Source organism: Bradyrhizobium sp. 18BD, from assembly GCF_054185225.1.
In genome coordinates this window covers 1-110,601 of record NZ_JAVAYL010000017.1, presented here as the reverse complement: position 1 = coordinate 110,601, position 110,601 = coordinate 1, and the positions used below count along the sequence as shown (strand labels likewise).

Below are 110,601 nucleotides of genomic sequence, written 5' to 3'. Positions count from 1 at the left end.
GCCGCGATGCAGCGCAAGGCGATCAGGCTGGAAGTGCTGTCGGAGACCGCGATCGCCTTCCTCAGCGTGCTCGGCGCGCAGCGCCGCATCCAGATCCTCGACGAGCAGATCGCCGCCATCGACCGGTTGACGCCGCTGCTGCGCCGCCGCGTCGAGGCCGGCGCCTCCTCGCCGGCCGAAACCGGCCGCGCCGAGGTCGCCTCGGCGCTGGTGAAGGCCGACCGCGAGCGCTTCAAGGCAACGCTGGCCAGCGCCCGGCGCGAGCTTGCCGTGCTGATGGGCGATCCCGCGACCAAGTTCGGCGAGGTCTCCGGCCGGCTCGACAGCATGGTCAAGCCGCCGACCTTCCAGTCGGTGGTCGCCGCCATCGATGCCAATCCGCAGCTGGTGCGCTGGACCGCCGTCTATGCCCAGCGCAATGCCGAGCTGCTGATGGCGCGGCTGCGACCCTATCCCGACGTGCGGATCGCCGCCGGCTGGCGCCATTTCAACGAGACCAATGACGACGCGGTACGCCTCACCGTCTCGGTGCCGATCCCCGTGTTCGACCAGAACCAGGGCAACATCCTCTCGGCGCAGGAGAGCCTCGCCAAGACCAAGGCCGAGCGCGAAGCCAACCGCAACACGCTGATCGTGGTCGCCGGCCGCGCTTACGACTCGGTGCAAGGCTCGCTGCGCGAGCTCGCGGTGCTGCGCGAGACGGCAATCCCCAAGGCCACCGAAGCTTCGGAGGCGATCTCGCAGGGCTACGGCCAGGGCCGCTTCACCCTGCTCGAAGTGCTCGATGCCCAGGCGAGCGTGACCCAGGCGCGGCTGCGCGAGCAGGAGGCGCTGCAGAACTTCCACGTTGGCGTAGCCACCATCGAGGGCCTCGTCGGCAATCCCTTTGCGCTGGCCCGGGAGAGCGCGCGATGAAGACGTCCTCAGCCATCTTCGTTGCCGTCGTTGCCGCCGCGCTCGGCGCTTACGGCTATTCCCAGCTCGTACCGACGAAGGTCACACCGGCCGAGCATGCCGCGGAGAAGAAGCCCGAGAAGCCGAACGACCATGTCGAGCAGGACGAGCACGGCGCCGACCGCATCCGCATCTCCGACGTCAAGCTGGCCGCCGCCGGCGTGACCCTGGCGGAGGCCGCGAGCGCGACCCTGACCGACACGCTCTCCTTCAACGGCATTTTGCGCGCCAACCAGGAGGCGGTCGTTCAGGTCACTCCCCGATTTCCCGGAATTGCAAAATCGATCCAGAAGCGCATCGGCGACAAGGTCGGCAAGGACGACCTGCTCGCCGCCATCGAGAGCAACCAGAGCCTCACGGTCTACGAGCTCAAGGCGCCGATACCAGGCACCGTCATCGAGCGGCAGATCTCGCTCGGCGAATACGCCTCCGAGCAGAAGCCGGCCTTCGTCGTCGCCGACCTCTCGACGATCTGGGTTGATCTCTCGATCTACCGGCAGGACCTCCGGCGCGTGCGCCTGAACGACGAGGTGCTGATCGATCCCGACGACGGCCGCGGCGAGATCAAGGGCACGATCTCCTACATGGCGCCGATCGGCTCGAGCGAGACCCAGACCGCGCTCGCCCGCGTGGTGCTGCCCAATCCGGACGGCCGCTTGCGCCCAGGCCTGTTCGTCACCGCGCGGCTGATCCTCGCCGCGCGCAACGTCGCGGTCGCGGTGCGGCGTAGCGCGATCCAGACGCTGGAGAACAAGACCATCGTGTTCGTCCGCGAGGACGGCGACAAGATCGAGGCGCGCCCGGTCGAACTCGGCGATTCCGATCCGAGATTCGTCGAGATCCGCGCCGGTCTCTCGCCGGGAGAACGCTACGTCGCCGAGAACAGCTTCGTCGTGAAGGCGGAGATGGGCAAGGGAGACGCCGATCATGATTGACGCGCTCCTCGCCTTCTCGGTCCGCCAGCGCTGGCTGGTCGTCCTGCTCGCGCTCGCGGCCGGCGCGTTTGGCGCCTGGAATTTCACCCGCCTGCCGATCGATGCCGTCCCTGACGTCACCAACGTGCAGGTCCAGATCAACACGCGCGCGCCGGGCTTGTCGCCGCTCGAGGCCGAGCAGCGCATCACCTTCCCGATCGAAACCGCGATGGGCGGTCTGCCAAAGCTCGACTACACCCGTTCGATCTCACGCTATGGGCTGAGCCAGGTCACCGTCGTGTTCCAGGACGGCACCGACATCTATTTCGCACGCCAGCTCGTCAATGAGCGCATCCAGCAGGCGAAGGATCAGTTGCCTGCCGGCACCGAGGTCGCGATGGGGCCGATCTCGACCGGGCTCGGCGAGATCTATGTCTACTCCGTCGAGGCCAGGGACGGCGCCAGGTCGCCGACCGGCGCCGAGTTCACGCCGACGGAACTGCGCACCATTCAGGACTGGATCATCAAGCCGCAACTGCGCACCATTCCCGGCGTGATCGAGGTCAACTCGATCGGCGGCTATGAGCGGCAATTCCACGTGCTGCCGATCCCCGGCCGGCTGATGGCCTACAAGCTCGGCTTCCGTGACATCATGACGGCGCTTGCCGCCAACAACGCCAATGTCGGCGCCGGCTATATCGAGCGCAACGGCGAGCAATATCTGGTCCGCGCCCCCGGCCAGGTCGCCAATATCGCTGATATCAGCGATATCGTGATCGGCTCGCGCGGCGGCGTGCCCGTGCGCATCCGCGACGTCGCCGAGGTCAGCGAAGGCCAGGATCTCCGCACGGGCGCGGCGACGACGAACGGCAGCGAGACCGTGCTCGGCACGGCGATGCTGCTGATCGGCGAGAACAGCCGCACGGTCGCGCAGCGCGTGAAAGCGAGGCTCGCGGAGATCGCGAAATCGCTGCCCGATGGCGTGATCGCGCGCGCGGTCTATGACCGCACCTATCTGGTCGAAGCCACCATCCAGACCGTCGAGAAGAACCTCGTCGAGGGCGCGGCGCTGGTAATCGCGGTGCTGTTCCTGATCCTCGGCAACATCCGCGCCGCGCTGATCACCGCCTGCGTCATTCCCCTCTCCATGCTGTTCACGATCACGGGTATGGTCCAGAGCAAGGTCAGCGCTAATCTGATGAGTCTCGGCGCCATCGACTTCGGCATTATCGTCGATGGTGCGGTCATTATCGTCGAGAACTGCCTGCGGCTTCTCGCCGTCGAGCAGCACCGGCGCGGCCGGCTGCTGACGCTGGAGGAGCGGCTTCAGACCATCCGCGACGGCAGCAGCGAGGTGATCAAGCCGAGCCTGTTCGGCACGCTGATCATCGCCGTAGTGTACCTCCCGGTCCTGACCCTGACGGGGACCGAGGGCAAGATGTTCACGCCGATGGCGCTGACGGTGCTGATGGCGCTTGCGGGTGCCGCATTGCTGTCGGTGACCTTCGTGCCGGCGGCGGTCGCGATCTTCGTCACCGGAAAAGTCTCCGAGAAGGAGAACGTGTTCATGCGGGCGGCCAAGCGGTTCTATGTGCCGCTGCTCGACCGTGCCATCCGCTACCGCCGCAGCGTCGCGTTCGGCGCCGTGCTGATCGTCGCCGGCAGCCTGTTCGCTGCGACGCGCATGGGCGGCGAATTCATCCCGAGCCTAGACGAAGGCGACATCACCATCGAGACGATCCGCATTCCCGGCACCAGCCTGACTCAGAGCGTGGACATGCAGCTTCGGCTGGAGCAGGCGGTCAAGCAGGTGCCTGAAGTCGCGACGATCTTCTCCAAGATCGGCACCGCCGAGATCGCCAACGATCCAATGCCGCCGAACGTCGCCGACACCTACGTCACGCTCAAGCCGCGCGACCAATGGCCCGATCCCGCCAAGCCGAAGAGCGAGGTGGTCGCCGAGCTCGAGCACGCCGCCAACACCCTGCCCGGCACCGCTTACGGCATGACCCAGCCGATCCAGATGCGCGTCAACGAGCTCATCGCCGGCATCCGCAGCGACGTCGGCGTCAAGATCTTCGGCGACGATCTCGACGTGCTTGCCGGCATCGCCCAGCAGGTCAACGGCGTGGTGCACGGCATCGAAGGCGCGGCCGACGTCAAGACCGAGCAGATCGCGGGTCTGCCGATCCTCACGGTCAAGCTCGACCGCCAGGCGCTGTCGCGCTACGGCCTCAGCCTCAGCGAGGTGCAAAACCTCGTCGAGATCGCGATCGGCGGCAAACCGGCCGGAAAGCTGTTCGAGGGCGATCGGCGCTTCGACATCGTGGTGCGCCTGCCGGAGAGCCTGCGGGCCGATCCGGACGCGATCAAGTCGCTGCCGATCCCGCTGCCCCCTGGCGAGGATGTCGCAGCCGTCACCAAGACCGCATGGCCGGGCGGAAACACCGCACTGCGCTACGTGCCCCTCTCCTCCGTCGCGGCGATCGAGATCGCGCCGGGCCCGAACCAGATCAGCCGCGAGAACGGCAAGCGCCGTGTGGTGGTGATGGCCAATGTCCGGGGACGCGATCTGCGCTCCTTCGTCGCCGAGGCGCAGGACGCCGTCGCCGAGAAGGTCAAGCTGCCGCCGGGCTACTGGATCGGCTGGGGCGGCCAGTTCGAACAACTGGTCTCCGCCACCAAGCGGCTGACGATCGTGGTGCCGGTGGCGCTGCTGCTGGTGTTCCTGCTGCTGTTCATGGGGATGGGTTCGGCGGCGGATGCAGCGTTGGTGTTCTCCGGCGTGCCGCTGGCGCTGACCGGCGGTGTCATGGCGCTGCTGCTGCGCGGCATTCCGCTGTCGATCAGCGCCGGGGTCGGCTTCATCGCGCTGTCCGGTGTCGCCGTGCTCAACGGCCTCGTCATCATCGCCTTCATCGAGCGGCTGCGCAGCGACGGACGATCCGTTGCCGATGCCGTGCGCGAAGGCGCACTGACGCGGCTGCGCCCGGTGCTGATGACGGCGCTGGTTGCTTCCCTCGGCTTCGTGCCGATGGCGCTCGCCACCGGCGCCGGCGCCGAGGTGCAGCGGCCGCTCGCAACCGTGGTGATCGGCGGCATCATCTCCTCGACCATCCTGACGCTGCTGGTGCTGCCCGCGCTCTACGTGCTGTTCCGCCGTGACGTGGCACACGAAACACCTACAATGGCGCCTGATTTGGCCGCTTCCGAGGAGCGCTAGGTTTGGGCAACCACGACCATCACGATCATCACCAGCATGATCATGCCGATCACGGGCATGGCCATAGCCATGATCACGCCCAGGGCGCCGGACACGTCCACGCGCCCGCCAATTTCGGCAAGGCGTTCGCGATCGGCATCACGCTCAACACCGCGCTGGTCGTCGCCGAGGCGGTCTACGGCTATATCGGCAACTCCACCGCCCTGCTCGCGGACGCCGGCCATAATCTCTCCGACATGCTCGGCCTCGTCGTGGCCTGGGGCGCATCGATCGCGGCGCGGCGCGCGCCGAGCGGCCGCTTCACCTATGGCCTGCGCGCCTCAACGATCCTGGCTGCACTGGCGAACGCCGTATTCCTGCTGGTCGCAACCGGCGCGATCGGCTGGGAGGCGATTTTGCGCCTGCGCGAGCCGGAGCCGGTTGCGGGCGTCACCGTGATGGTGGTGGCCGGCATCGGCATCCTCATCAACGGTTTCACCGCGATGCTATTCGCGAGCGGCCGCAAGGACGACATCAACATCGAAGGCGCGTATTTGCACATGGCCGCCGACGCCGCGGTCTCGCTCGGCGTCGTGGTCTCGGCAGCGCTGATCATCTGGACCGGCTGGCTCTGGCTCGACCCCGTCACCAGCCTCGTGATCTGCGCCACCATCCTCTGGAGCACCACCAGCCTTTTGCGCGGCTCCATCGACATGTCGATGGCGGCGGCGCCCAAGGGGACCGACCTTGCCGAAATCAGGGCGTTCCTGCTGGCGCGGCCGGGCGTATCGGCGATCCACGATCTGCACGTCTGGCCGATCTCAACCACCGAGACGGCGCTGACCTGCCATCTCGTCATGCCCGCCGGCACCGTCGACGCGTTCCTGATGGAGACGGCGCAGCTCCTGAAGACGACCTACCGCATCGGCCACACCACACTTCAGGTCGAGACCCATCCGGACAATGGCTGCGCGCTGGCGCCGGATGATGTGGTGTGAGGGGGTGCGGATGATGCTCGCCGATTAGGGCGCCTCCGCATTCACACCGTCATTAGGGACGACGAGGTTGGAGCAGCGTCCCAAATCTCTCACCGTCACTCTGAGGTGGCCGCTTCTTCAGCGGCCCTCGAAGGGCGACGGCCCGGCTGCATCTCGGCCGTTCATCCTTCGAGGCTCCCGGCGCGATGCTGCGCATCGCGCCGCTGGATGACGGGTCTGATAGACACGCGCCTTACGAGGCCCTCGCCGTCACGATCCAGATCGCGCCCTGCAGCGACACGCTCTGCCCTTTCAGGAACGGCGCGAGCGTCTCGCGGATCGAGGCTTTCGCGGCGGCGTACGTCTCCGGCGGATGGCCCTGCAGCGCGCGGCTGGCGGGGCCGATCTGGAGCGAGCCGTCGACGGCGGCATCGAGCCCGCCACCGATGGCGATGTCCATCGGCAGATTATGCGGCGCCATCGCCACGTCCGCGAAGCCGGCGCCTTTCAGGATGCGCATCACCCGCTCTTCCGAGGCGAAGGCGAACGGGCCCGGCTCTTCCGGCCCGACCGGCGGCATCTTCGGCACGTGCTTGTAGACCGCCATCAGCGGCGCCATCATCCACGGATTTTCCTTCGGCTCGCGCCAGCAGGCGAAGGCGAGCCGTCCGGACGGCTGCAGCGCACGGCGCAAATTGATGAAGGAGGCGATGGGGTCGGCGAAGAACATCACGCCGAAGCGCGAGGCGAGCAAATCGAAGCTGGCCGGCTCGAACGGATAGACCGTCGCATCTGCCAGCACGAAATCGAGCGGCAGGCCCTTTGGCGCAAACGCGCGCGCCTGCGACAGCATCGGTTCGGATACGTCGAGGCCAAGCGCAAAGCCGTCGGGCGCCACCGCCTTCGCGAACGCAAACGTCGTCGCACCCGAACCACAGCCGACATCGAGAACGCGCTCGCCCGGCTTCGGCCTTGCGCGTTCGATCAGCACGTCGGCGATGGGTCCGAGCAGGCTCTCCTGTGCCGAATGACGCTCGGCCCAACGCTGGCCGCTCGGGCCGTTCCAATAGGCGATCTGGTCGGCGTTCTGCTCGTGCCCGCTTGGCTGTTCCATGGTGTCCCCAGTCTGTCGGATCCGCGCGATGCGTTCCGTCGCGGTTCTGCGACCGCACAGCGGCGATATCACGTCGGAATGACGGGTGCACCCTTCCGGGGGGCGCTCCGTCGCGTCGTCAGGCCCGGACTTACCAGAGTGCGATGGTCGAACCGCCTTGGCTCATGCGGCGCGCTTCGCGCAGGCACGCTCGGCAGCAATGGCGATAGATAAGATCCAGCAGCGCACACATTGGGCCAACCCTCCGCTGTGACTTGCGGGGATGACCTTGGCCCATACAGGCCCGGGCGGCTGTGACAATGATCACAAATGGTTCGGCCTCGCTTGGTCGAAGCTAGCCGCCCAACTCCCGCCCTCGCCTGTTGGGCTTTGGCGTGGCGGCCCGCATCGCTGCGCGAGCGCAAGATGGTGGGCGATCACGGATTCGAACCGCGGACCCTCTCGGTGTAAACGAGATGCTCTAACCAGCTGAGCTAATCGCCCCATGGCGCCTCTTTATCCTTACCCGCCCCCTAGGGGCAAGTGCGGAACGGCAATCCTGGCACCCTCAATCCCTCGGCCTGCCCGGCAGCAGCGGCACTGCATCGATCCAGACAGCGGCCGATTGGCACCAGATCTGCCTGACCGGGCGCAGGGCGTCGCGCTGGCGGATCGCGCCCCAGCGGATGCCCCAATCGTCGGCCTGGTCGCCCTCGCCGCTGGTGAACAGCGGGGAACCGCAATCGGCGCAGAAGTGCTGGAAGCGCATCCGGCCATTGTCGCCGCGCTTGCCGTAGACCATTGGCGTGCCGCCGGTGAGCCTGACGTCGGCAGCGGTGCAGATCGCCGTCACCCGGAACGGCGATCCCGTCAGGGCCTGGCAATCCCGGCAATGGCAGACCGAGACCGCATCAGGGTCGATCTCGGCCTCAAAGGTGATCTTGCCGCAATGGCATTGCCCGTCGATCTGCATCGCCCGCGTCCCTTGCCCCCAAACAAAAACGGCGCCCGAAGGCGCCGTTTTATCATCTTTTCGAATTGCGATCTCAGTGAGCGGTCAGGCCGCCGGCGGCTTCGTCGCCGTCCGGCTTCACCGTCACCTTGGTGTCCTCTTCCCAGACGATCGGCACGGGCTTCTTCACCAGCGCCTTGGCGACGACGTCGTCGAGACGGGAGACCGGGATGATCTCCATGCCGCCCTTGATCGCATCGGAAATCTCCGTGAGATCCTTGGCGTTGTCTTCGGGGATCAGCACCGTCTTGATGCCGCCGCGGGCAGCCGCCAGCAGCTTCTCCTTCAGACCGCCGATCGGCAGCACGCGACCACGCAGCGTGATCTCGCCGGTCATCGCGACATCATGGCGGACCGGAATGCCGGTCATGACCGAGATGATCGCGGTGGCCATGGCGACGCCCGCCGACGGACCGTCCTTCGGCGTCGCGCCTTCCGGCACGTGCACGTGGATGTCACGACGGTCGAACATCGGCGGCTCGATGCCGTAGTTGATCGCCCGCGAGCGGACGTAGGACGCCGCCGCCGAGATCGACTCCTTCATCACGTCGCGCAGATTGCCCGTGACGGTCATCTTGCCCTTGCCGGGCATCATGACGCCTTCGATGGTCAGCAGCTCGCCGCCGACATCGGTCCAGGCAAGGCCGGTGACGATGCCGACCTGCGGCTCGCTCTCGATCTCGCCGAAGCGGTACTTCGGCACGCCGAGCAGCTCTTCCAGAGTCTTCTCGGTGACCTTGACCGACTTCTTCTTGGAGATCATCAGCTCCTTCACCGCCTTGCGGGCGAGTGTGGAGAGCTCACGCTCCAGGTTACGCACGCCCGCTTCGCGGGTGTAGCGGCGGATCAGAAGCAGCAGCGCGTCGTCGTCGATCGAGAACTCCTTGGAGTCCAGGCCGTGCTTGGACACCGCGTTCGGGATCAAATGCTTGCGCGCGATCTCGACCTTCTCGTTCTCGGTGTAGCCCGCGATCCGGATGATCTCCATGCGGTCCATCAGCGGTCCGGGAATATTGAGCGTATTCGCGGTCGTGATGAACATCACGTTGGACAGATCGTAGTCGACCTCGAGATAGTGGTCGTTGAAGGTCCCGTTCTGCTCGGGGTCGAGGACCTCGAGCAAGGCCGAGGATGGATCGCCGCGGAAGTCGGCGCCCATCTTGTCGATCTCGTCCAGCAGGAACAGCGGATTGGACGACTTCGCCTTCCGCATCGACTGGATGATCTTGCCGGGCATCGAGCCGATATAGGTGCGGCGGTGACCGCGGATCTCGGCCTCGTCGCGCACGCCGCCGAGCGAGACGCGCACGAACTCACGTCCGGTCGCCTTCGCGATCGACTTGCCGAGCGAGGTCTTGCCGACGCCGGGAGGACCGACGAGGCACAGAATCGGGCCCGTCAGCTTGTTGGCGCGCGACTGCACCGCGAGATACTCGACGATGCGTTCCTTGACCTTCTCCAGTCCGTAGTGATCAGAGTCCAGAACGGCCTGCGCCGCTTCCAGATCCTTCTTCACCTTGGACTTCTTGTTCCACGGAATCGACAGCAGCCAATCCAGATAGTTGCGCACGACGGTCGCTTCCGCGGACATCGGCGACATCTGGCGCAGCTTCTTCAATTCATGCTGCGCCTTATCGCGCGCTTCCTTGGAGAGCTTGGTCTTGGAGATCTTCTCTTCGAGATCGGCGAGCTCGTCGCGACCGTCGTCGTCGCCGAGTTCCTTCTGGATCGCCTTCATCTGCTCGTTGAGATAATACTCGCGCTGGGTCTTCTCCATCTGGCGCTTGACGCGCGAGCGGATGCGCTTCTCGACCTGCAGCACCGAGATCTCGCTCTCCATCAGGCCCAGCACCTTCTCCAGGCGCGTGGTGACGGACAGCGTCTCCAGGATGCCCTGGCGATCGGCGATCTTGACCGCGAGATGCGAGGCAACGGTGTCGGCGAGCTTGGCGAAATCGGTGATCGCCTGCACGACGCCGACGACCTCGGCCGAGATCTTCTTGTTGAGCTTCACATAGCTCTCGAAGTCGGACACGACCGAGCGCGCCAGAGCCTCGGCCTCGACCGACTTCGCATCGGTGTCGGCGAGCGCCACGGCGGTCGCTTCGTAATAGTCGGCGCGATCGGTGTACTTCTGCACGCGCGCACGCTCAAGCCCTTCGACCAGCACCTTCACGGTGCCGTCGGGAAGCTTCAAGAGCTGCAGCACGCTGGCGAGCGTACCGGTCTCGTAAATCGCATCGGGCGCCGGATCATCGTCGGACGCGTTCTTCTGCGTCGCGAGCATGATCAGCGCGTCGTTCTTCATCACCTCTTCGAGCGCGCGGATCGACTTTTCGCGACCGACGAAGAGCGGAACGATCATGTGCGGGAAGACGACGATGTCGCGCAGCGGCAGCACGGGATAGGCGTGCGTTTCGCCGTGGACGATGGTTGGCCGGGGTTTTGGATTAGTCATGGCCTTTTCCTTTTGCTTTGCCCCCTTGCACGCAGCCCGCCGTCTTCATGCGCAACCGCCACAAGGTGCCGACGTGATCCGAAAAACCGGTCTACCATTCGTAGGTTGGACCGGGCTTGCCGGATCGGAACAGAGGCGAATCTTGAACAGAATTCTCGCTCGCCGTCGACATTAGGTGGCTATCGACCGGGGGGGTGTCAAGTCATTGAAAGACGCGCGCCATCAGGCGCTTACGCACGCAAATAAGCGACGCAACATCGGCTGCGGAAGAGCATTCCGCAGCCGCCACTATGAAAGACGGTTGGAGCGTGCAGCGCCGCAAATCAGGCGCTGGCATTCTCGACGGCGCGATCGGTCCGATCGGCGTAGATGTAGAGCGGACGGGCCGTACCTTCCACGACTTCGCGCGAAATCACGACTTCTTCCACACCTTCCAGGCCCGGCAGGTCGAACATGGTCTCGAGCAGGATCGCCTCGAGGATCGAACGCAGACCACGCGCGCCGGTCTTGCGCTCGATCGCCTTGCGGGCGACCGCGCCAAGCGCCTCGTCGGCGAAGGTCAGCTCGATGTTCTCCATCTCGAACAGCCGCTGGTACTGTTTCACCAGCGCGTTCTTCGGCTCGGTCAGGATCTTCTTCAGCGAGGTCTCGTCCAGATCCTCCAGCGTCGCCACGACGGGCAGACGGCCGACGAATTCCGGGATGAGGCCGTACTTCAGCAGGTCCTCAGGCTCGACGTGACGGAAGATTTCGCCGGTACGGCGGTCCTCCGGCGCCATCACCTGGGCCGCGAAACCGATCGAGGTGGACCGCCCGCGCGCCGAGATGATCTTCTCGAGGCCGGCGAACGCACCGCCGCAGATGAACAGGATGTTGGTGGTATCCACCTGCAGGAACTCCTGCTGGGGATGCTTGCGGCCGCCCTGCGGCGGGACCGAAGCCACCGTGCCTTCCATGATCTTCAGCAGCGCCTGCTGCACGCCCTCACCCGACACGTCGCGCGTGATCGAGGGATTGTCGGACTTACGGCTGATCTTGTCGATTTCGTCGATGTAGACGATGCCGCGCTGGGCGCGCTCAACATTGTAGTCGGCAGCCTGCAGCAGCTTCAGGATGATGTTCTCGACGTCCTCACCGACATAGCCGGCTTCGGTCAGCGTCGTCGCGTCGGCCATCGTGAAGGGCACGTCCAGGATGCGGGCGAGCGTCTGCGCGAGCAGCGTCTTGCCCGAGCCGGTCGGACCGATCAGCAGGATGTTCGACTTCGCGAGCTCGACGTCGTTGTGCTTGGTCTGATGGTTGAGGCGCTTGTAGTGGTTGTGCACCGCGACCGACAGGACCTTCTTCGCATGGCTCTGGCCGATGACGTAATCGTCCAGCACCTTGCAGATTTCCTTCGGCGTCGGAATCCCGTCGCGCGACTTGACCAGCGAGGATTTGTTTTCCTCGCGGATGATGTCCATGCAGAGCTCGACGCACTCGTCGCAAATGAAGACCGTGGGACCCGCGATCAGTTTGCGGACTTCGTGCTGGCTCTTGCCGCAGAACGAGCAATATAGCGTGTTCTTGGAGTCGCTCGTGCCGACCTTACTCATTCCTGTCTCCGTCCGCGGTTCGATCCCGTTCCGCTCGATCGCTCCATTCCGACACGACGGTCGGCATGAAGTTCAAATAGAGCAAATTCCGTACCAAAAAAGACCCTACGCGTTACATCCCGTGCGAATCACGGTCACTCGATTCTCCCGCGATCATAGCCGATCATTCGTAGCCAACCATGCTGTCACCCGACTATCAAGAATTCGCTAATCGGGGGTCGCCGGCTACCCGTGACAATACCGTGATTTCCGGTCTTGGCACGGGCGAAGTGATGGAAATCACCCCGGCGTTGCTGGATTGCCACGAAAAACAAGCACGAAAGCGGAACTTTCTGCCTGCCGCAGGGCGCAAATCAGCGTCTTTCAGCGCATACGCGCGCTCGAAACGTGAACGCCGCCCTGATGGTTACGGCGATCCCAAAGGTATCGCCGTAACAGACCAGTAGTGCTACGGGGCCTTCGCTGCCGCCGGTTCCTCGGCGCGCTTGTCGATGACCTTGTCGACCAGACCGAACTCCTTGGCGTCGTTGGCGGTCAAGAACTTGTCGCGCTCCAGCGCGTCCTCGATCGTCTTGTAGGTCTGGCCGGTGTGCTTCACGTAGATCTCGTTGAGCCGCTTCTTCAGGTTCAGGATTTCCTGAGCGTGCAGCATGATGTCGGTGGCCTGGCCCTGGAAGCCGCCGGAGGGCTGATGGACCATGATGCGCGCGTTCGGCAGCGAGAAGCGCATGTCCTTCTCGCCGGCGCAGAGCAGCAGCGAGCCCATCGACGCGGCCTGACCGGTGCAGAGCGTGGAGACCGGCGGGCGGATGAACTGCATGGTGTCGTAGATCGCAAGGCCCGACGTCACCACGCCACCCGGCGAGTTGATGTACATCGAGATTTCCTTCTTCGGATTTTCCGCCTCAAGGAACAACAGCTGCGCGACGATCAGCGTCGACATGCCGTCCTCGACCGGACCGGTCACGAAGATGATGCGCTCTTTCAACAGGCGCGAGAAAATGTCGTAGGCGCGCTCGCCACGGTTGGTCTGCTCGACCACCATGGGCACGAGGTTCATGTAGGTTTCAACCGGATCGCGCATGAGTCACCTAGGTTTTTCGGACGCTGACACCGCGCCTCTTGGCTGGCCAGTTGGGCTGGATTTGCCGGAGGGCGATGGACGTCCCGTGATGCAGGACTAGTTAGTAGAGGAACTCGGGTACAGGGCGTACCGACAGATATAGCCCAAATCGCGCCAGACAAGTGCGGAGCGAATTAAGGCTTAATCCACCGGGGAGTTGAAGCTGATTCTCGCAAGAAGGCCCAGCCAGCCACATGGCTAGCCGGGCCTGATCGCTGATCATCCTTAATAGAGGGCTGTCTCAACGCCTTCAGGCGGCGGTCTTTTCCGCCTCGTCATCCTTGTACAGGTCTTCGCGCGAAACCTTCTTCTCGGTCACGTTGGCGAGCTCGAGGATGAAGTCGACGACCTTGTCCTCATAGATCGGTGCGCGAAGCTGGGCGAGCGCTTGAGCGTTGTTGCGATAGAAGTCCCAGACCTCCTTCTCGCGGCCGGGCATCTGGCGCGCACGCTCGATCACGGCGCGACCCACCTCGTCGTCGGTCACGGTGATCTTGTTCTTCTCGCCGATCTCGGAGAGCACGAGGCCGAGGCGCACGCGACGGTCGGCGATCTTGTGGTACTCTTCCTTGGCCTTGTCCTCAGTGGTGTCCTCGTCGGCAAAGGTCTTGCCGGCGGAGTCCATCTCGGCCTTGACCGAGTTCCACATCAGATTGAACTCCTCCTCGACCAGCGAGGGCGGTGCCTCGAAGCGATGCGCCTCGTCGAGTCGGTCGAGCAGCGCGCGCTTGACGCGCTGGCGCGTCGCACCGGCGAACTCGGCGGTCAGACGCTCGCGCGCGGCTTCCTTCAGCTTGTCGAGCGATTCGAGGCCGAGCGTCTTGGCGAACTCGTCGTCGATCGCGACGTCCTGCGGCGCTTCGATCAGCGTCGCGGTGGTCTCGAACTCGGCCGGCTGGCCGGCGAGCTTCTCGCTCATGTAGTTCTTCGGGAACGTCACCTTCAGCGTGCGCGTCTCGTTCGCGCCGATGCCGATCAGCTGCTCTTCGAAGCCGGGGATGAAGGTGTTGGAGCCGATCACGACCTGGATCCCCTCGCCGGCGCCGCCCTCGAAGGCTTCGCCGTTGATGGTGCCCTTGAAGTTGATGGTGACGCGGTCACCCGACTCGGCCTTGGCGCCGTCGGCCTTCGCGGCATAGCCGCGGTTGGTGTCGGCGATGCGCTTGATGGCCTCGTCGACGTCGGTGTCGGACACGTCGGCGACCGGCTTCTCGACCTGGAAGGTTTTGAAGTCGGCGAGCGCGATCGACGGCACCACCTCGATGGCAACGGTGTAGGTCAGATCGGTCTTGCCGTTCAGCAGCTCCTCGACCTCGGCCTGCTCGCTCGGCATGGTGATCTTCGGCTCGGTCGCAAGGCGGAAGCCGCGCTCGGAGAACAGCTGCGTGTTGGTGTCGCGGATGGTCTGGTCGATGGTCTCGGCCATCACCGAGCGGCCATAGACCTTCTTCAGATGCGTCACCGGCACCTTGCCGGGACGGAAGCCGTTGATGCGGACCTTGTCCTTGAGATCGACGAGCTTGGCACCGGCCTTGGCGTCGAGATCAGACGCGGGAACGCTGATCTTGAACTCGTGCTTCAAACCTTCCGAGAGGGTTTCTGTGACCTGCATGGCGTCTAATCTTCTTCTCGCTCGGTCCCGGCACGTTGCGCGTCGGGACGCTGTCATTAATCGATCCAGCGCGAGGCGAATGCCTCAACGCCGGTGGTTCATCGAGCCCGGCTCCAGGCGGAAAAACATCCGCGCGGAGCAAGGCCCCTCAGTAATCCGTGCAAACGCTGAAAGCGCTTGGTGCGGGCGGAGGGACTCGAACCCCCACAACTTTCGTCACTGGAACCTAAATCCAGCGCGTCTACCAGTTCCGCCACGCCCGCGTGAATTTGCATCAAGACCGGCCGCGATGCCGCGGGCGGCCGGGCTTATAGCATGTGCCTGACTGTTCGCAGCAAAAAAATGGCCGGTTGGAGGCCCTCTTCAAGTAGGCACGATGGCTGGACTTGTCCAGCACATCATGGTCCGGATTTGCCCCATGAAAACGCGGATTCTCGACCCCGACAGGCGCGAGGTTTTGGCCGGGCTCGGAGCCTCCGTTGGCGCCACCCTCGGAGCCTCGGCGGCCGGGCTGGTTGCGGGCGGCGCGGCCCCGGCGATCACCGCTCAGCTCGCCCTCCAAGCGCGGCCCGCAACCCTCGCTCTCAAGCCGGGGCAGCCGGCTACACCAATCTGGGAGCTGGCCGCCGTAAGCCACGTCGGGGACGTCCGTCTCAAGCGCGGCGACCGCTGCGAATTGGTGTTTCGCAACGACCTGCCTGTGCCGCTTGCCCCAGCCTGGTACGGCCTCAATGGCCCGGCCGCTGCCGACCCGCTCCGGGGGCGCGCGCCGACCGCGCCGGACGCCGTCGAAACATCAATTATTTCAATACCAAACGCCGGGACCCTGCTGGCCGACTTCCGCCTGTTCGAGGACGGCCTCAAGCAACCTGCCCGCCCACTTCCCCTCGTCGCCAGCGAGGCCAGTCGCATCGCCGTCGACCGCGACGTGATCCTGCTGATCGAGGAATGGCGCCTGCGGCCGGATGGCACCGCGATTCCTCCCGGCCGCGAGGCGAAGGACACGACGGCGCTCTATACGCTCAATGGGCAGACTTCATTCGAAGTCTCAGCCACGGCCGGCGAACGGCTCCGGCTGCGCTTTATCAACGGCTCGCAACGCTCTGTTCTCGCAATCAAATTGGAGAATCACGAGGTCCAGGTCATGGCCCTGGACGGCCAGCCGGCCGAGCCGTTCCCGGCGCGCAACGGCGCCCTGGTGCTGGCGCCGGGCGCGCGGGCCGACGCCTTTGTGGACGCGACCACATCGGCCCCTTTCCTGCTCCATGACGGCAAGGAGGCGCGCCAGGTCGGAAGCCTCAAGATGTCCGGCAAGCTCGAGCGCGCACTGCTCTCGCCGCCTCAGCCGCTGCCCTCGAACGACCTGCCCGAGAAGCTCGACCTCCGAGGCGCCCTGCGGTTCGATGTCGCGCTTGGCGCGCCCGAGGCCGGCTGGGGGAGGCCGGCAAACTTCTCCACCGCCTCAGCGCCGACGTTCCGCGCCAGGACCGGCCGCACCGTCGTTCTGGCCCTGAAGAACCCCGGCCCGGCCACGACTGTGTTCCACCTGCACGGCCACCATTTCCGCCTGCTCGACAAGCTCGACGATGGCTGGAAGCCCTACTGGCTCGACACACTCGCGGTCGAGCCCGGCCAGACCCAGCGCATCGCCTTCGCCGCGACCTCGCCGGGGCGATGGCTGATCGAATCTGTTGTGACGGACTGGGCCGCACCGCGGCTGGTGCGTTGGTACGCGGTCGAGTGAGACTCTGTAGGATGGGTAGAGCGCAGCGAAACCCATCGCCGTCGCACCGAGTTTCGAGATGATGGGTTTCGATGCGCTCTACCCATCCTACTCGGCACCTCAGAACTCGATCCCGAGCGCGTTGTAGATCCGCCGGTGCACCGCCGGCAGCGTCTCGGTCAGGTCCTCCGCGATCAGGCCCGGCCCGGCCTCGCTTCCCGCCTCGCCATGCATCCAGACGCCGATGCTGGCGGCTTCGAACGCCGGCACGCCTTGCGCCAGGAGCCCGGCGATGATGCCGGCGAGCACGTCGCCGGCGCCCGCGGTGGCGAGCCAGGGCGGTGCGTTGGCGGCGATGGTGGCGCGGCCGTCGGGCGCGGCGATCGTGGTGTCGGGGCCCTTCAGCAGCACCACGGCGCCGGAGCGCTCGGCGGCGGCGAGGACGCGTTCGAGCTTCGAGCGACCCGGAGTCTTGTTGCTGAGGTCGGAGAACAGGCGCGGAAACTCGCCCTCGTGCGGCGTCAGCACGACGGAATTATCCTGCGACGACTTGATTGATTCAAACAGCCGCTCGGGATTTGCGGCGAAGCTCGTCAGCGCATCCGCGTCAAGCACCAGGTGCCGTTGCGCCGCGAGCGCGGTGCGAACAATATCGCAGGTGCGCTCGCCGACGCCCGCACCGGGGCCGATCATGCAGGTGTTGTAGCGCTTGTCACCGAGCAGCTCGCCGAACTCGACCACGGTGTCGACGGGGCGAACCATCACGGCCGTCAGCGCGCTCGCATTGATCGCGAGCGCGTCGCGCGGCGTTGCCAATGTCACGAGGCCCGCACCGGCGCGCAATGCGCCGCGTGCAGCGAGCCGCGCCGCACCGGTCGCCGCGGCATCGCCGGACACCGCCAGCACATGCCCCCGCGCGTATTTATGGCCGTCGATGCGGGGCACGGGAAAGGCCGCGCCCCAGAAATCCGGATCGTTCTCGAAGATCTCGGGCCCGATCTCGTCCAGCACCTGTGCGTCGATCCCGATATCGGCGACGCGCACCCGGCCGCAATGCATGCGGCCCGGCAGCAGCAGATGCGCCGGCTTCTTGCGGAAGAAGGTGACGGTCTCGGTGGCGTTGACGGCCACGCCCAGCACCGCCGCATGGGTGCCGTTGATGCCGCTCGGCAGGTCGACCGCCAGCACGGGCGCGCCGTTGGCGTTGATCGCCTCGATCATCGCGCGTGCCTCGCCCTCGACGGGACGGCTGAGGCCCGCACCGAACAGGGCATCGATAATCAGCGCCGGCTTTCCGATCGCCTGCGGATTGAACGGGAGCACGGGATGCTTCCAGCCGCGCGCGGCGGAGGCCGCGTCCCCCTGGAGCTGGTCGCGCTCGCACATCAGGATCACCGAGACCTCGCGGCCCTGGGCGGCGAGCTCGGCGGCTGCGACAAAACCGTCGCCGCCATTGTTGCCGGGGCCGGCGACAATCAGGATCGGCCCCTCCTCCACCAGCGCATTGGCGGCTTCCGCGACGGCCTGGCCCGCGCTCAGCATCAGCTTGAAGCCGGGCGTGCCTGCCGCAATGCTGAGCTGGTCAGCGCGCTGCATTTCAGCGTTGGTCAGTACTTCCATGCCACTTCCCTGGTCCAATCGCCTTTTCAACAGGCACGTTCCGTGCCGGCACATCCTACGGAACAGCGATCTGCACAGATATTGAACCGTTTGCCTATTTCGTAGTCTGCGGTATTTTGAGCCGGTCGACTCCACCTATCGGGTGCGCTCGTTAAAAGGCTGATAACGCTCCAATAATCAGGGCATTTGCAACTTGGCATAGACCCTGCTTTCGAGGAAGCCGCTTCGGTTTGTCGTGCTCACTGGCATCCATCAGGGTGTGGCCGGCCGTCGTTGCCGGGCTGGTCAGGCATCCCGGCATACCGAAGACAAGATCGTGCGTGAGACAAGCGCATCCTGACGAAGACGTTGCTATTTGATCGAAAGGCCGGGAGGCGCGCAGTGAAGAAAATCGAAGCCATCATCAAGCCGTTCAAGCTCGACGAGGTGAAGGAAGCGCTTCAGGAAGTCGGCCTTCAAGGCATCACCGTCACCGAAGCCAAGGGCTTCGGCCGGCAGAAGGGCCACGCCGAGCTTTACCGCGGCGCAGAATACATCGTCGACTTCCTGCCCAAGGTGAAGATCGAGATCGTGATCGGCGACGATCTGGTCGAGCGCGCCATCGACGCGATCCGCCGCGCCGCGCAGACCGGGCGCATCGGCGACGGCAAGATCTTCGTCTCCAACATCGAAGAGGCGATCCGCATCCGAACCGGCGAATCCGGGCTGGACGCTATCTGAGCCGGGTGCTATCCCGAATTTTGCGACACTCTGAAAGAAAAAAGGCTGCTTCGGCGGCCTGATTTCGTTTGTGCGGTTGCGCCAACTCGCCGAAAGCGAGAACGAATCTGCTCATCTGGAAACCGACCCGCAGAGCCAAAAGGGGTATGCATGAAGACCGCCAAAGACGTCCTGAAATCGATCAAGGACAACGACGTCAAATACGTCGACCTGCGCTTCACCGATCCGCGCGGCAAGTGGCAGCACGTGACGTTCGACGTCAGCATGATCGATGAGGATATTTTCGCCGAAGGAACGATGTTCGACGGCTCCTCGATCGCCGGCTGGAAGGCGATCAACGAGTCCGACATGTGCCTGATGCCCGATCCGGTGACCGCGACGATCGATCCGTTCTTCGCCGAGACCACCATGGTCATCACCTGCGACGTGCTCGAGCCGACCACCGGCGAGCCCTACAACCGCGACCCCCGCGGCATCGCCAAGAAGGCCGAGGCCATGGTGAAGTCGATGGGCGTGGGCGACAGCGTGTTCGTCGGGCCCGAGGCCGAGTTCTTCGTGTTCGACGACGTGCGTTTCTCCTCCAGCCCCTACAACACCGGTTTCCGCCTCGACTCCTCGGAACTGCCGACCAACACCGACACGGAATATGAGGGCGGCAACCTCGGCCACCGCATCCGCACCAAGGCGGGCTACTTCCCCGTCCCGCCGCAGGACTCCGTGCAGGACATGCGCTCCGAGATGCTCGGTGCCATGGCCAAGATGGGCGTCAAGGTCGAGAAGCATCACCACGAGGTCGCTTCCGCCCAGCATGAGCTCGGCATGAAGTTCGACACGCTGACGCTGATGGCCGACCATCTGCAGATCTACAAGTACTGCATCCACCAGGTCGCGCACATCTACGGCAAGACCGCCACCTTCATGCCGAAGCCGGTCTTTGGCGACAACGGCTCGGGCATGCACGTGCACCAGTCGATCTGGAAGGACGGCAAGCCGGTGTTCGCCGGCAACAAGTACGCCGACCTGTCGGAGACCTGCCTCCACTACATCGGCGGCATCATCAAGCACGCCAAGGCGATCAACGCCTTCACCAACCCGTCGACCAACTCCTACAAGCGTCTGGTCCCGGGCTATGAGGCCCCGGTGCTGCTCGCCTACTCCGCGCGCAACCGCTCGGCCTCCTGCCGCATCCCCTACACCGCTTCGCCGAAGGCCAAGCGTGTCGAGGTCCGCTTCCCCGATCCGCTCGCCAATCCCTATCTCGGCTTCGCCGCGATGCTGATGGCTGGCCTCGACGGCATCAAGAACAAGATCGATCCGGGTCCGGCGATGGACAAGGACCTCTACGATCTGCCGAAGGAAGAACTGAAGCAGATCCCGACGGTGTGCGGCTCGCTCCGCGAGGCGCTGGAAAACCTCGACAAGGACCGCGGCTTCCTCAAGAACGGCGGCGTGTTCGACGACGACTTCATCGACGCCTATATCGAGCTGAAGATGACCGAAGTCGAGCGCTTCGAGATGACCCCGCACCCGGTCGAGTTCGACATGTACTATTCGGGCTAAACCGCCCGAACTATCTGCGACAAGCAAAAGGCGCTCCGAAAGGAGCGCCTTTTCGTTTGTGGGGAATCGTAGGGCGGATTAGCCGAAGGCGTAATCCGCCCTACGGAAACTCAACTTTCGTTCTGCATCTGACTCCACTTCGTTCTCAAAGAACGAATCGGAATCGCGAAAACTGGCGCGCAGCAATTCTTGCTGATTGGTTTATTCGATCGCAGTTTGTAGGGGCCGAAGATCGGTCACCCCGCTGTCTATGCCTGGGGATTGTCGCGCCGCGGCATGAAATGGTCGAGCAAGCCCGTCGGCAGCGGAAAGACGACGGTCGAAGACCGCTCGCCCGCGATATCGTGCAGGGCCGCGAAGTAACGCAGCTGCATCGCCTGAGGCTCCTGCGCGAGAATTCGGCCAGCCTCGACGAGTTTTTCGGCAGCCTGCTGCTCGCCCATCGCATTGATGACCTTGGCCCGCCGCAACCGCTCCGCCTCGGCCTGTTTGGCGATCGCGCGCACCATGGTCTCGTTGATATCGACGTCCTTGATCTCTATGCCGGTGACCTTGATGCCCCAGACGTCGGTCTGCTTGTCGAGGATCTCTTGGATGTCGGCGTTCAACCTGTCGCGTTCGGCAAGCATCTCGTCGAGCTCATGTTTGCCGAGCACCGAGCGTAATGTGGTCTGCGCGAGCTGGCTGGTGGCGGCCATGTAATCGCCGACCTTGATGATGGCCCGCTCGGGATCGACGATGCGGAAGTACAAAACGGCGTTGACCTTGACGGAGACGTTGTCCCGCGAAATCACGTCCTGCGGCGGCACGACCTGCACCATCACGCGGAGATCGACCTTGACGAGTTGCTGCACGATCGGAACGAGGATGATGAGGCCGGGGCCCTTCACGCCGGTAAAGCGGCCGAGCGTAAAGATGACGCCACGCTCGTATTCGCGCAGGATTCGAATAGCCTGAGATAGAAACATGATGACAAGCAGCGCGAGCGCCGCATAAGTCACATATTCCAGCATCATGATGTACCTCCCTCGCCCGTTTGGGCCGGTGCGTGCCGGATCAGCAGCGTCAGGTCGATGACGTTGGCGACTTCGACCGTCTCTCCGGGCTTGAACGTTTCGGCGCCGCGCGCCTGCCAGCGCTCACCATGGGCGAAGACGTGACCTTCGCTCCCGTTCCAGTCGAGAACTTCGGCGGGCAAGCCTCGCATGGCCCGCGCACCGACCCGTTCAGGCGCCTTGGCGACGCGCCGAAGCGAACCAAGCACGACGAACGCAAAGCCGACAAACACAGCCGCTGTGATGCCGATCACCCACCATGAGAGGTGGTAGCCGGGCGCCTCGACCCTGAAGAGCATCAGCGCTCCCAACAGGAAGGCGATGATCCCTCCGAGACCGATCACCACGGTCGGATTGAAGGCTTCGATGGTGAGAAGCACGATACCGACCAACATCAGGGCCAGGCCGGCATAGCTGATCGGCAGCAAATTGAGCGCATAGAGGCCAATCAGCAGACAGATCGCGCCGACGACTCCCGGAGCGACGGCTCCGGGAGACATGAACTCGAAGATCAGGCCGTAGACGCCGACCATCAGGAGAATGAATGCCACATTGGGATCGGTGATGACCGCCAGGAGGCGGGATATCCATCCGGGATCGATGGCTTCAACGACCGCATCCTTTGTCGCGAGGCGCTGCGTCTTGCCCCCTGCAACCTCCACCACCCGGCCATCGAGCTGCCTCAGCAATTCAGCCTGATCGCGCGCGACGAGATCGATCGCATGGGCCTCCAGCGCGCCGTTGGCAGAGAGCGTGGCAGCCTCACGGACCGCCTTTTCCGCCCACTCCGCATTGCGGTTGCGCAACTCCGCAAGGCTCCGGATGAAGGCAACCGCATCATTGGTCACCTTTGCCGTCATGGCATCTTTCGGCTCGCTCTGCTGGTCACCATCCTTCTTGTCCTTGCCGCCCTTGTCCGGCGTACCGCCCGGCAGCCCCGGCAGCGGCCCGCTAAGCTGCACCGGCGTCGCGGCACCGATGTTGGTGCCCGGCGCCATCACCGCGATGTGGGTCGCATAAAGGATATAGGTCCCCGCGCTCGCCGCGTGGGCGCCGGGGGGAGCGACGTAACCGACGACAGGGATCGGCGAGGCCAGCACATCGGCGATGATCTCACGCATGCTGGAATTGAGACCGCCGGGCGTGTTCATTCTCAGAAGCACGACCTCGGCACGCCGTTCGTTTGCCCTGGTCAAGGCCTCCTTCACGTAGCTGGCCGACGCGGGGCCGATGGCCCCGTCGATCGAAACGACCAGTGCAAGATGGCCGTTCTCCTCCGCTGAACTGGGAAGGAGGCAGCAGATCAAAGCCACGACGCCAATCGCCGCAACGAGGGCCGCCTTCATGGTCTGCACGGCAGGGCTCCCTTGCAGAGCATATGGTGCGCGTCTTGCGAACCTCAATGTGGCCGTGCAGGCCGTTGGCGTGATTGTGCGATGCAATGGAAATCGCCGCGCAGATCGCCTGCGCACAGGACGGGGCGGACCACGCCTTGGGCTGATCCGCCCGCGAACTCAGCGCTGCTACGGCCGCGGGACCCGCACGCCATCCGCTCCGATCGTGCCGAACGTGCCGGCGATGATCTCCGGCGTCGGCTGCATCCCGCCGAGTGACCAGTGCGAGGGCTCCTGCTCCTCGATCCGGACCCAGACATTCCTGCGGAAATCCGGATTGCCCTGCCCTTCGACCTCGACCAGAAGGTCGGTGACGCGTTCGAGCAGCGTCTTCTTCTGCGCGGCATCCAGAATGCCGCGGACGGTGGAAATGGTGACGTAAGGCATGTCTCTCTCCAATCATGTCGGGTGACGACGGCGGCAGATTGGACCGGAGACTGCCGGCGAGGCAGCGGCGGATAAGACAGAGATCGGGCAATTTCCGCCATGCGTCGGCGCGCCGATCGGATAGGATCGCGGCATCCACCCGGAGGTCCCATGAAGCTCGCAATTCTGGCGCTGGAAGGTTGCATGCAGTCGGCGATCGCCGGCGTCGCCGACGTGCTGTCGCTTGCCAATCACGTCATGCAGCAGAGCGGCGCCAAATCCCGCTTCACCTGGCAGACGCTGTCGCTCGACGGCAAGGCCGTGCGCGCCGGCGGCGGCCAGACGGTCGCGGTCGACGGCGCGATCGGCAAACGCGCGAGCTTCGATGCCATTCTCGTCCCCGGCAACCTCGTCGATCACGTCACGGCCGAGCGGCTGCAACCGCAATATGCCCGCGCCGGCGCCTGGCTGCGGCAACAGCACGCCAACGGCCGGCTGGTCGGCGCGTTTTGCAGCGGCGTCTTCCTGCTGGCCGGAGCCGGCCTGCTCGACAATCGCCGCGCCACCATCACCTGGTGGCTGCAGGGCGAGCTGCGACAGCGCTATCCCACCATCGATCTTGCAGCCGACGCGGTCATCACCGCGACGGATCGCATCGTGTGCGCGGCCGGACCGATGTCGTGGGTCGACCTCCTGCTCAGGCTGATCGAGATGGTGGATGGGAAGGAGATCGCCAAACTATGCGCGGACTACGTCGTCATCGACACCGCGCAACGCACCCAGTCGATCTTCATGCCCGTCGGCTATCTGCTCTCGCAAGACCCGCTGCTGACCAGGGCCGACCTGCTGGTGCGCCGTGCCGGCAAGAGGACGATGACGGTCAAGCGCCTTGCCGTCGCGCTCGGATTGAGCGAGCGCACGCTGAACCGGAAATTTCAGGAACTCACCCACGAACCGCCGCAGGCCTTCATCATGCGCCGCCGCGTCGAGCATGCGCGCACGCTGCTGGAGACGACGACCCAGCCGGTCAAGACCATCGCGCGCGCCGCCGGCTATGAGGACGAGAGCAGCTTTCGCAAGGCATTCCGCAAGCTCACCCTGATGTCGCCACAGGCCTATCGCGCACGGCGGATGGAGCGGGCGGCGTGAGGCTAACCGCTCGTTTGGAGCGCGCGCGGATGATCCGGCATAACTCGAACGGCGTGGCGCTTCAGCTGAGCAACACTCTATCACCGTCACCCCCGCGCAATGGCGAAGCCATTGTCGCTGGAGGCGCCGGAGCGCAGCGGAGGCCTCGAAGGGCGACGGCTCGGCCGGCACCTCGGCCGTGCATCCTTCGAGGCTCCCGGCGCAGTGCAGATGCACTGCGCCACTCGCACCTCAGGATGACGGAGTTGGTCGCGTTAGGTTGAAAGCAACTCGTTGACGCTCACGCCAGACGCCTACGCCGTTGCGCGCTGGCGTTCGACCATGGCTTCGCCGAACGCCTCGAACAGCTTCCGGTTGATCGGATTGCGCTGCGGATCGTATTCGGCGTGCCACTGCACGCCGAGCGCGAAGGTCGGGGCTTCCGCGATGCGGATCGCCTCGATGGTGCCGTCCTCGGCGACGCCTTCGATCAGCACGCGCTTGCCCGGATCGAGGATGCCCTGGCCGTGCAGCGAATTGACCCTGATCTTGTCGCAGCCGAGCAGTGTCGCGAACGCGCCGCCGGGCGTCAGGTCGACGTCGTGCCGGTCGGCGAACACCACGGTCGGATCGGGATGGATCTCGCCGTTCTCAAGTCTCGGCATGCGGTGGTTCATGCGGCCCGGGATCTCGCGGATCTCGGGGTGCAGCGAGCCGCCGAAGGCGACGTTCATCTCCTGCAGGCCGCGGCAGATGCCGAACAGCGGAATCCCGCGGGAGACGCAGGCGACCGACAGCGCCAGCGCGACCTCGTCGCGGTGGATGTCGTAGGGCTCGTGCTTCTCGCAAGGGTCGACGTTGAAGCGCGTCGGGTGGACGTTGGCCCGGGCGCCGGTGAGGACGATACCGTCGACGGTATCGAGCAGCGCCGCGATATCGGTGATGTCGGGCGCACCCGCGAACATCACCGGCAACCCGCCGGAAACCTCGGCCACGGCGCGCAGATTGCGCTCACCGACCATCTGGACCTGAAATCGATTTTCGACGCGATGGGCGTTCCCGATCACGCCGACGACCGGCTTTCTCATCTCCCGTTCCGACCTCCCGCCGAAGAAGATTCTCCAAACATGCCCTCGGCATGGAACAAATTCAACAGAGGGGATTGCGGGACGGCAATGCTATTTTCGCGCAAATGCCTCCCGGGCGTCGGCCACGCCCGGCAGGCCTGCGGCCTTCAATGCGGTTGCAGCGGGATCGCCCGGCGCGGCCAGCCAAGGCAGTTTCGCCTCGATCCCGCGGGTCACGGCCTCCCCGAGCACCTCGCCGAAATCGATCGGCCAGAACCCGTTGGGCACCACCTCGGCGGTGAGGCCGCGGATGGCGTGGCCGTCGCCCAGAACCAGATTCGCATGGTCAGCAGCACCGTTCGCGCGGCAGCGTCAAACCAGCGCGTTGACGCGGTCTTGATCGGAAGCGCGTTTGCCGAAAGAGTGCCCCGCCCGCAGCCGCCGTAAAGGACACGATGTGACCATTCCCGCAGACCAACGCCCCCGGACCCGCGCCGATCTCGCCTGGGCCATCTCGGTCGGCGGCATCGGCGTCGTGCTGTTCACGGCCATGCTGGTCTTCACCTGGTATTTTGCCGCCACCCTGCTCCTGATCTTCACCGGCATGCTGCTCGGCGTCGGCCTCAACGCGCTGACGAACGCGCTCGGCCGTCGCGTGCACCTGCCCCATGCGGTGCGGCTTGCGATCGTCTGCATCGTGCTTGCGGTGCTGCTCGCAGGCGTCGCCTATCTCGGCGGCGCCACCATCGCCGAACAGGCCTCGGTGCTGAGCAAGACCATCAAGTCCCAGATCACCAATGTTCGGTCCTTCCTCGAGAGCCATGGCATCGACACCAGCGTGTTCGATCTCGGCAATGCCCCGCCCACCACGACCGCCGAGCCCGGCTCTGCGCCCGCTCCGAGCCAGGCCCCGCACGGCGGATTGCCTGGTGGCGCCGGCGCCCTCGCCTCCAGCGGCGGTGCGATCGTGAGCCAGACCTTCAAGCTGCTGTTCGGCGCAATCAGCGCCGTCGGCAACATCTTCATCGTGCTGTTTCTCGGCCTCGCCTTCGCGGCACAGCCGAGCATCTATCACGACGGCCTATTGTTCCTCGCGCCCGCAAAGCATCGCACGCGCGCCGCGCTGATCATCGACCGCATCAGCGAGACGCTGGAGCGCTGGCTGATCGCGCAGATCGTCGTGATGATTGCGGTCGGCGCCGTGACCTGGATCGGGCTTGCCATCATCGGCATCCCCGGCTCGTTCATCCTGGGGATTCAGGCCGGTCTGCTCGCCTTCATTCCGACCGTCGGCGCCATCATCGCCGGTGTCGTCGTGGTGCTGGCGAGCCTCGCCTCGGGCTGGATCCCGGCGCTGTCGGCCTTCCTGCTCTTCATGGGCGTGCACGCCATGGAGAGCTATGTGCTGACGCCGATCCTGCAGCGGCAGGCGCTCGACATCCCGCCGGCCACGCTGTTCGCGTTCCAGATCCTGCTCGGCGTCGTGTTCGGAATCTGGGGCCTGGCGCTGGCGCTGCCTCTGGTCGCCATCGCCAAGGTCATGATCGACCATTTCAAGACGTATGAGGCACCGCCCCTTGCGGAGGCGGCCTGACCCAGCTTACGTCGTCAGCACGGTCTCGGTGTGCTCGACCTCCGGGGGCGCGGCAAAGTACTGGCCGACGAGGCCGCGCCATTCGGTGAAATTCTCGGAGCCGCGGAAATCCACCGTGTGGTTCTCCAGCGTCGCCCACTTCACCATCAAGCGGTAGCGCTGCGGCTTCTCGATCGACTTGTGCAGTTCAAACCCGTGAAAGCCCTTGGCGCGGCCGAAAGCGGCCTTGGCCTTGGCGACGGCGGCCTCGAAATCCTTCTCGCTGCCCGGCTTGACGTCGATTTGCGCGATTTCGGTGATCATTGGTTTCCACCCATCTTGTCGTTCGATGGGCGTGTCTACCGCAGACGCAGGCAAAGAAAAAGGCGCCGAAACGGCGCCCTGCCGGTCAGAAATGCGGCGCTCTCAGGAGAACAGCAGCGCGGTGCCCAGCACGATCAGCGTGCAGCCGACAAACAGTGCGACCGGCCAATAGCTGCGGGCCTGGGTGTAGCGACCCTGGGCGCGGCGCTCGCTGATCAGCGCGCTCTCGTATTCGTCCGCGGTGGAGAACAAACAGGCGAAACCGCCGCGTGCCGAGGTGGCAGCGGCTTCGAGCGACATCAGGGCGGCCTGGGGGTTCTGTCGAGGGATCGATTCCATGACCACGATGGTATGGATCGAACGGTAAACAGGAGATTACCGCAAGGCCGCCCTTTGTCTCACGCCGTGATCGGACGCGCCGCGCCGACCCGCGCGGCACTCTGGCGGCGCCAGTTCTCCAGCGACAGCGGCAGCTCTTCCGCGGCCTCGACGCGGTTACGACCACCGCGCTTCGCCTGGTAGAGCGCGGTGTCGGCCGAGGCCAGCAGCACCTCGAGCTCGGTGCCGGCCGGACCGCCAGCGACGCCGATGCTGACGGTGGTGTCGACCGGGCCTTCATCGACGACGATACCGGAGGTCTCGAAGGCTTCGCGTACGCGCTCGGCGACCAGCACGCCTTCCTCCAAGGCGCACGGCAGCAGCGCCGCGAACTCCTCGCCGCCGATGCGGCCCGAGAGATCGGAGATGCGCAGATTGCTGACGACGACGGTCGAGAACAGTTTCAGCATCTCGTCGCCGGCGGGATGGCCGAAACGGTCGTTGATCGACTTGAAGTGGTCGATGTCGAAGATCATGACGGTAACGGGACGTCCGGCCTTGGCCTCACGCTCGATCACGCGGCCGCAGGCTTCCGAGAAGCCGCGGCGGTTGAGCATGCCGGTCAGGGGATCGGTGGATGCAGCGGTCCGGTGCGCAGTGACGGTGCGCTCGGACACCAGCATGAAGATCACGAATACGGTGCCGACGGCATAGAGGATCAGCTCGACGGCAAACACCGTGACCCAGATGCTCGACGAGAACGCGGCATCGTGCGGGCGCAGGAAGCTGCCGAGCAGGACCGGCAGCATCAGCACGCAGCCGTGCATCACCGGCACCACGAAGGCCGGCCAGCGCCGTTGCAGGCTCTTGCGCCGTTCGACCCAGAGCTCGCTCGCGGTCAGCGCCGCATAGACCGAGACGATGCCGGCGCCGATGATCATGCGCAGCATGGACGCCGCGGGATCGATCAGCGTCACCGCGGCGACCCAGGCCAGCGCGCCGAGCACGAGGCCGGGCCAGTTCGGCTTGCGGCCGTGGAAAACGCGTGCCGCATTCCACACCATGCCGCAGGCCACGAATCCGACGGCATTTAACGCCAGATAGAGATGCGGCCCGAGCTTGTCGCCCGCCGCAGTCCACAACGCGACCGAGGCCGCCCCCAGCAGATACGCAGTGCCCCACCATTTCAGCGCAGGACTGTTTTCCTGCCTGCCGAAAAACACCATCATGGCGCCGAGCAGTGCGGCAACCATGGTGGCGACCAAATAGAGCGTGATGCTATCGAGCGACATCATGTCGGCCCCCTTGAAAACATAGCAGTTACGCGATCGGCACATCCGATTTGCGCGCCCTTCCAAATGCGACGCTATGTCCCGCGGGTTCCATTCAGGTTTTCACGCGAGGCCAAGTTTTCGGGAAACACGTCATCAATTTGCATACAAACGAACAACAAAAAGGGCGCTGAAATCAGCGCCCTTTTGCATCTCATTGAAGCCGCTTTCGCGGCGAATGTGACCGAAGCGATTAACGCTTCGAGAACTGGAAGGACCGGCGGGCCTTGGCCTTGCCGTACTTCTTACGCTCGACCACGCGCGAGTCGCGGGTGAGGAAGCCGCCCTTCTTGAGCACCGAGCGCAGCTCCGGCTCGAAATAGGTGAGCGCCTTGGAGATGCCGTGACGGACGGCGCCGGCCTGGCCGGACAGACCGCCACCGGCGACGGTGCAGATCACGTCGTACTGGCCCGAACGCTGGGCCACCGAGAACGGCTGCTCGATCATCATGCGCAGCACGGGACGGGCGAAATAGACCTCGACCTCACGCGCGTTGACGGTGACCTTGCCGGCGCCCGGCTTGATCCACACGCGGGCGACCGCGTCCTTGCGCTTGCCGGTGGCGTAAGCGCGGTTGAACTTGTCGACCTTCTTCTCGTGCTTGGGCGCGTCGGGCGCCGCCGCGGTCTTGAGCTGCGAGAGCTGGTCGAGCGACTGGATGGATTCGGCCATGATTATGCGGCCCTCGTGTTCTTGCGGTTCAACTTGGCGATGTCGATCTTCTCGGGCGTCTGAGCCTCGTGCGGATGATCCGCGCCGCCGTAAACACGGAGGTTGCCCATCTGGACGCGGCCGAGCGGACCACGGGGGATCATGCGCTCGACGGCCTTCTCGAGCACGCGCTCGGGATGCTTGCCCTCAAGGATCTGGCGCGCGGTGCGCTCCTTGACGTGGCCGACATAGCCGGTGTGCTTGTAATAGGTCTTCTGCTCGCGCTTGCGACCGGTGAGGACCGCATGCTGCGCGTTGATGATGATGACGTTGTCGCCGCAATCAACGTGCGGGGTGTAGGTCGGGAGGTGCTTGCCGCGCAGGCGCATGGCAACGATGGTGGCGAGGCGGCCGACGACCAGACCCTTGGCGTCGATCAGCACCCACTTCTTCGTCACCTCAGCCGGCTTTGCCGAAAAGGTTTTCATATCGGAGTTTCCGTGGACGGGAGATATCGGCGCGAACACCGCACCGGACTGCGCGGGTTTCTAGAGAAGAGACGCGCAACGGTCAATGCCCGACAATGGAAATTACATCAGTAAAATCAGTTATTTAAAAATAAGGTGCGATATTACCTGCGAAAAGCTCAAACATTTGGAATGGAATAGGTCGAAGTGACATGGGCGATTGGATCGGGTGAGGTACCCGACAGGAGCTTCACCTCCCCGACCGCCAGGCGCTTGCCGAGCTTGAGCAGCCGGGCTTCCGCCAGCACGTCCTGCCCCGGCAGCCCCTTCCGCAGGAAATTGATGTTGAGATTGGTGGTCACGGCGAGCCCGATCGGGCCGATTGCGGACAGCAGCACCACATACATGGCGAAATCGGCCAGCGCCATCAGCGTCGGCCCGGACACGGTTCCACCGGGCCGCAGCATCCGTTCGCTGTAGCTCTGGCGCAGAAGGCAGGTCTGGCCGTCCGCGCTCTCGATCGTGATGTCGTCGCCGCTGAAGGCCTGGGGAAACTCGTCGCGGAGAAACTGCTCCAGCTCCGCCACGCTCATTTTCGCTGCCGCCATGCTATTCCCCACCCTCGCTTCACCTGGCCTGTTACATTAGGTTATCTGCGTCATCCAATTGCAATCATTCAACGGAAGTCGCGTCAATGTCCGTCCAGGCCGCCCGCGTCCCCTCCTCGCAACCGCCGATCCTGCTGCGCGAGACCGTCGGCCCCATCGCGTTGCTGACACTGAACCGCCCGGCCGCGCGCAACAGCCTGTCGGCGGCGATGATCGCAGAGCTGCATGCCGCGCTGAATGAGATCCGCGACGACAAAGCAGTCCGCGGCGTCGTGATCGCCGCCAACGGCCCCGCCTTCTCCGCCGGCCATGACATGAAGGAACTCACTGCGCGCCGCACTGATCCGGATCGCGGCCGCGCCTTCTTCGCCGAGATGATGAATGCCTGCAGCGCGATGATGCAGGCGGTCGTGCACTTGCCGAAGCCTGTGGTCGCATCCGTCCAGGGCATCGCGACCGCGGCCGGCTGCCAGCTGGTGGCGAGCTGCGATCTGGCGATCGCCTCGGAGGACGCGAGGTTCGCCACACCCGGCGTCGACATCGGCCTGTTCTGCTCGACGCCGATGGTGGCGCTGTCGCGCAACGTGCCGCGCAAGCAGGCGATGGAGATGCTGCTGACGGGCGAGCCTGTTACCGCCGACCGCGCCCGCGAGATCGGCCTAGTCAACCGCGTGGTGCCCGCCGGCACCGAGCTCGGCGCCGCGATCGAGCTTGCGCAACAGGTCGCGCTCAAATCCGCCTACACCATCAAGCTCGGCAAGGAGGCATTCTATCGCCAGGCGGAGATGAGCCTTGCAGAGGCCTATCGCTATGCGGCAGAGGTGATGACCGAGAACATGATGGCGCGCGACGCCGAGGAAGGCATCGGCGCCTTCATCGAGAAGCGCGAGCCGACATGGCGGGATGAATAATTCCGTCACTGCGAGCCAACGGGTCCGCGCGAAGCGCGGCCCGATGACAGGCTCCGCAAAGCAACCCAGAATACCTCCTCGGTGACAGTCCGGATTGCTTCGTCGCTTCGCTCCTCGCAATGACAGCAGCAAAGAAGACCCAATGAACCACGACGCCTATCCCGACAATTACATCCGCAGCATTCTCAACAGCGTGAAGTCGATCGCGATGGTCGGCGCCTCGCCGGTCAATGTGCGGCCGAGCTATTTCGCGTTCAAATATCTGGCGCAGCGCGGCTACGACATGATCCCGGTCAATCCCGGCCATGTCGGCAAGGAGCTGCTCGGAAAGCCGTTCGTCGCCTCGCTGTCCGACATCGGCCGTCCCGTCGACATGATCGACATCTTTCGCAACTCCAGCCACATCATGCCTGTCGTCGAAGAGGCGCTCACGCTCGATCCGCTGCCGAAGGTGATCTGGATGCAGCTCGGTGCGCGCGACGACGCGGCCGCGGCGAAAGCGGAATCGGTTGGCATCAAGGTGGTGATGAACCGCTGCCCCAAGATCGAATATGGCCGTCTGTCGTCCGAGATCTCCTGGATGGGCGTGAATTCGCGTACGCTCAGTTCCAAGCGGCCGCCGGCGCCGACGCAGGGCATGCGCCTATCCCTCAATCGGATGAGTGTCGGCGGCGGCGACACCGCGGCCTCGGACCGCGCTGCGAAGAACAAGACCGAGCAGAGCTGACGCACTAAATTTCCGCCTCCGTGAACGTGACGATGCGTAGCGTCGATGTGTGAAGCGGTGGCTTGACGGCGACCGCGACGCCGATCAGCATGCCGCGCGATTTTCAGACCACAAGAAACAGGAACGCCCCCAATGAGCGATCGCCTTCCGGGATTTTCAACCCTCGCCGTGCATGCCGGTGCACAGCCCGATCCCACCACCGGTGCGCGCGCGACTCCGATTTATCAAACCACCTCTTTTGTCTTCAACGACGCCGACCACGCCGCTTCGCTGTTCGGCCTGCAGGCCTTCGGCAACATCTATACCCGCATCGGCAACCCCACCAACGCGGTGCTCGAAGAGCGCGTTGCGGCGCTCGAAGGCGGCACCGCCGCGCTCGCGGTGGCCTCGGGCCATGCCGCGCAGGTCGTCGTATTGCAGCAACTGCTCCAGCCCGGCGACGAATTCATCGCCGCGCGAAAACTCTATGGCGGCTCGATCAATCAGTTCACGCATGCGTTCAAGAGCTTTGGCTGGAACGTGGTGTGGGCCGATCCCGATGACATTGCGAGCTTCGAACGCGCGGTGACGCCGCGCACCAAGGCGATCTTCATCGAGTCCATCGCCAATCCCGCCGGCAGCATCACCGACATCGAGGCGATCTCGACGGTGGCGCGCAAGGCGGGCGTGCCGCTGATCGTCGACAACACGCTGGCTTCGCCCTATCTGATCCGGCCGATCGATCACGGCGCCGACATCGTCGTGCACTCGCTGACGAAATTCCTCGGCGGTCACGGCAATTCCCTCGGCGGCATCATCGTCGATGCCGGCACGTTTGATTGGTCGACCGGCGGCAAATATCCGATGCTGTCGGAGCCGCGGCCCGAATATCACGGCATCCGCCTGCAGGAGACGTTTGGCAATTTCGCCTTCGCGATCGCCTGCCGCGTGCTGGGCCTGCGCGATCTCGGCCCCGCCCTGTCGCCGTTCAATGCCTTCATGATCCTCACCGGCATCGAGACGCTGCCGCTGCGCATGCAGAAGCACTGCGACAACGCCAAGGCGGTCGCCGAATTCCTCGCCGGCCATCGGGCCGTGGCCTCGGTCAGCTATGCCGGCCTTGCGAGCGACAAGTACAACCAGCTCGCGCGCAAATACGCACCGAGGGGCGCAGGCGCGGTGTTCACCTTCAGCCTGAAGGGCGGCTATGACGCCGGCGTCAGCCTGGTGTCCAAGCTGCAGCTGTTCTCGCATCTGGCCAATGTCGGCGACACCCGCTCGCTCGTCATCCACCCGGCCTCGACCACGCACAGCCAGCTCGACGACGCCGCGAAGGTGAAGTCCGGCGCCGGCCCCGACGTGGTCAGGCTCTCGGTCGGCATCGAGGACAAGGAAGACCTGATCGCCGACCTCGAGCAGGCGCTGGGGGCGTAACTGGCCTCGTTCCAGGGCGGTGCACGAAACCGCCCCGGAACAACGCCCCAGTTAACAGTCATTAACCACACCTGCCCCATACATCGTCCCTGGATCGCCCCTTTGATTCGGAGCCGACGATGCTGCGCTGGATGCTGCCTGCCCTTGCGGCCACGCTGACGGTTTCAGCCGCATTTGCCGCCGACCTGCCGGCCACGCCGAAACGGCGGGCCGCCGCGCCGCCGCCCAAGGTCTATGTCGAGACCGATCCGGATGCGCTGATCTCGCCGGCCGATGGCATCGGCAGCTATGTCGCCAACCTGCCGGGCACGCCACTGCTGCCGGGTTCCAACACGCTGCCAGGCTATTACGGCCGCCCCTGGGACTACGATTACCAGGGCCCGTATTACGGCGGGAAGCAGGTCGACTATTTCTGGCGCCTGCCCTACGCCTGCGGCATCTACGGCTATTGCTGATCAGCCGGGCTGACCGACCGGAACCGCACGCGCTTGCGGGGCCGCCGAATGCCGCGACGCAAGCCGCTCCACCTGCATCACCGCAAGCGTGAGGACCACGATCGCGACCGCCTGATGCGACAGGGCAAGGTCGATCGGCACCTGGTTGAGCAGCGTGAGGATGCCGAGCACCGCCTGCAGGCTCACCGCAGCAAACAGCCAGAGCGCGCCGCTTGCAGCAAGGCCCGCGCGCGAGCGCACCGCATCGAACGCATGCAGCGCGGCGAGTGCGAACAGCGCATAGGCGGTCATGCGATGCTCGAACTGCACCGTCAGCACGTTGTCGAACATGTTGCGCCACCACGGCGTCTCGAACCACAGCCGCTCGGGCGAGGGAATGAACGCGCCGTCGATCTGCGGCCAGGTGTTGTAGGCGCGCCCGGCCCGCAGGCCCGCGACCAGCGCACCGAAATAGATCTGCACGAAAGTCACGATCAGCAGCAGCGCACTGGTGAAGCGCAGCCGCGCGGGCGCTGCGATCTGTGGCCGCTCCCTAAGCCGCCGCACCGTCCAGACGATGCCGGCGAAGATCAGCAGCGCCAGCACCAGATGCGTCGCCAGCCGATATTGCGAGACCTCGACACGTTCCGTCAGGCCCGAGGCCACCATCCACCAGCCGATTGCGCCCTGAAGACCGCCGAGCGCGAACAACAGCCACAGCCGCCGCTTCAGCTCACCCGACAGGCCGCCGCGCCACAGGAAGAACAGGAACGGCAGCAAATAGGCGACGCCGATGAAGCGGCCGAGCAGCCGGTGGCTCCATTCCCACCAGAAGATCTGTTTGAACTCGGACAGGCTCATGCCCGCGTTGAGCTCGCGATATTGCGGGATTTTCTTGTAGGCCTCAAACGCGTCGGTCCACGCCGCTTCCGACAGCGGGGGAACGCTGCCCGTGACCGGCTTCCATTCGACGATCGACAGGCCGGATTCCGTCAGCCGCGTCGCGCCGCCGACCAGCACCATCAGTGCGATCAGCGCGGCCACGGAGATCAGCCACCAGCGCACGGCGCGATGCGGGTTGGTCGGGGCGGAATTCGTCGTCATTTCAGGGGCAAAACCAAGCCTTCGACCTAAGAGCCTTGAACCTAAGAGACTTGAACCGGACTGCGTGCCCCTTATAGTCCCCCGCTCCCGCAGCGCAAGTTACGCGAAAGCCGCAAGTCCACGCCATGACGATCCGCACCCGCAAGTTCCTCGGCGCCATCCTGCTCCTGGTGCTGGCCACCGTCTGGGCCCTGCTCGGCATGGCCTTCGCGCAGATGCCGTGGATCGCCGAGTCCGGCTGGCGTCAGGCGGTCTACTACGTGGTGGTCGGCATGGGCTGGGTGCTGCCGGCGATGCCGATCGTGAGCTGGATGCAGCGGCCGGACCGCGTCAAGTCGAACCCGTAACACTACTCGTCGGCCTCACCGGCGCAAAGGCCGCGCCCGACACCAGCACGCGCAACATGCGCACCGAGCGCACGCGCCCGTCCCAGGAAATCCGCGGCAGCGCGCGCAGATTTGTGCGCCCTTCGGCTTCGACGATGCCTGATATGGTCGACACCGCGCTGGCAAAGCCGGCCTGCTCCGCCATCACGACGTGGCTGCGCCGGAACGAGGCGCGATCGCCGAACGGAAAGGCGAGATGCCTGATCTCGCGATCGAAGGCCGATTCCGCCACCACCTTGCCCATTGTCATCTCACGCTGCGCGGCCGCGTCCTTCATGTTGGACAGGACAGGATAGTTCACGGTCGCACTGCCGATCGTCACGAGTGGATCTGCCGCAAGCTTCGCCAGATCCTCCCAATCCATCGACGCCTCGCGCGAGAGCGCCGCAAGATCAATGCGGTAGCGCGTGCAGAGATCGGCGATCGCGGCCGACAGATCCGCCGGCGGCAGCGAGCGCAGCCAGTCCTCCAGATGCGAGTACAGCGCCTGCTTCTCGGCACCGCCGGTGACGGTGAAGCGCTGCTCCCTCGCGCCCATCATCAGGCTGACGCGGCTCTCGCGCGCGATCACCTGCTCGAGCCCGAGCCACCAGGCTTCGCCGACACCGTCGGGAAACGCGGTGGGCACGTAGATCGTGAAGGGTACGGCGTGGCGCGCCAGCACCGGATAGGCGAAGCTGATGAAGTCCTTGGGTGCGCCGTCGAAGGTGAGCGCCACGAAGCGCCGCTTCTCGCGCAGCGTCACCGCGCGCCGGCAGACCTCGTCCATGCCGAGCATGTCGTAATTCCAGCGATTCAGCGCGCGAATGGCGCGGTCGAGGAATTCTGGCGTGATCTCGTGCGCGCGCTGCGGCTGGAATCCGCCGCGCCGCCGTGGCCGTACATGCGTAAAGCGCAGGATGGCGCCGGCCCCGCGGCTGCGCAGCGCAGCCTGACCAGTGAGCCAGGTCAGTTCAAGGCGCAGCCGTTCCAGCCATCTGTCGTCGGATGCCAATATCCCACCTTCGTGCTCGCCGGCGGCCCCCTTCCCTCTCTCATAGTCATTACCCTTTATTGACATTTCTTTGCAAAGGTCGGCCACAGGCCGAAATACGAATTTTTCGTTTTCTCGACAGGTTTCGCGAATGACCATGGCTGCGGCGATGCAAAGCCGGACGGCAGAATCGCCAGCGCGGTCGAAAGCGAGCCGGATCGCGCATGTCGATATCCTCGGTGACGTCGGCGAGGCCGAGACGGTCTGGCGCGCATTCGAGGAGCCCGGCCATCTCTTCACCCCCTACCAGCGCTTCGACCTGCTCGGCCCCTGGCAACGCCTGGTCGGCGGTTGCGAAGGCTCGCGCCCCTTCATCGTGATTGCGCGCGATGCCGAGCGCCGGCCGCTCATGCTGTTGCCGCTCTCGCTCCGCCAGGGCCACCGCGTCCGCACCGCCTGCTTCATGGGCGGCAAGCACACCACCTTCAACATGGGCCTGTGGGACGCCGAGTTCGCCGCGCAGGCCGCCACCGCCGACATCGACGCCCTATTTGCTTCGCTGCGCGAGCATGTCGACGTGCTCTCGCTGACGCAGCAGCCGCTGCGCTGGAACGACCAGGACAACCCGTTCGCAGCTCTGCCGCGGCAAAGCGCGATCAACGGCTGCCCGCTGCTGGTGATGGAGCCCGGCGGTCCGCCCGCATCGCGGATCAGCAACTCGTTCCGCCGCCGTCTCAAGAGCAAGGAAAAGAAACTCCAGACGCTCGCCGGCTACCGCTATCATCTTGCGACGACGGATGCGGACGTCACCCGCCTGCTCGACTGGTTCTTCCGCGTCAAGCCGGTGCGGATGGCCGAACAGAAGCTGCCGAACGTCTTCGCCGAGCCCGGCGTCGGGCAGTTCGTCCGCAGCGCGTGTCTCGCGCCGCGCGGCGAGGGCCGTGTCATCGATATCCACGCGCTCGAATGCGACGAGGAAGTCATCGCGATCTTCGCCGGCGTTGCCGACGGCCAGCGCTTCTCGATGATGTTCAACACCTATACGATGTCCGAGCACGCCCGCTACAGCCCGGGCCTGATCCTGATGCGCTACATCATCGATCGCTACGCCGAGCGCGGCTACCGCTCGCTCGACCTCGGCATCGGTTCGGACGAGTACAAGCGGATGTTCTGCAAGGACGACGAAGCCATCTTCGACAGTTTTGTGCCGCTGACCTCGCGCGGCAAGCTCGCGGCGATGGCGATGTCCTCGCTGAGCCACGGCAAGCGGCTGGTGAAGCAGAACCAGATGCTGTTCGATCTAGCCCGCCGGCTGCGGCAGGCGTTCGGGTAAGCGCGGAAGACCCCGAATCTCTCGACTTGCGAGCTGCCCTTCCCTTCTCGCCTTGTGGGAGAAGCTACGCCGCAACCACGCGCGGCGTCTCGGCGGCGTTCGACGGCTGCACCGGCCTGCTCAGCATCGTCACCTCGCTGAAGCCGACGGCCTTCAGTTGCTCGCGCATCAGCGCCCGCGCATCAGCCGCCATCGACGCATCCGGCACCACGACGGCGCGGGCATGCGCCGTCAGCAGTTCTGCCGGGAGGTCCGAAGCGCTGCCGGCGTCGAGCAGCACGTGGTCGTAGGCGCGCAGCAGCGCGTCGATGGCCAGCGTCACACGCGGCGACTGCAGCAGGCTGCGATCGAAGCCGGGACGGCCGGCCATGACCAGGTGCAGCCGCGACAGCTTGTCCCTCGTGATCACCTGCGCGAACGAGGCCTCACCCTGCATCAGCTCGGCGATGCCGGGAGCCGCAGCGTCGACGGACACGGCGGCAATGGTCGGCGAAGACGCGGCGAGATCGACCACGACGACCCGGGCGTCGCGCGCCAGGTGACGGGCCAGCGTCAGCGTGGACAAGGTGACGGCCTCGCCCGACGCCGTGCCGAGCACGGTGACCTTCTTCGCCGCCGCACCCGCGGCGCGCAGGCGCTCGGCCAGACGCTCGATCTCGGTGAATTCGGTTACAGCCGCGTCGGCCGTCATCTCCGGCTGCAACGGTGCAGGCTCGTCAATGAGCGGTTCAATAACCGGCTCGACCATCGGCTCATGGTGCACCGCCGCCTGCGCTTGTACTGGCGTTTGCGTCGGCGCCGGGGCGAATACAGCCATCGCGCGCGGCGCGGTCTGGCGCAACAGCTCGCCGGTGACCACGACGCCGGACGAGAGCAGCAGCGTTGCGATCGTCGCAATCAGCACGATCGGCAGCTTCTTCGGATAGGCCGGCGTGTTCGAGACGATGGCGCGCGAGATGATGCGGCCTTCCGCAGGCGCGGTGTCGATGGACTCGCGCGCACTCGCCTCGCGATACTTCCCGAGATACGTCTCGAGCAGATCGCGCTGCGCCTTGGCTTCGCGCTCGAACGCGCGGAGCTGGACATCCTGACCGTTGGTCGAGGTCGCCTGCTTCTTGAGTTGCTCGAGGCTGGTGGTCAGGCCGTCGACCCGGCCGCTGGCGATGCGCGCGTCGTTTTCGAGCGAGCGGGAAATCTTGGCCGCTTCATCACGGATCTGATTGTCGAGGTCGCCGAGCTGAGCCTTCAGTTCCTTGATCCTCGGGTGATTGCCGAGCAGCGTGGACGACTGTTCGGCGAGCTGCGCACGCAACGTGACCCGCTGCTCGGACAGTCGTCGCATCAGCTCGGAGTTCACGACTTCGGATGCCTCGATCGGTTTGCCGCTCTGGAGCATCTCCCTGATCAGCCGGGCCCTGGACTCTGCGTCGGCCTTCATGGCGCGCGCATTGTTGAGCTGGGTGTTGACCTCGCCCATCTGCTGGTTCGACAGCGTGGTGTTGTTCGTTCCGACGAAGAGCGACGACTTGGAACGGAAGTCTTCGACCTTGGCCTCGGCGTCGGAAACCTTCTTGCGCAGATTTTCGATTTCGCCGGAAAGCCACTGGCTGGCGTTGCGGGCCTGGTCCTGGCGCGCATTCTGCTGCAGCACGAGATAGCCGTCAGCGATCGAATTGGCGACGCGTGCGGCGAGATCAGGATCCGCGGACTGGAATTCGACCACGATCACGCGCGACTTGTCGACGGCGTAGGCCTGGAGGCGCTCGTAATAGGCATCGAGCACCCGCTCCTCCGGCGTCATGGAGAACGGATCGCGGCCGATGCCGATCAGCGCGGCCAGCGACTTCAGCGGCGAGATGCCCTGCAGCACCGGATCGAATTCCGGCCGCTCCGCGAGCTTGTTCTTCTTGATGATCTCGCGCGCGAGATCGCGCGACAGCACGAGCTGCACCTGGCTGGTGACGGCCTCGGCGTCGAGCGCCTGCCGCTCCTCGGTGCTGCGGTCGCTGCTCGGGCGCAGGAACACGTTCTCGCGCCCATCGATCAGGATGCGTGATTCCGACTTGTAGCGCGGCGTGACGAAATTGACGGCAGCGATGGACGCGACCAGCGCCAGCACCGTCGGCACGATGATCCAGCCGCGCTTGCGGGCGAGCGCGCCACCGAGCGCATGGAGATCGATATCGCCGGATTCGACCGCGGCCTGCTTCGCAATAACGGGCGCAGGCTTTGATTCAACCTTGGGCGCGGCCTCGGCCGCCTTCGCCTCGGCCACCTTTGCCTCGGCTTTGGACTTCGAAACAGCCCGCTCGACCACAGCCTTGTCCTTGCCGGCACGCCAGAACGCTAAACGCATCGAACACTCCCGCAGGGCAACGCTGCGACTCTACCTCAACCGTCGCGATTACACTCCATTAAGGTTGCCGCTGGGTTAATCGCACCGCGATGAGACAGGCGCCTGCGCGCTCGTCACCGTTTGTTAACCACGAGGGCCCTTAATCGATCTGGATATTTCGAGAATTGTCCGAGCATTCGCCGTCGAGCGCTGGTTCTGATCATGCCCCCCTCTCCCGACCGGCCGCTCCGCATCCTGCACGCCGTGCGCGCGCCCGTCGGCGGCATCTTCCGCCACATCCTCGATCTCGCCAACGGCCAGGTCGATCGCGGCCATCACGTCGGCGTCCTCGCCGACAGTCTCACCGGCGGCGAGCGCGCCGAAAAGGCGCTGGCCGAGCTTGCACCGCGCCTGAAGCTCGGCGTGCATCGCCTCGCGATCCGCCGTGAGCCGTCGCCCGACGATTTTCTGGTGTGGCTGCGGATGCGGCGCCTGATCGGCGAGCTCAAGCCCGACGTCATGCACGGCCATGGTGCCAAGGCCGGCGCCTTCGTCCGCATGCGGCGACGCTCCGACGATACCATCCGCATCTACACCCCGCATGGCGGCTCGCTGCATTACCCGCTCAACACCTTCAAGGGCGAGTTCTACGCCCGCCTCGAACGCACGCTGATGGATGCGACGGACCTGTTCCTGTTCGAGAGCGCGTTTGCCCGCGATACCTATCAGCGCATCGTCGGCACGCCCAAGGGCGTGGTGCATTGCGTCTTCAACGGCGTGACGCCGGAGGAATTCGAGCCTGTCACCATTGCCGAGGATGCGACCGACCTCGCTTATGTCGGCGAGTTCAGGCACATCAAGGGCGCCGATCTGCTGGTCGACGCGGTCGCGCGCCTGCACGAAGGCGGCAAGAAGGTCACGCTCACGCTCGGCGGCGACGGCGAGGAAACCGCGGCATTGAAAGCGCAGGTCGAGAAGCTCGGCCTCACCAATGCGATCCGATTCATCGGCCACGTCAAGGCGCGCTACGGCTTCTCCAAGGGACGGCTGCTGGTCGTGCCCTCGCGCGGCGATTCCATGCCCTATGTGGTGATCGAGGCGGGCGCGGCCGGCATTCCCATGATCGCGGCCCGCGTCGGCGGCATTCCCGAGATCTTTGGGCCTGAGAGCCCAGCCCTGTTCGGTGCGAGCAACGCCGAGGCGATGGCGGAAGCGATCGCGGCCGCACTCGACGATCCGCGAGGAACCGCGCAGCGCGCATCGTCCTTGCGCGAGCGCATCTCCGCGCATTTCTCCCAGCAGGCGATGGTTGACGGCGTGCTCGCGGGTTATCGCGACGCATTTACCAATCACTAACCATCCTTAAGGCCGGCTTTAGAGAATCTTCCGATTTATCCGATAATCGAGGCGCCAGGGGATGCTCACCCGGGGCGCAAAGTCGCGACCCACGGGCTTTTTGGAATGGACGTGGACGCCCGTGGAACAGCTCAACGCACGCTCGATGCTCGACGCCGCCACCAGCGCTGCGGCCAAGCCCGCTGACCAGCCCTTTGTAGAGCGCCGCCGCCGGCTCTCGCCCGCCGCGCTCGACGTCGTCAATCAGAAGGTTGCCCGCGCCTATTCCCCGATCGTGATCGCCGGCGTCGTGCGCGCGCTCGATTTCACACTGCTGAGCCTCGTCGGCATCGCCGTCTATGTCGGTTATGTCATGCCGCTCGCCGGCTTCAGCTGGATTTACCCCGCCGAGATCGTCGCCGTCGCGGTCGCCGCCGTGGTCTGCTTCCAGGCCGCCGACATCTATCAGGTGCAACTGTTCCGCGACCACCTCCGGCAGATGACACGGATGACCTCGTCCTGGTCGTTCGTCTTCCTGATGTTCATCGGCATTTCCTTCTTCGCCAAGTTCGGCAGCGAAATGTCGCGGCTCTGGCTCGCCGCCTTCTACTTTCTCGGGCTCGCCGCGCTCATCGCCGAACGGCTTGTGCTGCGCTCGCTGGTGCGTGCCTGGGGCCGCGAGGGCCGGCTCGACCGCCGCACCATCATCGTCGGCTCCGACAGCAACGGCGAGCAGCTGGTCGAGGCGCTGAAGGCGCAGGAGGATTCCGACATCCACGTGCTCGGCGTGTTCGACGACCGCAACGACAGCCGCGCGCTCGACACCTGCGCCGGCGCGCGCAAGCTCGGCAAGGTTGACGACATCGTCGAATTCGCCCGCCGCACCCGCGTCGATCTCGTGCTGTTCGCGCTGCCGATCTCGGCGGAGGCGCGCATCCTGGAGATGCTGAAGAAGCTCTGGGTGCTACCGGTGGACATCCGCCTCTCCGCGCACACCAACAAGCTGCGCTTCCGGCCCCGCTCCTATTCCTATCTCGGCGAGGTGCCGACGCTCGACGTGTTCGAGGCGCCAATCACCGACTGGGATCTGGTGATGAAATGGCTGTTCGACCGCGTCGTTGGCGGCCTTGCGCTGCTCGCGGCCCTGCCGGTGATGGGACTGGTGGCGCTGGCCATCAAGCTCGACAGCCCCGGCCCGGTGCTGTTCCGCCAGAAGCGCTTCGGCTTCAACAACGAGCGCATCGACGTCTACAAATTCCGCTCGATGTACCATCACCAGGCCGACCCGACCGCCTCCAAGGTCGTGACCAAGAACGATCCGCGCGTCACCCGCGTCGGCCGCTTCATTCGCAAGAGCAGCCTCGACGAGCTGCCGCAGCTCTTCAACGTGGTGTTCTCCGGCAATCTCTCCCTGGTCGGTCCGCGCCCGCATGCGGTGCAGGGCAAGCTGCAGAGCCGTCTGTTCGACGAAGCCGTCGACGGCTATTTCGCCCGCCACCGCGTCAAGCCCGGGATCACCGGCTGGGCCCAGGTCAACGGCTGGCGCGGCGAGATCGACAATCAGGAGAAGATCCAGAAGCGCGTCGAGTTCGACCTCTATTACATCGAGAACTGGTCGGTGCTGTTCGACCTCGTCATTCTGCTGAAGACGCCGGTCTCGCTGCTGACCAAGAACGAGAACGCGTATTGAGTTGATTGCGCCGAAAACGCGCTGTCATCGCCCGGCTTGACCGGGCGATCCAGTAAACGCCGGCGGCGAACGTCGCCACTTACAGCGCGGAGTACTGGATGCCCCGCCCCAGTGCGCAAGTGCGCACAAGGCGGGGCATGACAGCGGAAGTTGTGTTTACGAGTAGCGTGAGCGTGTGATGGCGTATGCGGCGACAGCCGGTGGAGTGAAGATAGCCGCACCGGCCGCGCCCGGCGTGCTGGCGCTCCAGCGTGCGCTGGTGTGGCTGGTCGGCGCCTCCGGTGCGATCGTCTTCATCGAGCCGAGCCCCTACGAGATCGCGACGCTGCTCGCCGCCGTCACCTTCTTCGCCACCGGCCTGCGCCTGCGGCTCGTGCTGATGCCGCTGATCCTGATGCTGGTCGTGCTCAATGTCGGCTACACCATCAGTGCGATCCCGCTGTACGACCAGCCCGAGGTGGTGAGCTGGATCGCCACCTCGTGGTACATGGCGGTGACCGTGGTGCTCTTCGCGATGGTCACCTCCGAGGACACCGCGGCCCGGCTCGACATGCTCCGCCGCGGCCTCGTGGCCGGCGCGATGATCGCCTCACTGCTGGCGGTCGCCGGCTACTTCCACCTGGTTCCCGGCGGCGACGACCTGCTCACGCTCTACGGACGCGCGCGCGGCACATTCAAGGACCCGAACGTGCTCGGCGCCTTCCTGATCCTGCCGGCGCTGTTCGCGCTCCAGAGCGTGGTCTCCGACAAGCTCGCCAAGGCGTTCCGCAACGTCATCGCCTTCGGCATCATGTCGCTGGCGATCCTGCTCGCCTTCTCGCGCGCCGCCTGGGGCGGCCTGGTGCTGACCTCCGCCTTCATGCTGGCGCTGATGGTGCTGACCAGTCGCACCAATGCGCAGCGCTCGCGCATTATCATCATGGCGATCGTCGCCGCGGTGCTGGGTATCGCGCTGATCGCGGTGCTGCTGTCCTTCGACGCCACCGCCGAGATGTTCAAGCAGCGCGCGAGCTTCGACCAGAGCTATGACGAGGGCCGCTTCGGCCGGTTCGGCCGGCACATTCTCGGCGCGGAGATGGCGCTAGACCTGCCGTTCGGCATCGGGCCGCTGCAATTCCACCGCTACTTCCCCGAGGACACCCACAACTCCTACCTCAACGCCTTCATGTCGGGCGGCTGGCTGTCCGGCGTGTGCTATCCCGCGCTGGTCTTCACCACCGTCATCATGGGCTTCCGGCACATCTTCGTCCGGGTGCCCTGGCAGCGCGCTTATCTCGCGATCTTCTCGGCCTTCGTCGGCACCGTCGGCGAAAGTTTTGTGATCGACACCGACCACTGGCGGCACTTCTGGATGATGCTGGGCGCGATGTGGGGCATGATCGCGGCCGCGCAGATCTACAAGGTCACGATTTCGGACGAAGCTTCTTCAGCTTGAGATCCGGCCGCTTCTCCGGCGGCGTGTCGAGCAGGCTTTTCAGCGCTTCGGTTGCCGCCAGCACGCCCCTATAGCCCTCGGTCGCGAAGCGCAGCAGCAGCCGCAGTTCCTCGTCGGAATAGGCGCCAAACACCTTCGCCATCGCCTGCTGCATCGGCACGTAGAGCTGGCCGATCTTCATCGCCCTTTCCGGCACGACGGAAATGAAGACCTTGCGGCGGTCTGTCTCGTCGCGCTCGCGGCGCACCAGGCCCGCCTTCTCGAGCCGGTCGATGACGCCGGTGATGGCGCCCGTCGTCAGCCCCGTGACCTCGGCGAGACGGCCCGCGGTGACGCGGCCCTCGAGATAGAGGATGTCCATGCATTCGAGATCGGAATTGGCAATTCCGGCAACGTTCGCAACGGTTTGGCCGTAGAGCACGCCCTGGGCGGACGACCGCCGCATCGCCTCTTCCAATTCCGCGAGCAGCGCCGCGCGCGCCTTCGTCCTTGACAAGGTCGGCCCCTTATCTTAGTCAATCGATATCTTAGTCACTAAGAGATTTAGCGACCGTAATTTCTCCTAGCACCACGGAAACGTCGGGAGCAAGCCATGTCCACCCGTCCCCGCAAGGCCCTGATCATCGGCGCCGGCATCGCCGGGCCCGTCACCGCGATCCTGCTGCGCCGCGCCGGCATCGAGTCCGCGATCTACGAGGCCTGGCCCTACTCCAAGGGCATCGGCGGCGGCCTTCAGCTCGCGCCGAACGGCATGCATGTGATGGACGAGATCGGCCTTGCGAACGAATTGATCAGCCGCGGCTCGGTCGCGGACGCTTTCGACTTCTATTCGCAAGGCGGCGAGCGACTTGGTTCGATCAACCGCGACATGGCGCGGCGCTTCGGCCAGCCGGCCGTCAACATCTCGCGTGCCGCGCTGAACGAGATCCTGATCGACAAGGCCTGGTGCGCCTGCGTCTCGCTCTATTTCGAGAAGCGCCTGATCAAGATCGAGGATCGCGGCGACCAGCCGATCGTCGCCTATTTCGCCGACGGCACCACCGCCGAAGGCGACTTCCTGATCGGCGCCGACGGCGTGCACTCGATCACACGGCGTCAGGTCGTGCCGGATGGGCCGCAACCGTTCAACACCGGCCTGATCGGCTTCGGCGGCTTCGTGCCGCACGCCGTGCTCGACGGCCGGCCGATCGGCCGGCATGTCGAGACCACGTTCGGGCAGAGCGGCTTCTTCGGCTACGGCTATTGCAGCCCCGATCCGACCGACGGCGTGATGTGGTGGAGCACGCAGCCCGCCCACGGCATGGACGCGGCGATGTTCCGCGCGCTCGACCAGGCGACGCTGAAGCAGCATCTGCGCGGCTTCCACCACGGCTGGCACGACCCGATCCCCGATATCATCGACGCCGCCGAGAACATCATGGTCACCGACACGCTCGACGTCGCCACCCTGCCGACCTGGTCGCGCAAGCGCTCGCTGCTGATCGGCGATGCCGCGCATGCGACCAGCCCCCATGCCGGCCAGGGCGCTTCGCTCGCGCTGGAAGATGCGATGCGGCTCGCTCGTCTGATGCAGGAGGGCCAGGAGCTCGGCGCGACTTTCCAGGCTTTCGAGACCGAGCGGCGCCCGCGCACCGAAAAGATCGTCGCCATCGCTCGCCGCAACGGCAACAGCAAACGCGAGTTCAGCGCCACCGGCGCATGGATGCGCAACCAGATGATAAAATTGCTGTTGCCACTGGGCTCGAAGAGCATGGAGTTCATGTACGCGTATGACGCGCGGGCGGCGTAACGGCTAACTCAGTGTCATCGCCCGCCTTGTGCGCAATTGCGCACTCGGGCGGGCGATCCAGTATTCCAGAGACGGCAGTGATTGAACCGAGAGGCCGCGGCGTACTGGATGCCCCGCCTTCGCGGGGCATGACAGCATCCGTGATGCAGCCGTCTACGCTTCCACCGCGAACGTCAGCCCGGCGTGATCGACCAGCCGCTTGATCAGCTTGTGCTGCATCGCCGCGCCCGGCGTCCAGAGGCCAGCCGGGACATCGGGCGTGTCGCGCAGCAGGCAGATCGCGCATTCGGAGACCATCTTCGCTGTTGACGCATAGCCCGGATCGAGATCGCCCTTCACCACCGCACGCACCTGACGGCCATCGGGCGCGATCGCGACATAGAGCAGGTCGTAATGGCCGTTGTCGCGCTCTTCCTTCGACGGTCCCTCGCCGGGCTTGAGCGCTTCAGGGCCGGTCTTTTCGCTGTTGGCGGCCATCACGAGCTTGGCGTTGGCCTGCCCCCCGTCCCCCGCTCCCGTCAGCACCATCTCGTCGTAGACGAAATCCCTGCCATACGGGAATCCCATCAGCATGTTGGAGCGATGGACATTACGCGTGTTGAGCGTCGCCATCGCGAACGGCGCGGACCAGGATTGCAGGTCTTCCTCGAAAACAGGCTTGTTGCCGCGCGGTTGTTTCGGCCCTTCGAAGCCGGGGGTGAATGCAAAGGGATCCTTGAGGATCGACACCAGGCTGAGGTCCTGCGCAACCGCCGCGAACGTGACCCTCGCGCTTGCCGAGGTGCCGCCGGAGAACTTCCAGCTGAGGTCGCGAACGCGTCCCTTGACGCGCGGCACTGGCGCTCCAAACACGCGCCTTGCTTCCTCCTGGACGAAGAACGCACCGAGCTCGAACGGAATGGAATCGAAACCGCAGGAGAAAATGATGCGCGCACCGCTCGCCTTGGCGGCGGCCTCATGCCTGTCGATCATCTGCTTCAGCCAGATCGGCTCGCCGCAGAGATCCATGTAGTCGGTGCCCGAGGCGACGCAGGCGGCAAGCAGATCGGAACCGTAGAGCTGGTAAGGACCAACGGTAGTGATGACCAGCTTCGCCTGATCGACCATCGCCTGCAGCGATGCAGGATCGGCTGCATCCGCGACGATGAGTGGCGTGTCAGCGGGCGCGCCGATCGCATCGCGAACGGACGCGAGCTTGTCTCTGCTGCGCCCCGCCATCGCCCATGTCGGTGCGCCCGCACCGACGTAGTGCGCGGCGAGATATTCGGCGACGAGCTGGCCGGTGTAGCCGGTCGCGCCGTAGACGACGATGTCGAACTTCGCTGACACGGACCGCGCTTCCTGCAACACCGCGGACTTTACGACTCGACCCTGAATGTCAGCCCGGCATTGTCCTGCAGCCGCTTGATCAGCTTGTGCTGCATCGCTGCGCCCGGCGTCCAGAAGCCGGCTGCAACGTCCGTCGTGTCGCGCAGCATGCAAACGGCGCACTCAGAGATCATCTTCGAGGTCGAGCCGTAGCCGGGATCGCGGTCGCCGGTGACGCCGGCGCGGACCGCGCGGCCGTCGGGCGCGATCGCGACATAGAGCAAATTGAAGAGCCCGTTCTCCCGCTCCTCCTTCGACGGCCCCTCACCCGGCTTCGGTGCGCCCGGACCGGTCTTCTCGGCGTTGGCCGCCATCACGCGCTTGGCGTTGGCCTCGCCCTTCTCGCCGGGACCGGTCAGAACCATCTCGTCGTAGACGAAGTCCTGGCCGTAGGGAAAGCCCATCAACATGTTGGAGCGATGGACGTTGCGGGTGTTGATCAGCGCCATCATGAAGGGCGCGGCCCAGGATTGCAGGTCTTCCTCGAGCAACGACCTGTTGCCCTTCGGCTGCTTCGGACCGGTGAAGCCTGGCGTCAACGCGAACGGATCGTTCAGGATCGCGATGAGGCTGATGTCCTTGGCAACAGCATCGAATGTCGCCTTGGCGCTCGCCGCGGTACCGCCCGAGAGCGTGCCGCGCATGTCGCGCACGCGGCCCTTCACGCGCGCAGCGGGTGCGCCGAACACGCGCTTGGCCTCTTCCTGCACGAAGAACGCACCGAGCTCGAACGGCACGGAATCGAAGCCGCAGGAGAACACGATGCGCGCGCCGCTCTCTTTCGCTGCGGCCTCGTACTTGTCGATCATCTGCCGCATCCAGATCGGCTCGCCGCACAGATCGAAATAATCCGTGCCGGTGTCGACGCAGGCCGCGAGCAGTTGCTCGCCGTAAAGCTGATACGGACCAACCGTCGTGATCACCGACATCGTCCGCTCCGCCATCGCCTTCAGCGAAGCCGCATCGGACGCATCCGCCACGATCAGCGGCGTGTCCGCAGGCGCGCCGATCGCATCGCGCACGGATTTCAGCTTGTCGAGGCTGCGGCCCGCCATCGCCCATTTCAACGACTTGTCGGCCTTGTAGTGCGCCGCCAGATATTCAGCGACGAGCTGGCCGGTGAAACCGGTCGCGCCGTAGACGACGATGTCGAATTTCTCAGAGCTCATGGTCGGGCCTTCACTTCTTCGCGTAACTCACGCCCATGCCGGCACGGACGTCGTTTTGAATACCATAGGGCGGGATCGGATAGCGCAGGCCGTTCCTGGCCAGCGCCTTCATGCCCTCGATCGCCTTGGCGAGATGATGCGGCTTCAAGGCCATCAGCATCTCCTCGTCCGGCACGCCGCCATAGCGCCGTTCGGCATAGCATGGCAAGGACAGGCTGGGCTCGCCGGTTTTCAGCGCCCGCCCCCAGGAATCCGCGCAAGCCGTCTCGCCGACCACGCCCCATTCGAACTTCTTGTAGCCGGTATATTGCAGCCCGTTGATCAGGATGATCATTTGCCCCGGCGTCGCATAGACGAGGCAGATATCGGGCGGATCGAGCCGGCCGCTGGCGAGCGGGCTGACCGCGAGGGCCTGATAGTGTCCGAACGGAACCACGTCGAGCGCCTCCTGGCGCTTGCGTGCGTCCTCCGCGGTGCCGTGCCAGACCCCGACATAGTTTTCGCCGGCGAGCCATTTGTCGTCCTGCGGTGCGAGCCCGATCACCGCGCGGCACTGCGCGCCGACGAGATCGTCACCGGTGATGCCGACGGTCCAGCCGAGCCGCGAGGCCATGCTGACGATCTGATCGGTGGTGTGAACCGCATTCGGCCGCCGGATTTTGGGGATCGCTTCCATGTCCGCGGCCTGCGCAAACAGCTTCATGCCGATCACCGTGGTCTTCAGCCGCAACAGGCTGTTGAGATCGGCGACGAGGCCGGCAAGATCGATCCTGTCTGCGCTTTGCTGCTGCATGGCGTTCTCCCGGCCGGCGATCCACGCGCCGGTGCTGTGTTGTTGTTTCCCTCGTTCTAGTCCTTGCGCGGTCCCGGAAGCAACTCGCCGGTTCGGCCCATGACGCGGTACGCCAAGAGCCCGATACATTCCCGCATCGCGACGTCGGTCTTCTCGAGCCCCTCTCGTCCGTTACGGGTAAAGGCGAAAAGCTCGTCGCGCCCGCCCATGCGCCAGTCGACGGGATAGGCTTCGACGTCGAATCCGGCCTTGCGAAAGATCCCCATCGAGCGCGGCATGTGAAAGGCCGACGTGACCAGGAGCCATCGCTCGCCCGGCTTCGGCGCCACCAATTGCTTCGTGAAGATCGCATTCTCCCAGGTGTTGCGCGAGTCGCGCTCGAGGATGATGCGCTCTTTCGGGATGCCGAGGTTCTCCAGGATCGGCGCGGAATAGTCGGCTTCCCGCGCCTCGGTCGCGACCAGGTTCGACGTGCCTCCGGTGAAGACGATGCGCGCTTTCGGATAACGGCGCGCGAGGTCGGCCGGCGCCAGCATCCGATCAGCCGCGTATGCGACGACCGGCGTGCGATGCGCCGCCGACAGATCGGTGTCGACGGAGCCGCCGAGCACGATGATGCCGTCGGGCGCGCCGCGCGACGGGTCCCATGCCGGAAAGCGCGACTCCAGCGGATACAGCAGGAGATTGCCGAGCGGTGAGAACGCGGACAGTGCCAGCAGGATCAGCGTGGCCACGGCAAGCCTGCGGCCGAGCGCGACAAAGCGCGTGACCATCAACAGCAGCGACAGAAGCCCGAGCTCGACCAGGAGATTGATCGGCAGCAACGCCGTGCCGAGGGTCTTGGAGAGAACGAAATACAGGGGAGCCTCGCTGGAATGACCGTATCGGGCTTGACCGGCCCGTCCATCTTCAGAAATCCTTTGAAAGAGGATCGATCGCCTGGTCAAGCCCGGGCATAACAGGTTCTCATGACGAGAGCTGATGAAACCGGACGGACGCGGCAAATGACCCATCACCACCTGCAATCCAGCCCCGAGACCAGCCATTGGGGCTTCTTCGAGGCCGCGCTCAAGCCCGTGCTTACAGTCAAGAGTGGCGATGAGGTGACGGTCGACACCATCAGCGGCGGCCCGGACGTGCTGCCCGACCGCGACAAGTTTCACATTCCGCCGGAGATGCACGACGTTCACGCCCGGAGCGAGCGCATGCTGCCCGGCCACATCCTCACCGGCCCGATCGCCATCGAGGGCGCCGAGCCCGGCGACGTGCTCGCGGTCGAGATCCTCGACGTCCAGCTCCGGCAGGACTGGGGCTGGAACATGATCAAGCCGCTGTCCGGCACCCTGCCCGACGATTTTCACGAGACGCGCGTCCTCAACATCCCGCTGGACCGGACGCGGATGGTCGGCCGCATGCCCTGGGGCCTCGACCTGCCGTTAAAACCGTTCTTCGGGGTGATGGGCGTTTCCCCGCCGCCGGCCTGGGGCCGCATCTCCTCGCTGGTCCCGCGCGCGATGGGCGGCAATCTCGACAACAAGGAGCTTGGCACCGGAGCGACATTGTACCTGCCGGTGTTCGTGCCGGGCGCGATGTTCTCCTGCGGCGACGGCCATGGTGTGCAGGGCGACGGCGAGGTCTGCGTCACCGCGATCGAGACCGCGCTGCAGGGCCGCTTCCGCCTGACGCTGCGCAAGGACCTCAAGCTCAATTATCCCCGCGCGGAGACGGCGAGCCACTACATCACCATGGCGATGGACCCCGACCTCGACCAGTGTGCGGTGCGCGCGCTGCGCGACATGATCGTGCTGCTCGGCGAGAAGCGAAATTTGTCGCGCGAGGACGCCTACACGCTGTGCAGCCTGGCCGCCGATCTCAGGGTGACCCAGACCGTCAACGGCTCCAAGGGCATCCATTGCATGATCGAAAAGGCGCTCGTGCACGGCTGAGCCGGCCCGGCATTTCCTGACCTGTTGACGCCACGTCGCTGCCCGGACGTCCGCGCGGCGCGCTGAGTCGCGGCCAATTTCATGTGTGATTCCAACAGGCTGAGCGTCAAGCAAAGGCTGTAATTGACTTCTGCCTTCGAACCTAAATAGAGTCTTAATCGTTACTTTTATGTACCCGAGTAAGAGGCTAGCGTTCGGCCATGGCCACCGAAAAAGCCGAGACTGACCGCATTCCCGTAACCTTGGCGCTCTCGACCATCACCTATCTGGAGAAATTGGTGAGACAGGGCACCCACGGCACCAGCGTTCCCGGCGTCGCACGTACCTTGATCGAGGAAGGCATCCGTCTCGCCATCAAGGACGGGCTTTTGTCGATTCGCGACAATGGCAGGACGTGAGCGCGCGCCGAACGTGAAGCGGACGGATCTCGAGACGCGGATGGCCGACATCTGCAACCTGGGACCGTTACAATGCCTGTTCTCTCACCAACCTGGACTGACGAACGAATTGAAATTCTGAGGCGGCACTTCGAGGCCGGCCTCACCTGCAGCGAGATCGCCGCCGACATCGGCGTCAGCCGCAACGCCGTGATCGGCAAATTGTCCCGGCTCAATCTCACGCGTGGACGTACGCTCGACGAGCGCAAGGTCCAGGACAAGAGCATCGCACACGCGCGCGCTTCAAGGGCGGTGCCGCGACTGCAATATGAGATGCTCGCCTCGATCTATGGCGAGGCCGATGCGCCCGTCGCCACAGGCCCGATCGACGAGGCCAATCGCTGCTCGTTGCTCGAGCTCGCGGAGAACCGCTGCCGCTGGCCGATCTCGACGCCAGGCGCGGAGGATTTCTGCTTCTGCGGCAACAGCGCGCCCGACGGGCAATCCTATTGCGCCGGCCACAGCCGTCTCGCCTACCGGCCGAACTCGCGCGCCCGCATGATGCGCGGCTGGAGTCGCGTTTGAGGCGTTTTCTTGATGCGAGCCTTTATCGCTTCGCGTGAAAACGTCCTGTCCCAAAACGAAAAACCTCCGGCGGGGCATCACCGGAGGTTTCTGGAGGCTTAGCGTGAAGCTAAGAGCCGCAACTTTCGTATTCGGCTGAGAGCTATATAGCTGATCAACTCAGGTAAGTAAATAAATTTGAGTGCGATCATATCGCATAGCTCGTCTTCGTCTCGCGCACGGGAAAAACGGATTTTCCGAACTCTCACCTTCGCAAGAAAAAGCCCCGGCGGTTTCCCGCCGGGGCTTCATCAAAGTCCGAAGACCTCTGGGCTTACCAGTTGCGCTGGGCGCGCAGCAGCAGGCTGTAGGTGTCCTGGTCCTTCAGCTCGTACGTGGCTGCCGGCTTGGCAACCGACGTCAGTGCCGGGGTGGTGATCACGCCCGAGTACTTCTGGTCGAGGTGGCTGTAGGTGAAGTCAGCCGAGAAGGTCAGGTTCTTCACAGGAGTCCAGCGGGTGATGACACCGACCTGACCGATGTTGAAGTCCGGGTTGCAGGTGCCGGTCAGGGTCGCAAACGCGGCGCTACCGCAGATCAGGCCCTTCGCCGTGCTGCTGTAGTTGACCGCAGCCCACGCGCCGTACAGCGCCGTGTTCCAGTACGGGCTCCAGTTGTGGGTGTAGGCACCACGGAAGCCGTAGGTCTTGGTCAGCTCGAGGCCGCCGCCGGGAGCGAACACCGCATCAGACACGCCGGCAAAGCCGATGCTCTGATAAGCGGCGTTCGAGCTGCCGAACATCGAGTAGCTGGTCGCAGCCAGCTCCTGGAAGTTGTAGCGGCTCGCACCGTCGGTGTAGACGCCCGAGATGTTGATCACGTCGCCAGCACCGGTCGGGATGTTCTTGATCTGCAAGGCGAGCTGAACGGCCCAGCCCCACTTGTCTTCGGGGTGACCGGTGACTTCGCTCGCGCCGTAGTAGCCGACGTGGTTGTCGTGTGCTGCAACCGACGCTTGGAACAGACCCCAGGCCTGGTCGACGCGGACCATGCCGACGAGGTCGGGAGACCTGGTGCCGCCGAGATTGTTCGAGCCGTAAGCACCGCCGAGGACACCGGTGGTGGACATGCCGGCGGTGTTCCAGAGCGCGGTCTGGAAGACCTGCGTCTGGTCCTGCGCCGAGAACGCAGCCGTGATGCCCTGGCCGAAGTCAGCGGTGTAGGTGAACTGGGTAACACCGTTGGTGGTGCCGCTGCCGCCGACGAGCTGGTCGAAGTTGTTGCCGGGGTAATTGATCCAGGGCGCGTCGAACTGCGACACCGCCTTACCCATGGTGAAGCCGGCGAACTGGATGAAGGCGTAGTAGACGCCCAGCGCGCCGCCCGAGAGGTTGCCGTCGGTACCGTTGACGTTGCCGCTGCTCGAACCGATGAGGCCCGTGCCGGCCGCGTTCAGGCCGAGCGTGCCGCTGTACTGGGTCGCGCCGGTGCCCGAACCGGCGCCGACATAGTTGCCGGTCGTCCAGGTGAAGACCGCATCGAAATAGGTGCGGACCACGCCGTACTCGGTGGCGGTGCGCGTGTCGATGTTGAGATCTTCACGAGCGCGCATCGAGTAGTAGTTGGTCAGGCGGTTGTTGGCCGCGAAGACGCCGTTGTACTGGGCGCTGTAGTTGCCGCCGGCGTTGAGCGCGACTTCGGCGCGCAGATAGCCGCCGAGCTTGATGCAGGTGTCGGTGCCCGGGATGTAGTAGAAACCCGCGCCGTAGAGCGAGCAGATCTTCACGTATTCGACCGCCTTGGCCTTGACCGGAAGATCAGCCGCCTGCGCTCCACCGACGGCGATCAGAACCGCCGCAGTGCCGAGCAAAAGGCTCTTCACCACTTTCATTTAAAACCTCCAAGTTGCTCATTTTACGGAGACCGGACCGCGAGGCCCCCCAGATCCCCATCTCTTCAAATCCGCTCGGCCGCTTCGCGCTTTCGGACGTACCCGCATTCGACGCGAGGGACGTGAGCGAACCACCTGCAACGGGACGATCGAGTACCCCCCACCGTCACGGATCAATATGCCTGCGCCGTTCCCTAATCAAAATAGTTTATTTGGTAAGCCTTGTGGTTTCGCCGAGCCTGTGCCCCGCGGGCAACACCAGGGGGCGGCCAGAATACTGACCTGCTCATCTTTGTAATTTTAGTGACAAAATTACCCTGCTCTGCACTTGCGTCAGGGCAGGCTTGCGTGGACTATGACCTCCACGACACCGGCCGGAAGAATCTAGTTCACGGGAGTGACGCTGTGTCCGCGACGAGGAAGGAAGGAGCGCGCATGCGCTCCGTCGGCAACCTGGATATCATCAGGCGCTTCACCTGGGAGATATCGTCGATCAACATGCATCTCGAGGAGCTGCGTCAGTTCTGGGCGAGGACGCTCGGCATCAGCGGCCCGCAATGGCTGATCCTGATGGCGATCTCCGACCTCGACAAGGACGACGGCGTTCCGGTCAACGTGGTCTCCAAGCTCCTCCACGTCGACCCGTCCTTCGTCACCACCCAGTCCAAGCTTCTGGAGAAGAAGGGCCTGCTGCGCCGCCGCCCCTCGCCGACCGATGCCCGCGTGGTGCGGCTGTCGCTGGTCGACAAGACGCAGAAGCACATCGCGAGCCTCAACGAGCAGTACAAGACGATTCGCGAATTCGTCTTCCAGGAGTTCGACGAGAACGAGCTGACGGAATTCACCGCGAAGCTCGCAACGCTCAAGACCCGCCTCGAGAAGGCCTGCGTCAGGATCTCCCTCGACTTCTGAACCAAAAGGCCGCGATCAGATTCGCCGGCCGGCGGCGCCGAGCCGCGTTTCCAGCCAGTCGAAGATGTATTCGTTGGCAAGGCTCGGATTGTCCGCGTGGGCCTGCGCCGCGCCGGTCTCCGCCGCCGTGAACACCTTCAGCACGATATCCGTGCTGCCGAACTGCGATTTCTGCACGATCTGGCGCGCCCGGTCGGCCTTGAGCCAGCCGTCCTCGCCGAGCGTGATCAGCACGGGGCAGTCGGCGCTGGAAGCCATCAGCGGCGTATGCGGCACCGGGACGATGCTGAGATCGCTCATCGCAAAGCGGCTGGCGAAGAAGGATCGTTCATGCAGATCCCACAGCCCGCCGTCGCAGACGGCCGCGGCCAGCCGCGGCTCCTGCAACACCGCGCGTGCCACGAAGGAAGAGCCCCACCCATCCGCCACGATCGCGACGCGATCGAAATCGACGTCGCCGCGCGTCTCCAGATAATCCATGGCGGCGGCAATCGCGCTCTCGAGATCGCGGCGCTGCAGAAGCGTATCGGTGTAATCGTCGCGCTCAGTGCCGAGCAGGTCGAGCGCAAGCATCGACAAGCCGCGCTCGCGCGCGTGCGGCGCCAGCTTGAACAGAAACTCTTCCTTGCGGTGACCGGGCTCGCCGATGCAGATCACGGTCGGTGCCCGACCGCCCGACGACGATGCGGGCAGGAAGTAACCCTGCAACGCATGATCCTCGACCCAGGGAATGGTCACGACCTCGCCGCCCGGCGCGCGCGCCGTGAGATAACGGCGGGCGCATTCCTGCATCGCCAGCACGGCGACCCAGCGGCGCTCGTCCGCCTGGTCGAGCGGCATTGCGGCGGCACCGTAGTAATTCAGGGCGCGCAGCCAGTTGCGCTGCGCGGTCGCCATATGGCCTTCGGCGAACGCCGCCTCGGCACGATGACGGTTGACCCGCGCCAGCTTCTTCCACTCGCGATGCCAGGATTGTTCGTCGCCGCGCTTGAGCTGCCGCGCGATCATCAGGCATTCCGCGATCGTGGCCCCGCCCTCCTGGGCTGCGGTGAGGAGCCGCGTAAATTCAGCGGAGATGTCCTCTCTCTCCGGGCAAAGGATCCAGTCGTCGGAGAGGCATGCGGGTATCATCGGAGCTACGCTCTATCATCGCGTTACCCCTGATTCACTAAACTATTTTGGTTCCCTAACCAAGCCGCCGTGCGCCGAATGAGAGCCGTTTGCCATCACCATCGCTTGAACGATGCTTGATGGCCAACGCCGTCGCATGCGTGACATTCGAATTTGTCATGTGACGGCAACACTGGCAGGAAACATTGGCAAGGTTGGCAAGAGATGGCACGCAAAAAGACCGGCGCATCTCTTGCCATGATGATCATCATACCTACATCTGCGCGCGTTCGTTGACGATCTCAGCCAACCGTTTCAGCCGAGTCGCCAGCCGACCTCCTGCGTAAAACTTTCGTAGAAGGCGCGGTCATAGGCCTGCTCGGGTGTTGCCCGCACGCGCTCGTCAAGGCGTTTTGCGTCCTCGCCCACAAGAATGCGCCAACGCTCTGCCTTGACCCCGTCGAGAATGATTTTGGCGGCCTGCGCAGCCGTCGTCGGCGCATCCTCCAGGAAGCTGCGGGCACGCTCGGCGAACACTGCCTGGATGTCCTCGTCCGACATCTTGTCGGCATCCGGCGCACCAGCGGCGACCATGCGCTTGCGCGTCAGCGCGACCTCGTCGTCGCTCAGCCGTTCCGAGCCGTCACTGCTCTGGACCTTGCGCGAATTGGAGACGATCGAGGTGCCGATATGGCCGGGCATCACCACCGAGCATTTGACATGCGGCGCGTGCAGGCGGAGGTCGTTGATCAGCGCTTCGGTAAATCCTTTCACCGCGAACTTGGCCGAGCTGTAGGCGGTGTGCGCCTGGTTCATGCCGATCGAGGCCCAGAAGCCGTTGACGCTGGCGGTGTTGACGATGTGGGCCTCGTCGGCTGCGACCAGCATCGGCAGGAAGGTGCGCACGCCGAGATAGACGCCGCCCCAGCAGATGTTGAAGGTGCGCTCCCATTGCTCGCGCGTGTTGGTGAACAGGCTGCCGCCGCCACCGATACCGGCATTGTTGAACAGCAGATGGATCCGGTTGGTCTTCTGCTGCTCGGCGAGCTCGTCGCGAAAACGCTTGAGATGATCCTCGATCGAGACGTCGGCGACATGCGTGGTGACGCGCAGGCCCTGCGGCAGCTTCTCGACCTCGCAGAGGCGCCTGGTCTCGGCCATCGCGGCTTCCGAGACGTCGCACATCGCGACATTGCAGCCCTCGGCGACGAGCTGCCGTGCGAGCTCGCGTCCCATTCCCGTGCCGCCGCCGGTGATCACGGCGATCTTTCCTGCAAAATCCTTCATGGGACTTCAGTCCCTCCCCTTGTCGGTATGTTTCTTCACAGCTGGCGCGGTTGGCCGCGGCGCGCGCAAAATGTAGCAGCGCCGCATCCGCAGGTAAAAGCGGATCGGCGCTGCTTATCGAGATCAATTATTTCGGCGGACGGACTATTCGGCCGCTTCGACGCGCGGCCCGCCCAGCGCACCGAGCGCCTCCAGCGCCTTGCGGGTCGCGGCCTGCTGCGCGCTCGATGCTTCCGGCATCGGCGCCCGCGGATACGTTTTCGGCAGACCCTGGAGCGTCTGCGCGTAGCGCGTGCAGGCCGGCAGATTGTCGGCAATGATCGCGTTCCACAGCGTCAGCAGCTTCTTGTGCAGCTCGAGCGCACGCGGATGATCGCCCGCCTTCACCGCGTCCCACAGCGCGACCGAGGCATGCGGCGCCGCGGTCAGGATCGCAGCGATCGAGCCATGAGCCCCGAGCGTGTAGGACGGATACATCAGGGCATCGACGGCGCTGTAGATCAGCTTGTCGGGCGCCATCATCATGAGGTCCGCGAACAGCTTGAGATCGCCCGCGCTCTGCTTGACGCCGACCACCAGCGGCACCTCGGTCATGATCCGCGTCAGCAGTGCCGGCGAGAGATACGACCACGGCACGACGTTGTAGATGATGATCGGCATGCCGGTCTCGTCAGCCATGGCGCGGAAATGCGCGACCATCGCCTCGTCATCCGGCTTGAACAGATAATGCACCGGCGTCACCTGGAGGGCGGCGACATTCATGTCACGCACCAGCTTGCCGCGGCGGATCGCATCGCGCGTGGAGTCCACGATGATGCCGGCAATGACGGGAATGCGCCCGTTCACCGCCTCCACGGTCGCTTCCATCAGGTCGCGATATTCCTCGTGATCGAGCGTGTGGCCCTCGCCGGTCGAACCGCCGGCGGCAACGCCATGCGCGCCGGCGCCGATCATCCAGTCGACCTGGGGCGCCACGAGCTTGGTGTCGATCTCGCCGTCTTTTCGAAACGGCGTCGTCATCGGCGGGATCACGCCGGTCGGTCTCACCTTCATGCTGCTGCCCTCGCGTTTCCATCGTCGTGTGGCGGTCCCGCTCTTTTGACGAGTATCCGCAACGCTTTGAAGCGTATCGGGCCTGCCAGGCTTGTGAAGGGGCTGCTCGCGCAGCACTGCCCCCACAATCGCTCATTCCAGCGCATTTTGCCGGTGAACTTTCCTCGGGTTCCCCGTATTTGCCCGGCTTCGGTTTAAGGGCAGTTTTTTTACAATCCGAATCGCCGAATGGGGGTGGACGCTGGGGCGAGTCGGCCAGGCCAGCGTGTTGTTCGTGTCACAGGCTCTGGCACTCCACTTGCATCCTCTTCGTGGTCTGAAACTACCGATGAGGTGACTGGAATGTTCGTGACCGTCGTAGCCGTGCTCTGCCGGCTTAGCGCAGCTAGCTCAGGCAGTTGCGTCGAGGAAATCGTGACCGACAGCAACATGACGCCCGAGATTTCGATGATGCAATGTGCGGTCGGCGCACAGGCACCGCTTGCGAAATGGATGGGCGAGCATCCGATCTATCACGCCAACTGGCGCCTCGAGCGCTACAAATGCGTGCCGGGTCACTACGAGATCAAGGGCCACGCCTAAGGTCCCGCAAAACTACTGGTTCCAGGCCTACTGATACCAGGACCAATCGAGGAGACGCCCGGGGGCCGCCTTATCCCTCCGCGCGGATACGCCGGCGCCGGGCCCATCGCGGCGGCGCGGCCTGTGACATCGGTCACATCTTTCCCTCAAGCCACCGCACGCAGGATCATCGCACGCGCGCGCCGCCCCTCCGGCGTCGGCATCAGCGCATAATTATGCGGCTGGTCGCGAAGCAGATGCAGCTCGACCGGCACGCCCACCGCCCTCGCCCGCTCCGCAAGATCGACGCTGTCGGGATGCAGCAGATCGCGCGTGCCCGAGAAGATCGTCATCGGCGCGAGCGCGCGGAACGCGCCGTTGAGCGGGCTGACGAAGGGATGGCCGAGATCGAGGTCACCGGCATAGAGCCGTCCCGCTTCGACGATCCCCGGAATGTCCTGGAGCGGATCGCGCGCCGCGATCGCAACTTGCTCGGGACGGCTCACCGAGGCCTCGGCCGCGGGCGAGATCAGCATCAGCCGGTTCGGCTGGCGGTGGCCGCGATCGCGCAGCCACTGGCACGCCGCGAGCGCAAGGCCCGCCCCGGCCGAATTGCCGACCACCGTGACCTTTGCAGGCCCCGCATCCTCCAGCAGCATCCGCAGCAACTCGGCCGTCGCTGGCACAACATCCTTCGCAGTGGCGCGTGGCGCCAGCGGATAGATCGGCACGACGCAGACGACGCCCGCCTTGCGCGTCATCTGGCTGACGAAGCGCCAATGCGCCGGCACGATCTCGTTGATGTAGCCGCCGCCATGCAGGAACATGACGAAGTTGCAGCCCTCATGGCCCGACGACGGCGCGGTGTAATAGACCGGCCATCCGCCCATCTTGGTCAGCGTCGCCTCGACGCCCCGCCCCAAGCCTCTCGGCTCGAACGAGGCGGGCTCCAATGCGAGCTTCTGCACATGCGACAGCACGGCCTCGGCGGAGGCCAGCTGCTGCTTGTACGGGAGCCGTTGCAGCAGCATGTTGAAGGCGCGGCTTTGCAGGCTTGGTGCCGGATCGCGCGGCGCCTGTGCACCAAACACACAGCCGCCCGGGCAAAACTGCAAAGCCGACACAATCCTGGCAACGCTCATCGTCACATCCCCATCTGACGCAGCTTTTCATATGGCGACAAACCGGCTTGCCGAAAGGACGCCGCACGCGGATATAATGCGAGCATTCACTCGCTTTTCCTACTCGCATTCAGATCACAAGGCCGTGGCCCGCAAACCGCCCACAACACCCCGGAAAAATGCCTCGCAGGAGCGATCCCGCGCCACCGTCGACGCATTGGTCGAGGCGACTGCTCGCATTCTGGTCCATGACGGTTTCGAGAAGACGAGCACCAACCGGATCGCCGAGGTCGCAGGGGTCAGCGTCGGTTCGCTCTACCAGTATTTTCCAAGCAAGGAGGCGCTCGTCGCCGCCGTGATAGACCGTCACAACGAGGAGATCATGGGCATCGTCCGCGCCACCCTCACGGAAGTCGCCGATCTGCCGGTCGAGAAAGCCGTGCGAAAACTGGTGACCGTTGCGATCGAGGCCCACCTCATCAACCCGAAACTGCATCGCGTCCTCGCCGAGCAGATCCCGCGCACCGGACAGCTCGCCGACGTCGAAGCCTTCAACCGCGAGGTCCACAATTTAGTGCGCACCTATCTCGAAAGCCGCCGCAAGGAGATGCGCAAGATCGACCTCGACATCGCGACCTTCATCTGCGTCAGCACGATCGAATCCGTCGCGCACAACACCGTGCTGAACCAGGCCGAGATGCTGACGGAGAAGACGGTGAAGGTGCTGGTGGACGAGACGACGCGGATGGTGGTGGGGTATTTGAGGTAGGCGAAAGCCAAACTTCGCTGCAGCCCCTCGTATTGCACTATTGGCGGCCGCTAAACGGTATTGCTCTAAGTGGTCCCTCACGCTTAGATTGCGCGGAGAAAATCTCCCTTAGATCAGTAGCGGCATCCAAGTACATGATGGCTAAAATAGCCAATGGAGCTTTGAAATGGATAACGATCCCTAGGCGAGGTCGGCTGTGAGCGATCCCGACCCTACCGAGCTATCTCGACTTTGGGCTTTACCTTACAGCGTCGAAACGGAGACGAAGATCGCTCGGCTGCTCGCCGGAAACGAAAACGCGTTAGCAACCGAACTAAACTTCGAACTGGCCACCACGACGCTTTCTTTGATCTCTTCAAAGATCAAAGGTAATCCCATGTCTCTGAACCGTTCCTACTCGACCGCAATTCTCGGTCGCATGTGCATCACAGCGATGAGCACTCAGGCCATCTTTAGACAACATGAAGCCGGCACACTTCCATTCATGGACTCGACATCAATTGCCATTCTCTGCCGCGCGCTCATTGAGGCCGGCATAATGTACTGGTATTTGACCGAAGAAGGTAGCGACGAGGAATGGGCCTTTCGTTTGCAGGTGATGAGAGTACACGATGCCGCGGCTCGCGTGAGGTTTCTGAAGGTTTTGATTCCGGAAGAAGCTGACGAGGCGCGGCTAGCTCTAAGTCATCTCCGAGATGAGCTTAAGGAAATGCCGCTCTTCAAAAAGAGGCAGGAAGCAGAGCGGACGCGATTGCGGTCCGGAGAAGTTGTCTATGTCAACGGCATGCGCTCGGTCGTAAAGCAAATAGGTATTGATCAAGACTATTATGACGGGCTCTACAATTACCTTTCGGCTCAAGCACACTCCACGCCGATTAGCTATTTCAGAGACAGCGACGATCCAGCCCAACAAGTTTTGTGGCCGCGACTATTTTCGCAGTACTCATTGCTGAACGCGATGCAGATGATGTTCCGGATCGCGCTTCGGGAAATTGAGTTGAGTAAGCTGGAAGACCAGTTCGACGCGGTCTCATTGGAGCAATGTCGACAATTGATTGAGGGAAAAACACCCCCGCTTCCGACCTAAGAATTCCGACTAGACCCCGCTGCGGCGAGATAGGAGCGCAGAAGCTCTCAAAAAAATGGTCGGAGCGAGAGGATTTGAACCTCCGATCCCTAGCCTCCCAGGCGAGCGCTGAGAATTGATAACATTAGTCTTTCTGCAAAACGCCAGATTCTACCGGTCCCGAAACCACAGCGCTTTTGACTTTGGCTGCAAACCAGCACCCGGCTAGCTTTCTAAGCTCTCTCCTTGAGGATAAGCGGATACTGCTGCCTGAATTGCAGCTCGAATTCATGCACATCGCCCAGTGCTGGCGGACTGTATCCCAAGCCCTCAGGGTCCTCTAAACCTTGGTCCTTCGCATTGGCCAAAACTTTAATGCTGTCGGTTCTTATCGATGGTGACCATTCGGAATAAAAGCCCGATACACCACTGAGCCGCAACTCGGCACTCGTCGGCCTAGGAAACTTCACAAAACTCATGACGTGCTCAAATTTCTCCGCCGATAGCTGAACGTAAACCTGTACGGAGTCCTCTTGGACCGTTTGCTCGAAATCCCATTCGGATGAATATCCAATAGTCCCCCACAGCCGGCAGCTATCCCCATCACCGTCTTTCGCCTTGTAAATAAACAACCCGAAGTCGGTTATCTGACGTTGAGCACCGAACATCGAATACAGGCCGGACTGCCTCTTTTCGATCGAAGGCCGCAGCTTCCCGTAAATGTGCTCCGAAACCTCAGCCTTTGTTGTCGATTCGGTGTCGGCGCTGTTGCCCTTCTCCATGCGCAGGCTGCAGGACGGAATCAGTTCGATCACCTCAAAGCGCTGGCTCCATCCCCACGGGACTTGATCCTGACCTACCTGCTTTCCTCTTCCATCGAATTCTTTTATGGACCAGGAATAGAGATTCTTATGCTCTCTCTCGGTGCTCACCACGACGCGGTGGTCGACGCGATAGTCCATCAACAGCCCCCATGAACCACGGCAAAAGTCCTCCGCACAATTTAAGCGCGAGGGATATCGTGGGGCAACATTGTGCAGCTACTTGCGCACCAACTTTCGTATTAGATCGCGGGCGAGCCACCCCGGCGAGAGGCTTCCGAGCTGGTTGCGTTCGGTGCCCAAGCCGGGAACGGTGACGGTCAGCATGTCGCCGTTTAGCTTCCATTCGCCCGTGTAGGAGCGACCACCGATCTCAACGCTTTCTGTTCCAGTCTTTGCGCTCATCGGCCCGACTCCACCGTTGCCAACAGCGCTGCACCATAGATTTCCTTGGGCCAATAGTCCCCGTGCTGTCCCAGGCAGTGCTTGACCTGATCACCCGTCATGCGACCGGTGACAGGACACGGCTCCAGATGGGCGAGGCGTTCCCCCAGTCCCGACCGATTGTGCAATAGCGGTCCCATCGCGACGTTGATCAATTCAAGGTCACCCTGCCCGGCAACCTTGGTCACGCGCTCGACAACGATCGCGCAAAGTGAATTCGGCAAGTAACTTTTCGGTGGTCATGTAAGCCCATGTGATGATGCAACGGGAACCGAATGCGCGATTGAGCGACGCGCGACAAGACCACCGATTTCGCCGAAAACGAAAAGTAAGTTAAAGCTGATATCCGGTGGTGAATCTCTTCAACGGCTTAGGGCACGCAAAAATATTTCATTGTAAGTCATCACTTACGCTAGGGTGATTGAGCAGAAACAGGGGGTTATGCATGAGCGAGAGGCAATACCGCCTAGAGCGGCTTTCTTCGCCTTTTACAGATGGCGATGCTGATAGGGCAGAACTCTTCAACAAGCTCGAAAACATTATGCAGGGAGGAAAAGACTCCCCCTCTACGAATCGCGGCATCAGGAGGCGACTCGGCCAATCGACCGATCCAGAGACAGCGGAGGATCATCTCAATCACTTTGCGAAGGATGGCTGGAGACTTGTCACGGTTTTTGTCGATCCCCAGAGCGGCCCGATCGCAGTGCTCGAAAAGAAGTCGAGCGACACCTAAGCCATCAAGAGCGTGACAGGGTGATACGGTTGAGGGTGATACGATTTCCGGGAAATTACGGTGACACGTATTTGGATCGAGGCAGACTCGCGCGGAAGCCGTCGCGCGCAACACGGTGCTGAACCACGCCGGGATGCTGTCAGGAGAAGACGGTGAAGACGCAGGTGGACGAGTTCGGCACGATAACATTATGCCCCTGTTTTGCCCGACACGTCAAATCGATTCGGAAAAACGAAATCCGCCAATGACCTCGCTACTGTGCATGGGGTTGTTTTCGGCATTTTAGTTTGCTGGCCCCCGAAGCTGCCCCCGCCACTGATCGTCGCGCATGCGTCCCCGGCGGGAGCGCACTCCACGCCGACCGTCAATCGACCCGATCGATGATTTGGAAAAAATGGTCGGAGCGAGAGGATTTGAACCTCCGCCCCCTAGTCTCCCAGACGAGCGCTGAGCTTTGATATTGTTGATCTTTTCTGCAAAACGTCAGATTTCAGCGGGATTGAATTCACAGGGCTTTGGCTTCGGCTGCAAACGAAATCCCTGGGGAATTCCACGCCAAGGCGACGACCACCGGCAGATACGGCATCATACCGGAAGGCCCGTTGCAGGACCGCGTGAAGATGATCGAGGCGATTAACTACGACCAATCACTTGAACCGATCGGTGATCAATGTGGCAACGATGCCGGTTGCGACGGCCAGTCCAACCCCGACAAAGACTAGATTGCGCCAATAGGCGGCAACACGGATTGAATCTGCCGATTTGCCAAAATTGAATAACAGCTTGGGAAAGAGCCGATTTCTAAAGAACGCACCTATTTGATAGAAAAAAGGAGTTAGAATCAGCGCCTCCCCAGCTTGGGTTAGCGCATCTCTTTGCGAAGCCGGAACACCGCGCAGCAAAGTGTAGGCAGCAAAGATGCTGACGAAAACAGCAACCGCCGCCAAGCACATCCGAAATGCAAAGAACCCGGGTCCGATCGGCCGGAATAGCGGCCAATACCAAAGCAAACAGCCCTTCAAAATTTTCTCTATTCTGTCACGCGCAATGACCGCCGCATCCCGGTCTCCCCTCAGCGTAACATTTACTGTCCCCAAAAATCCCCACTCTGGATCAATATCGATGGTGCACGACCGGTATGGCTTGGCCGCGTATTGTGAGCCATCGATCTTGAGCTTCATTATCCGAAGCGATCGCATGTATGGATCGTCGAGTAACTGGCTCAAGTCGTCGCTCGAAATCTTGTGATCGCCAACGAATTCGATCGCTATCGTGGGAGTCGCTCCCAAGTAGTCGCGCGCCGCATATGCAAGATCAATTACGGTTTCGACGTTAAATTGGAACGCTCCTCCCTCGCGAAAAGACGCAGAATATTCAGCCATAGCGGTCAACCCCAGCGCGCAATTGATTCGGGTATTCAACCGCGACCGGGAATGTATCGCAAACAAAAAGCGCGCTTTCTGGCGCCTATGCAACGGAAAAGGGCGCGGATCACTTTCCGCGCCCTATGCCGTCTACCTAGGTCGCCCAGTCCCCAGCTTTATTTCGCGCTCCAGCTCTCGCAATAGCCACTCAGCGTTGCCCTCATTCGACTTGCCCGGCAGCAACTTCATTGGCGACTTTTTATAGCGAGGATGGTCTAGGTGGACCATGCCATCTGCGACCCACCAATCGACTGTTTCGCCCGAGCAAGACTTCAACGAACCGTCAGTCATCAATTACCCTTCCAAGCTTGTTGCGGAGGGCTGTTCACGTAGAACAGCAAAAATAGGATTGCTGTAGGATTCTTTGGTCACACAGCATGTTCGGCGCGATCCGTTGCTCAGCTGCAACGCTTTTCGCCATGGCATGCCATGGCCTCATCCTCAACCGACGCCAAGAGCGCGGCGCCATATATTTCCTTCGGCCAATAGTCCCCGTGCTCGCCTAGGCAATGCTTGACCTGATCATCGGTCATCCGTTCGAATTACGGTGACAGTGCACGTATTTGGATCGGGGCAGAATCGCGTGGAAGCCGTCGCGCGCAACACGGTGCTGAACCACGCCGGAATGCTGTCTGCTGCCGGGAGACGATGAGGACGCCGGTGGACGAGTCCGGCACGATGACACCGTACCCCTGTTTTGCCCGACGCGTCAAATCGCTTCGGAAAAACGAAATCAACCAATGAGTTCGCTACTGTGCATGGGGTTGTTTTCGGGATTTTAGTTTGTCCGCCCCGAAAGCAGCCAACCGCCACTGGTCGCCGCGCATGCGTCCCCAGCGGGAGCAGGCTCCACGCCGACCGCCAGTCCACCCGATCGATGATTTGGAAAAAATGGTCGGAGCGAGAGGATTTGAACCTCCGACCCCTAGTCTCCCAGACGAAGGCGATACCGTAACGAAGCGTAACGAGACTGAACGATCGAACCCACTGTAAACTCTTTATTGAACTGGATTTTTTGCGATTGTTCTGGCACGTTACTAACGTAGGGTAACGGGCGCTAACAGGGCAAAAGCGTTACCCCACGGCACCTCGGGGTAACGGCATGGCTAAGGCTAGGGCACTCAGCATCCAAGCGATTGAACAGCTCCGGCCGCGAGCGAAGCGGTGGGAGAAGCCAGATCCCGGCGCCCCCGGCTTGGGGATCGCGATTTACCCCAAGGGCAACATGTCTTGGGTATTCCGCTTCCGCTCGCCCAAGGAGACCGCGAACGGGCAGCGAAAGCCCAAAAAATTGACCCTCGGCACCGTGTCCACTACGCCCTCGAAAAGCGAACCGCAGATTGGGCACGCCCTCACCCCCGCGCAAGCGCGCGCCCTGGCGACCGCCGCGATGCTCGACGTACAAAGGGGCATCGATCCCACCCAAGTCCGTCGCCAGGAGAAGGCCGAAGCCAAGCGCGAGGCCACCCGCGACGACACGATCGACGCGGCCATGGTCGAATTCCTTAAGCGGTATAAGGGCCGAAAGCGCCAAGGGCTGCGCGATTCGACACGCCTACTCACTGCCCATTATTTTGGCCTGAAACCGGATCCGGAAAAGCCGGCCGAATGGATCAAGACCGGGAACGGTGTCCTTGGGAAGTGGTCGAGCCGCCCGCTTGTTTCCATCGCCAAACACGATGCGATCGTACTGCTCGACGGTTTGGTCGATTCCAGCCGCGGCGTTACCGCCAACCGCACGCTGACGGTGCTCAAGACCTTTTTCGACTGGTGTGTCGACCGCGACATGCGAGAGGCCTCCCCTGTCGCATCGCTCGACGCGTTTGCTCACGAGACCGAGCGCGAACGCAAGCTGACGGCGGTCGAAATAGTCGCAGCTTGGAAGGTCGCCGACCGGGAGGGCTATCCTTTCGGACGCCTCGTGCAATCTTTGATCTTGCTCGGTCAACGGCGCGATGAGATTCGCGAGTTGCCCCGCACCGAATTGGACTTGCAAGGCAGTCCCATCGTGCTCGACGACGGCGGCCGTTGGAATGAGCCACTATGGACCATTCCCAAGGATCGTACGAAGAACGGGCGCGAACACCTTGTGCCGCTCAGCCCGCAGGCGGTTAAGCTGTTGAAGTCCATTCCCACCATCAAAGGGAAAGGCTTGCTGTTCACGACGACAGGCAAAACGCCGATAAGCGGTCTTTCCAAGTCAAAAAAGCGCTTCGACACCGCCATGCTCGCGGAGCTGCGTAAGGACGATCCGAACGCGCAAATGGAGCCGTGGACACTGCACGACCTTCGACGGACCTTCTATTCCGGACTGCAAGCACTCGGGTTCTCCATCGAGATCGCCGAAGCATGCGTCAACCATTCATCCGGCGCCATTCGAGGTGTGGCCAGGGTCTATGCTCGCCACAAGTATCTCCGCGAAAAGACGCAGGCGTTCACCGCTTGGACTCGATACGTGGACGATCTCGTGAATGGACGGGTGGCCAGCAACGTTTTCCCGTTCCAGAGAGAGACGGCATGAGCACAGCTCCAATCGTCGAATTACTAATTGAAGTCGAGTCCATTGTGCCGACGCTCGATGGCGACGGTTTAGCGGATTGGGCGGACAAATGTTGTGACGAAATCCGCGACGCACTGATGGCCGGGAATGCTTCCGATGCAGCATGGGCCGCATGCCAGCTCGGTGAACGTCTCGCCGAGATCCGGCACCGCGGAGAAATTGTGCGACGACTGGAAAAAGCCGAAGACGAACGCGGTCGTTGGCGGCGTCGCAAGCGTGAACGGACCGCTGAACGGCGCGCGATTTTTGAGGCCGAACGCAAACGGTGCTTCTCAGATGCCGAGGCCTATAAGCGGACTGCGGTGAAGCTTGGAGTCACCGCGAAGACCATTCGTCGCGACGTGACCAACTCTTAATTAAGAACTAACGCAGACAAAGGCCTGTCAACACCAAAGTGCACTTTTGTCCCGATTGATGGCCGAATGGGACGCAGCGTGAGACCTTGTGAGTAACACATGAGGTCGCGATGTCCGCTGATGATCCCCAAGTCCTGATTTCCGCCGCGAAAGTCCGCGCGCGCTATGGCAACGTAAGCCATATGTGGATCGAACGTCGGTTGAAAGACGATCCCGACTTCCCTCCCCCTCTCTACATCGCGAAGCGTCGCTTTTGGCGTATCGCCGATCTCATCGATTGGGAGCGCGCAGTTGCCGCGCGCCGTCAGCCCATCGCGGCCTGACGTTGACAATTTCCATTCACTGCAAACCAGCAACATAAGGCTCAACATGAATTCCCGCTATTTCGACTTCCTTGAAAGCCAAGCCGCCGGCGTTTCGGACGTTGCCGTGCGCGGCGCGATGACTCGCGTTGCCAAGCTGCATCGCGAGATCCTGGCGACTACCGCCAGCGTCCGCAACAACAACGATCTGACCGCGCAGGGCCGGACGAAGGAAGCCCGTTCTCTGCTCGGCAAGCAGGCCTGGGAATTGATCCGCGCCAACGCGACCGTGCAGCGGCTCGGTGCCCGCATCAATGAGAAGCGCGCCAAGGTCCAATTGCCGGCGATCGACAAGACCGACGCGGCTGGCGCCGTGCTGCGCGGCCAGGTGCGTGACAGGCTGCCGAAGACGAGCAAGGAACTGCGAGCACTGATTCCGACCATGTCGGCGCTTTATCTGCAAACGCTGCTCGAAGCGCCCGAACTCGTCGGCGCCGATTCCGAGACGGTCGAAGCCGCACGCAGCCGCGCAATCGAACTCGTGCAGCCAGGCGCGACGGCTGCTCTGGACGCCGAGCGCGACGCGGTGCGGCTGCTGGCGAACGCCACGGGCGAATTGAGCAAGGCCGCGTGTGACTTGGCAGAGCTGCCGAACACCCGTGCGCTGACCGAATTCCTGAATCAGACCGTTCCGGACCAGCGGCACATCGAAGCCGACGTCGAACGCGAAACCGCGATCGCGGCGTAACCGAGGAGACCACCAACATGATCAAGCGCGTCACCCCCGAGCAGATCGCAACTCAGATCCCCCAGGCGCCCGCGGCTGGAGTTAACGCCGCAGCCGGCGTCACGCAACCGGAGCCGCCGGCTCAGCAGCAAATGGCAGCGCCGCTGAAGCGAGCCCTCGGGATTGACCAGCCCCGGAAAACGCCATGAACCGGCAACAGCTCGAAGCCGAACGCGAAGCGGCCGGCGCCGCCTATGTCGAGGCGGTAGCAGCGTTCCGCGAGGCGTGGGCACGCCTGGCCGCGATCGACCGCACCTTGGCAAACAGCAACGTCGCCGGGACTGAGTCTCCGCCGCGCAGTTTCCATTTCATGCGCAGCAACATGGAGCAGGCGTTGCGATCATTCCAGCACAGCGAATTCGTGCCGCGAATTTTGGTGCACGACTTCCATGACCGGGCGGTTCAGATCAGCGACAAGCAGATTGAGGAGTATAAGTAGTGCAATATTTCGAGAGCAATCCCTATCGCGCGAATGGCAACCGCCCGAACGTTCCGAGCACCGTAAAGGCTGGCCAACCAATTTGGGTCGAGCTTACCCAAGGCGAACGTGTCATCGCCAGGTCGCCAGCAAGCGACTGCGCCGGGGAAATCGCCGTCGATGCCATGGGATATCCTGGCGCTGGCGTGCAGCAGATCACCGTTCCGGCCAACGGCGTAGCGTCCCTAGGTCCGGTTGTTGACCGGGATATCGTGAAGGTCAGCGCGACGGCCGGATATATACAGGTGTCCGTGACGTGACCGAAACACTCGAAAAGATCGTGAAGGACTTCGAGGCCGAACTTCTCGCGTCCATCGCTCGCACGGCCGATGAAGCCCCGTTGCACTCGGCGGAGAAGCGCGCAACGGACCGACTGCTTGCCATCAAGGAATCGTTTCGGCAGGATGGCCGATTAGAGGAATTCTTTTCGGCATGTATCGAGATCAACGCCAAACTGAACATGGCGTTGAAAGCGGTGCGGTCATGACCGCCAACAATCTGGTCGCGTCTCGCAAGCACAATTGCATCTGGATCGCGACGGATGCCGCGGCGTACTACGACAACGGTGTCGTGAGCGAATTCCGCTCTAAAGTGCATGTCATTCCCGAGTGGCCGGCGGTGATCACCGGGCGTGGCAACACGTTCGGCAAAGATACGGCGGTCCGCGAGCTTACGCGCCGTGCTTCGAACTTCGATGAGCTGGTCGCCATCGCATCACGCGAGCTGCCTTTGATCGTCGAGAAATTCAAGCTTGATCGTCCCTTCGAGCTGAACTTGGCCGGTTTCTTCAACGGCCGACCGATGGTGTTCTTTATCCGGACTGCCGGCGGGAATGACAGCAGCGGCAGCAATTGGCCTCCCTATTTCATTCGCCTAGTGGGCTCGACGATGTTTGGGCCTTGGCCGTCCGACGAACTGATTGCGGCTTCTGGCTACATCGAGCCTGATCCTGAGGATACGCCGGAGAATATCGTGCGGAGGCTCCGCGAGTTGCTCGAACTCCAGCGGCGCACGCCGGCAGAGGACGGCTTTCCGCGGGTTGGCGGCTGGGGCGATCTGACTGTCATCAGGCCCGACGGAATCGACCAGCAGATGTTGTGTCACTGGCCACAGGACCGCGTCGGTGAACGAATGTCGGTTGAGGAGCACGCATAATGGCGCAGATCGGAATTTTCCGCGTGCGAGACGCTACGAAAGCCGCGAGCGATCAGCTGCGCGCCTGGCAGGCTCAAGGCCTCATGGATCCCAAGAATGTTGACGAATTCACCGCCGCGCTGAATTTTTCCACGAAAGCCATGGAGGATCTGAACGACCAAGCGAAGGTGGCCGGCTCCCTCCTACCGCAGTTGCAGCAAGCCTTGAACGACGCCGGCAACGCCCGCAAGCAGCTCGACTCGCTCATGGTCGAGGGCATGAGCGTGAACCGTGGGTTCTTCACCACGTTCGGCCAGCAAATTCGCCAGGGCGCGAGTGCATGGGACGCGTTCAAGTCGTCCGGCCTCGATGCATTGGGTAAGATCTCAGACAAGCTCATGCAGATGGCGGCCGACAAGCTATTCGCGTCGGCGTTCGGCGGCTCGGCGGGCGGCATCGCGTCGCTGTTCGGACTCGGCGGCACGCCCACCATGTCCGCCCCTGGCGATCTTGGAGCCGGCACGGGTGGTCTATCGTTCCCGATGTTCGCCAACGGCGGAACGCTGCGTGGCGGTTGGGGTGTGGTTGGCGAGCGCGGCCCCGAACTGATCAACGTCCATAGAGACGGCGTGACCGTCATTCCGAACAACGTCAGCAAGCCATTCATACCTGGCTTTGCTGATGGCGGCACGCTGGACAGCAATGGCGGCGTGCGCCGAATCGGCTTCGGTCAGAATGGCGCTGTGACCGTCAATGCCGGAGATACTCACATCAACATTGAGGGGAACGCGGACGAAAAGACCGTGGCCTTGATGCGCGAGGAATTGGCCCGCGATCGCGCCGCTCGGTACGCCGAGACGGTCAAGATCGTGAAGGACGCTAAGAACAGGCGGGATCTGCGATGAAACCTCAACGACGGAACGTCGAGCAGAATAGGCCGCTGAGTCAGGGGACGCTCAGACTTAGCGGCTGCGGCGGCAAGCTCGGGAGGACACTCCCCGCTGGTCGTTCGGGTAGCTGACGCGGACGCGCGTCGGTGCCCCTCTGAGGCTGATCAGAGACCACTCATTCCTTTGATCCAGCCGAGCGCTACCGGAATGAGCTGCTTCATCAGATCTTTCGCTGCGTCTGAGCTTATGTCTTTGGCGGTTTGCTCAATCTTGGCGCCAATGGTTTCCCCCGGTCCCGTGAGCGACCCCGGCGTTTTGCGGAGAGCTTCTAGTCCTTTCGACGTAAGCACCACGTCGAAGAACGCGACGCTATCATCGTCGTCTTGATGAGCAGCCTGTCCAAATCTCAGATACCCCTCGTCGGACAGCCATTGCACGGTGTGGCCATATAGCGCTTTCATCCGGTCCGGATTGTCATCGATCTCCTCTTGACCGCCGAGCGTCGGAAAAATCCCGTCGGACGTTAGGTCGGTCGGCGCCGGAAATGCATGGTAGAGGCGAGCGAAAATGTCACCTGCCAGAAGATCGAAGAACTCTTGGTTCGCGCGTATAGCCTTAGGCGATGGTCGCTGGTCCAAAATGATCGTCTCCTGCTTCGGCACCCGCGACCTTAGAGAGGAGATGCCGCGGTCCAAATATCATCGTAGGACTGCATCTTTAACGCCGAAGTCTCCTTATCGACCTCAACGAAGCTGGTCGGCGCGCGGGCGGCGAGATCCCTGAACGACTGACCAACGGTCCAAATTCTCCCGGAGTCGATCACGATAAGGCGATCATGCAAGCTCCGCTTTGGTGCAAGCTTAGCCATAACGGGCCGCGAGGTGCCGTGTTGCTTCTGCCAAGCAGCTACTGCCGGAGCGAGACTCGCCTTCACCGCCGAAGCATCTGCCAACAGTCTGATTTGCACGCCTTCGCGAATCAAGTGGGCAAAGTCAGTCAGGATCTTCTCGTCCATATAGGGATCAACGACCAGAACATCTTTTTTGAGCCAGGTCGAAGATCCGCTGGATTGCCTTTAGAGCATCGAATGCATTGCCAGCCGGAATGAAAGCTCCGGTCGCAGGCGCTGGCAACTCCATCTCGACGACAGCTAAGGCGCGGTAGAGAATGCGTTGCACTTCACCCGCAAACCAATCCCTAAACTGCGCTGCTTGGTTGATTGCGGACTTGAATTCAATGTCACCTTCGGTGCCAAGAGCCTCACTGACGAGCGCCTGCGCGCGCCCGAGCCATTGGTGCTCCACAGGCCCAAAGGGCAGATGTCCACGCGTAGGGGGAGGAAGTTTGACTGCCAGATTTGGCATGCTCTCGATGACCCTTCCCAACTGTGCATAGAGCGCGTCGGCAGACATCTTGCGGAAAGGATTCTTCATCGGGTTTCGGTGTGCGTTCGAATTACGTCGCCGGCTTAGCGGGCTTGCGTGCCGCTGCGACAGGTGCGCTCGGCGGAGTTGCTGGCGTTTCCATGCTGGCTTTCAACTCATCGAGCGTCTGCTGTGTCCGGGTTGCACCGTCGCCGCCGTTGACCGGCGTTATGCGTTCAAAAGCCGAGCCTGGGTTGGTAACGAACATGCCAGCTGCGACCACACGAGTCGTGTCGCCGATCGGCGCAAACGTGAATACGATCCGCTCGGCGGGGATGCCGTCATATTTAGATCCGAGCAGGAGAGCGGCGCCGAAGTTCTCCGAGGGCTTCTCCACCTGCAACAGGTACTCGGTATCCTTCGTTACGTTGAAGCGCTTGTCCATCGCGAGCGATAGGAGCCGCGCTTTGATTGCGGCCGTCGACGCGCGGATGGTCACCTCGGGCTTTCCGCTCGCCGTAGTCGGGCCTTCCGCGGCGGTCTGACAGCCGGCGAGAGCGACGGCCAAAACGGCCGCCATTGTGCAAGTGCGAAACATAGATGCCCCCCTAATTCGGCCATGAAAGCGCAACTTATGCGAGAAATCAACAAAAAGTCTGTGAAAATAGGGCTTTTGGAATCTGTCAACATAATCCAACGCCCGCCTGTGCTACCACTCGGTTGTGACCCTCTGGCCAGATCAAATCGCATACCCGCCCCGGGGAATGTCGCGCGACGAGGCAGCCAGATACGTCGGCGTGAGCACGACCACTTTTGACCGAATGGTGCAGGCCGGCTGGATGCCCCGGGCCGTCCGGGTATTCTCGCGCCTGATCTGGGACCGCTTGCAGCTCGACGCCGCGTTCACGGCCCTTGGTGAGCAACAGGCAAATCCGCTCGACAAGATCCTTGCCGCCGAAGACGCCTGGGAGCGCAAATACGAGGCTCGCAAGGGACGCCGCACTGCCGCAGAGGCTCAGGCTGCCGCGCTCAGCAAGCTAGACGACCTTTCGAAGGCGGCGCTTGATCAGGCCCTCGCCGAGTTGAGGGCAAAAAGCAAAGAGGCGGCGCGAGCAAAAGCCCGGCCGCCCCGCAGATCGGATAAATGAGCGACTTACTCTGGCTTTGGCAGTTTTACGCCGTGCTCTTTGGCGAGCACTTTGAACATCGCAAATGAGCGGTCGAACGCACTCTTTGCGTTGACCATCTCCTGCGCCATCGCCATGACCGTGCGGGTCGTGAATTCCTTGTCAGTTTTCGATGCCATCAGTCTTCCCTTTCCCCAAAGTGGACTCAATCCGTCCTGCAGATAACTGTAGGGAAATGTTTTCCATCGTCAACGATATTTGTTGGCGACACGTCAACTTTTTCTGTTGACGATTGTCGGCGCCGTCAGTTCAATGCCGGATAGGTAGTGGAGTGAGTAACGATGCAAATAACCGGTGCACAGGTTCGAGCCGCGCGGGCCTTCCTGAAATGGACGATTGCCGACCTTGCTACGGCGGCCGATGTTGGGATCTCCACGGTTCAGGAAATCGAGAAGGTCGAACCGCGCGCGGTATCTGGTCATTGGCGTGTCAATGCCCGCGAAGAAGCACTTGAAAAGATTCGACGCGCCTTAACCGCCGCTGGCATCACCTTCTTGCCGGCCAATGCTCAAGGTGTGGGAATTCGGGGGAGCTTACCGCCCGTTCAGTGATCGCGCGACGACCTGCGACGTTAAGCGACTTTTTAGGAATCGAGCGCATCGTTGCGCTGTCAATGAACCCGCCAAAGGCTGCCTGCCTGCGGCGGGATTTTTTGCGTTCGGAAACAGGAGTGCATCCATGCTGACTGTTGAAGAATTCTGCCGGCGATATCGCATCCACCGGGCCACTTTCTATCGGCGGTGCGCAGAAGGCAAAGGCCCGCGTGTCGTCAAGATCGGGAAATGCACCCGCATCAGCGAGGCCGCGGCAGCCGATTGGTTAGCGGCGCGCGAGTCTGCTCCCGCAGTCTGAACTCTCACAAAGGAAAACGGAAATGAAAATCGGACAAGTCAAGAAATGGAACGCCGAACGAGGCTTCGGCTTCATCGTGACCGACGGGCATGATGTCTTTTGCCATGTCACCGCCCTGCCCGTTGGTGTCAAGTCACTCGAAATCGGGTCACACGTGGGCTTCGAAATCGAGATCGGCTCGCGGACCGGCAAGCCGCAAGCGGCAAATGTGCGGATCGTCTGACGTGAGCAGCGAAATCGATCTCGCCATCGAGCACGCGGTCGAGCTGCTGCACCGTCACTGCGAACTCTATCGCAAGGAAATCGTGTGCGAGCCGTCGGCTTGGAATCGCCGCGCGAAAGAACTCGCCGAAAATCTGGCTTGGCTCACCTTCTGTCGAGAACAGCGGTTGCCTTGGTCGCCGAAGACGCTTCCGCCGAAGTGTCCCCCGCCGCCGCCATTGCTCCGTTGAAAACGAAAGAGCCCAACGCGGTGGCACGCGCCGGGCTCTGTATTCACCTGACCGCGCCATTGGAGGGCGCAATCAATGAATCTACAGTATACTGTCAGTCTGGAAACCGCAACCGATTTTCTCAACTTCGCCGAACAGTATGGATTGGCGCTGCACGAGGTGCACGCAGGTGATAAGAACCCGGTCGGCGCCGGGTGGCAGCATCTCCATTCGTCAGATTCATCCGCCTGGCGTGGTTGGCTGACCGCTGGCCGCAACATCGGTCTGCATCCGGGGGCGTCACGGATTGCGGTGCTCGACATTGAAGCTGGCAAGCAAGAAATCGCTGAGGCTTGGTTTCTAAGGATCACCGGCTATGCGCTGCCGGAGCCGCATGTGCGGACGCCATCAGGTGGAACGCACACCTATTTTCGTCTCGCCGACGCCACGGGACTGACTACCCTGCGAGAAAAGGACACCGGTTGGGGTGATTTGATCGTCGGCAACGGCAACGCAATGTGCGCGCCGAGTTACTTCGCCAATCCGAAAAATGACAATCACAAAAGAGCCGGCCATTACGAATGGCTAGAAAACGAAACGCTCTACGACGGTGAAATTCTCCGCTCCGCATGGCCGAAGCGTGTAGAGCGCGCCGCCGTGGCTCCCGCGCTTGACGGTTATCGCATCGAGGAGGTGGCGTGGTGGATAGATCGCAAGACAGCTTCCGGCGAGTGGGATTTGTCTCAGCTTGATTGGACGATGCTCGGCGCCGCACTGAAGCTACATTTCGGCAGTGCCGGCCTCGAACTGTTTCAGCGAATGAGCCACGATCCGGACCAAGCAGCGAAGCGTTTCGACAAATTCCCCGCCGAGTATTCCGAAAGCGACCGGACTCTCTACTGGTATCTAGAGCGCGACCGGGACATCACTTGGATGTTTCGACACTCATTCGGCTGCCCGCGCCCGCTGCTTTGTCCCGTTCCGTTTCCGATTCCCGCCGAGATCCTCGAACAACACAAACGCGAGCGCGAGCAGTATCATGCGGCGATGCTTGGTCCGCTGCCGGATCATCCCGAATTGCCGATCGACCAGGCGAACGCGCTCACCGATTATTGGGCGCATCTGCCGTCGGGTAAAATGATCTACGAGCGCACAGGCGAGCTTTTCAACGCCGGCAGCGTCGATAAGCACATTGGCCGCGTCAAAGATGCCATGAAAACGGAAGGCCCCGGGACGCTGGCGACAACCTGGCTGTCTCAGCATCGCTTCGTCAAGTCGATGGGCTGGGCGCCCGGTGAACCCAAGGTGATCGATGGGATGGTGCTAACCATCGATGGCTGGATCCGCAGCCCGGGAGATAAAACGTTCAATCGCTACGTTCCGCCTCACATCGACCGCATCGAGGGCGACGTTTCGAAGTGGCTGAATCACATCAGCGCGATCTATCCCGGCGAAGCCGATCACATCGTCCGGTGGCTTGCTCACCGCGTACAGCGGCCCGGCGACAAGGTGAACCACGCTCTCGTCTTCATCGGCCCACAGGGTATCGGCAAGGATACCATCCTAAAGCCGGCAGTCACGGCGATCGGATCGCACAATTTCAAGCAGATCACCGCAAAGACCTTTTTCAATTCGGAATGGAACGATTACCTACAGTCGGTCATCCTCCGAATTAACGAAGTCCACGACCTCGGCGGCGAGTCTCGATACGGGTTTTACGACGCCACCAAAGACGTGATAACCAACCCGCCGGAAGCTCACCGGATCAACACAAAGCACGTTCCGCAGTACGCCGCGGTGAATGTCTGCGGCGTGATCATGACGTCGAACCACATCGACGCGCTGTATCTCGCTCCCGACGATCGTCGGCACTTCGTCTGCGTCTCGACGCGGACACAGGAAGATTTCACTCCAGCATATTGGGACGACATCAACGGGTGGTTCGAGAACGGCGGTAACGAAGCGGTCGCTCACTACCTGGCCAATCTTGACCTGCGCGCGTTCAATGCGAAGGCGCCCCCGCCGAAGACGGCGGCATGGCACATGGTTGTTGCGGCCGGCGTCGCGCCGGAGAGCGGCGATCTCTCGGACGTGATCGAAAGCATGGGCAAACCAGACGCGCTCACGCTACAGATGGTCAAGGCTCGCACGCCTGGTGACAGTCAACTCCGCTTGCTTTTCGAGGACGCCAAGCTCCGTCGGGCGATCCCGAAGCGTCTTGCTGAATGCGGCTATGTGGCCATTGCGAACCCCGAGGCGCGCGACAGCGGCGGCCGGTGGCGTATGCCCGGGTGCAAAACAACGATCTACGCTCGTCAAGCGCTGGCCGAACCGGATCGACTGGCAGCAGCCCGAGTGCTCAGTGCAAGCGCAGTGGCGCCGCCGCCGATACCGTTGAGGCAGTGAACTGGGCGGTTGGGCGTGGTGGGCGCGGTTTGTTATGTTGTCAGAGTCTGAGTTCACTAATGTGTAGACAGAGAAATAGAGAGAAAAATAAGCACAAGAGAAACCGTGCCCATTGCGCCCAACCGCCCAGCGATACGGCGTCGGTGGTGAGCGCTGATTGTAGCATTCCTGAAAATCTACAGCGCGAATTACCTGTTGGGCGCCGCTTTGATTACTCGCGATGCTCATCCTTGCTTGAAATGCTGGAAGCAATGCTCACGACTTCTTGCTTGGCCTTTTCACGACACTGGCCAATGAGAGGACAAGTCACGGTCATGATCTTCGACGCGGCAACTATGGGCTTCGTCACTATCTTCGACACTGAAGAAACAATGGATTCCAGGTCGCTCGTAAGACCTGCCGCGCGTTTGACCGCAGCATCCCAAGATGAGGTTTGGGATTGAGGGTCCAGCTTGTACGCAGTGCTGACACGGCTAGCAGCCGAAGCTTTTTGGCTGGACTCCCAAGCTTTAGCAATCAGTGCCTGAACTTCGCGCTCAACTGCAGGTGATGCGGCGCGCGCCGTCGACCATACGGAGGTGCAGAGTATTAACGCGAGAACAAAGCTAAATGCCCTGAACATTCGACCCTCCCGCTTCTGTATTTCGCTATTTGGCGATCTTACTCCCGGTGACCGGTGTCGAAGGTGAGGTGGATCACAGTGCGTCGCAACAGCGCATCAATTCGCGCGCTCTTGCTCACTCGATCGCGCCGCTTTGCTCACTTGATTCGACGCGCTTTAGTTTTACTGACTAGTGCTCCGTTATGTCTCGTTACTAACGTTGCAGCACTTTTGCTGATTCACGAATTTTTCGGTATGCTGGGGTAATCATCAGGGTAATCGAAACGCAATTCGCGTGGCCAAATCGCAGGTGAGTTGAGTAATGGGCAAGACCGGCCCGAAGTGTTCTATCTGCTCTCACAAGTCCCGGCATCAGATCGAGATTGGACTCGCGCACGGCATTGCGCATAACGCCCTCGCCCGCCGCTTCAACGTCAGCGCCGATGCCGTCGGCCGGCACGCCGCCAACCATGTCAGCCCGGCGCTGCGCGCGGCGATCCTGACCGCACAGAAGCCCTCCGAGATCGATCTAGACGCCCTACAGGTGAGCGAGCAGGAAGGCTTGCTGTCGCAGCTCGTGCACCAGCGCGCCAGGCTCCAGCAGCATGTAGCCACCGCGATCGATTTCAGCGACATCAAAGCGGCGATCAGCGCGGAAGGCGCCATCACCGCCAATCTCGCCCTGGTCGGTAAGCTGCTCGGCATGATCGTGCAGCGCCATGATGTGCGGTCGACGTCGCTCCTGATCAGCGCGGACTACCTGGCCACGCGCCAGGCGATCGTAGCCGCTCTACGACCCTTCCCTGAGGCTGCGCGCGCCGTGGGCGCGGCCCTCCACAGGATGGAGACGGACGCGGCCGCTGCGATCACCGCACGCGCTAGCAAGCCGCCCCTGCTCATTGAGGCTAAACCCGCCGTACCACCCTGCCCGGTACCCGCTCCATGCTGATGGCACGCGACATAGCACGCGCATTGGATCCGGCTTTGCTCGCTGTCGACGCGGATATCGAGCTGGACGACTGGCAAGCCGAGTTCGTGCGCTCCGAGGCGCCGCAAACGGCCATGCTGATCCCACGGCAGCACGGCAAGACGGAGGCCGCAACGATCAAGTCGCTTTCCGTCGCCACCACCGAGCCGGACAGCCTAATCTTGATTGCGTCGCCAGCGCAGCGCCTTTCCGATGAGTTTGTTCGTCGATCGCGGAAGACCTATGGCCGCCTGGCTGACGCCCCGGCTCTTGTGGGCGATGCAGCGCGCCGTATCGAATTCGAGAACGGGAGCCGCATCCTTGCCCTCCCCGGCGACAACGACGGCGACACGCTCCGCGGTCTCGCGCGCGTGCGACTTGCGATCATCGACGAAGCTTCGCGCTGCTCCGACGAATTGATCACCGCAATCCGCCCCATGCTGGCCACTCACCCGCGCGCGCAGCTCGTCTATCTCTCGACGCCCGCCGGCAAGCGCGGCGCCTTTTACGAGACATGGTTCGCGAACGATCCGGACTGGCACCGCATCCGCGTTGAACTCGGATCCTGCTCACGCATCACACCCGAATTCTTGGCACGCGAACGCAAGAACCTTGGCGAGACGAAATTCCGGCAAGAGTACCTGTGCGAATTCCTCGACACAGAAGACGCAGCATTCTCGGCCGCGATCATCGACGCAATATTCACCAATGAGGTTCGACCGCTATGGACGTGATCACGACCCCCGACGGATGGAGGAGCATCTACGCCCGCCCGGTCGACCGCTGGTTTGTTGGCGTCGACCTTGGCCAAAGCACGGACCCGACCGCAATCAGCGTCATGAACCATCGTGTTGTGCCTCTTGACGGTTGGGATCTGAACGAAAAGACGCAAACGCGCCGCCAGAAAAGAAACGCCCGTTTCGATGTACGGCATCTAGAGCGCCTACCGCTCGGCATGTCCTACCCGCAGCAAATTCAACGCGTGGTCAATCTGCTAGCGCGGCCGCCGCTGGACGCACTCAAACCAAAGCTGGTCATTGATGAAACGGGCGTTGGTCGACCGGTTGGCGACATGTTCGATGCTGCCGGGCTTCACCCGAACAGGATCACGATCACCGCAGGATTGGAGGCGACGCAGCACGGCGCCAAGACCTGGCACGTGCCCAAGGGATTGCTGATCTCGAACCTTGAGGCCCACTCGCACAGTGGAGAACTGCGCATTGCCGCGACGGCGAACGATGCAGCGGCCTTGAAGGACGAACTGAAAGACTTCAAACGGAAGATTTCGGAGGCCGGCCGCACAACGTATGCGGCACGCGTCGGCGCTCACGATGACTTGGTGCTCTCGGTCGCCATTACGCTATGGATGGCGACTCAGGGACCGTCGTTCAGTCGGGAGCCGTTGCGGATCTAAAGACCGAACTTAGAGCGGACGTAGTCGACGACCAGCGTGACGATTCCCATTCGCTTGATCCATCGCCACACAATCGGCCCCACCGACCGCGCGACCTCAAACCAGTACATGCGACGCGCTTGAGAATCCCCGAACCGTTCGGCGTTCCGTTGGAACATCTCTTCGAGATCGCCGAGCAGTGCTTGGGCGGAGTTCTTCGGTGCGATGAACGCGAGTAAGAAAGCCGCCACTGCGGGTGGCGTCGAGCGTTTCGGCGGCGACGTGGATTGCTGCGACGCTTTGTCCAAGCAATCCTGCGCCGCCTCTATCATTGCTCTGAGCTTTTTGTGCTCGCTCCGCGCCGATTCAATCTGTTTCTGAATGAAGAGATTGCCGAGTGCGACTTTCATCACCTTGCTATCGTAGTAGGTGATCCAGACGCCATTGCCCTGCTTGTCGTCTTCCCCGTCCGTGTCAGTCACGCCATGGCTCCTGCCAGTTTCGTCCCTGCGCGCAGCCGGTCCAGCGCGGAGAGTGATGCATTGAGGGCTGCCTGCCCCTTACCGGTAATCTCAAAGAACATCTTCGCTCGGCCGCCGCGTTCTGCGGTTGCCTGACCTTGCTTGCTCTGGACGAACCCCTTCTTCTCCAGAGTTTCGAGAGTCGCGTAGATCGTCGCCATCGGAACTGCTTTGTTCAGACGCTTTTCCAGTTCCTCGTAGATGGAGACGCCATACGCGTCGGGCTGCTTACGCAAAATTGCGAGCATTACGACTTGCTCCGTCTGCTTGAGGGTGGTTTCCATGATTCGCCTTCTTCGCCATGTGTGCTTGCTTGTTTGATTTTTGCTTCCCGGGTTCCTCGACCGGTATCTTCCAATATATAGAAGAAATTGAAACCGTCAATCTTCCAGAACTTGGAAGATATTCACAGCTTAAATCGGCTTTGAAGCCGTTACCCTACCCGTTACCCCGAGGAAAATCCGGATGCCCTGAAATCCGGCTAAATATTGGTCGGAGCGAGAGGATTTGAACCTCCGACCCCTAGTCTCCCAGACTAGTGCGCTAACCGGGCTGCGCCACGCTCCGAACGTCGTTCCATTAGCTAGGATCGCTGCTTTGCGCAAGGCGAGGTCACACCATTTTGGTGTGTTGCCTGAATGGGCCCGGCGCCCAAAGCGCCCGGAACTGCCTGCAAGGCCGCCCGAACGGCCCCTAGCCGTCCTTCAGCGCCTGATCCAGCATCTCCCTGCAGGCAACGAGGTCGGCGAGCACCCGTCCGAGGCGCTCCCGGTCCAGCGCGCTGGGGCCGGCCGGCGCGGCGGCCGAGCCGCCCTTGCGGAAGGTGGTGAGGATTTCCTCGTCGTCGACCTCCGTGAAGCGGAAGTCGATGCCTTCCTCCTCATCGCCCTGGTAGTCGTCATCGTCGGCGTCAGTGATGCCCTTGATCGGCGCCTCGTCCTCGGGCTCCATCAGGCTCTGCCCGATGGCGTCCTCGATGGCGCCGAAGGAGACCGCGGCCGAGCCGTCGGCGAGGCCCTGCACCGATTTGACGCCGTGCTCCTTCAGGATCCGCTGCACGCCGCGGATGGTGTAGCCCTCCCCGTAGAGCAGCCGGCGGATGCCCTTGAGCAGGTCGACGTCGTCGGGGCGGTAATAGCGGCGGCCGCCGCTGCGCTTCATCGGCTTGATCTGGGAGAAGCGGGTCTCCCAGAACCGCAGCACGTGCTGCGGAATGTCGAGTTCCTGCGCTACTTCGCTGATGGTTCGGAACGCATCCGGCGCCTTGTCCAAATGCCTAATCCTTCGCGCGAGACGGACTTACGCCTCCGGTTGAGCCTTGCTGGCGTCGCCGTTGCCGCGGTGCTGGGTGTTGATCCGCTGCTTCAGAATCGCCGACGGCTTGAACACCATGACACGGCGCGGCGAGATCGGCACCTCGGTGCCGGTCTTCGGATTGCGTCCGATCCGCTGCCCCTTCTTGCGCACCATGAAGGAGCCGAACGAGGACAATTTCACCGTCTCGCCCTTTTCGAGGCAGTCGGTGATCTCCTTCAGCACGAGTTCCACGAACGCAGACGATTCCGTCCGCGACAGGCCCACCTTCTGGTAGACGGCTTCGCAGAGATCGACACGCGTTACGGTTTTACTTTGATCGGTCATCGCCCTGCCCCACATCACGGCGAACAATTGTTGTCTGAAATTATGAGGTTACGATACGGCGGTCAACAGCGCTCATCAATGCAGACGCATCGATAATGGCGGCAAATTCCGGCAAAATTTTATCGATTGTGGCTCTACCAGCGCACCAGCGCCGAACCCCAGGTGAAGCCGCCGCCCATGGCCTCCAGCAGGACCATGTCGCCGCGCTTGATGCGGCCGTCCTTGCGCGCCACCGCCAGCGCCAGCGGGATCGAGGCGGCCGAGGTGTTGCCGTGACGGTCCACCGTCAGCACCACCTTCTCGGGCGCGATGTGCAGCTTGTGGGCGGAGGCGTCGATGATTCGCTTGTTGGCCTGGTGCGGCACGAACCAGTCGATGCCGTCGGCATTGAGCCCGGTCGCCTTGAAGGCGTCGACGATCACGTCCGTGATCATGCCGACCGCATGCTTGAAGACCTCGCGGCCCTCCATGCGCAGATGGCCGACGGTCTGGGTCGAGGACGGCCCGCCGTCGACGAACAGTTTTGCCTTGTGGCGGCCGTCGGAGCGCAGATGCGTGGTGATGATGCCGCGGTCGGTCGCGGGATTGCCCGGCTGCTCCTGCGCCTCCAGCACGACCGCGCCGGCGCCGTCGCCGAACAGCACGCAGGTGCCGCGGTCGTTCCAGTCGAGGATGCGCGAGAAGGTCTCGGCGCCGATCACCAGCGCGCGCTTGTAGGCGCCGGTGCGCAGGAAATTGTCGGCGGTGGCGAGCGCGAACACGAAGCCCGAGCAGACCGCCTGCAGGTCGAAGGCCGCGCCGTGGTTGATGCCGAGCGCGTGCTGCACGGCGACGGCGCTGGCGGGGAAAGTGTTGTCGGGCGTCGAGGTCGCCAGCACGATCAGCTCGATCGACTGGGCGTCCACGCCGGCATCGGTGAGCGCGGCCTGGGCCGCCTTGGTCGCCAGGTGCGAGGTGAACTCGCCCTCGGCCGCGATGTGCCGCTCGCGAATGCCGGTGCGCTGCACGATCCACTCGTCGGACGTGTCGATACGCGCCGCCAACTGGGCGTTGGTCACCACCTGCTCCGGCAGATAAGAGCCGCAGCCCAGCACGACCGAACGAATTTGAGTCACGAAACATCCTCCGGCGCGGTCTGCACGGAACTGAGTGCACCACCCTCGCGGTTGAGCATCTGATTGATCTTGTTCAGGAGATCGTAGTGAGCCATCTCATAGCCAACATCGATCGCATAGGCAAAGCCTTCGGCGTTGGTTCCGCCATGGCTCTTGACCACGATCCCCTTCAGTCCCAGCAGCACGCCGCCATTGGACTTGTTGGGGTCCATCTTGTCGCGCAGGGCCTGGAAGGCGCGGCGGGCAAAGAGATAGCCCAGCCTGGACAACCAGCTCCGCTGAATCTGGTTACGGAGTAAGTCCGCCATCTGGCGCGCGGTTCCTTCGGCGGTCTTGAGCGCGATATTGCCGCTGTAACCCTCGGTCACGATGACGTCGGCAACCCCCTTGCCGATGCCGTCGCCCTCGACGAAGCCGATATAGTCGAGCTCGGGCAGGTTCCGCGCACGCAGGATCTCGCCGGCTTCCCGGATCTCCTCGTGCCCCTTGACCTCCTCGGTCCCGATGTTGAGCAGGCCGACCGTGGGGCGCTTCTTGTTGAACAGCACGCTCGCCTTCGCAGCGCCCATGACCGCCATCGACACCAGATGGTGCGCATCGCCGCCGATGGTGGCGCCGAGGTCGAGCACGACGGTCGAGCCGCGCCTGCTCGGCCAGATCGCGGAGATGGCCGGGCGGTCGATGCCCGGCAGCGTGCGCAGATGGAAGCGCGACATCGCCATCAGCGCGCCGGTATTACCGGCGGAGACCGCGACATCGGCCTCGCCCTTCTTCACCGCATCGATGGCGAGCCACATCGAGGAGGTTCTGCGGCCGCGCCGCAGCGCCACGCTCGGCTTGTCCGAGCCGCTGACGGCCACGTCGGTATGGACGATCTTCGAAGCGGCCTTGAGCTCGAGGTGCTTCTCGAGCTCGGGTTCAATCCTGGCGCGGTCCCCGACCAGCAGGAATTCGGTGTCGCGATGCCTGCCGAGCGAAATGGCGGCGCCCGGAATGACCACGGCGGCGCCGTCGTCGCCCCCCATGGCGTCAAGCGCGATGCGAACCTTGCTAGGCATGAAAGTCCTGGAAACCTGGGTCTGGTGCGGCCTTGAACGAGTGGGGCCGAAAAATGGGTTCGCCATGGACATGGCGACCGGCCAAGCGCCACGCCGCGCCCGGACCGGGGCGCGACAATAGCGTTTTGTTATCCCGAAACAACCTCTTGCCCCCAGCCTTTTGCACGCGGGACGATCCGGCGGCGGACCAGCGAATTCACAAGGAAATACATAGAAATCAAGAGGATAAGCAGGTCTCCCAAACCACTCCCGCAAACGCCTCACGCCGCGTCACAAGGTGGTCTTACGGGGAATGCCCAGCTATTAGCCCTTCTTCTTGCCCTTCTTGTTGTCCTGAAGCGCCTTCAGCGCGGCAAACGGGTGGTCCTCGGGATCCGGTGCCGTGACCTCGGCCTCGAACACGGCCCCCTCCTTGCGCGGATAGGGGTCGATCGCCAGGAACAGCGCATCGGTGGCGAGCCGGCCGAGGTCGATGATGCCATTGACGATCGCCTCCGGGGGATCGGCGACCTCCGGCGGCTCCTCGTCGTCCTCGATCAGGTCGGCAAGGCGTCGCGCCTCGGCCTCGGGGGCGAATATCAGATCCACCTCCTCCTCGATCTCGTTCTCGATCGGATCGAGCGTGACCACGCAGGTCTGGCCGATCCGGGCGCGGACCAGCCCCGTGACCTGGACCCGGCCGCCGCTTTTCGGCACGACGTCGAGATCGGCCTGGGCGGAGAGGACCTCCCGCAAGCCGGCAAGCTCGGCCATGGCCTGCCGTTCAGCGGCGGAGGCCTCGAGCTTGCGATGCAGGCCGGTGTCCGGAATCTGCGCGACGATGACCGGCGACCGCCAGGGATCGGGCTTGGTTTCGGCGTTGGGTCGGCTCATGGCATCACATCCTCAGAAAGCGCCGGGGGAAACTTGAAGGACGCACGCAGCAGCGCGGCCTCATCGGTCCGGCCGAGATCGGCCTCCGTCGCCCGGGCGTAGGCCGCGAGCTGCCGCGCATGGTCCACGCCGGTCCCGTTCAGGATATTCTTGCAGATCGCCGCCGCCAGCGCCTCGCCACCGGCGTCCACCGCCTGGTCATAGGCTTGCACCCGGCCGTAAAAGGCCTCGCCGAACGCCTTCATCCGCTTCGGCACGGTCTGGTCGCCGACCCCCATCTCGCGCAGATTGTCGTCCATGTCCTCGCAGAAGCGATCGAACAGCGCCTGCGACAGCTCCGTGGCGCCCTGAACCGTGCGCAGGCGGCGCAGCAGCAGCCAGAGATGCAGCAGCAACAGATCGAAACGCCCGTTAACCGTATCCGGCACGCTCAAGTCCCGGTAAAATATGGGTTCTCGCGCCTGCGTCACGATCATGCCATAGATGGCTTCAATGGTGCCCTGAGGGGTTAGCCGGGGTTTCCTGAAGTGATTGAACGGCCAAAGCATTGTGGTTTCCGCAAGCGGGCGCGCGCGTGTTGCATTCAGAGCCCCCGCCCGGTACTTCAGCGCCTCGCGCGACGCAAGGGGACGGAATCAGTTCCACGATGACCATAACGAACCAGACCAGCCCGCGCGCAACCAAGCGGCGCGGCCTTCATGCACGCTGGCGCGGCTTGCGCATGGCCGCGGCCGTAGCCCTGGTCGGCGTGGCGCTCGCGGGCTGCACCGGCGAGCAGTTCCAGAAAGGCTACATCCTGCCGCCCGGCGCGCTGGAGCAGATTCCGATCGGCGCAAGCCAGGATCAGGTGCTGATCGTGATGGGCACGCCCTCCACGGTCGCGACCCTCGACGGCGAGGTCTTCTATTACATCTCGCAGCGCTCCGAGCGCATGGTCGCCTTCATGAACCAGAAGGTGGTCGACCAGCGCGTCATCGCGATCTATTTCGACAAGAACCGGCGCGTGCGCCGCTTGGCGAATTACGGCCTGCAGGACGGCAAGATCTTCGACTTCATCAGCCGCACCACGGCGACGTCGGGTCAGGAGATGAGCTACCTCGCACCGCTGTTCAAGCTGCTCAGTTTTAACTGAGCATTCAGCCTGCGGCGTCGTGCCGCTCTCCGCGCGGCACTTGGCCTCGCGTGCGACTTGCCGTTGCGCGCCGGGTTCCATACGCTCCCTGCAAAACAAGAAGCAGGGAGTAGATTCGTGCCCACCAAATTTTTGTCTCGTCGCCAAGTGCTCTCCGGTGCTGCCGGCATCTCGGCCGCAGCGATCCTGCCGCGATCGAGCCTGGCGGACTGGAAACCGACCGAAACCGTTCGCGTCATCGTGCCGGCTGCGGCCGGCGGCTCGACCGACGTCATGGGCCGGCTGCTGGCCGCCCATCTGCAAACCGCCTGGGGCCAATCGGCCGTCGTGGAAAACCGCTCCGGCGGCGGCGGCACGATCGGCACCGCCGAGGTGGTCCGCGCCAAGCCCGATGGACAGACCATCCTGGTCGGCAATCCCGGGCCGAACGCGATCGCCTACAGCATCTTCAAGAACCTGACCTACAAGCCGGACCAACTCCAGCCGGTCTCCAACATGATCCGGATCCCGAACATCGTCTCGGCGCATCCGAAGACCGGCATCAAGTCGGTCGCCGAGTTGATCGCCTATCTCAAGGCCAACCCGGACAAGCTCAGCTACGCCTCTTCGGGCGTGGGCCAGAGCCCTCACCTCACCGGCGCATGGTTCCTCCAGCTCACCGGGCTGAAGATGACCCATATTCCGTTCCGCGGCGCCGGCCCCGCGCTGCAGGCCGCACTCGCCGGCGACATCCAGATCTTGTTCGACAATCTCTATCCGAGCCTGCCGCAGGTGCAGAACGGCACCCTCACCGGCCTCTGCGTCACCACGCCGGAGCGCAGCGACCTCGCCAAGGAGCTGCCGACCATGCGCGAGAGCGCGCCGGAGCTGGCCAATTTCGACGTGTCGTCCTGGTTCTCGGTGTTCCTGCCGAAGGGCGTGCAGCCCGCCGTGCTCGAAGCGCTCAACCTCCAGGTCAAGGCGATGCTGGAGCGCGACGACATCAAGAAGAACATCGCCGCCATGGGCGCGCGCGCCGACTACGGCACGCCGGAACAGTTCGCCGCCTTCGTGGACGCCGAGACGAAGAAATTCGCCGGCATCATCCAGAAGGAAGGGCTGCAGATGAACGTGCAGTAGACCCCTCGGGCGCGGCGCAGCGGACAACGCTGTGCCGCACCTGCGGCTGCGTCCGGATCATGTTTCAGGCGGGCTCGGCCGACGGCTGTCCCACCAGAGTGGCGATGGCCGAAATCGAATCCAGCCGCGTCAGATCGAAACCAATGTCAGAGAAATTGATCCCGTATTCGACCTCGATGCTCATGATCAGCTCGACCGCGTCGAGGGAATCGAGACGCCCGCTGGTAAACAGCAGATCGTCGTCGCTCAGCGGCGAACTGTCGCCCTTCATGAGGAGGCGCTGCGTAATGTAGTGCCGCATCCGCGATCTGATTTCAGGGCGCTCCGTCGTGATCATGTCGTTACTCCCAGGAGATAGAACAGGAACTCGGCGCGCTGCCAGAGCGAATGCTCGCGGTCCAACGGCGCGTCGAAAATGTGAATGAGACAGAAGAAGCCTGAGACCCACAGGCAAGGCAGCAAGCGGCCGCGCAACCAACGTCGCTGCGCCGGTTGCGGCGCGCGACGGATCTGCGAGAGCCCTACGCTGATGGCCAGGACGAATGTGTAGAACGCGTGTGACTGCACGCCGATCACGGCTCGCCCAAGCCCCATTTCGCCGACGAAGTGAATGTCGCGTATGAAATGGAACAGCAGGTTGCCGACACATGCCGCGGCAAAGGTGGCGAAGAACATGCGAAGCCGGCGGTGGCCGCGGAAATAGCGAACAAAGGTCGGGTAGAAGAAATGATCGACCAGCAGTTCCTTGTAGTAGAAGTAATAGCGGTTCCAGAACTCGGCGAGCGTCGCTGACTCCAGGGGACGATAGGTGTTGCGCAACAGCCGAAAGCCGGCAAGCCGCGCCGTCGCGACGATGATGCCGCCGAACACCGTCATGCCCAGCAGATCATTGGCAAAGAAGACCACAACGCTGGCCCACCCCACGAGCCGCGACTGGGGATGACCTGCGAGATACTGCAGCAAATTGTCGTCGAACAGCGGAAGCCGCAACTGACCGTGGACGAGTTCGGCGAGGCAGATCTTGGCGACCGCCAGGATCAGGCACCAGGCTGCAAGCTTGACACCCTTGAGCTGCGTAACGGCGAGCTCCTCCGGTTTCTTCGCCTCGAAGCGGCGGAGGTAGGACAGTCCCTTCCCGAATGGCGTCAGCGTCGATCCCCAGAACGGATGAAAAACGCTCAAGCGCTGCCACACCGGAGATCGCTCCTTGCCGGCGTCGGCCAGACCGTAGGCCAGGAACCACAGGTATGGCTGGAACGTCATCAGGAATGACCAGAGCAGAACGCGCGGCGTGCCAGCCATGAACGTGGCCTGCGTCAGGACAACGAGCACCAGGAATGCGAGCAGCAGGCTCAGCGTCGGTCGGCGGAGCACGATGGCGCCTGCCCCCTGCATCGCCAGCAGGCCCGCGAACAGCGCGAACGTCACGACCACCATGGCTGCTTCAAGCAGCGGCTGATTGATTTGGTCCGCAACGCCTTCGTTGAGCGCCAACTGCCCGAGAAACGCCCGGTCGACCAGGAAGCCGCTGCGGCAAAGCAAGAGCAAGGTCGCGAGAAAAATCATGACTCGCCGGTATCGCCCGGCGTAGGCGCACGCCAACGCCAGACCTGCAGCCGAAAAGTCGATACCGATCTGCCAGAACAGCGCCGCAAGCAGCCCGACCGCGAAGCACAGCAGCACGCGGCCGCCAGTGTCCTGAACACCTGCCACAAATTTCGGGTCGCGATCGATTTGAGGGATCAACCGCCACGACGGCTTCACGCGCAAACCCGTGGCCGCATAGTCGTAAGGTTGGCTCTCGACGCTCATCGGACGACGCGTGCGGACGCTGCGGGCTTTGACATTTACGACGCCCTTGCGGCTGCTTCACCAAGCAGCGATGCCACCGAACGCCTGTCAGCCTTGCCATTGGCGTTGACGGGAATGTCTTCCAGCCAGATGAACCGGCTCGGCACCATGTAGGCGGGAAGACGCGCGGCGCAGTGCTGGCGCAGATCGCTTTCCGTCATTCTTGCACCCGCATAGGCGGCCAGCAGCCGGCTCGCGCCACCGGCATCGTGAAGCACCACGGCGAGCGCACGGGTGACGCCCTTGCAAGCCACCAGCGCGTGATCGATCTCCTCGAGCTCGACCCGGTAGCCCCGAAGCTTGACCTGATTGTCGGCACGACCACGAAAGCGGAGCACGCCGCTTTCAGCATCAGCCTCCACGAGATCGCCGCTGCGATAAAGGATCGATCGATAACCCTCGATCAACGGATCCTGACGGAAACGGCGGGCCGTCTCTTGCGGATTGTTGATATAGCCAAGCGCTACGCCCGGGCCTCCCAGCCAAAGCTCGCCGGCCGTGCCTGGGGGAACCTGCGTCATGTCTTCGTCCAGAATTCGGTAGCTGAAATTGGGGTTGAGCTTCCCCAGGGGCGCCAACCCATCGGTGGTGTCAAAGGTCGATTCGACGATCTCGAAACCGCTACAAATGCAGCTTGTTTCCGTCGGGCCGTAGCAATTGATCAGCTTCGCCTTGCCGGCAAACGCGTCATGGAAGCGGCGAAGCCGCGCCAGCGGAAATCCCTCGCCGCCGAACATGAACCGGCTGACGCTTGGCAGCCATTCGGGACTGAGAAGGTGCATGGAGTCCAGGAACATGAACAGCGTCGGCACGGCGAAGAAGAACGTGCACTGATGCTTCGTGATCTCCGACACCAGCTCTGCAGGCGGCCGTCCCTTCAGCGCATCGAGCGCGACGATCGCCGCCCCGTTCAGCAATCCGGCGTAGATGTCGAAGACCGAATTGTCGAAGTAGATCGGATTGACATTCGTCAACCGGTCGCCGGGCCCGATGCCAAGATCGCGCTTCGCCCATTCGATCAGGTGAAGCACCCCTTGATGGGGAATGACCACTCCCTTCGGTTCGCCCGTCGATCCGGACGTGAACATCACGTAGGCAGGATCGGCCCCCGTGATCAGCGATGTTGGCGGCAGATTGCCGTCATCGAGGCCCGACACGGCATCGCGCAGAGCCGCCCGGGCACCGGCATCGCCGACCAATGCTCGTTTGCCCAATCCCTCGCGCACGCTGACGACCAGCGCGGGCCGGCATCGCTCCAGCATCAGGCGTGCGCGTTCCGCGGGAGCGGCCGGATCAAGAAACGCATACGGCGCTCCGATCTTGATGCAAGCCATGGCGAGCGCATAGGCCTCGGCCATCTTCGGCAGCTCGAGACACACCACGGCGCCCTTGTCGACGCCCTGCGATGTCAGCCATCGCGCAAGCCGGTTTGCCGAACTGTTGAGGTCGGAAAAAGTGTAGCTCTCGCCTTCGCAGATCAGGGCGATTGCGTCCGGCGAGCAAGCCGCGACCTCTTCGAAACGCAGCGCGAGATTATGGGCAGCCATGATCATGCCTCGACCAATTCACAGGTCTTCGCAGCGATCGAGCCTCGCCGGTTCAGTGCAATCATGACGGGGCGCTATGCGACGAGAGCGATGTTGAACTGGCGGCCGTCGTGGCCCTGTTCGACGCCAAGCTTGTTCACGGGGAGTGAGATCAACCGAACCTCCTCTTACAGACGGCGGGCAACGCATGTTGAGAGCGCATCGCGCCGAACACGCGATGAGAGGCCCCAAAACGCGCGTGCTGCGGAAATTCGCTGAAAAAAAGCCGCCGAAAACCTCGCGAGATTTTAGAACCTCGCCGGTTAAGCAACCTTAAATATTATGTCTGGTTTTGACACGTCAATTGGTTCCACAACCGGAACGGGCGATCGAGGCCGGACGGCTGTGTCGCCGGTCACGGCCGACTTGTGGCCATCAGAGCCCTTGCCGTCGTCACGCCCAAATGTCTCTTGACTTAGAGTGCGCTCGAACTCGTAGTTTCCGCGCGTCGTGATGAGAGACAGGAATGAAGATCGGCGAACTCGCGAAGCGTTCCGGACTGACTGCCCATACGATCCGCTACTACGAGCGGATCGGACTGTTGCCCTACGCCGACCGAGATCGATCCAGCCGACGTGACTACGATGCCTCGATCCTTGTGTGGATCGAGTTTCTCGGCCGACTGAAGACGACTGGCATGCCGATCCGGGACATGCTGCTTTACGCGGAACTCCGGGACCGAGGCAGCGGCACCGAGGCCGAGCGGCGCGCGCTGCTGGAACGGCACCGTGAAAGCGTGCGTGCCCACGTCGACGAACTGAATGCCTGTCTTCTCGTCCTCGACACCAAGATCGGCGGTTATGCCGAAACGGAACAGAGGATGAAGGATTATGATGCAACACTTCCCGAACGCCGGCGAAAGCCGGTTGGAGCGCGGTCGCCGCGCACTCGCTGAGATCGACGGAGAGGCCGGCCACAGGGTCGTGGCGGCGCTTGGCGACATCGCCCCGGATTTCGCCACCTATGTATTCGAGTTTCCGTTTGGCGACATCTACTCACGACCCGGGCTCGACCTCCGTTCGCGCGAAATCGCAACGATCGCAGCGCTCGCGGCCATGGGGAACGCCACACCTCAGCTCAAGGTGCATATCGAGGCAGGTCTGAATGTCGGGCTTGGCCGAGAGGAGATCATCGAGATCCTCATCCAGATGGCCGTCTATGCCGGCTTCCCGGCTGCTCTCAACGGCCTGTTCGCAGCAAAGGAAGTATTTGCGCAAAGAGCCGAGGACGGGTCGAAGCCGAAAGCCTGAAGCTCGAGCGTCGAACCCTGTTTTGTCGTGCAGCCGGACTGCGCTGCCCCTCACGAAAAACCCCGCGGCTCGCGCCGCGGGGTTTTGCCTTGTCTCGCTTGCGCCGCTCAGTGCGCCAGGATCGCCAGCAGCAGCAGGGCCACGATGTTGGTGATCTTGATCATCGGGTTCACCGCGGGGCCGGCCGTGTCCTTGTAGGGATCGCCGACGGTGTCGCCGGTCACGGCCGACTTGTGGGCGTCAGAGCCCTTGCCGCCGAAGTGACCGTCCTCGATGTACTTCTTGGCGTTGTCCCAGGCGCCGCCGCCCGAGGTCATCGAGATTGCGACGAACAGGCCCGTCACGATCACGCCGAGCAGCATCGCACCGACCGCCGAGAACGCTGCCGACTTGCCGGCCGCGCCGCCGCCCGCGATCGCGTAGATCAGGAAATAGACGACGATCGGCGACAGCACTGGAAGCAGCGAGGGGATGATCATTTCCTTGATCGCCGCGCGGGTCAGCAGGTCGACCGCCTTGCCGTAGTCCGGCTTGTCGGTGCCCTGCATGATGCCCGGCTTCTCGCGGAACTGGCGACGCACCTCCTCCACGATCGCGCCGGCTGCACGGCCGACGGCCGTCATGCCCATCGCGCCGAACAGGTACGGCAACAGACCACCGAACAACAGGCCCACCACGACGTAGGGGTTGTTGAGCGAGAAGTCGGGATTGACGCCCTTGAAATAGGCATGGGCGTTGCTGTCGGCGATGAAGAATTTGAGGTCCTGATTATAGGCCGCAAACAGCACCAGCGCGCCGAGACCGGCCGAGCCGATCGCGTAGCCCTTGGTCACCGCCTTGGTGGTGTTGCCGACCGCATCGAGCGCGTCGGTCGACTTGCGCACTTCCTTGGGCAGGCCCGCCATTTCGGCGATGCCGCCGGCGTTATCCGTCACCGGGCCGAACGCGTCGAGCGCGACCACCATGCCGGCCAGCGCGAGCATGGTGGCGGTCGCGATCGCGATGCCGAACAGGCCGGCGAGGCTGTAGGTGACCAGGATGCCGGCGATGATCACGAGCGCGGGCAGCGCGGTCGCTTCCATCGAGACGGCAAGGCCCTGGATCACGTTGGTGCCGTGGCCGGTCACCGAGGCCTGGGCGATCGACTTCACCGGGCGATAGTCGGTGCCGGTGTAGTATTCGGTGATCCAGATGATCAGCGCGGTGACGACGAGGCCGACCACGCCGCATTCGAACAGCGCCATGCCGGTGTAGTCGACGCCGTCGAGCTTGCCGAAGCCGATCAGGTAGTAGATCACCCCGGCGATGCCGATCAGCGACAGGACGCCGGTTGCGATCAGGCCCTTGTAGAGCGCGCCCATGATCGACTGGCTCGGCCCGAGCTTCACGAAGAAGGTGCCGATGATCGAGGTGATGATGCAGATGCCGCCGATGGCGAGCGGCAGCGTCATCATGTTGGCGAGGATCGGCGTCTTGGCGAAGAAGATCGCCGCGAGCACCATGGTGGCGACCGCGGTCACCGCATAGGTCTCGAACAGGTCGGCGGCCATGCCGGCGCAGTCGCCGACGTTGTCGCCGACGTTATCGGCGATGGTCGCGGGATTGCGCGGATCGTCCTCGGGGATGCCGGCTTCGACCTTGCCGACGAGGTCGCCGCCGACGTCCGCACCCTTGGTGAAGATGCCGCCGCCGAGACGGGCGAAGATCGAGATCAGCGAGGCGCCGAAGCCGAGCGCCACCATGGCGTCGATGACGGTGCGGCTGTCGGGCGCAAGCTTCAGCGAATGCACCAGGAAGCCGAAATAGAGCGTCACGCCGAGCAGCGCGAGACCCGCGACCAGAAGGCCGGTAATGGCACCCGCCTTGAAGGCGAGCTCGAGGCCGCCGGCAAGCGACGTCGTCGCCGCCTGCGCGGTGCGCACATTGGCGCGAACCGAGACGTTCATGCCGATGAAGCCGGCCGCCCCCGACAGGATGGCGCCGATCAAAAAGCCGATGGCGACGTAGATACCAAGGAAATAGACGAGCAGGAGGAAGATGACGATGCCGACGATACCGATCGTGGTGTACTGGCGCCGGAGATACGCCTGTGCGCCTTCACGCACCGCTCCCGCGATCTCCTGCATACGCGGTGACCCCGCATCCGCACTCAACACCGAAGACGTCGCCCAAATCGCGTAGACGACGGAAAGCACTCCGCAGAGCACTATCAACCATAATGCTGTCATGTGATTTTTGCCTCAGATCCTTGATGTACGTACCCCCGGCGCCTTTTGTTTTTCCGTCAAGCGGTGCGGCGCCCTTATGTTGAACAAGGCCGCCCCTTGCACGAAGGTGTGGCCCTAGTCGGTTGCGAGCTTGCCAAAATCAAATTGAGGGTGCAACGCCGGATAAGGCCGAAAAGGCCGATCTCGGCTGGTATTTAGGCTGAGCCCGAGCGCCCGGCCCCCGGTTTGGAGCAATTCCTAGAAGTGGCTGTAGGACAGCCGCTTCAAGGCCAGTTCCTGGCCCTGCCCGTCCAGGAAGCGCGGCCGTTCGTGACCGGCGACAATGGTGCCGATCGCCGTGACGGCAATTCCGACGGCGCGGCCTGCGGCAATCAGCGCATCAGCTTGCGCTGCCGGCGCCGTGGAGAGCACCTCGTAATCGTCGCCCCCGGCGAGCAGCGTCTCAATGCCAACGGCGTTACGGGCGATCAGTCCCGCCGCCGCGGCGGACAGCGGCACACTCGCCACGTCGACCGTCGCCGAGACGCCTGAGGCCGCGCAGAGCTTGGTCAGATCGCCGGCCAGCCCGTCGGACACGTCCATCGCCGCATTGGCATGGTCACGCACGGCCTGCGCCAACACGTTGCGCGGCTGCGGAACGCGATAGCGCGAGATGAGCGCTTCCCTGGCAGCAGGATCGGACGCGAGCGCCGCAGCCACGGCGCCGTCGGTCAGCACGTCGAGGCCGAGCGCGGCATCGCCGATCGTCCCCGTCACCAGGATGCGGTCGCCCGGCCGGGCGCCGGTGCGGCCGACCATCCGCCCCTTCGGCACGCGGCCGAAGGCGGTGATAGAGATCATCTGCGGTCCCGGCGTCGACACCGTGTCGCCGCCGAGCAGCGGGCATGCGAAGGCTGTCGCGTCCTCGCCCAGCGCATCGGCGAACGGCCTGAGCCAGGAATCCTCCTTGCTGCGCAGCGCCAGCGTCAGCACGAAACCGGCGGGCGCAGCGCCCTTGGCGGCGAGATCGGACAGGTTCACCCGCAGCGCTTTTCGCGCGATCGTGTCGGGCGGGTCGGTGGCAAGATAGTGCACGCCCTCGACCACGGCGTCGGTGGTGACGACGATATCGTCGCCGGATGAGGACAGCACCGCGGCATCATCGACCAGCCCGAACGCACCGGGATCAGTCGCCAGCGGCTTGAAATAGCGCGCGATGAGGGAGTCTTCGGCGGAGGGGTTTTGCGGAGTGGTCATCGGCTCGATCCGTCATCTCCCGCCGTCATTGCGAGCGAAGCGAAGCAATCCAGACAGCCTCTCCAGAAACAGTCTGGATTGCTTCGTCGCTACGCTCCTCGCAATGACGATCCCAAACTACCCGCGCCCGAACTCATCACCGCGAAACTGGCGGCCGATCTGGTCGAGCACGGCGTTGACCATGCCGGTCTCCTCACGGTCGACGAAGGCGTTGGCGACGTCGACATATTCGGAAACCACGACACGGCCCGGCACGTCCTTGCGATGCTGGAGCTCATAGGCCCCTGCCCGCAGCACCGCGCGCAGGATCGCCTCGATGCGCTTGAGCGGCCAGCCCTTGGACAGCGCCTCGTCGATCAGGGGATCGAGCTTCTTCTGGTCGCGCACGACGCCGGAGACGACGTCGCGAAAGAACGCGGCTTCCGCCGGCAGGTAAGTATCGCCCTCGACCTCGTTGCCGAGCCAGTGACTCTCGAACTCGGCGAAGATGTCGTTGATGCCGGCGCCGGCGATGTCCATCTGGTACAGCGCCTGGACCGCCGCGAGCCGCGCCGCACCGCGCTTGTTGGCTTTCTTGTCCGCCGCGCCCGCCGGTTTCTTGATGTCAGCCATTTTCTTGGGATCAGCCATGGCTCAGGCCCGCGCCACGCGGCGCTTGATGCGCAGCATCGCGAGCGCGGCGCGCGCGGCATCGCCGCCCTTGTTGAGCTCGCTGGCGCGTGCCCGCGCCCAAGCCTGGTCCTCATTGTTGACGGTGAGGATGCCGTTGCCGAGCGGCAGCTTGCGCGCCACCGCAAGGTCCATCAGCGCGCGCGAGGATTCCTGCGAGACGATCTCGAAATGGATGGTGTCGCCACGGATGACGCAGCCGAGCGCGATCACGGCGTCATAGGGCTTCCCGTTGGCCGCAGCCGCATCGACGGCGATCGCCACCGCTGCCGGGATCTCCAGCGCACCGGGAACCGTGATGACGTCATGGGTCAGGCCAGCGGCCTTCAGTTCGGTCACCGCGCCGTCGAGGAGCGCGTCCTGGAGATCGTCGTAGAACCGTGCCTCGACAATCAGCGCGCGTGCGCCGGAAATGTCGGTCTGGTCCTTCAGGGGTGCGCGCCGCGCGTCTGCCATCGTTAAATCCGTTCTCGCAAGTCGTCTCTTGGGTCGGCGCGTTATGTAGTCGCCGCAGGCACGTAAGCCAAGTTTTAAACCGTCATTTCCGTCAGCCGCGCCGCATAGCGGGCCATCAGATCGACCTCGATATTGACCTCGGCGCCCGCCTTCCAGCCGCCGATCGTGGTGACATCAAGCGTATGCGGGATGATCAGCACCGAAAAGGTCACATCCTTCACCGTATTGATGGTCAGCGAGACGCCGTCGAGCGTGATCGAGCCCTTGGTGGCGATGAAGCGCGCCAGCTCCCGCGTGGTCGAGAGCTCGAACCGCGCCATGTCGGGCAGGTCCTCGCGGCTGACGAGGGTGGCGATCCCGTCGGCATGGCCGGCGACGATATGGCCGCCGAGCTCGTCGCCGATCTTCAGCGCGCGCTCGAGGTTGAGCTTGGTGCCGACCTTCCAGTGCTTCGCCGTCGTCAGCGCCAGCGTCTCGGCGGCGGCATCGACGTCGAACCAGGTTTTACCGCTTGCGACGCCGGACGCGACCACCGTCAGGCAGACGCCGTTGCAGGCGATCGAGGCGCCGTCGGCGATGGTGGTCTGGTCATAGCTGCAGGCGATGCGCAGCCGGTGCAGCTGGCCCTGCGCCGTCGGTGTGAAGCCGACGATCTCGCCGATATCGGTGACAATGCCGGTGAACATGTTAAGCGCGCTCGTAAATGGTGAGAGTATCCCTGTCGAATGTCTCGCTAGCATGAACCTTGTAGGCCTGCGACTGCGTGATTTTCGACAGGGGCAATGCATCGAGCGCATCGACACCGCCGGCGCCCACCTCTTCCGCGCCGCGGAACAGCCAGATCTCGTCAACGAGGTCGGCCGCGACGAAAGATGCCGCAACGCGGCTGCCGCCCTCGACCATCAGCCGTGAGATGCCCTTCCCGGCCAGCGCATGCAGCACGGCCGGAAGATCGAGGCCCGATGCGTTGCCGGGCGGTACGCGGATGATCTGCGTGCCCGCAGCCCCCAGGCGGGTCGCGGCGGCTGCTTCCGCAAGCTCGGAGGCGATCACCCAGAGCGGCGTCTCGCGCGCGGAGCGCACGAGCTGGCTGGATGCGGGAATGCGTAGGCTCTGGTCGAGCACCACCCGCACCGGCGAGCGTGCCGCCATGCCCGGCAGGCGGCAATTGAGCTGCGGATCGTCCGCCAGCACCGTGCCGATACCGACCAGGATCGCATCGCTCTGCGCGCGCAGGAGATGCACGCGGTCGCGCACGGCCTCGCCGGTGATCGCGATCGGCTTGCCGCCGGCCGCGCCGATCTTGCCGTCGGGCGAAACCGCGAGCTTCAGGATCACATGCGGGCGCTTGTCGCGGATGCGGCGGAAATGGCCGGCATGGTCGAACGCAGCCTCCGGCGCGCACAAGCCGACATCCACGGTGATGCCGGCGGCACGCAGCCGCGCATGGCCCTGGCCCGCCACTTCCGGATTGGGGTCTTCGATCGCGGCCACTACGCGCGTGATGCCGGCGGCGATCACCGCATCGGCGCAAGGCGGCGATTTGCCGAAATGCGAGCATGGCTCGAGCGTGACATAGAGCGTGGCGCCGCGCGCTGCTTCGCCTGCCCGCCGCAGCGCCTCGGGCTCGCCATGCGGCCGTCCGCCCGGCTGGGTCCAGCCGCGGCCGACGATCACGCCATCTTTCACGAGGACCGCGCCGACGGCCGGATTGGGCCAGGTGCGCCCCTGTCCGCGCCGGCCAAGCGCCAGCGCAAGCTGCATGAAACGGCGATCGGCGTCCTTGGACTCGCGGATCTTCCGGGCGAACTGATCTTCCAGGATGCGGAAGATCATTTGCGGATCGCGGCGAGCCGCGCTTCCTCCTCACCGGAGAGCTCGCCCAGCACCTCGGCGAAATCCTTGGCCTCGCGGAAATTGCGGTAGACGGAGGCGAAGCGCACATAGGCGACGTCGTCGAGCGTGCGCAGATGCTCCATCACGGTCTCGCCGATCACCTCGGAGGAGATCTCGGCCTCGCCGCCGGTCTCGAGCTCGCGCACGATGGTGGAGACCATCTTCTCGACCCGCTCCGGCTCGACCGGCCGCTTGCGCAGGCTGATCGACACCGAGCGCATCAGCTTGTCGCGGTCGAACGGCACGCGGCGGCCGTTGCGCTTGATCACCGTAAGCTCGCGCAATTGCACGCGTTCGAAGGTGGTGAAGCGGAAATTGCAGGCGACGCACACGCGCCGCCTGCGGATGACGGAAGAGTCCTCGGTCGGACGCGAGTCCTTTACCTGCGTATCGAGACTGTTGCAGTTCGGGCAGCGCATCCGTGTACCTTGACCGGTTTTCTTGGACCTTACTGGTAGATCGGGAACCGGTCGGTGAGCGCCTTGACCCGTTCCTTGATCGCAGCTTCGACCAGCGGCGCCTTGCCGTCGTCGGACTGTGCGATCGCGTTGAGGACCTCGGCGATCATGCCGCCGACCTGCTGGAATTCGGCGACGCCGAAGCCGCGGGTCGTCGCCGCCGGGGTGCCGAGACGCAGGCCCGAGGTGACGAACGGCTTTTCGGGGTCGAACGGAATACCGTTCTTGTTGCAGGTGATGGCGGCGCGAACCAGCGCCTTCTCCGAGACGTTGCCCTTCAGGCCCTTCGGCCGGAGGTCAACCAGCATCAGATGGTTATCGGTGCCGCCGGAGACAATATCGAAGCCGTGGCTCTTCATCGCTTCGGCCAGCGCCTTGGCGTTCTCGACGACGTTCTTCGCATAGACCTTGAAGTCCGGACGCAGCGCCTCGCCGAAAGCGACCGCCTTCGCCGCGATCACGTGCATCAGCGGGCCGCCCTGCAGGCCCGGGAAGATCGCCGAGTTCAGCTTCTTGGCGAGCACCTCGTCATTGCTGAGGATCAGGCCGCCGCGCGGACCGCGCAGCGACTTGTGCGTCGTGGTCGTGGTGACGTGGGCGTACGGCACCGGCGAAGCATGCACGCCGCCGGCGACGAGGCCCGCGAAGTGGGCCATGTCGACCAGCAGGTACGCGCCGACCGAGTCTGCGATCTCGCGGAAGCGCTTGAAGTCCCAGGCGCGCGAATAGGCCGAGCCGCCGGCGACGATCAGCTTCGGCTTGACCTCTTCGGCCTGCTTGGCGACCGCGTCCATGTCGATGATCTGGTCCTCGCGGCGCACGGTGTAGTGCGCGGCCTTGAACCACTTGCCGCTCATGTTGACGGGCGAGCCGTGGGTGAGATGGCCGCCGGCCGCGAGATCGAGACCCATGAAGGTGTCGCCGGGCTGCAGCAGCGCCAGGAACACGGCCTGATTCATCTGGCTGCCGGAGTTCGGCTGCACGTTGGCGAAATTGGCGCCGAACAGCTTCTTGGCGCGATCGATCGCGAGGTTCTCGGCGACGTCGACCCACTCACAACCGCCGTAATAGCGCGCGCCCGGATAACCCTCTGCGTATTTGTTGGTCATGACCGAACCCTGCGCTTCCAGCACGGCCCGGCTGACGATGTTCTCGGAGGCGATCAGCTCAACTTCATGGCGCTGCCGGCCGAGCTCGCCCTTGATGGCGGCGGCGATTTCCGGGTCGGCCTGCTCGAGCGAGGCGGTGAAAAACGAATCGGGCGCATTGGCGGTTTTGGCGAGGGTCATCTTGCGAATATCTCCACCGCCGCAGCCTTTTGGCGGGCTACGGGGGTCTTGGTGTGGCGATCGGAAGCGGCGAGCGCGATCTACCACATCGCCCGCCCCCGGCCAAGCATTTGCGGGTCGGGCCTGATATTTATGCAAGATATGGTGGGGATTGAAGGATATTGGCGCGAGGACGGGTCGCTGGAGCCGCCCTCGATCCGATCATCCCGGAAGGGCCGTTTCGGACCCTAAATGGCGCCCCCGGCGCCGGTCGCCCCTATAGCCCGGTATACCCGGCCTTCACGGGGTCCACGCTGCCGTCGAGCTGGCGCAGATAGGTCAGGCCGCAGACCGTCAGCCTGTGGGGGTCCTTCTCGCCGGCTTCCATCAGGGTGTTGAGGTAGTTCGTCACCTTCGCGCGCGCCTCGTCGCTCGCCGCGGCGGTGCGGTTTGCGAGCAGGTCATAGGTCTGCATGATGCGGTCGATGGCAGCTTCCATGGCACCCTCTGGGTCTTCCGAAATGTGGGAATCTTGATCAGGCAACCGCTCTGGCCTCGGACTGCGCCTCGAACCGGGCGATCGCCTTGTTGGCGAGCCTGATCTTGTTGAATTCGCCGTGCTGGATCAGCTTGATGATGATCTCGAGCAGGCGTTCGTTGGTGACGAGCGTGTCGGGGATCGCGCCGGAGCGGCGGAGGTAATTCGCGGCGATGGCATAGGCATCGCTCACGAGTTCGACGTTCATTGCCTGCAACCCGCGCTCGACCAGCATCGCATCCTCCGATCCGCAGAGACAACTGCGACGCGAGGACCTGGTTCCACCCGGCCGGCACATTTTTTCGCAAGTGCGAAACAAATGCGAAAAGACGACAAAACGCACCGGTCCGGGACAAGCCGGGCCGGCGCGCTTGGGGGAAGTTAGGCACGTTCGGGAGGCTTGCCGGTCTTGTTGCGGGCCGGCTTGGCCTTGATCCCTTGGAAGCTCAGAGGCGGTACAGGATCTGGTCGGTCCAGAACCGCTCGAGGCGGTGCAGCGACTTGTTGAGCGTGGAGAACTCCTCGCCCGAGATGCCACCGACCTGCTCCACCGTCTTGACGTGCTTCTGGTAGAGCGAGTCCACGATGCGGCGAACCTCCTGGCCCTGCGGCGTCAGGCGGATGCGCACCGAGCGGCGATCAACGCGCGAGCGCTGATGGTCGAGGAAGCCGAGCTCGACGAGCTTCTTCAGATTGTAGGAGACGTTGGAGCCGAGATAGTAACCGCGCGTGCGCAGCTCGCCCGCGGTCAGCTCCTTGTCGCCAATGTTGTAGAGCAGCAGCGCCTGCACCGAATTGATGTCCGCGCGGCCGCGGCGATCGAACTCGTCCTTGATCACGTCGAGGAGCCGGCGATGCAGCCGCTCCACCAGAGTCAAAGCTTCCAGATAGAGCGACTGCACCGAACCCTGCTGGCCGGAGACGCGCTCTGCGGTATCTGCCGCAGTTGCAACGGCTTTCATCATGACACTTCCCCTGTTGTCGTTTTTATCGACACTTATTCGACGAAACTTGTGTCCCGCCTGATAGGTGCAACTTAAGAGGGGCGTTTGAAGATCGGCTTAAATAAGAGAATAAAGAGATCATGAATTTAAGACAGTGAATTGCGGATTAAGCCTGTGCCACAAGGGCTTTTCGCAACCGTCTGTTGACCCTGGCAAGGTCCTGTTCACCCTCCGTCCGCCCTCTCTGTCACATTCCAGAACAGCCCCGCCCCGTTTCGAAACGGGCGCGTAACGGCTGTGGCGGATATCGCTAGGTCAACGAAAAGTTACCTCGAATTTTACGAAACCAACGGTCAACCAAGCGCGCGTGAAACCTTGCGTGTCCCGGAGCTGAACAGACTGTAGGATGGGTAGAGCGAAGCGAAACCCATCGATGTAGTTGCATGCGGATGGTGGGTTTTCGCTTCGCTCTACCCATCCTACAAGATGCCTGCGCTCGCGATCGCTACGGCGGCCGTTCGCGCGCGGCCATCCAGGCGAGCGCCAGATACGCGGCGAGCATGAAGACCTCCGCGCCGACGACGATCAGGCTGCCGCCATAGATGCCCGGGAACATCAGCTCGATCACCGCCATCGACACCACGGTGGTCAGCCACACCACCGCGCCCCAGGGTGTGGCGAGCCACAGGCCGACCGCGGCGACGAGTTCGATCACCGCGAAGTAGACGGTCGCGGCCTGCCAAGCCATCGCCTGGTTCTCGAACGCCTCGTCCTCGCCGCCGACGAAGCCCGTGACCTGCGCCCAGTGATAGAGACCCTTCAGGATCGCGAGCAGCGCCATCACCCGCAGGAACAGCACCAGCCGGCGCGTCCAGACATTGTCGTCGGACTCCGCGCGCTCTGATGAGATCGCCGCCACCGACATGGCGTTTTCCCTGGCGTTGTCTCTGGCATTGTCACGGGCGGCATCCCTGGCATTGGTGCCGTCGCGGGCCGCATCGCGGGTGGAGATCTCGGACATGGCCCCCTTCTGGCTGTTTCGCCCCGCAAAATCAATCGGCTGCGCAAGTCGGTTCAATTCTGCCTTGCGGCAGGTCAAGCCGCGGTGGCAGGAACCATGCGAGCTGGTATAAGAATAATTCCAGCCGGAGGAAGAGTGATGGCGATCAAATACGGACGTCCGATCGAATTGCGCGAGGTTTCGCGCCGGGATGGCACGACGGCCTCCCCTGCCCTCGATCTGACCATCCGGCCGCGCCGCAACCGCAAGGCCGAATGGGCCCGGCGCATGGTGCGCGAGAACGTGCTCACCACCGACGATCTGATCTGGCCGCTGTTCCTGATCGACGGCAACAACAAGCGCGAGCAGATCGCCTCGATGCCCGGCGTCGAGCGCCTCAGCGTCGACCAGGCCGTGCGCGAGGCCGAGCGCGCGATGAAGCTCACCATTCCCTGCCTCGCGCTGTTTCCCTACACCGACCCGTCCTTGCGCGACGAAGAGGGCTCGGAAGCCACCAACCCGAACAATCTGGTCTGCCAGGCCGTGCGCGCGATCAAGAAGGAGTTTCCGGAGATCGGCGTCCTCTGCGACGTCGCGCTCGATCCCTTCACCAGCCACGGCCATGACGGCCTGATCTCCGACGGCAAGATCCTGAACGACGAGACGGTCGCCGTGCTGGTGCGTCAGGCGCTGGTGCAGGCCGATGCCGGCTGCGACATCATCGCGCCCTCCGACATGATGGACGGCCGCGTCGCCGCGATCCGCGAGGCGCTGGACCGCACCGGCCTGCTCGACGTGCAGATCATGGCCTATGCGGCCAAATACGCCTCCGCCTTCTACGGCCCGTTCCGCGACGCGATCGGCTCGGCCAAGACGCTGACCGGCGACAAGCGCACCTACCAGATGGACAGCGCCAACACCGACGAGGCGCTGCGCGAGGTCGAGCTCGACATCTCCGAGGGCGCCGACATGGTGATGGTGAAGCCGGGCATGCCCTATCTCGACGTGGTCCGCCGCGTGAAGGACACCTTTGCGATGCCGACCTTCGCCTACCAGGTCTCCGGCGAATACGCGATGATCGCGGCTGCCGCCAACAATGGCTGGCTCGACGGCGAGCGCGCGATGATGGAGAGCCTGCTCGCCTTCAAGCGCGCCGGCGCCGACGGCGTGCTCAGCTACTTCGCACCGAAGGTGGCAGAGAAGCTGCGAACCCAGGCGTAAGTCTCGTCGGGTGGGCAAAGCGTAAGCGTGCCCACCAATCCATCGTGCACGACAGCGGGCAATGGTGGGCACGGCGCTGCGCGCCTTTGCCCATCCTACGGCACCGGCCACCGCCCCCGATCGCCGGAATATTTCGGCTTGTTGACACCCGCACGCCCTTGGCACGGGGATGGCCTGTTCCCATGTCCTGTCTCGAGGGTTTTCTTCTGTTTCCGCTCGGGAGGACGGACGATGTCGTATGACTCGGGTAGTTCAGGCGCCTGGCGCAATGACGGCGCGGTGCAGCCGCACGCCTACGATCCCTATCTGCATCCGGAACTGTTCCGCGGCGTGGCGACGCGGCGCGTGTTTGCGTTCCTGATCGACATGGTGGTGATCTCCGTCCCTGTCATCCTCGGCTACATCTTCATCGCGCTGTTCGGCGTGGTCACGCTCGGCATCGGCTGGGCGCTGTTCTGGCTGGCCTGGCCGGCCTCCGTGGTCTGGGCCATCGTCTATTACGGCGCCTGCATCGGCGGTCCCTCCTCCGCGACGATCGGGATGCGGATCATGGATCTGGAGCTGCGCACCTGGTACGGCGCCCCCGGCTACTTCGTGCTTGGTGCCACCCATGCCGTGCTGTTCTGGGTGACGGTCTCGTTCCTGTCGCCCTTCGTGGTGCTGGTCGGCCCGTTCAACGGCCGCCGGCGCCTGTTGCACGATTTCGTGCTGGGAACGGTCGTGATCAACAATTCCGTCCGGGCGCCCCTGCCCCAGGCAGCCAGGACCTACTGAGAACCGCCTACTGAGAGCCGGGCGATCAAGGACCTGTCAACCCGGACATACTAAGCTGACTGATCTGACCTGCCACGCAGGCCAATTGACCGGGGGCTTCCGTAGCGCGATGCTGATATTCACTTCGGAGGCCAACGACGTCCCTTGACCCAACACTCGCGCGACACCCCCCAATTTTACCTCACGGCGCCGTCGCCCTGCCCGTATCTGCCGGGCCGGCATGAGCGCAAGGTGTTTACGCACCTCGTGGGTGAGCGCGCCGGTGACCTCAACGACCTCCTGACCCATGGCGGGTTCCGCCGCAGCCAGTCGATCGCCTACCGGCCGGCCTGCGACCAGTGCCGCGCCTGCGTCTCGGTCCGGGTCGTCGCCAACGAGTTCCGCCTGTCCCGTAATTTCCGCAAGGTGATGGCCCGTAACGCCGACATCATCGGCGAGCAGCGCAGCGCGGTGCCGACCTCCGAGCAATATTCGGTGTTCCGCGCCTATCTGGACGCCCGCCATCGCCATGGCGGCATGGCCGACATGACCGTGCTCGACTACGCCATGATGGTCGAGGACAGCCATGTCGAGACCCGCATCATCGAGTACCGCAAGCGCGGCCCCGACAGTGGCATCACCGGCCGCGGCGAAGAGCTGATCGCGGTCGCCCTGACCGACGTGCTCAGCGACGGCCTGTCGATGGTCTATTCGTTCTTCGAGCCGAACCAGGTCAGCCGCTCGATGGGCACCTTCATGATCCTCGACCACATCGCCCGCGCCCGCCGGCAAGGATTGCCCTACGTCTATCTCGGCTACTGGATCGAGGGCTCCAAGAAGATGGACTACAAGGCCCGCTTCCTGCCGCAGCAGCGCCTCGCCCCCTCAGGCTGGCTGCGCATCGACGCACAGGGCGACGCGGCGTCCGAACCGCAGGACTAATGGTGCGAATGGCGAGTAGCGAGTAGCGAATAAGAGAAACGCTCCCATTCGCTACTCGCCATTCGCCACTCACCCAACAAGCGTATCCACCAGCAGCTTCACGTTCAGAACCACGATGATGCCGGCAACGATCCACGCGATCGCGGCAACCGATGTGGGGATCGCGAACTTGCCCATCTTGCGGCGGTCGGAGACGAAACGCACCAGCGGGATGACGGCGAAGGGAAGCTGCATCGACAGCACGACTTGGCTGAACACCAGCAGATCCGCCGTGCCGCGCTCGCCATAGATCGCGGTGACGATAATCACCGGGATGATCGCGATGCCACGCGTGAGCAGGCGGCGCGCCCAGCTCGGAAGGCGCAGATCGAGAAAGCCCTCCATCACGATCTGGCCGGCCAGCGTCGCCGTCACCGTCGAGTTGAGGCCTGAGGCGAGCAGTGCCACCGCGAACAGCGTCGAGGCAATGCCGAGACCCAGCAGCGGCGACAGCAGCTCGAACGCCTGACCGATCTCGGCGACATCGGAATGGCCGCTCTTGTGGAACGTTGCGGCCGCCACCACGAGGATCGCGGCATTGATGAACAGCGCCAGCATCAGGGCGATGGTCGAGTCCGTCGTCGCCCATTTGATCGCCTCGCGCCGGCCCTCCTCGTTGCGCTCATAGGCGCGCGTCTGCACGATCGAGGAATGCAGATAGAGATTATGCGGCATCACGGTCGCGCCGATGATGCCGATCGCGATGTAGAGCATCTCGGAATTGGTGAAGATCTCGGTCTTCGGCATGAAGCCGTGCAGGACTTCCGCGACCGGCGGTGCGGCAGCCACGATCTGGACCGCGAAGCACACCGCGATCACGGCCAGCAGCGCCATGACGAAGGCTTCGAGGAAACGGAAACCGCGGTTCATCAACAGCAGCAGCAGGAAGGCATCGAGCGCGGCGAGCAGCGCGCCGCCGACCAGGGGAATGCCGAACAGCAGTTTCAGCGCGATGGCGGTGCCGATGACTTCGGCGAGATCGCAGGCGATGATCGCGGCCTCGCAGGCGAGCCAGAGCAGGAAGTTGACCGCCGGCGAATAGGTCGCGCGGCAGGCCTGCGCGAGGTCGCGGTCGGTGACGATACCGAGCCGCGCCGCCAGCGACTGCAGCAGGATCGCCATCAGGTTCGAAAGCAGGATGACCGAGAGCAGCGTGTAGCCGAACCTGGACCCGCCGGCGAGGTCGGTCGCCCAATTGCCGGGGTCCATGTAGCCGACCGAGACCATATAGCCCGGGCCGACAAAGGCGAGCAGCCGGCGCCACCACTGCCCCGCGGCCGGAATGGCCACCGTGGCATTCACCTCGGCGAGGCTCTTGGTGGTCGGCACATCGGTGCGCCAGCCGGTATCGGGGGTTAGATCGGGCGATCGGGCATCCATGCGGTCAGAATACCGAAGTCGAGCCTTATTGCAACTCATTTGCAACTGCATCTAGGCGCATCGGTTCCCGGTGCGTTTTGCCCGCTCCTGTCGGGAAGCGGGTGGGTTTGGCCGGCGTCGGAGGCGAATACTGGCGCCAATCCGACTTTGCAGGAAATGAGCCATGTCAAATCCGCCCCGCCTTCCCGACACTTTCAGCCGCCTCGCCTGGTCCAACCTCGCCGCTCAATCCGCCGAGCAGATCGCGCTGGCCGCCGCCCCCATCGTCGCGGTGCTGACGCTCGGGGTCGCCGAGGGCCAGACCGGCATGTTGCAGACCGCCTTGACCCTGCCCTTCGTGCTGTTCGCCATTCCAGCCGGTCTGCTCGCCGACCGCATCTCCCGCCGCTCACTGATGGCAAGCGCCGAGGCGCTGCGGGCCGCGGCGCTCGGGACAATCGTGCTGCTGCTCGGGCTCGGCGCGCTCAATCTGCCGCTGCTGGCGCTGCTCGGCTTCGCGGCGGTGTGCGGCACCGTCGTCTACAGCGTCGCCGCGCCGGCACTGGTGCCGTCGCTGGTGAGCGCGGAGCTGCTGCCGGCCGCGAATGCCCGGATCGAGCTGGCCCGCACCATCGCGTTTGCCAGCGGCCCTGCGCTCGGCGGTGCGCTGGTGGGGTGGTGGGGCGCGAGCCCGGCGTTCGGCTTTGCCGCGGCGCTCTCGGCGATCGCCGTCGTGCTGCTCTCCGGCATCTACGAGCCTGCGCGCACACCATCACCGCGACGGCATCCGTTGCAGGAGATCCGCGAGGGCGCGGGCTTCGTCTTCCACCATCCGCTGCTGCGGCCGGTCTTCATCACGCAGTTCATCTTCAACACCGGCTGGTTCCTGCAGATCGCCGTGTTCGTGCCTTACGCGGTGCGCCATCTCGGCCTGACCGCCGCCGGTGTCGGCACCGTGCTGACGATGTACGGTGTCGGCATGGTGATCGGCGCGCTGTTCGCAACGCGCGTGATGCAGCGCATCGCCTTCGGCACCGTGGTCGGCCTCGGCCCGATCACGGGCTTCGTTGCGGCGGTGGTGATGGCACTGACGGTGCTGGTCCCCTCGCCCTGGCTCGCGGGCCTCAGCTTCTTCCTGCTCGGCGTCGGGCCGATCCTGTGGGTGATCTCGACCACGACCCTGCGCCAGTCCGTGACGCCGCCGCGCCTGCTCGGCCGCGTCTCCGCCATCAACATCATGAGCTACGGCGCCCGCCCCCTCGGCTCGGCGCTAGGCGCGATCGTCGGCGGCCTCTGGAGCGCAGAAGCGTGCCTGTATCTGGCAGCAGCCGTGTTCGGCGTGCAGGCGCTGGTGATCTGGCTGTCACCGGCGGTGGCGCTGGACCGGCAGCCGGCCATGGTGGGGGATGAAGTGGCGGCTAGCTGTTAGCCACAGCGTCATTGCGAGCGCAGCGAAGCGACGAAGCAATCCAGAGTCCCTCCGCGGAGACACCCTGGATTGCTCACATGGGGATTTGGTGTGTCAAGGTTTATGGTCAGCTCTTTGTTCGATTGCAGGCCAGCTCTTCGTCCCGACCGTGGAAGCGTGGAGATGGCGCGCGCAGCTCTAGTCAAGGTCGG

120 protein-coding genes and 3 tRNA genes (1 of these 123 only partly in view) are annotated in these 110,601 nt (G+C 63.5%); 55 read left to right on the top strand and 68 right to left on the bottom strand.

The window, feature by feature from the left end; genetic code table 11:
* The 4 genes in view from ihpA to RAD16_RS27990 are tightly spaced (at most 2 nt apart) and all read left to right on the top strand, a layout consistent with a single transcriptional unit that may run on beyond the window.
* Positions 1-915: the 3' portion of a divalent metal ion exporter subunit IhpA gene (gene ihpA / locus RAD16_RS28005; RefSeq protein WP_458161054.1), read on the top strand. The gene continues 360 nt to the left of window position 1, outside the view; the window shows 915 of its 1,275 coding nt (coding positions 361-1,275); the start codon falls outside the window, past its left edge; its stop codon occupies positions 913-915.
* The gene (gene ihpB / locus RAD16_RS28000; protein WP_458161053.1) at positions 912-1,889 is read left to right on the top strand and encodes a divalent metal ion exporter adaptor subunit IhpB; all 978 of its coding nucleotides are present in this window, start codon (positions 912-914) and stop codon (positions 1,887-1,889) included. Before ihpA ends, ihpB begins: the two co-directional genes overlap by 4 nt.
* A complete protein-coding gene (ihpC, locus tag RAD16_RS27995; RefSeq protein WP_458161052.1) occupies positions 1,882-5,091 on the top strand; it encodes a divalent metal ion exporter subunit IhpC in 3,210 nt (1,069 codons plus the stop codon). Before ihpB ends, ihpC begins: the two co-directional genes overlap by 8 nt.
* A 2-nt stretch (positions 5,092-5,093) precedes the next feature.
* A complete protein-coding gene (locus RAD16_RS27990) occupies positions 5,094-6,068 on the top strand; it encodes a cation diffusion facilitator family transporter (protein ID WP_458161051.1) in 975 nt (324 codons plus the stop codon).
* Positions 6,069-6,300: 232 nt separating this feature from the next.
* Here RAD16_RS27990 and RAD16_RS27985 read toward each other — a convergent pair whose 3' ends face one another.
* The 5 genes from RAD16_RS27985 to clpX form a co-directional block, all read right to left on the bottom strand.
* Complete coding sequence (locus tag RAD16_RS27985; RefSeq protein ID WP_458161050.1) at positions 6,301-7,161, bottom strand: methyltransferase domain-containing protein; 861 nt, start codon at positions 7,159-7,161, stop codon at positions 6,301-6,303.
* A gap of 406 nt (positions 7,162-7,567) precedes the next feature.
* A tRNA-Val gene (locus RAD16_RS27980) sits at positions 7,568-7,644 on the bottom strand.
* A 64-nt stretch (positions 7,645-7,708) separates the two neighbouring features.
* Entirely contained in the window at positions 7,709-8,113 is a 405-nt protein-coding gene (locus tag RAD16_RS27975; RefSeq protein WP_458161049.1) for a GFA family protein, read from the bottom strand.
* Between the two features lie 73 nt (positions 8,114-8,186).
* A complete protein-coding gene (gene lon, locus RAD16_RS27970; RefSeq protein ID WP_458161048.1) occupies positions 8,187-10,610 on the bottom strand; it encodes an endopeptidase La in 2,424 nt (807 codons plus the stop codon).
* 323 nt (positions 10,611-10,933) lie between these two features.
* Positions 10,934-12,205: an ATP-dependent Clp protease ATP-binding subunit ClpX gene (gene clpX / locus RAD16_RS27965; protein WP_018642420.1), complete on the bottom strand. Its 1,272-nt coding sequence runs from the start codon at positions 12,203-12,205 to the stop codon at positions 10,934-10,936.
* Positions 12,206-12,384: 179 nt separating this feature from the next.
* On the opposite strand from clpX, the gene RAD16_RS27960 reads away from it, so the two are divergent.
* The gene (locus RAD16_RS27960; protein ID WP_458161047.1) at positions 12,385-12,651 is read left to right on the top strand and encodes a hypothetical protein; all 267 of its coding nucleotides are present in this window, start codon (positions 12,385-12,387) and stop codon (positions 12,649-12,651) included.
* Positions 12,652-12,653: 2 nt separating this feature from the next.
* Here RAD16_RS27960 and RAD16_RS27955 read toward each other — a convergent pair whose 3' ends face one another.
* From RAD16_RS27955 to RAD16_RS27945, 3 genes are all read right to left on the bottom strand, one after another.
* Positions 12,654-13,289 (bottom strand): ATP-dependent Clp protease proteolytic subunit, encoded by a 636-nt coding sequence (locus RAD16_RS27955; protein ID WP_063683139.1) that lies wholly within the window; start codon positions 13,287-13,289, stop codon positions 12,654-12,656.
* Between the two features lie 289 nt (positions 13,290-13,578).
* Positions 13,579-14,940 (bottom strand): trigger factor, encoded by a 1,362-nt coding sequence (gene tig / locus RAD16_RS27950; protein WP_458161046.1) that lies wholly within the window; start codon positions 14,938-14,940, stop codon positions 13,579-13,581.
* A 178-nt stretch (positions 14,941-15,118) separates the two neighbouring features.
* Positions 15,119-15,203: transfer RNA gene (locus RAD16_RS27945), tRNA-Leu, on the bottom strand.
* 155 nt (positions 15,204-15,358) lie between these two features.
* Here RAD16_RS27945 and RAD16_RS27940 point away from each other — a divergent pair.
* Positions 15,359-16,684: a multicopper oxidase family protein gene (locus RAD16_RS27940; RefSeq protein WP_458161045.1), complete on the top strand. Its 1,326-nt coding sequence runs from the start codon at positions 15,359-15,361 to the stop codon at positions 16,682-16,684.
* Positions 16,685-16,783: 99 nt separating this feature from the next.
* On the opposite strand, the gene RAD16_RS27935 is transcribed toward RAD16_RS27940, so the two are convergent.
* Positions 16,784-18,283 carry an NAD(P)H-hydrate dehydratase gene (locus RAD16_RS27935; RefSeq protein ID WP_458161044.1) on the bottom strand — a complete coding sequence of 500 codons (1,500 nt, stop codon included), beginning with the start codon at positions 18,281-18,283 and terminating at the stop codon, positions 16,784-16,786.
* Positions 18,284-18,664: 381 nt separating this feature from the next.
* Between RAD16_RS27935 and RAD16_RS27930 the strand changes: the two genes are divergently transcribed.
* Together RAD16_RS27930 and glnA are read left to right on the top strand one after the other, a co-directional pair.
* On the top strand, positions 18,665-19,003 hold the full coding sequence (locus RAD16_RS27930; protein WP_007603495.1) for a P-II family nitrogen regulator: 339 nt from the start codon (positions 18,665-18,667) through the stop codon (positions 19,001-19,003).
* A 150-nt stretch (positions 19,004-19,153) separates the two neighbouring features.
* The gene (gene glnA / locus RAD16_RS27925; RefSeq protein WP_458161043.1) at positions 19,154-20,563 is read left to right on the top strand and encodes a type I glutamate--ammonia ligase; all 1,410 of its coding nucleotides are present in this window, start codon (positions 19,154-19,156) and stop codon (positions 20,561-20,563) included.
* Between the two features lie 248 nt (positions 20,564-20,811).
* Here the strand turns inward: glnA and RAD16_RS27920 are convergent, their stop codons facing one another.
* From RAD16_RS27920 to RAD16_RS27910, 3 genes are all read right to left on the bottom strand, one after another.
* Entirely contained in the window at positions 20,812-21,579 is a 768-nt protein-coding gene (locus tag RAD16_RS27920) for a slipin family protein (protein ID WP_458161042.1), read from the bottom strand.
* Positions 21,576-22,973, bottom strand: a complete 1,398-nt coding sequence (locus RAD16_RS27915) for an NfeD family protein (RefSeq protein WP_458161041.1) — start codon at positions 22,971-22,973, stop codon at positions 21,576-21,578. Before RAD16_RS27915 ends, RAD16_RS27920 begins: the two co-directional genes overlap by 4 nt.
* A 168-nt stretch (positions 22,974-23,141) precedes the next feature.
* Positions 23,142-23,399 (bottom strand): tautomerase family protein, encoded by a 258-nt coding sequence (locus tag RAD16_RS27910; protein ID WP_326900676.1) that lies wholly within the window; start codon positions 23,397-23,399, stop codon positions 23,142-23,144.
* Positions 23,400-23,549: 150 nt separating this feature from the next.
* Here RAD16_RS27910 and RAD16_RS27905 point away from each other — a divergent pair, with 150 nt between their 5' ends.
* On the top strand, positions 23,550-24,527 hold the full coding sequence (locus RAD16_RS27905; RefSeq protein ID WP_458161040.1) for a GlxA family transcriptional regulator: 978 nt from the start codon (positions 23,550-23,552) through the stop codon (positions 24,525-24,527).
* A gap of 293 nt (positions 24,528-24,820) precedes the next feature.
* On the opposite strand, the gene RAD16_RS27900 is transcribed toward RAD16_RS27905, so the two are convergent.
* Both RAD16_RS27900 and RAD16_RS27895 read right to left on the bottom strand, forming a co-directional pair.
* A complete protein-coding gene (locus RAD16_RS27900) occupies positions 24,821-25,594 on the bottom strand; it encodes a gamma-glutamyl-gamma-aminobutyrate hydrolase family protein (protein WP_458161039.1) in 774 nt (257 codons plus the stop codon).
* Between the two features lie 90 nt (positions 25,595-25,684).
* Positions 25,685-25,861 (bottom strand): hypothetical protein, encoded by a 177-nt coding sequence (locus tag RAD16_RS27895; RefSeq protein ID WP_458161038.1) that lies wholly within the window; start codon positions 25,859-25,861, stop codon positions 25,685-25,687.
* Between the two features lie 169 nt (positions 25,862-26,030).
* On the opposite strand from RAD16_RS27895, the gene RAD16_RS27890 reads away from it, so the two are divergent.
* Positions 26,031-27,167, top strand: a complete 1,137-nt coding sequence (locus RAD16_RS27890; RefSeq protein ID WP_458161037.1) for an AI-2E family transporter — start codon at positions 26,031-26,033, stop codon at positions 27,165-27,167.
* Positions 27,168-27,173: 6 nt separating this feature from the next.
* Here the strand turns inward: RAD16_RS27890 and RAD16_RS27885 are convergent, their stop codons facing one another.
* From RAD16_RS27885 to RAD16_RS27860, 6 genes are all read right to left on the bottom strand, one after another.
* Positions 27,174-27,470, bottom strand: a complete 297-nt coding sequence (locus RAD16_RS27885; RefSeq protein ID WP_080136963.1) for an antibiotic biosynthesis monooxygenase family protein — start codon at positions 27,468-27,470, stop codon at positions 27,174-27,176.
* A gap of 102 nt (positions 27,471-27,572) precedes the next feature.
* Positions 27,573-27,809: a hypothetical protein gene (locus tag RAD16_RS27880; RefSeq protein WP_458161036.1), complete on the bottom strand. Its 237-nt coding sequence runs from the start codon at positions 27,807-27,809 to the stop codon at positions 27,573-27,575.
* 59 nt (positions 27,810-27,868) lie between these two features.
* Complete coding sequence (locus RAD16_RS27875) at positions 27,869-29,083, bottom strand: diguanylate cyclase (RefSeq protein WP_458161035.1); 1,215 nt, start codon at positions 29,081-29,083, stop codon at positions 27,869-27,871.
* A 229-nt stretch (positions 29,084-29,312) separates the two neighbouring features.
* Complete coding sequence (gene rpsI, locus RAD16_RS27870; protein ID WP_074120606.1) at positions 29,313-29,792, bottom strand: 30S ribosomal protein S9; 480 nt, start codon at positions 29,790-29,792, stop codon at positions 29,313-29,315.
* A gap of 2 nt (positions 29,793-29,794) precedes the next feature.
* Positions 29,795-30,259 (bottom strand): 50S ribosomal protein L13, encoded by a 465-nt coding sequence (gene rplM, locus RAD16_RS27865; protein ID WP_008137961.1) that lies wholly within the window; start codon positions 30,257-30,259, stop codon positions 29,795-29,797.
* A gap of 158 nt (positions 30,260-30,417) precedes the next feature.
* Positions 30,418-30,846 carry a PaaI family thioesterase gene (locus RAD16_RS27860; protein WP_458161034.1) on the bottom strand — a complete coding sequence of 143 codons (429 nt, stop codon included), beginning with the start codon at positions 30,844-30,846 and terminating at the stop codon, positions 30,418-30,420.
* A gap of 86 nt (positions 30,847-30,932) precedes the next feature.
* On the opposite strand from RAD16_RS27860, the gene RAD16_RS27855 reads away from it, so the two are divergent.
* From RAD16_RS27855 to RAD16_RS27840, 4 genes are all read left to right on the top strand, one after another.
* Complete coding sequence (locus RAD16_RS27855; RefSeq protein ID WP_458161033.1) at positions 30,933-31,757, top strand: enoyl-CoA hydratase; 825 nt, start codon at positions 30,933-30,935, stop codon at positions 31,755-31,757.
* Between the two features lie 142 nt (positions 31,758-31,899).
* On the top strand, positions 31,900-32,484 hold the full coding sequence (locus tag RAD16_RS27850) for a CoA-binding protein (protein ID WP_458161032.1): 585 nt from the start codon (positions 31,900-31,902) through the stop codon (positions 32,482-32,484).
* A 132-nt stretch (positions 32,485-32,616) separates the two neighbouring features.
* Positions 32,617-33,897 (top strand): O-acetylhomoserine aminocarboxypropyltransferase, encoded by a 1,281-nt coding sequence (locus tag RAD16_RS27845; protein ID WP_458161031.1) that lies wholly within the window; start codon positions 32,617-32,619, stop codon positions 33,895-33,897.
* A gap of 119 nt (positions 33,898-34,016) precedes the next feature.
* Positions 34,017-34,352 carry a hypothetical protein gene (locus RAD16_RS27840; RefSeq protein ID WP_458161030.1) on the top strand — a complete coding sequence of 112 codons (336 nt, stop codon included), beginning with the start codon at positions 34,017-34,019 and terminating at the stop codon, positions 34,350-34,352.
* Here RAD16_RS27840 and RAD16_RS27835 read toward each other — a convergent pair whose 3' ends face one another.
* Complete coding sequence (locus RAD16_RS27835; RefSeq protein WP_458161029.1) at positions 34,353-35,435, bottom strand: COX15/CtaA family protein; 1,083 nt, start codon at positions 35,433-35,435, stop codon at positions 34,353-34,355. It abuts the gene before it with no gap.
* Between the two features lie 125 nt (positions 35,436-35,560).
* Here RAD16_RS27835 and RAD16_RS27830 point away from each other — a divergent pair, with 125 nt between their 5' ends.
* On the top strand, positions 35,561-35,782 hold the full coding sequence (locus RAD16_RS27830) for a DUF2842 domain-containing protein (RefSeq protein ID WP_458161028.1): 222 nt from the start codon (positions 35,561-35,563) through the stop codon (positions 35,780-35,782).
* Here RAD16_RS27830 and RAD16_RS27825 read toward each other — a convergent pair.
* Complete coding sequence (locus RAD16_RS27825) at positions 35,766-36,815, bottom strand: polysaccharide deacetylase family protein (RefSeq protein ID WP_458161027.1); 1,050 nt, start codon at positions 36,813-36,815, stop codon at positions 35,766-35,768. The two genes, RAD16_RS27830 and RAD16_RS27825, sit on opposite strands and share 17 nt — an antisense overlap.
* A gap of 130 nt (positions 36,816-36,945) precedes the next feature.
* Between RAD16_RS27825 and RAD16_RS27820 the strand changes: the two genes are divergently transcribed.
* Positions 36,946-38,127, top strand: a complete 1,182-nt coding sequence (locus RAD16_RS27820; RefSeq protein ID WP_458161026.1) for a GNAT family N-acetyltransferase — start codon at positions 36,946-36,948, stop codon at positions 38,125-38,127.
* A 64-nt stretch (positions 38,128-38,191) separates the two neighbouring features.
* Here RAD16_RS27820 and RAD16_RS27815 read toward each other — a convergent pair whose 3' ends face one another.
* On the bottom strand, positions 38,192-40,483 hold the full coding sequence (locus tag RAD16_RS27815; protein ID WP_458161025.1) for a GumC family protein: 2,292 nt from the start codon (positions 40,481-40,483) through the stop codon (positions 38,192-38,194).
* Between the two features lie 201 nt (positions 40,484-40,684).
* Between RAD16_RS27815 and RAD16_RS27810 the strand changes: the two genes are divergently transcribed.
* From RAD16_RS27810 to RAD16_RS27800, 3 genes are all read left to right on the top strand, one after another.
* Complete coding sequence (locus tag RAD16_RS27810; RefSeq protein ID WP_458161024.1) at positions 40,685-41,818, top strand: glycosyltransferase family 4 protein; 1,134 nt, start codon at positions 40,685-40,687, stop codon at positions 41,816-41,818.
* 121 nt (positions 41,819-41,939) lie between these two features.
* Positions 41,940-43,487 carry an undecaprenyl-phosphate glucose phosphotransferase gene (locus RAD16_RS27805; RefSeq protein ID WP_458161023.1) on the top strand — a complete coding sequence of 516 codons (1,548 nt, stop codon included), beginning with the start codon at positions 41,940-41,942 and terminating at the stop codon, positions 43,485-43,487.
* A gap of 178 nt (positions 43,488-43,665) precedes the next feature.
* Positions 43,666-44,922, top strand: a complete 1,257-nt coding sequence (locus RAD16_RS27800) for an O-antigen ligase family protein (RefSeq protein ID WP_458161022.1) — start codon at positions 43,666-43,668, stop codon at positions 44,920-44,922.
* Here the strand turns inward: RAD16_RS27800 and RAD16_RS27795 are convergent.
* A complete protein-coding gene (locus tag RAD16_RS27795; RefSeq protein ID WP_458161135.1) occupies positions 44,891-45,367 on the bottom strand; it encodes a MarR family transcriptional regulator in 477 nt (158 codons plus the stop codon). The two genes, RAD16_RS27800 and RAD16_RS27795, sit on opposite strands and share 32 nt — an antisense overlap.
* A gap of 147 nt (positions 45,368-45,514) precedes the next feature.
* Between RAD16_RS27795 and RAD16_RS27790 the strand changes: the two genes are divergently transcribed.
* Positions 45,515-46,711 (top strand): FAD-dependent monooxygenase, encoded by a 1,197-nt coding sequence (locus tag RAD16_RS27790; RefSeq protein ID WP_458161021.1) that lies wholly within the window; start codon positions 45,515-45,517, stop codon positions 46,709-46,711.
* A 153-nt stretch (positions 46,712-46,864) separates the two neighbouring features.
* Here the strand turns inward: RAD16_RS27790 and RAD16_RS27785 are convergent, their stop codons facing one another.
* From RAD16_RS27785 to RAD16_RS27770, 4 genes are read right to left on the bottom strand one after another with little or no spacing between them, the layout of a single operon-like run.
* Positions 46,865-48,040 (bottom strand): saccharopine dehydrogenase family protein, encoded by a 1,176-nt coding sequence (locus RAD16_RS27785; protein WP_458161020.1) that lies wholly within the window; start codon positions 48,038-48,040, stop codon positions 46,865-46,867.
* A gap of 29 nt (positions 48,041-48,069) precedes the next feature.
* Positions 48,070-49,248 (bottom strand): saccharopine dehydrogenase family protein, encoded by a 1,179-nt coding sequence (locus RAD16_RS27780; RefSeq protein ID WP_458161019.1) that lies wholly within the window; start codon positions 49,246-49,248, stop codon positions 48,070-48,072.
* A gap of 10 nt (positions 49,249-49,258) precedes the next feature.
* The gene (locus tag RAD16_RS27775) at positions 49,259-50,041 is read right to left on the bottom strand and encodes a DUF169 domain-containing protein (RefSeq protein WP_458161017.1); all 783 of its coding nucleotides are present in this window, start codon (positions 50,039-50,041) and stop codon (positions 49,259-49,261) included.
* Between the two features lie 56 nt (positions 50,042-50,097).
* Positions 50,098-50,865, bottom strand: coding sequence for a YdcF family protein (locus RAD16_RS27770; protein WP_458161016.1), 768 nt, complete (start codon positions 50,863-50,865; stop codon positions 50,098-50,100).
* Between the two features lie 180 nt (positions 50,866-51,045).
* Between RAD16_RS27770 and RAD16_RS27765 the strand changes: the two genes are divergently transcribed.
* The 3 genes from RAD16_RS27765 (at position 51,046) to RAD16_RS27755 (ending at position 52,949) form a co-directional block, all read left to right on the top strand.
* Positions 51,046-51,987, top strand: a complete 942-nt coding sequence (locus tag RAD16_RS27765; protein WP_458161015.1) for an acetamidase/formamidase family protein — start codon at positions 51,046-51,048, stop codon at positions 51,985-51,987.
* Between the two features lie 200 nt (positions 51,988-52,187).
* Complete coding sequence (locus tag RAD16_RS27760; RefSeq protein WP_007603456.1) at positions 52,188-52,385, top strand: hypothetical protein; 198 nt, start codon at positions 52,188-52,190, stop codon at positions 52,383-52,385.
* Between the two features lie 72 nt (positions 52,386-52,457).
* Positions 52,458-52,949, top strand: coding sequence for a GcrA family cell cycle regulator (locus RAD16_RS27755; protein WP_458161014.1), 492 nt, complete (start codon positions 52,458-52,460; stop codon positions 52,947-52,949).
* Between the two features lie 313 nt (positions 52,950-53,262).
* Here the strand turns inward: RAD16_RS27755 and RAD16_RS27750 are convergent, their stop codons facing one another.
* Entirely contained in the window at positions 53,263-54,819 is a 1,557-nt protein-coding gene (locus RAD16_RS27750; RefSeq protein ID WP_458161013.1) for a porin, read from the bottom strand.
* 405 nt (positions 54,820-55,224) lie between these two features.
* On the opposite strand from RAD16_RS27750, the gene RAD16_RS27745 reads away from it, so the two are divergent.
* Positions 55,225-55,731 carry a MarR family winged helix-turn-helix transcriptional regulator gene (locus tag RAD16_RS27745; protein WP_326900638.1) on the top strand — a complete coding sequence of 169 codons (507 nt, stop codon included), beginning with the start codon at positions 55,225-55,227 and terminating at the stop codon, positions 55,729-55,731.
* Between the two features lie 15 nt (positions 55,732-55,746).
* Here RAD16_RS27745 and RAD16_RS27740 read toward each other — a convergent pair whose 3' ends face one another.
* The 3 genes from RAD16_RS27740 to RAD16_RS27730 all read right to left on the bottom strand — a co-directional run bounded on the left by RAD16_RS27740 (position 55,747) and on the right by RAD16_RS27730 (position 59,181).
* Entirely contained in the window at positions 55,747-56,862 is a 1,116-nt protein-coding gene (locus RAD16_RS27740) for an alpha/beta hydrolase family protein (RefSeq protein WP_458161012.1), read from the bottom strand.
* A 294-nt stretch (positions 56,863-57,156) separates the two neighbouring features.
* On the bottom strand, positions 57,157-58,128 hold the full coding sequence (locus RAD16_RS27735) for an SDR family NAD(P)-dependent oxidoreductase (RefSeq protein WP_458161011.1): 972 nt from the start codon (positions 58,126-58,128) through the stop codon (positions 57,157-57,159).
* 144 nt (positions 58,129-58,272) lie between these two features.
* Positions 58,273-59,181: a dihydrodipicolinate synthase family protein gene (locus tag RAD16_RS27730; protein ID WP_458161010.1), complete on the bottom strand. Its 909-nt coding sequence runs from the start codon at positions 59,179-59,181 to the stop codon at positions 58,273-58,275.
* Positions 59,182-59,523: 342 nt separating this feature from the next.
* Here RAD16_RS27730 and RAD16_RS27725 point away from each other — a divergent pair, with 342 nt between their 5' ends.
* A complete protein-coding gene (locus RAD16_RS27725; protein WP_015685698.1) occupies positions 59,524-59,763 on the top strand; it encodes a hypothetical protein in 240 nt (79 codons plus the stop codon).
* Between the two features lie 146 nt (positions 59,764-59,909).
* On the opposite strand, the gene RAD16_RS27720 is transcribed toward RAD16_RS27725, so the two are convergent.
* Positions 59,910-60,884 carry an alpha/beta fold hydrolase gene (locus RAD16_RS27720; RefSeq protein WP_458161009.1) on the bottom strand — a complete coding sequence of 325 codons (975 nt, stop codon included), beginning with the start codon at positions 60,882-60,884 and terminating at the stop codon, positions 59,910-59,912.
* A gap of 124 nt (positions 60,885-61,008) precedes the next feature.
* On the opposite strand from RAD16_RS27720, the gene RAD16_RS27715 reads away from it, so the two are divergent.
* Positions 61,009-61,632 carry a TetR/AcrR family transcriptional regulator gene (locus RAD16_RS27715; RefSeq protein ID WP_458161008.1) on the top strand — a complete coding sequence of 208 codons (624 nt, stop codon included), beginning with the start codon at positions 61,009-61,011 and terminating at the stop codon, positions 61,630-61,632.
* Between the two features lie 196 nt (positions 61,633-61,828).
* On the top strand, positions 61,829-62,719 hold the full coding sequence (locus RAD16_RS27710; RefSeq protein ID WP_458161007.1) for a DUF5677 domain-containing protein: 891 nt from the start codon (positions 61,829-61,831) through the stop codon (positions 62,717-62,719).
* Positions 62,720-62,931: 212 nt separating this feature from the next.
* Here RAD16_RS27710 and RAD16_RS27705 read toward each other — a convergent pair whose 3' ends face one another.
* From RAD16_RS27705 to RAD16_RS27695, 3 genes are all read right to left on the bottom strand, one after another.
* The gene (locus RAD16_RS27705) at positions 62,932-63,660 is read right to left on the bottom strand and encodes a hypothetical protein (RefSeq protein ID WP_458161006.1); all 729 of its coding nucleotides are present in this window, start codon (positions 63,658-63,660) and stop codon (positions 62,932-62,934) included.
* Positions 63,661-63,738: 78 nt separating this feature from the next.
* Complete coding sequence (locus RAD16_RS27700; RefSeq protein WP_458161005.1) at positions 63,739-63,924, bottom strand: hypothetical protein; 186 nt, start codon at positions 63,922-63,924, stop codon at positions 63,739-63,741.
* Positions 63,921-64,187: a hypothetical protein gene (locus tag RAD16_RS27695; protein ID WP_458161004.1), complete on the bottom strand. Its 267-nt coding sequence runs from the start codon at positions 64,185-64,187 to the stop codon at positions 63,921-63,923. Before RAD16_RS27695 ends, RAD16_RS27700 begins: the two co-directional genes overlap by 4 nt.
* Before the next feature lie 221 nt (positions 64,188-64,408).
* Between RAD16_RS27695 and RAD16_RS27690 the strand changes: the two genes are divergently transcribed.
* Entirely contained in the window at positions 64,409-64,696 is a 288-nt protein-coding gene (locus RAD16_RS27690) for a hypothetical protein (RefSeq protein WP_458161003.1), read from the top strand.
* A gap of 647 nt (positions 64,697-65,343) precedes the next feature.
* On the opposite strand, the gene RAD16_RS27685 is transcribed toward RAD16_RS27690, so the two are convergent.
* Entirely contained in the window at positions 65,344-66,078 is a 735-nt protein-coding gene (locus RAD16_RS27685) for a hypothetical protein (RefSeq protein WP_458161002.1), read from the bottom strand.
* A gap of 1,144 nt (positions 66,079-67,222) precedes the next feature.
* Between RAD16_RS27685 and RAD16_RS27680 the strand changes: the two genes are divergently transcribed.
* From RAD16_RS27680 to RAD16_RS27635, 10 genes are all read left to right on the top strand, one after another.
* Positions 67,223-68,641, top strand: coding sequence for a tyrosine-type recombinase/integrase (locus RAD16_RS27680; RefSeq protein WP_458161001.1), 1,419 nt, complete (start codon positions 67,223-67,225; stop codon positions 68,639-68,641).
* Positions 68,638-69,036, top strand: a complete 399-nt coding sequence (locus tag RAD16_RS27675; protein WP_458161000.1) for a hypothetical protein — start codon at positions 68,638-68,640, stop codon at positions 69,034-69,036. Before RAD16_RS27680 ends, RAD16_RS27675 begins: the two co-directional genes overlap by 4 nt.
* 110 nt (positions 69,037-69,146) lie before the next feature.
* Positions 69,147-69,359 carry a hypothetical protein gene (locus RAD16_RS27670; protein ID WP_458160999.1) on the top strand — a complete coding sequence of 71 codons (213 nt, stop codon included), beginning with the start codon at positions 69,147-69,149 and terminating at the stop codon, positions 69,357-69,359.
* Positions 69,328-70,086 (top strand): hypothetical protein, encoded by a 759-nt coding sequence (locus tag RAD16_RS27665; protein ID WP_458160998.1) that lies wholly within the window; start codon positions 69,328-69,330, stop codon positions 70,084-70,086. The genes RAD16_RS27670 and RAD16_RS27665 overlap by 32 nt, the downstream gene beginning before the upstream one ends.
* Before the next feature lie 17 nt (positions 70,087-70,103).
* On the top strand, positions 70,104-70,274 hold the full coding sequence (locus RAD16_RS27660) for a hypothetical protein (protein ID WP_458160997.1): 171 nt from the start codon (positions 70,104-70,106) through the stop codon (positions 70,272-70,274).
* The gene (locus RAD16_RS27655; protein WP_458160996.1) at positions 70,271-70,564 is read left to right on the top strand and encodes a hypothetical protein; all 294 of its coding nucleotides are present in this window, start codon (positions 70,271-70,273) and stop codon (positions 70,562-70,564) included. Before RAD16_RS27660 ends, RAD16_RS27655 begins: the two co-directional genes overlap by 4 nt.
* Positions 70,564-70,863 carry a hypothetical protein gene (locus RAD16_RS27650; protein ID WP_458160995.1) on the top strand — a complete coding sequence of 100 codons (300 nt, stop codon included), beginning with the start codon at positions 70,564-70,566 and terminating at the stop codon, positions 70,861-70,863. The genes RAD16_RS27655 and RAD16_RS27650 overlap by 1 nt, the downstream gene beginning before the upstream one ends.
* Complete coding sequence (locus RAD16_RS27645) at positions 70,860-71,090, top strand: hypothetical protein (RefSeq protein ID WP_458160994.1); 231 nt, start codon at positions 70,860-70,862, stop codon at positions 71,088-71,090. Before RAD16_RS27650 ends, RAD16_RS27645 begins: the two co-directional genes overlap by 4 nt.
* On the top strand, positions 71,087-71,758 hold the full coding sequence (locus tag RAD16_RS27640; RefSeq protein WP_458160993.1) for a hypothetical protein: 672 nt from the start codon (positions 71,087-71,089) through the stop codon (positions 71,756-71,758). The genes RAD16_RS27645 and RAD16_RS27640 overlap by 4 nt, the downstream gene beginning before the upstream one ends.
* Positions 71,758-72,642 (top strand): hypothetical protein, encoded by an 885-nt coding sequence (locus tag RAD16_RS27635; protein WP_458160992.1) that lies wholly within the window; start codon positions 71,758-71,760, stop codon positions 72,640-72,642. The genes RAD16_RS27640 and RAD16_RS27635 overlap by 1 nt, the downstream gene beginning before the upstream one ends.
* A 149-nt stretch (positions 72,643-72,791) precedes the next feature.
* On the opposite strand, the gene RAD16_RS27630 is transcribed toward RAD16_RS27635, so the two are convergent.
* Genes RAD16_RS27630 through RAD16_RS27615 form a run of 4 tightly spaced genes read right to left on the bottom strand, consistent with a single transcriptional unit; the run spans position 72,792 to position 74,490 of the window.
* The gene (locus RAD16_RS27630; RefSeq protein ID WP_458160991.1) at positions 72,792-73,289 is read right to left on the bottom strand and encodes a hypothetical protein; all 498 of its coding nucleotides are present in this window, start codon (positions 73,287-73,289) and stop codon (positions 72,792-72,794) included.
* Between the two features lie 8 nt (positions 73,290-73,297).
* Positions 73,298-73,642, bottom strand: coding sequence for a hypothetical protein (locus RAD16_RS27625; RefSeq protein ID WP_458160990.1), 345 nt, complete (start codon positions 73,640-73,642; stop codon positions 73,298-73,300).
* Positions 73,643-73,649: 7 nt separating this feature from the next.
* Complete coding sequence (locus tag RAD16_RS27620) at positions 73,650-74,060, bottom strand: hypothetical protein (protein WP_458160989.1); 411 nt, start codon at positions 74,058-74,060, stop codon at positions 73,650-73,652.
* Between the two features lie 22 nt (positions 74,061-74,082).
* On the bottom strand, positions 74,083-74,490 hold the full coding sequence (locus tag RAD16_RS27615; protein ID WP_458160988.1) for a hypothetical protein: 408 nt from the start codon (positions 74,488-74,490) through the stop codon (positions 74,083-74,085).
* Between the two features lie 298 nt (positions 74,491-74,788).
* Between RAD16_RS27615 and RAD16_RS27610 the strand changes: the two genes are divergently transcribed.
* Positions 74,789-75,139, top strand: coding sequence for a hypothetical protein (locus tag RAD16_RS27610; protein WP_458160987.1), 351 nt, complete (start codon positions 74,789-74,791; stop codon positions 75,137-75,139).
* A gap of 5 nt (positions 75,140-75,144) precedes the next feature.
* Here the strand turns inward: RAD16_RS27610 and RAD16_RS27605 are convergent, their stop codons facing one another.
* Positions 75,145-75,297, bottom strand: a complete 153-nt coding sequence (locus RAD16_RS27605) for a hypothetical protein (protein WP_458160986.1) — start codon at positions 75,295-75,297, stop codon at positions 75,145-75,147.
* Between the two features lie 162 nt (positions 75,298-75,459).
* On the opposite strand from RAD16_RS27605, the gene RAD16_RS27600 reads away from it, so the two are divergent.
* From RAD16_RS27600 to RAD16_RS27580, 5 genes are all read left to right on the top strand, one after another.
* The gene (locus RAD16_RS27600; RefSeq protein ID WP_458160985.1) at positions 75,460-75,729 is read left to right on the top strand and encodes a transcriptional regulator; all 270 of its coding nucleotides are present in this window, start codon (positions 75,460-75,462) and stop codon (positions 75,727-75,729) included.
* Between the two features lie 127 nt (positions 75,730-75,856).
* Positions 75,857-76,030, top strand: coding sequence for a helix-turn-helix transcriptional regulator (locus tag RAD16_RS27595; protein ID WP_458160984.1), 174 nt, complete (start codon positions 75,857-75,859; stop codon positions 76,028-76,030).
* Between the two features lie 22 nt (positions 76,031-76,052).
* Positions 76,053-76,253, top strand: a complete 201-nt coding sequence (locus RAD16_RS27590) for a cold-shock protein (protein WP_458160983.1) — start codon at positions 76,053-76,055, stop codon at positions 76,251-76,253.
* Between the two features lies 1 nt (position 76,254).
* Positions 76,255-76,482, top strand: a complete 228-nt coding sequence (locus RAD16_RS27585; protein ID WP_458160982.1) for a hypothetical protein — start codon at positions 76,255-76,257, stop codon at positions 76,480-76,482.
* A 75-nt stretch (positions 76,483-76,557) separates the two neighbouring features.
* A complete protein-coding gene (locus RAD16_RS27580) occupies positions 76,558-78,867 on the top strand; it encodes a bifunctional DNA primase/polymerase (RefSeq protein WP_458160981.1) in 2,310 nt (769 codons plus the stop codon).
* 211 nt (positions 78,868-79,078) lie between these two features.
* On the opposite strand, the gene RAD16_RS27575 is transcribed toward RAD16_RS27580, so the two are convergent.
* Positions 79,079-79,489: a hypothetical protein gene (locus RAD16_RS27575; protein ID WP_458160980.1), complete on the bottom strand. Its 411-nt coding sequence runs from the start codon at positions 79,487-79,489 to the stop codon at positions 79,079-79,081.
* A gap of 301 nt (positions 79,490-79,790) precedes the next feature.
* Between RAD16_RS27575 and RAD16_RS27570 the strand changes: the two genes are divergently transcribed.
* Genes RAD16_RS27570 through RAD16_RS27560 form a run of 3 tightly spaced genes read left to right on the top strand, consistent with a single transcriptional unit; the run spans position 79,791 to position 81,849 of the window.
* Positions 79,791-80,417, top strand: a complete 627-nt coding sequence (locus RAD16_RS27570) for a hypothetical protein (protein ID WP_458160978.1) — start codon at positions 79,791-79,793, stop codon at positions 80,415-80,417.
* The gene (locus RAD16_RS27565; RefSeq protein ID WP_458160977.1) at positions 80,411-81,169 is read left to right on the top strand and encodes a phage terminase large subunit; all 759 of its coding nucleotides are present in this window, start codon (positions 80,411-80,413) and stop codon (positions 81,167-81,169) included. The genes RAD16_RS27570 and RAD16_RS27565 overlap by 7 nt, the downstream gene beginning before the upstream one ends.
* A complete protein-coding gene (locus tag RAD16_RS27560; protein ID WP_458160976.1) occupies positions 81,160-81,849 on the top strand; it encodes a hypothetical protein in 690 nt (229 codons plus the stop codon). Before RAD16_RS27565 ends, RAD16_RS27560 begins: the two co-directional genes overlap by 10 nt.
* On the opposite strand, the gene RAD16_RS27555 is transcribed toward RAD16_RS27560, so the two are convergent.
* The 9 genes from RAD16_RS27555 to RAD16_RS27515 all read right to left on the bottom strand — a co-directional run bounded on the left by RAD16_RS27555 (position 81,846) and on the right by RAD16_RS27515 (position 87,584).
* Entirely contained in the window at positions 81,846-82,310 is a 465-nt protein-coding gene (locus RAD16_RS27555; protein WP_458160975.1) for a permease prefix domain 2-containing transporter, read from the bottom strand. The two genes, RAD16_RS27560 and RAD16_RS27555, sit on opposite strands and share 4 nt — an antisense overlap.
* Complete coding sequence (locus RAD16_RS27550; protein ID WP_458160973.1) at positions 82,307-82,633, bottom strand: PadR family transcriptional regulator; 327 nt, start codon at positions 82,631-82,633, stop codon at positions 82,307-82,309. The genes RAD16_RS27555 and RAD16_RS27550 overlap by 4 nt, the downstream gene beginning before the upstream one ends.
* A 205-nt stretch (positions 82,634-82,838) precedes the next feature.
* Positions 82,839-82,916, bottom strand: a tRNA-Pro gene (locus RAD16_RS27545).
* Between the two features lie 126 nt (positions 82,917-83,042).
* Positions 83,043-83,621, bottom strand: a complete 579-nt coding sequence (locus RAD16_RS27540; RefSeq protein ID WP_458160972.1) for a MerR family transcriptional regulator — start codon at positions 83,619-83,621, stop codon at positions 83,043-83,045.
* 27 nt (positions 83,622-83,648) lie between these two features.
* Positions 83,649-83,990, bottom strand: coding sequence for an integration host factor subunit alpha (locus RAD16_RS27535; RefSeq protein WP_028152484.1), 342 nt, complete (start codon positions 83,988-83,990; stop codon positions 83,649-83,651).
* Between the two features lie 134 nt (positions 83,991-84,124).
* A complete protein-coding gene (locus tag RAD16_RS27530; RefSeq protein ID WP_458160971.1) occupies positions 84,125-85,105 on the bottom strand; it encodes a beta-ketoacyl-ACP synthase III in 981 nt (326 codons plus the stop codon).
* Complete coding sequence (plsX, locus tag RAD16_RS27525) at positions 85,102-86,163, bottom strand: phosphate acyltransferase PlsX (protein ID WP_458160970.1); 1,062 nt, start codon at positions 86,161-86,163, stop codon at positions 85,102-85,104. Before plsX ends, RAD16_RS27530 begins: the two co-directional genes overlap by 4 nt.
* Before the next feature lie 303 nt (positions 86,164-86,466).
* Positions 86,467-87,036: a YceD family protein gene (locus RAD16_RS27520; protein ID WP_458160969.1), complete on the bottom strand. Its 570-nt coding sequence runs from the start codon at positions 87,034-87,036 to the stop codon at positions 86,467-86,469.
* A complete protein-coding gene (locus RAD16_RS27515) occupies positions 87,033-87,584 on the bottom strand; it encodes a ubiquinol-cytochrome C chaperone family protein (RefSeq protein ID WP_458160968.1) in 552 nt (183 codons plus the stop codon). Before RAD16_RS27515 ends, RAD16_RS27520 begins: the two co-directional genes overlap by 4 nt.
* Before the next feature lie 98 nt (positions 87,585-87,682).
* Between RAD16_RS27515 and RAD16_RS27510 the strand changes: the two genes are divergently transcribed.
* Entirely contained in the window at positions 87,683-88,168 is a 486-nt protein-coding gene (locus RAD16_RS27510; protein WP_458160967.1) for an outer membrane protein assembly factor BamE, read from the top strand.
* Positions 88,169-88,285: 117 nt separating this feature from the next.
* Positions 88,286-89,287, top strand: a complete 1,002-nt coding sequence (locus RAD16_RS27505; protein WP_458160966.1) for a Bug family tripartite tricarboxylate transporter substrate binding protein — start codon at positions 88,286-88,288, stop codon at positions 89,285-89,287.
* 64 nt (positions 89,288-89,351) lie between these two features.
* Here RAD16_RS27505 and RAD16_RS27500 read toward each other — a convergent pair whose 3' ends face one another.
* The 3 genes from RAD16_RS27500 to RAD16_RS27490 are packed head-to-tail and all read right to left on the bottom strand — an operon-like array spanning position 89,352 to position 92,685.
* The gene (locus RAD16_RS27500) at positions 89,352-89,624 is read right to left on the bottom strand and encodes an acyl carrier protein (RefSeq protein ID WP_458160965.1); all 273 of its coding nucleotides are present in this window, start codon (positions 89,622-89,624) and stop codon (positions 89,352-89,354) included.
* Entirely contained in the window at positions 89,621-91,099 is a 1,479-nt protein-coding gene (locus tag RAD16_RS27495; RefSeq protein ID WP_458160964.1) for a hypothetical protein, read from the bottom strand. Before RAD16_RS27495 ends, RAD16_RS27500 begins: the two co-directional genes overlap by 4 nt.
* Before the next feature lie 35 nt (positions 91,100-91,134).
* Positions 91,135-92,685 (bottom strand): amino acid adenylation domain-containing protein, encoded by a 1,551-nt coding sequence (locus RAD16_RS27490; RefSeq protein WP_458160963.1) that lies wholly within the window; start codon positions 92,683-92,685, stop codon positions 91,135-91,137.
* 505 nt (positions 92,686-93,190) lie between these two features.
* On the opposite strand from RAD16_RS27490, the gene RAD16_RS27485 reads away from it, so the two are divergent.
* Both RAD16_RS27485 and RAD16_RS27480 read left to right on the top strand, forming a co-directional pair.
* Positions 93,191-93,619: a MerR family transcriptional regulator gene (locus RAD16_RS27485; protein WP_212432257.1), complete on the top strand. Its 429-nt coding sequence runs from the start codon at positions 93,191-93,193 to the stop codon at positions 93,617-93,619.
* Positions 93,558-93,974, top strand: coding sequence for a carboxymuconolactone decarboxylase family protein (locus RAD16_RS27480; protein WP_458161134.1), 417 nt, complete (start codon positions 93,558-93,560; stop codon positions 93,972-93,974). Before RAD16_RS27485 ends, RAD16_RS27480 begins: the two co-directional genes overlap by 62 nt.
* A gap of 107 nt (positions 93,975-94,081) precedes the next feature.
* On the opposite strand, the gene RAD16_RS27475 is transcribed toward RAD16_RS27480, so the two are convergent.
* The 12 genes from RAD16_RS27475 to RAD16_RS27420 all read right to left on the bottom strand — a co-directional run bounded on the left by RAD16_RS27475 (position 94,082) and on the right by RAD16_RS27420 (position 104,688).
* Entirely contained in the window at positions 94,082-96,202 is a 2,121-nt protein-coding gene (locus RAD16_RS27475; RefSeq protein WP_458160962.1) for a sodium-translocating pyrophosphatase, read from the bottom strand.
* Positions 96,203-96,439: 237 nt separating this feature from the next.
* Positions 96,440-97,438, bottom strand: a complete 999-nt coding sequence (gene thiL / locus RAD16_RS27470; RefSeq protein WP_458160961.1) for a thiamine-phosphate kinase — start codon at positions 97,436-97,438, stop codon at positions 96,440-96,442.
* 117 nt (positions 97,439-97,555) lie between these two features.
* Positions 97,556-98,050: a transcription antitermination factor NusB gene (nusB, locus tag RAD16_RS27465; protein ID WP_458161133.1), complete on the bottom strand. Its 495-nt coding sequence runs from the start codon at positions 98,048-98,050 to the stop codon at positions 97,556-97,558.
* Between the two features lie 21 nt (positions 98,051-98,071).
* Entirely contained in the window at positions 98,072-98,563 is a 492-nt protein-coding gene (gene ribH, locus RAD16_RS27460) for a 6,7-dimethyl-8-ribityllumazine synthase (protein WP_458160960.1), read from the bottom strand.
* A gap of 74 nt (positions 98,564-98,637) precedes the next feature.
* Positions 98,638-99,249 (bottom strand): riboflavin synthase, encoded by a 612-nt coding sequence (locus tag RAD16_RS27455; protein ID WP_458160959.1) that lies wholly within the window; start codon positions 99,247-99,249, stop codon positions 98,638-98,640.
* Position 99,250: 1 nt separating this feature from the next.
* On the bottom strand, positions 99,251-100,399 hold the full coding sequence (gene ribD, locus RAD16_RS27450; RefSeq protein WP_458160958.1) for a bifunctional diaminohydroxyphosphoribosylaminopyrimidine deaminase/5-amino-6-(5-phosphoribosylamino)uracil reductase RibD: 1,149 nt from the start codon (positions 100,397-100,399) through the stop codon (positions 99,251-99,253).
* Positions 100,396-100,878 carry a transcriptional regulator NrdR gene (gene nrdR, locus RAD16_RS27445; RefSeq protein ID WP_212432249.1) on the bottom strand — a complete coding sequence of 161 codons (483 nt, stop codon included), beginning with the start codon at positions 100,876-100,878 and terminating at the stop codon, positions 100,396-100,398. The genes ribD and nrdR overlap by 4 nt, the downstream gene beginning before the upstream one ends.
* A 29-nt stretch (positions 100,879-100,907) precedes the next feature.
* Complete coding sequence (gene glyA, locus RAD16_RS27440) at positions 100,908-102,206, bottom strand: serine hydroxymethyltransferase (RefSeq protein WP_458160957.1); 1,299 nt, start codon at positions 102,204-102,206, stop codon at positions 100,908-100,910.
* Between the two features lie 256 nt (positions 102,207-102,462).
* On the bottom strand, positions 102,463-102,684 hold the full coding sequence (locus RAD16_RS27435; RefSeq protein WP_458160956.1) for a hypothetical protein: 222 nt from the start codon (positions 102,682-102,684) through the stop codon (positions 102,463-102,465).
* 37 nt (positions 102,685-102,721) lie between these two features.
* Entirely contained in the window at positions 102,722-102,958 is a 237-nt protein-coding gene (locus RAD16_RS27430) for a hypothetical protein (protein WP_326900612.1), read from the bottom strand.
* Positions 102,959-103,169: 211 nt separating this feature from the next.
* Complete coding sequence (ldtR, locus tag RAD16_RS27425; protein WP_011087797.1) at positions 103,170-103,688, bottom strand: transcriptional regulator LdtR; 519 nt, start codon at positions 103,686-103,688, stop codon at positions 103,170-103,172.
* 484 nt (positions 103,689-104,172) lie between these two features.
* Positions 104,173-104,688 (bottom strand): DUF6163 family protein, encoded by a 516-nt coding sequence (locus RAD16_RS27420; RefSeq protein ID WP_458160954.1) that lies wholly within the window; start codon positions 104,686-104,688, stop codon positions 104,173-104,175.
* 138 nt (positions 104,689-104,826) lie between these two features.
* Here RAD16_RS27420 and hemB point away from each other — a divergent pair, with 138 nt between their 5' ends.
* The 3 genes from hemB to RAD16_RS27405 all read left to right on the top strand — a co-directional run bounded on the left by hemB (position 104,827) and on the right by RAD16_RS27405 (position 107,583).
* Positions 104,827-105,888: a porphobilinogen synthase gene (hemB, locus tag RAD16_RS27415; protein WP_458160953.1), complete on the top strand. Its 1,062-nt coding sequence runs from the start codon at positions 104,827-104,829 to the stop codon at positions 105,886-105,888.
* Positions 105,889-106,119: 231 nt separating this feature from the next.
* Positions 106,120-106,662, top strand: coding sequence for an RDD family protein (locus tag RAD16_RS27410; protein WP_458160952.1), 543 nt, complete (start codon positions 106,120-106,122; stop codon positions 106,660-106,662).
* A 144-nt stretch (positions 106,663-106,806) separates the two neighbouring features.
* The gene (locus RAD16_RS27405) at positions 106,807-107,583 is read left to right on the top strand and encodes an arginyltransferase (RefSeq protein ID WP_458160951.1); all 777 of its coding nucleotides are present in this window, start codon (positions 106,807-106,809) and stop codon (positions 107,581-107,583) included.
* Positions 107,584-107,652: 69 nt separating this feature from the next.
* Here the strand turns inward: RAD16_RS27405 and RAD16_RS27400 are convergent, their stop codons facing one another.
* Positions 107,653-109,002, bottom strand: a complete 1,350-nt coding sequence (locus tag RAD16_RS27400) for an Nramp family divalent metal transporter (RefSeq protein WP_458160950.1) — start codon at positions 109,000-109,002, stop codon at positions 107,653-107,655.
* A gap of 163 nt (positions 109,003-109,165) precedes the next feature.
* Here RAD16_RS27400 and RAD16_RS27395 point away from each other — a divergent pair, with 163 nt between their 5' ends.
* Positions 109,166-110,410 (top strand): MFS transporter, encoded by a 1,245-nt coding sequence (locus RAD16_RS27395; RefSeq protein ID WP_458160949.1) that lies wholly within the window; start codon positions 109,166-109,168, stop codon positions 110,408-110,410.
* Positions 110,411-110,601 lie beyond the last annotated feature (191 nt).

Bases quoted from the DNA above. Each gene is read 5' to 3' on its own strand.
- RAD16_RS27420 (WP_458160954.1), bottom strand. From the start codon at position 104,688: ATGTCCGAGATCTCCACCCGCGATGCGGCCCGCGACGGCACCAATGCC.
- RAD16_RS27600 (WP_458160985.1), top strand. From the start codon at position 75,460: ATGCAAATAACCGGTGCACAGGTTCGAGCCGCGCGGGCCTTCCTGAAA.
- RAD16_RS27690 (WP_458161003.1), top strand. From the start codon at position 64,409: ATGAGCGAGAGGCAATACCGCCTAGAGCGGCTTTCTTCGCCTTTTACA.
- RAD16_RS27575 (WP_458160980.1), bottom strand. From the start codon at position 79,489: ATGTTCAGGGCATTTAGCTTTGTTCTCGCGTTAATACTCTGCACCTCC.
- RAD16_RS27605 (WP_458160986.1), bottom strand. From the start codon at position 75,297: ATGGCATCGAAAACTGACAAGGAATTCACGACCCGCACGGTCATGGCG.
- RAD16_RS27510 (WP_458160967.1), top strand. From the start codon at position 87,683: ATGACCATAACGAACCAGACCAGCCCGCGCGCAACCAAGCGGCGCGGC.
- RAD16_RS27565 (WP_458160977.1), top strand. From the start codon at position 80,411: ATGCTGATGGCACGCGACATAGCACGCGCATTGGATCCGGCTTTGCTC.
- RAD16_RS27840 (WP_458161030.1), top strand. From the start codon at position 34,017: ATGCTGCGCTGGATGCTGCCTGCCCTTGCGGCCACGCTGACGGTTTCA.
- RAD16_RS27835 (WP_458161029.1), bottom strand. From the start codon at position 35,435: ATGACGACGAATTCCGCCCCGACCAACCCGCATCGCGCCGTGCGCTGG.
- RAD16_RS27860 (WP_458161034.1), bottom strand. From the start codon at position 30,846: ATGGCGGCAGCGAAAATGAGCGTGGCGGAGCTGGAGCAGTTTCTCCGC.
- RAD16_RS27500 (WP_458160965.1), bottom strand. From the start codon at position 89,624: ATGATCACGACGGAGCGCCCTGAAATCAGATCGCGGATGCGGCACTAC.
- RAD16_RS27765 (WP_458161015.1), top strand. From the start codon at position 51,046: ATGACCCATCACCACCTGCAATCCAGCCCCGAGACCAGCCATTGGGGC.
- RAD16_RS27680 (WP_458161001.1), top strand. From the start codon at position 67,223: ATGGCTAAGGCTAGGGCACTCAGCATCCAAGCGATTGAACAGCTCCGG.
- RAD16_RS27810 (WP_458161024.1), top strand. From the start codon at position 40,685: ATGCCCCCCTCTCCCGACCGGCCGCTCCGCATCCTGCACGCCGTGCGC.
- RAD16_RS27790 (WP_458161021.1), top strand. From the start codon at position 45,515: ATGTCCACCCGTCCCCGCAAGGCCCTGATCATCGGCGCCGGCATCGCC.
- RAD16_RS27855 (WP_458161033.1), top strand. From the start codon at position 30,933: ATGTCCGTCCAGGCCGCCCGCGTCCCCTCCTCGCAACCGCCGATCCTG.
- RAD16_RS27815 (WP_458161025.1), bottom strand. From the start codon at position 40,483: ATGCGTTTAGCGTTCTGGCGTGCCGGCAAGGACAAGGCTGTGGTCGAG.
- RAD16_RS27960 (WP_458161047.1), top strand. From the start codon at position 12,385: ATGCTGTCACCCGACTATCAAGAATTCGCTAATCGGGGGTCGCCGGCT.
- RAD16_RS27830 (WP_458161028.1), top strand. From the start codon at position 35,561: ATGACGATCCGCACCCGCAAGTTCCTCGGCGCCATCCTGCTCCTGGTG.
- rpsI (WP_074120606.1), bottom strand. From the start codon at position 29,792: ATGGCCGAATCCATCCAGTCGCTCGACCAGCTCTCGCAGCTCAAGACC.
- hemB (WP_458160953.1), top strand. From the start codon at position 104,827: ATGGCGATCAAATACGGACGTCCGATCGAATTGCGCGAGGTTTCGCGC.
- ihpB (WP_458161053.1), top strand. From the start codon at position 912: ATGAAGACGTCCTCAGCCATCTTCGTTGCCGTCGTTGCCGCCGCGCTC.
- clpX (WP_018642420.1), bottom strand. From the start codon at position 12,205: ATGAGTAAGGTCGGCACGAGCGACTCCAAGAACACGCTATATTGCTCG.
- RAD16_RS27820 (WP_458161026.1), top strand. From the start codon at position 36,946: ATGACCATGGCTGCGGCGATGCAAAGCCGGACGGCAGAATCGCCAGCG.
- RAD16_RS27910 (WP_326900676.1), bottom strand. From the start codon at position 23,399: ATGCCTTACGTCACCATTTCCACCGTCCGCGGCATTCTGGATGCCGCG.
- RAD16_RS27675 (WP_458161000.1), top strand. From the start codon at position 68,638: ATGAGCACAGCTCCAATCGTCGAATTACTAATTGAAGTCGAGTCCATT.
- glyA (WP_458160957.1), bottom strand. From the start codon at position 102,206: ATGACCCTCGCCAAAACCGCCAATGCGCCCGATTCGTTTTTCACCGCC.
- RAD16_RS27850 (WP_458161032.1), top strand. From the start codon at position 31,900: ATGAACCACGACGCCTATCCCGACAATTACATCCGCAGCATTCTCAAC.
- RAD16_RS27720 (WP_458161009.1), bottom strand. From the start codon at position 60,884: ATGAGCGTTGCCAGGATTGTGTCGGCTTTGCAGTTTTGCCCGGGCGGC.
- RAD16_RS27795 (WP_458161135.1), bottom strand. From the start codon at position 45,367: ATGCGGCGGTCGTCCGCCCAGGGCGTGCTCTACGGCCAAACCGTTGCG.
- RAD16_RS27780 (WP_458161019.1), bottom strand. From the start codon at position 49,248: ATGAGCTCTGAGAAATTCGACATCGTCGTCTACGGCGCGACCGGTTTC.
- RAD16_RS27800 (WP_458161022.1), top strand. From the start codon at position 43,666: ATGGCGTATGCGGCGACAGCCGGTGGAGTGAAGATAGCCGCACCGGCC.
- RAD16_RS27875 (WP_458161035.1), bottom strand. From the start codon at position 29,083: ATGATGTCGCTCGATAGCATCACGCTCTATTTGGTCGCCACCATGGTT.
- RAD16_RS27845 (WP_458161031.1), top strand. From the start codon at position 32,617: ATGAGCGATCGCCTTCCGGGATTTTCAACCCTCGCCGTGCATGCCGGT.
- RAD16_RS27660 (WP_458160997.1), top strand. From the start codon at position 70,104: ATGATCAAGCGCGTCACCCCCGAGCAGATCGCAACTCAGATCCCCCAG.
- RAD16_RS27905 (WP_458161040.1), top strand. From the start codon at position 23,550: ATGAAGCTCGCAATTCTGGCGCTGGAAGGTTGCATGCAGTCGGCGATC.
- RAD16_RS27580 (WP_458160981.1), top strand. From the start codon at position 76,558: ATGAATCTACAGTATACTGTCAGTCTGGAAACCGCAACCGATTTTCTC.
- RAD16_RS27410 (WP_458160952.1), top strand. From the start codon at position 106,120: ATGTCGTATGACTCGGGTAGTTCAGGCGCCTGGCGCAATGACGGCGCG.
- ldtR (WP_011087797.1), bottom strand. From the start codon at position 103,688: ATGATGAAAGCCGTTGCAACTGCGGCAGATACCGCAGAGCGCGTCTCC.
- RAD16_RS27455 (WP_458160959.1), bottom strand. From the start codon at position 99,249: ATGTTCACCGGCATTGTCACCGATATCGGCGAGATCGTCGGCTTCACA.
- RAD16_RS27595 (WP_458160984.1), top strand. From the start codon at position 75,857: ATGCTGACTGTTGAAGAATTCTGCCGGCGATATCGCATCCACCGGGCC.
- lon (WP_458161048.1), bottom strand. From the start codon at position 10,610: ATGACTAATCCAAAACCCCGGCCAACCATCGTCCACGGCGAAACGCAC.
- ribD (WP_458160958.1), bottom strand. From the start codon at position 100,399: ATGATCTTCCGCATCCTGGAAGATCAGTTCGCCCGGAAGATCCGCGAG.
- RAD16_RS27550 (WP_458160973.1), bottom strand. From the start codon at position 82,633: ATGGAAACCACCCTCAAGCAGACGGAGCAAGTCGTAATGCTCGCAATT.
- RAD16_RS27880 (WP_458161036.1), bottom strand. From the start codon at position 27,809: ATGGAATCGATCCCTCGACAGAACCCCCAGGCCGCCCTGATGTCGCTC.
- RAD16_RS27670 (WP_458160999.1), top strand. From the start codon at position 69,147: ATGTCCGCTGATGATCCCCAAGTCCTGATTTCCGCCGCGAAAGTCCGC.
- tig (WP_458161046.1), bottom strand. From the start codon at position 14,940: ATGCAGGTCACAGAAACCCTCTCGGAAGGTTTGAAGCACGAGTTCAAG.
- RAD16_RS27755 (WP_458161014.1), top strand. From the start codon at position 52,458: ATGCCTGTTCTCTCACCAACCTGGACTGACGAACGAATTGAAATTCTG.
- RAD16_RS27700 (WP_458161005.1), bottom strand. From the start codon at position 63,924: ATGAGCGCAAAGACTGGAACAGAAAGCGTTGAGATCGGTGGTCGCTCC.
- RAD16_RS27535 (WP_028152484.1), bottom strand. From the start codon at position 83,990: ATGACCGATCAAAGTAAAACCGTAACGCGTGTCGATCTCTGCGAAGCC.
- rplM (WP_008137961.1), bottom strand. From the start codon at position 30,259: ATGAAAACCTTTTCGGCAAAGCCGGCTGAGGTGACGAAGAAGTGGGTG.
- RAD16_RS27515 (WP_458160968.1), bottom strand. From the start codon at position 87,584: ATGCTTTGGCCGTTCAATCACTTCAGGAAACCCCGGCTAACCCCTCAG.
- RAD16_RS27900 (WP_458161039.1), bottom strand. From the start codon at position 25,594: ATGAGAAAGCCGGTCGTCGGCGTGATCGGGAACGCCCATCGCGTCGAA.
- RAD16_RS27395 (WP_458160949.1), top strand. From the start codon at position 109,166: ATGTCAAATCCGCCCCGCCTTCCCGACACTTTCAGCCGCCTCGCCTGG.
- RAD16_RS27920 (WP_458161042.1), bottom strand. From the start codon at position 21,579: ATGATGCTGGAATATGTGACTTATGCGGCGCTCGCGCTGCTTGTCATC.
- RAD16_RS27740 (WP_458161012.1), bottom strand. From the start codon at position 56,862: ATGATACCCGCATGCCTCTCCGACGACTGGATCCTTTGCCCGGAGAGA.
- RAD16_RS27725 (WP_015685698.1), top strand. From the start codon at position 59,524: ATGTTCGTGACCGTCGTAGCCGTGCTCTGCCGGCTTAGCGCAGCTAGC.
- RAD16_RS27940 (WP_458161045.1), top strand. From the start codon at position 15,359: ATGAAAACGCGGATTCTCGACCCCGACAGGCGCGAGGTTTTGGCCGGG.
- nusB (WP_458161133.1), bottom strand. From the start codon at position 98,050: ATGGCTGACATCAAGAAACCGGCGGGCGCGGCGGACAAGAAAGCCAAC.
- RAD16_RS27590 (WP_458160983.1), top strand. From the start codon at position 76,053: ATGAAAATCGGACAAGTCAAGAAATGGAACGCCGAACGAGGCTTCGGC.
- nrdR (WP_212432249.1), bottom strand. From the start codon at position 100,878: ATGCGCTGCCCGAACTGCAACAGTCTCGATACGCAGGTAAAGGACTCG.
- RAD16_RS27975 (WP_458161049.1), bottom strand. From the start codon at position 8,113: ATGCAGATCGACGGGCAATGCCATTGCGGCAAGATCACCTTTGAGGCC.
- RAD16_RS27480 (WP_458161134.1), top strand. From the start codon at position 93,558: ATGCAACACTTCCCGAACGCCGGCGAAAGCCGGTTGGAGCGCGGTCGC.
- ribH (WP_458160960.1), bottom strand. From the start codon at position 98,563: ATGGCAGACGCGCGGCGCGCACCCCTGAAGGACCAGACCGACATTTCC.
- RAD16_RS27520 (WP_458160969.1), bottom strand. From the start codon at position 87,036: ATGAGCCGACCCAACGCCGAAACCAAGCCCGATCCCTGGCGGTCGCCG.
- RAD16_RS27620 (WP_458160989.1), bottom strand. From the start codon at position 74,060: ATGAAGAATCCTTTCCGCAAGATGTCTGCCGACGCGCTCTATGCACAG.
- RAD16_RS27475 (WP_458160962.1), bottom strand. From the start codon at position 96,202: ATGACAGCATTATGGTTGATAGTGCTCTGCGGAGTGCTTTCCGTCGTC.
- thiL (WP_458160961.1), bottom strand. From the start codon at position 97,438: ATGACCACTCCGCAAAACCCCTCCGCCGAAGACTCCCTCATCGCGCGC.
- RAD16_RS27735 (WP_458161011.1), bottom strand. From the start codon at position 58,128: ATGAAGGATTTTGCAGGAAAGATCGCCGTGATCACCGGCGGCGGCACG.
- RAD16_RS27485 (WP_212432257.1), top strand. From the start codon at position 93,191: ATGAAGATCGGCGAACTCGCGAAGCGTTCCGGACTGACTGCCCATACG.
- glnA (WP_458161043.1), top strand. From the start codon at position 19,154: ATGAAGACCGCCAAAGACGTCCTGAAATCGATCAAGGACAACGACGTC.
- RAD16_RS27760 (WP_007603456.1), top strand. From the start codon at position 52,188: ATGGCCACCGAAAAAGCCGAGACTGACCGCATTCCCGTAACCTTGGCG.
- RAD16_RS27775 (WP_458161017.1), bottom strand. From the start codon at position 50,041: ATGCAGCAGCAAAGCGCAGACAGGATCGATCTTGCCGGCCTCGTCGCC.
- RAD16_RS27655 (WP_458160996.1), top strand. From the start codon at position 70,271: ATGAACCGGCAACAGCTCGAAGCCGAACGCGAAGCGGCCGGCGCCGCC.
- RAD16_RS27430 (WP_326900612.1), bottom strand. From the start codon at position 102,958: ATGCTGGTCGAGCGCGGGTTGCAGGCAATGAACGTCGAACTCGTGAGC.
- RAD16_RS27705 (WP_458161006.1), bottom strand. From the start codon at position 63,660: ATGGACTATCGCGTCGACCACCGCGTCGTGGTGAGCACCGAGAGAGAG.
- RAD16_RS27490 (WP_458160963.1), bottom strand. From the start codon at position 92,685: ATGGCTGCCCATAATCTCGCGCTGCGTTTCGAAGAGGTCGCGGCTTGC.
- RAD16_RS27750 (WP_458161013.1), bottom strand. From the start codon at position 54,819: ATGAAAGTGGTGAAGAGCCTTTTGCTCGGCACTGCGGCGGTTCTGATC.
- RAD16_RS27635 (WP_458160992.1), top strand. From the start codon at position 71,758: ATGGCGCAGATCGGAATTTTCCGCGTGCGAGACGCTACGAAAGCCGCG.
- RAD16_RS27400 (WP_458160950.1), bottom strand. From the start codon at position 109,002: ATGGATGCCCGATCGCCCGATCTAACCCCCGATACCGGCTGGCGCACC.
- RAD16_RS27955 (WP_063683139.1), bottom strand. From the start codon at position 13,289: ATGCGCGATCCGGTTGAAACCTACATGAACCTCGTGCCCATGGTGGTC.
- RAD16_RS27570 (WP_458160978.1), top strand. From the start codon at position 79,791: ATGGGCAAGACCGGCCCGAAGTGTTCTATCTGCTCTCACAAGTCCCGG.
- RAD16_RS27435 (WP_458160956.1), bottom strand. From the start codon at position 102,684: ATGGAAGCTGCCATCGACCGCATCATGCAGACCTATGACCTGCTCGCA.
- ihpC (WP_458161052.1), top strand. From the start codon at position 1,882: ATGATTGACGCGCTCCTCGCCTTCTCGGTCCGCCAGCGCTGGCTGGTC.
- RAD16_RS27730 (WP_458161010.1), bottom strand. From the start codon at position 59,181: ATGAAGGTGAGACCGACCGGCGTGATCCCGCCGATGACGACGCCGTTT.
- RAD16_RS27885 (WP_080136963.1), bottom strand. From the start codon at position 27,470: ATGATCACCGAAATCGCGCAAATCGACGTCAAGCCGGGCAGCGAGAAG.
- RAD16_RS27560 (WP_458160976.1), top strand. From the start codon at position 81,160: ATGGACGTGATCACGACCCCCGACGGATGGAGGAGCATCTACGCCCGC.
- RAD16_RS27985 (WP_458161050.1), bottom strand. From the start codon at position 7,161: ATGGAACAGCCAAGCGGGCACGAGCAGAACGCCGACCAGATCGCCTAT.
- plsX (WP_458160970.1), bottom strand. From the start codon at position 86,163: ATGCCTAGCAAGGTTCGCATCGCGCTTGACGCCATGGGGGGCGACGAC.
- RAD16_RS27625 (WP_458160990.1), bottom strand. From the start codon at position 73,642: ATGGACGAGAAGATCCTGACTGACTTTGCCCACTTGATTCGCGAAGGC.
- RAD16_RS27935 (WP_458161044.1), bottom strand. From the start codon at position 18,283: ATGGAAGTACTGACCAACGCTGAAATGCAGCGCGCTGACCAGCTCAGC.
- RAD16_RS27640 (WP_458160993.1), top strand. From the start codon at position 71,087: ATGACCGCCAACAATCTGGTCGCGTCTCGCAAGCACAATTGCATCTGG.
- RAD16_RS27685 (WP_458161002.1), bottom strand. From the start codon at position 66,078: ATGGCTGAATATTCTGCGTCTTTTCGCGAGGGAGGAGCGTTCCAATTT.
- RAD16_RS27495 (WP_458160964.1), bottom strand. From the start codon at position 91,099: ATGAGCGTCGAGAGCCAACCTTACGACTATGCGGCCACGGGTTTGCGC.